Raw genomic sequence first — 115,343 nt, forward strand, 5'->3', positions numbered from 1 at the left:
TTATTTCTGTAGTACAACCACAAACGCCAGCCCATTATTTATGGACTGGCGTTCTGAAATCAAGAGCTTAACTTGAGTAGTCGCTATGTTGACACGTCTCGAAATCGCTGTTGTTTGATTACACATCAAGAACAAGCAAGTTAGACTTTAGTAGGTGTACCGCTAAGTGTATCGATATCTGTAGAACCAAAGGCTAGTAAAACAACAAGAATAAGTACAATTAGCATTTCGGCAAAACCGACTCCATCAAACTCAGACATCACAGCCACCTCTTTTCATGCTTGCATTTAGGAATTTATACGCTGCTGAAAAGCCTGAATGACATCGTTCAGGGTCATATCTCGGCCCGTTTCATCCAAAAATTGTACTAGTTTATCTGAATTAGAGGGTTCAATCTTTTGGAGTGTTTTATACTGGCCCACTAATTCTACAACTAATGTGGCTTCTCTAAACAGCGTGACCGCATCCACTCTTAATTTCCCGCTAACCAATAACGCGGCAACAATCAATTCAAGTTTTTTACCTTTTAAATTGCCACTCAGAAGGGTATTTGCGGCATTAGTTTTTCTGGAACCTTTATTTGATTTTCCGTTCCTTCCCATTGCCATACAAAGTTCCCCCGCTGTTTGATGTGTTGGTTCTTCATCTTTAGTTAACTAACCTTCCATTATCATATCTTATGTATCTCGTGCTCAACATGTTCAAACGATCCATATATTTATGTGACCATTAAAAAAAGAGATACCCCAAAAAAGATTCAATGAGGTATCCCTATAGTTTAAAGCTTTAAATCGATGAATTATGCCTATATCAAGCGTTATTAATAATGGTTTCCATCGTTGTACGATCGAGACCTTTCACGAGCTTCACAATTAATTCTTTAGCCGCATCGTAATCATCGGTATGAATAATGGAAGAAGAGGTGTGAATATATCGGCCGCAGATGCCAATTACGGTGGAAGGTACACCAATACCGCTCAAGTGAACCTGACCTGCGTCCGTACCGCCCGGCGAGATGAAGTATTGCGTCTTGATCTTATTGGAAGCGGCAGTGTCCTTAACATACTCAACCATTCCACGATGCGTTAACATTCCTGGGTCGAAGATACGGAGCAATGCGCCCTGACCGATATGACCAAAGGACTGTTTGTCACCCGTCATGTCGTTCGCCGCACTACAGTCCAGAGCAAAGAAAATGTCCGGCTGAATGAGATTGGCAGCTGTACGTGCTCCGCGAAGTCCCAATTCTTCCTGAACCGTTGCACCGGAATAGAGGATATTCGGTAGTTTCTCTTTATGCAGTTCTTCCATCAGTTCAAGCGCTAGACCAACACCATAACGGTTATCCCAAGCTTTGGCCATAATTTTCTTAGGGTTTGCCATCGGTGTGAATTCACAGATCGGTACGATCTGCATTCCCGGATGAATCCCCCACGATTCTGCCTCCGCACGATCATCTGCGCCAATATCCAGATACATTGAATTCAAGTCTACCGGCTTGCTGCGCTGGGATTCATCCAGCAAGTGGGTAGGTGTAGAGCCGACAACGCCTGTAATCCTGCGCTCAGGAGTAATAATCTGAAGACGCTGTGAAAGCACAGCTTGACTCCACCATCCACCGAGCGGACGGAATTTGATCATACCTGTTTCCGTTATGCCTGTTGTCATAAAGCCGACTTCATCAAAATGTCCAGCCACCATGACTTTAGGGCCAGATTCATCTCCGCGTAGAACACCAAAGAGACTTCCCAGGCGATCTTGTACAAATTCATCGGTATATGCGGACAATTGCTCTTTCATCCAGCCGCGCAGTTCACGTTCGAAGCCGGAGGCGGAAGGGAACTCCGTTAATGTGCGAAACATGTCCAACGTTTTTTCATTCATGTGTTAACAACTCCTCTGTTGATATGTATATCAGGTCACAGTAAAACGGTTGCTGGCCTGGTGTCCTTTTTTTCGTACAAAGGACTCGTTATTAACCACTGGTCACATTATAGTATGAACCTTGCACAAGTGAATGTCCATGTTTATGTTACGTTTTTAAGGCATGATTTTGCGTGTTTAGTCTGGATTTTCCGTTTTTCTGTCCGCTGTTGTCTCAATCTTAGAGTTGCCTTCATGCATATGATTATAAAAGGGAGCCATATTCTTTGTAATCAGGCTGTCCTGTTAAACGACGTTTTAAGCGTAGGAAGGAGCCGGGATACAAGATGAAGCCTCCTGAAGAAGGAAATGAGAAGGTGCTGTTCATTGTACTCTTTATTTTACTCGTCATCATTCTTCTTTATTTATAGACCAAACAGGTTGTGAACTACAACTAAGCGGCGTGATTTATATAACTTCCCCATCTCTTTCATTTTGGAAACATCTGCTGTTTCTCGCCGGATACATAACCTTCCCGATAATAACAAACAATGTATAGAAGTGCTCCACAATCGCCATTCAGCTATAACTGCAAACCATTCACATAAAGGAGGTCCTGTGCTTGCCAGAACAATCTGCAACTGGAAAGAAGAAAACTTCATCGCTGTCGATGGATGAGAAGGAATATAAAAAAGTCGCCAAAAAACATGAACCTTCACGCCCAATTTTCAAAAATTGTATCAAAGCTTTTCTGGTGGGGGGAACCGTCTGTTTGATTGGACAAGCGATCCAGGAAGCGTTTATGGCTGGGTTGGACATGACATCTAAGGAGGCTTCCAGTCCTACTGTCGCGGTCATGATCCTGATCTCCGTGATTCTGACCTGTCTTGGTGTGTACGACAAAATTGCGCAGTGGGCGGGAGCGGGTACGGGTGTACCGGTGACGGGATTCGCGAATTCCATGTGTTCTGCTGCCTTGGAGCATCGTGCGGAGGGTCTGGTGCTCGGTGTTGGAGCAAATATGTTCAAGCTTGCCGGTTCCGTCATTGTTTTTGGGGTCGTTGCAGCTTTCATCATTGGAATTGTATATGCCTTTTTGGGCTTCGGAGGTGGACATCTATGAAAAGGCTGGGCCGCCAGACCTGGGAGTATGAACATCAGCCGCGAATTATAGGCAGAGCTACCGTTGTAGGCCCAGATGAAGGTAAGGGGCCGTTATCTTCTGATTTTGATTACATTTATGATAACCTTGAGATCGGTGAGAAAACGTGGGAAAAAGCAGAGCGTAAATTGCTGGAAAAAGCCTCTCAGCTCGCATTGGTGAACGCCAATATTACGAAGGAAGAACTGCATTATTTTGTCGGCGGGGATCTGATGAACCAGATTATCAGTAGTTCATTTTCGGCAAGGCAATTGGGTGCACCCTATCTTGGTGTATTTGGAGCCTGCTCAACCTCAATGGAGACGTTAGCCCTTGCGTCCATGATTGTCGATTCCGGTGCCGGCGATTACGTACTCGCTGGAACGGTGAGTCATAACTGTACGGTGGAAAAACAGTTTCGATATCCGACGGAGTATGGTTCCCAGAAACCGCCGTATGCACAGTACACCGTCACGGGTTCTGGCTGTGGTGTTGTTTCCCGCACAGGACAAGGCCCATATGTAGCAAAAGCCACGATTGGCCGGATTATGGATCTTGGTATCAAAGATCCTTTTAATATGGGTGCAGCGATGGCACCGGCAGCCGCCGATACGATTATTTCTCATTTTAGAGATACCGGGCTGGAGCCAGGATACTATGATCTCATCGTTACAGGTGATCTGGCTTCCGTCGGTTTGCCTATAACGAAGGAACTTTTGCATAAAGAAGGGATTCCGATGGAGCAGACCGTTTTTAACGATTGCGGACTCATGATCTATGATCGGGAGAATCAGCCTCAAGTCGTTGCCGGAGGAAGCGGCTGCGGGTGTTCTGCTACAGTTACTTATGGTCACATCCTGAACCGGATGCAAAAAGGGGATTTGAAGCGTGTGCTTGTGGTTGCAACAGGAGCACTCCTGTCTCCACTCTCATACCAGCAGGGTGAAAGTATTCCTTGTATAGCACATGCTGTCGCAATTGAACAGGAGGGGTAAGAGATATGCAATTTCTATGGGCTTTTATCGTAGGTGGTCTGATCTGTGTAATTGGACAGCTGTTGATGGATGGTGCGAAGCTGACACCCGCGCATACGATGAGTACGCTAGTGGTGGCTGGAGCGGTAGCTGATGCCTTTGGTTTATATGACCCTCTGGTGAAATTTGCTGGTGCAGGGGCATCGGTTCCCATTACAAGCTTTGGAAATTCTTTGGTACACGGAGCTTTAACTGAACTGGAAAAAGAGGGATGGATTGGCGTGATTACCGGTATTTTTGACCTCACCGCGGCAGGGATATCGTCGGCGATTATCTTTTCTTTTCTCGCGGCACTGGTTGTTCGTCCAAAAGGTTAAATTTAAAATATATACTGTGATAAGCAAAGGCTTCGGATCTATATGATCCGTGGCTTTTTTTTGTCGTACCGATGCGGTAAATGCGGTGAAGCTGACGACTGGAAACAAATTGTGAGTTCCTTCGAGTGTACTCGTGACGTTGGATCATGTACAATAAAAGGAAATCTGTATGCTTTTTTAGGAGGTTAGACCACATGCCTGTGCGCAAAGAGTCGATCCAAATCATCTCTGCAGTTCGTTCAAATCTGGAGTCCTGCATTATGGGGAAATCCTTTGAAATTCAACTTTTACTTACAGCTTTGCTAGCAGGTGGACACGTTCTGATTGAAGACGTACCGGGAACGGGCAAAACACAGCTGATCAAAGCACTATCGAAATCCATGCGCGGGGAATACCGGCGTATTCAATGTAATCCTGATATCCTGCCAAGTGATATTACAGGAGTTTCTGTTTTCCATCCGAAGGATGAGCGTTTTTATTTCCGACCGGGTCCGGTTATGACCAATATTTTGCTCGCAGACGAGATTAACCGTGCAACGACGAAAACGCAATCTGCATTGCTGGAGGTCATGGAAGAGCGCAGTGTGACCGTAGACGGTGACACGTACGATCTCCCGCATCCTTTTATGCTCTGTGCTACACAGAATCCGATTGACTTTGAGGGGACGTATACGTTACCCGAAGCACAACTCGACCGCTTTATGTTAAAAATCAGTCTAGGTTATCCCGACAAGGATATTGAAAAGACGTTGCTGAAGCAACATCAGTCGGGCCAACCGGTAGATCGGCTTGAATCCGTGACTCACATGGATCAGATCTCGGCTATCCAGCAAGAGATTAAAGAAGTGTTCATCGGAGATCCTGTGATGGACTATCTGCTGGATGTTGTTCGCCACACGCGCACACACCCTTCTGTTTTATTAGGAGCTAGCCCAAGGGCTGCGATTTCCTTCATGATGGCCGTAAAAGCTTTTGCCTTCTTGCAAGAAAGAGACTACGTGCTACCGGATGATGTGAAAACGATGGCTCCGTATGTCATCTCTCATCGTATTGTACTTCGTCCCGAATCCAGATTGGACAGCATGAGCTCAGAGGCCGTTCTGAACGCTGTATTACAGCAGGTTCGTGTGCCTGTATCGATGGGGCAATAGTTGATGAGACCGCTTTTGACTACAGTCAATCGAGGCTTACGCCACCCTCGCGTATGGGGCATCGCCGTGGTGTGGATGTGCTGCGTTGCGTACGTTTTATTTCAAGGAGGAAAGACCTCACTTATGCTTTTGTCCATGGTGACGCTACTTTGCCTGTATCTTGCGATTGCTGGATTCAGCGGTGTGAAACGGGCTCAGGGCGTACGGAGGCTCTCTTCCGGACAGGATCATGAAGAACTGCTTCATGCCGGTGATCAGGTCCGCGTGAAGCTGAACTTGACCATTCCGGGATTTCTTCCGCTTCCTTATGTGGTCGTGCGTGAGATGTTACATCGACATAATGGGGAATCATGGTCATTTAAGGAAAGTCTGATCCCGAGTATGCGGGGAACGGGTGAACTTTCCTTTCAAACTCCGCCGCTTGAGCGGGGGAAATATGTTTTCTCGGAAACGGAATGTGCTAGCGAGGATATTTTTGGATTGATCGAACATCGTGGAACATTCAAGGCCAGCGGTGAATTTCGTGTTTTACCTCGTACGGTATTTATTCCTTATTGGCAGCTTTATGATCGCAAGTCACGCTTGTCTGGACCACAAACAGCCTTGACACGTTCACGCAGGGAAACAACCCAGATCAACGGTGTGCGTGACTACGTTTACGGGGACCGTCTTTCTCGCATTCACTGGAATGCCACAGCCAAAACAGGCAACTGGAAATCTAAAGAATTTGAACATGAGTCTGTGCCTAAAACCATCCTGGTACTCGATGCGCTCGCCGGAAGTTATCCGCACGGTGAAGCATTCGAACTGGCCGTTTCTACTACAGCTTCTCTGCTAGACTATGGCAGTAGGGAGCGCATGGGCATGGGGTTGTTAACCTTGGCTGATAAGTCATCCTTCATGCCTCCAAGTGAAAGTCTGATTGAACGGCAGAAGATGATGCATCATCTCGTGGATATCCAGGATAACGGAAAAGATGCTACCTTGTTGCCTGGAGTTGAGAAAATAGCGCGTCAGTTCCCACAGGGAGCTTATTTTGTTGTCGTTTCTCCACAAAAAGATGAAAAGATAATTGAGCTACTTCGTTGGGCAGATACACGTGGCATGACTCCATGTCACATTTTGATTGATTCCAATGAATCCCGCCAAAGTAAGGAATGGAATGCCATGTTGCGTGGCAGGGGCACGAGATCATTCACCGTTGCTCATCTGCAGGAGCTTCCAACGGTTATGGGGGGAGGTTCGGTATGAATGCCATAAGAAATGAAAGTTTGGGATTAAAAAGATCCTGGTATCATGCGGCATCTTTGCTATGGATATTTCTCATTGCGCTGCAATGGATATCGTTCACCCAGGAGTCATGGTATACCGAGACAACTTCGCTGGTGCTGTGGACTCTGGCGGCTGTAAGTATTCTGGAGGTCATTCTTCCCTTTAGAATGCTGTATCGAACGATAATCAAGGCGGTTGTTCTCTTATATATTTTGCATAAAACGTTGATTGATTACATGGTTTACATCCCTTATGGAACGCTGACAGAGCGTGTGGAGCAATTTATCTTGCACATGCCTCCGTATGTCTGGTTTTCCTTGTGTGCATGGGTGATGTTGGAGGCTGCACTTCGCCTTGTAAACTCAACCCGCCGTATCCTGGTGTTTCTGGGAGTTAATATCATATCTCTAGGCATATTGGATTCATTTACTCAAATTCCGCTCTGGGTTGAGATCGCTTGGGTAATGTTTGCAGGTATGGGGTGGCTCGTATGTCAGCACTTCCGTAATTATCAGCTGCAGTACCCTCAGGGCTGGAAACGAATGATTCGGTATCCTTATAAAATACTGGCGAATATTGCTATCATATTCTCATTAATTATTGTTGCCAGTGTGAACATGCCGGAAATTCCGCCAACCTTGACCGATCCGTACACCGCTTGGCGGAATTACACGGGAACATCCGCAAATCAATCCGGGAATGGAGTACTGGATATTCCTACAGCGACGGAGTCAGGATACAGCCGCGAGGACAGTCAGCTTGGCGGAGGATTTAACTTTGATTACACCCCAGTCATGTCAATCACGACCAGTGACCGAAGCTACTGGCGAGGGGAAACGCGTTCTGAATATACGGGTACGGGCTGGGATGAGCCTGGACGTGCTTCTATGGAGAATGTGTCAGCCAGTCAAACGCTGGAAAATGAAGAGGCTGGTAAAGTAAAAACGAAAAAAGTCACGCAGAAAGTAACGATGTTGAATGACACGGTATATCCCATTTTGTTTGGTGCGTATTCCATATCACAAGTGAGCTTGGTGAATGGTGAAGAAAGAGCGGATCGTATGCTTTGGAATACAGAGCGGGCGGAGTTGCACGTGGTCACATCGCGTCAGCAACCGCAATATCCCAAAAACTATACGGTTGTATCCGAAGTGCCGATTATCGTGGAAGACGAGCTTCGTACCAAATCAGCAGATGCTCTGTATACCAGCAATCCGGCAGAGGACAAGTATTTACAATTACCTTCCCGATTCCCCGAAAGGGTAAAGGATCTCGCAGCCGAGGTTACTGCGTCTGCAAAAACACCGTATGAAAAAGTAGCATTACTGCAAGACTATTTACAACAAAACTTCAACTACACCAACAATCCGGATCTGTCCCGGAAAGTGAGCAATGATTTTGTTGAAGGTTTCTTGTTTGATATTCGTGAAGGGTATTGTGATTACTTTTCCACCGCGCTTGTGATGATGGCAAGGGCCGAAGGCATCCCAGCCAGATGGGTAAAAGGTTATGCACCTGGACAGATGTCCCTGAACTCGGACATGCAGGCTCCACGTCAGCCGGGTGCGCCCATTGAAACGACCTACACGGTTACGAATGCGGATGCTCATTCGTGGGCAGAGGTATATTTTGGCGAATACGGATGGATTCCGGTTGAAGCAACCCCGGGATTTGATATGCCATTGCTGACCGAATCACCTGAAGTCCAGCCGGCTGATCAGCCAGAAGATCAACCAGAGGAAGAACCGGTTCAAGAAGAAAAACAAGCACCAACGCCTGAGCAGACTACAAACATGATTCCAACCTTTGTGATCTGGATTGCCGCTGCTGTTATCGTACTGTGGGTAGCCTATATGTTCTGGCGCAACCGCCTTTCGTTGCGATTCTTGTTACTTCGCCTGCGGACCGGCAGACCGCTGACACCTGAACAGAAGGTGCTGGCTGAAACAGAACGCTGGATTCGTTATGCGAGAAGACGAGGTCTAACGCGCAGTGGTGACGAAACGCTTCGTGAGTCAGTAACTCGCTGGAGTCAGCTTAGACCATCTGCCCAAACGACTTTTGAAGAGTTATTAATGAAGTTTGAACAGACCCGCTACAGTCCGGCAACGGTAACCGCCGATGATTGGAAGGTTGTCTATCAGGCAGCTCTGAAGCTGCGGAAGGAACTGAAAGCGGAACGGGCATAGAACATGCCCGTCCCGTTTTTCCTTTTTTTAACGTGATAAAGGGTGTTTTCATTTTCAGGAAAGACAGATTTGTGATATAGTGTGTCGTATGAAACTGAGGTGACTTCTTTGTTTAAAATGTTAATGCCCAAGCTGCGTGTAGACACAGTTTTTGATATTGATTTGGATGAACTGTACGCTCAAGGGTATCGTGGAATCATAACTGACCTGGATAATACGCTTGTTGGAGCCAAAGCACCTGATGCTACACCAGAATTGATCGAATGGTTCGCGCGTGTAAAAGAGGTGGGATTCAAGCTGATGATTGTGTCCAATAACAATCTGAATCGGGTGTCCCTGTTTGCGACTCCGCTGGATATCCAGTTTGTGCATAGTGCACGCAAACCATCGAATGTACCGTTTCGTAAAGCAATGAAGATGATGGAGCTTGCTCCCGAAAAAACGATTGTTGTAGGAGATCAGATGCTTACCGACGTTTATGGAGGGAACAGACTTGGACTCTATACGGTTCTGGTGCTGCCCATTTCCATCGGAGATGAGGGCTTTATGACTCGCTTTAATCGGAGAGTAGAACGGATTGCCCTGTCGAATTTGCGTAAGAAAGGCTTATGGCTTGAGGAGGAAAAGAAGAAATGACAGAACCGCATAACGGCAATATTGCCGTAAGATGCAGTGGATGCGGCGTGAATTTGCAAACGGAAAATCCGGATTTGCCCGGATATCTTCCAGAAAAAGCACTTGACCGTGAACCGGTCATCTGCCAGCGCTGTTTCCGTATCAAAAATTATAATGAGTCATCATCTGTAACGGTGGATCAGGACGAGTTCCTGGCTCTGCTCAGCAAAATCGGGGATAAGGATGCACTCGTCATTCATATCGTTGATTTGTTTGATTTTGACGGCAGTATTATCTCTGGCTTGCAACGCTTTGTTGGAAACAATCCGGTACTGCTTGCCGTAAACAAAACGGACTTGTTGCCTAAAGTTACCAACTGGAACAAAGTTCTGAACTGGGTGCAAAAGCAAGCCAAAGAACAAGGCCTGCGGACAGTAGATGTTGTGCTCTGCAGTGCGAAGCAAAACCAAGGCTTTGACCGTCTGCTTGAGCTTGTTGGCACGTACCGTGGAGATCGGGATGTGTACGTTGTCGGTGGAACCAATGTCGGTAAATCGACACTGATTAACCGTTTGATCCGAGACTACAGCGATCTGGAACAGGAACTGACGACCTCGCGTTATCCGGGAACGACACTGGATATGGTGAACATTCCGCTAGACGATGGAAAATATATTATTGATACGCCGGGAATTGTGTATCCTTGGCGCTTCAGTGAAATTGTATCCCGTAAGGATCTGGCTGCAATTATGCCTGAGAAACCGCTTAAACCTGCGGTATATCAATTGAATTCCGGTCAGACACTGTTCTTCGGTGGGATGGCCAGGTTTGATTTTATTGAAGGGGATCGCCAATCGTTCACTTGTTTTATCAGCACTGCGCTGGATATTCATCGGACAAAATTGGAACGGGCAGATGATCTGTACCGTGATCACCTCGGAGAATTGCTTTCTCCGCCAACCCGTGAGAATGCCGCTGAGATGCCGGAATGGACGAGACATGAATTCCGGATTAAACGTGGCAGTCAGTCGGACATATTCATCTCTGGTCTGGGCTGGATCAAGGTTAACGGAGATAAGGGTGCTTTAATGGCTGTCCATGTTCCAAAAGGCATTCGGGTGCAGATTCGTCCTTCCCTGATCTAGTTTGGATGGCGGGACCTAATTCCAACAACGGATCAGATCGGAGGCGTATCGATGTCAGCAGAAAATAAGTTCAATTCTTCACTTCCCGTACTGCTGGGTGTAATGGGTGACCCGATTGCTCATTCCAAATCTCCGGCCATGCATAATGCTGCTTTGCAAGCAGCAGGTGTGCACGGAATGTACATGCCGCTGCATGTGCAGCCTGATCAGCTCGAAGCTGCTATTCGTGGCATTGTTGCCTTGGGTTATCGGGGTGTTAATGTCACGATTCCGCATAAGGAGCAGGTGATGCAATACCTCGATGTGATCGATGACAGTGCTCGCTTAATTGGAGCAGTCAATACGATCGTGAACGAAAATGGCAAGCTGACAGGGTACAATACCGACGGAATCGGATATGTGCGCTCGTTGAAAGAAGAGGCTGTTCCTCAGCTTGAAGGGAAAAGGATCGCTGTTCTTGGCGCAGGCGGCGCGGCAAGAGGTGTTATCTATGCGCTTGCTCTGGAAAAGCCCGAACAGATCAGCATCCTGAACCGCACAGCTGACAGAGCACTTACTCTTGCTACGGATCTGCGAAGCCATGGTCTGGGAAACATCTCTGGCAACGGGATGCAGGATGCTCGAGCTGTACTTGCCACGGCAGATATCGTTATTAATACGACAGCAGCGGGCATGCATCCACATGTGGATGATGTTCCAGTTGATCCTGCATGGATTCGCGAAGGGGCAGCTGTTAGCGATCTGATATACAACCCGCTCGAAACCCGTCTGCTCCGTGAGTCCCGTTTGCGCGGATGCACCGTGCATGGCGGACTCGGAATGTTTGTTTATCAAGGGGCCGTTGCATTTGAACACTGGCTTGGCATTCCCGCCCCTGTTGACACGATGAGACGAGCAGTACTGGATAGTTTTGAAAAATAATAATTGAACGGCCAGGCTCTGAATCAGCCTAGGGCTACATGCAGGGCCTGCTCAACATAAGGAGTATGAAGTATTCATGTTAACTGGTAAACAAAAGCGCTTTTTGCGGTCACAAGCACATCATCTGACCCCTGTGTTTCAGATTGGTAAAGGGGGCACGAATGAGCATTTGTTCCGTCACATCGAAGAGGCCATTGAGAAGCGCGAACTGATGAAAGTTCAAGTGCTCAACAATAACCTTGACGATAAAAATGAAATTGCTGCAGAGGTAGCTCGTGAAACAGGCAGTGAGCTCGTACAAGTGATTGGGAGCACCATTATCCTCTACAAAGAATCACGTGACAATAAACAAATCGAACTTCCAAGATAAGGAGCGTGGCGCGGGTGAAGATCGGCATCATGGGCGGTACGTTTGATCCGATCCACATGGGGCATCTGCTGGCAGCAGAAGCGGCAAGGGATTCGCATGCTCTGGATGAAATCTGGTTTATGCCGTCTCATGTCCCGCCTCACAAACCCAGTGCAGGTGCGACGGGGCAACAGCGCCTGGAAATGACTGAGTTGGCTGTGAAGCAAGCTACTCAGTATGAGGTACTAGGTATCGAAATGGAGCTTGGCGGCGTATCTTATACGATTGACACCATGCGTGAATTGTGGCGCCGTTTCCCTGAGCATGAGTTTTATTTTATCATTGGGGCGGATATGGTGAATTACCTTCCCAAATGGGAAGAGATTGAAGAACTGGCGTCCAAAATGACCTTCATCGGTGTTGGACGTCCGGGCTTCCAGCTACATCTGGACGATTTACCGGATGCATTGCAGGGACGGGTTCTGCTGGCCGAGATGCCTCTTGTTGATATTTCATCTACGGCGATACGCAGACGACTGGCGAAGGGGCATTCGGTGCGGTTTATGATCCCCGATGCAGTTCATCAATACATTGTAAGGAGCGGTTTATATGGCACTAAGCCGTGAGGGGTTAATCGAGGCTGTCTCTGCACAGATGCCGGCCAAGCGCTGGAAACATACGCAGGGTGTCATGGAATCAGCCGTTGTCTTGGCTGAAAAGTATGGTGCTGATCCGGTAAAAGCGGATATAGCAGCGATTTTACATGACGTGGCCAAATATTGGCCAGTAGCCGAGATGGAAGCCGTTATTCGTGATAACGGATTAAATATTGAACTTTTACATCATGATAAGCAGCTTTGGCATTCGGAAGTGGGTGCCTTTGTAGCTGAACGGGATTATGGTGTGTCCGATTCAGAGATTATTAACGCCATTCGGTGGCATACTTCTGGTAGGGTAGGGATGAGCCTGCTGGACAAAGTGGTATGCCTTGCCGATTATATTGAGCCGGGACGTGATTTCCCGGGTGTAGAGTACATTCGTGAGCAGGCTCAGCGCAGTCTGGAGGAAGGTTTGATTGCCGGTTTTGATTCGACGATCAGCCTATTGCTCTCCCAGCGCCGTGTTATCTACCCGCTTACGGTGCTCTCACGTAATGACTTGATTGCACAATTATAGATTATGGAGGTTGGTTCATGACAGTATCATCGAAAGAACTTATGAACATGGTGGTTACCGCCGCTGACGATAAAAAGGCATCAAACATTGTAGCACTTGACCTGAACAATATTTCACTGGTTGCCGATTATTTTGTGATCTGCCACGGTAACTCCGATACACAGGTACAGGCGATTGCTACAGAGATTCGTAAACAGGCTCATGCAGCTGGTGCGACAATTAAAGGCATTGAAGGCATGGACTCTGCACGCTGGGTGCTGATGGATCTTGGCGATGTCGTGGTTCACGTATTCCACCGCGATGAGCGTGAATATTACAATATCGAGCGTCTCTGGTCTGATGCCAAAGTGGTGGAAACGGTATGAGTTTGATTGCAGGAACAGTCGTCTCGCTACCGGTTTCACGTGAAGTGTCTCCATTTGGCTATTTTTTGACGACAGGATCGGAAGATGTATTGCTTCACTACACCGAGCTGACTCGGGATATCAAGATTGGTGAAACGCTGGAGGTTTTTGTATTCTTTGATACAGAAGACCGCCTTGCTGTTACGATGAAAAAACCGTACCTCACGCTGGGTGAGATGGCTAAACTGGTCGTAGCTGATGTGCATCCGCGCCTTGGCTGCTTCCTGGAAATGGGTCTTGGTCGCCAGTTGTTGCTTCCAATCCGTGAGTTGCCTGAACTTGAAGAACTGCGTCCCCAAGTTGGGGATGAGGTGTTCGTGATCATGGAGCATGACAAGCAAGGACGTCTGCGTGCCAAATTGGCCGGAGAACGTGAACTTGCTCCGCTTGCCTTCCACGCGCCAACCACATGGTTGAATGAGTGGGTGGAAGCGCTGGTGTACAAGCCGCTTCAGATGGGTACATTTGTACTTGTTGATGGTGGTGTGCTTGGTTTTGGAGCGATTGGCATGATCCATTCTTCGGAGCGCAGTCATATGCTTCGTTTGGGTGAAAAGGTGAAATGTCGGGTTACGCTGGTGCGTGAAGACGGTCGTGTAAATTTGGCGATGACACAACGCAAAGAAGTTGGGCGTAACGAAGACGCAGACAAGCTGCTTGCTTTTATGAAAGAGCGCCCTATGGGCGGCATGCCGTATTCCGATGCGACACCGCCAGATATTATCAAGCAACGTTTTGGCATTAGTAAATCCGCGTTCAAACGTGCTCTCGGTAAGCTGATGAAAGATGGATTGGTGGTACAAAAGGAAAACTGGACGTACTTGTCTGATTCTGCGCCAAAATCACAGCAGGAAGAGAAGTAGACACAGGCGAGGCATAGCCGAATACAGCATGGATGTTTCGAGTTAGAGCATTCATTTTGGTTGAAATATTGCATGTATCATGGAGCCGATGCTTTATGCATCGGTTTAAGTAAAGCAGGGCCAGACTGGGTAAACACCGGAAGCCCTGCTTTTTAGTTTGAATTTTTGATCCAATCCGATGAGGAAAATGAAATTGAAAGTGCGGTGCCGACATGTCTTACCGGAAATTTGCCTACGTTTACGATGAATTAATGGAAGATATGCCTTATCCGGACTGGATAAGGTTTGCAAGAACAGCTTGGGAACAACATGGCATGCCCAAAAGTGTGGCTGAGCTTGGCTGCGGAACGGGATCCATTACGATTCCACTGGTGAACTCTGGCTTTGAAGTGACGGGGATTGATCTCTCCGCAGATATGTTATCTGTTGCGCGTAGCAAAATGGAAGCGACACCTCAGGGACACCGTCTGTACAGGGAAGGCAGTGTACGCTGGGTACAGCAGGATATGCGGGAGTGGAGAGTGCCTGAACCTGTAGACTCGGTCATTTCGTTCTGCGATTGCGTGAATTATCTGCTGGAATCCGAAGATGTCATTCGAACATTCGAGCGTACGTATGAAATGCTGAAGCCGGGAGGTACATTTCTGTTTGATGTACACCATCCAAATACATTGATTCGGTATGATGAGGAACAGCCTTTTGTGTTAGACGAACGCTCGGTCTCATATATCTGGACGTGCGATTTTGATCAGGAGCGGTGTGAGATAGAGCATCATCTGAGCATTTTTTCTAGATTGGATGAGGGCAACAGAGATACCTATCAGCGATTCGAAGAAGTTCATACGCAACGCGCTTATGATCCGGACTGGATGAAGCTTGAATTAAGCAAAGCGGGTTTCCGGGATGTGAAGGTGTATGCAGACTTTGAGTGGAAAGAAGCTGGAGATCACGCACAGCGTCTGTTCTACGTGGCTGTAAAATGATTGTTTAAAGAGAAAATTATAATGAGCGACGCTAAACTAATTTATATGAATATGAATATGAATAAGAAACTGTCCTTGTGCAGCGTGTAAGTATGTTGCTCGAGGCAGTTTTTTTGAACATATATGATAAAAAGTATTGCCGCTTGAAGCAAAGAGAGACATAATGAATGAAAAAAGGAAAGCGTTTTCTTAACATGCAAACTATATTTCAATCACAGGGAGAGTTGTAGAGATGGAAAGTACATATAAAACGAGATTGTCCAAAGAACAGCTGGATCAGATCATTAAGCATCACCTTGCTGTAACGATTCAAGATTACGAGGAAATGATCGATGGCTGGGCAAACCATGCTTATAAAATTTTTCTTGACGATGGACGAAAAGTTGTCCTAAAAATCGCACCTGCGGCTACGACCAATCTAATGCGCTGTGAACAGGATTTAATGACGGCTGAAGTGGAAGCACTCCAGCTTGTTGCTGAGCTTAAGGATGTTCCTGTGCCTCTGGTACTCGCATATGATGCTTCACTACTCATGGCTCCCGCGCAGTATTTCATTATGGAGTTTATGCCCGGGGTTCCATACAACCAGGTGAAAGAAGATTTTACTGCCGAAGATCAGGAAGTGGTTGAACAGCAGTTAGGCTGGTACAACCAGCGAATTAACGAGATTAAGGGAGAGCGGTTTGGTTATTTTTCCGGAAAGGACAGACAACGTGCGACGTGGAGAGAAGCTTTCTTGATGCTCATGCATGATATGCTTGCAGATGGTGAAGAGGCAGGGGTTGATATCGGCATCGATTACAATGAGCTGAGACGGTTGATTGATGAGAAATCAGATGCACTGGATGAAGTGACAGAACCTTCCCTGATTAGCTGGGATCTGTGGGATGGCAATGTGCTGGTCCAGGATAAGCAAATTACGGCCATTATTGATTTTGAACGCTCATTATGGGGCGATCCGCTAATGGAGCATTATTTCAGTCATTTTAACTATACTCCGGGTTTTCTCAAAGGATATGGACGTGAGGTTGAGACAGAGAACGAGCGGAAGCGCAGAAGTTTATATGATTTGTATTTTGATCTTGCGCTCCGAATTGAATGTGATTACCGTAAGTATGATAACAAGGAGCATATCGAATCTACGATCCGTAATTTGCAGGAAGGCATTGAACGGTTTAGAAAAATGTGAGAATGCCAGTTGACATGTGAAGGGCAATAAAGTCTGACTTGAGAGAAAGAGATTGTGACATGTCATATTGACTTTGAGCTTGCATTTTTATATAATGCTTCCTATATTGTATACATATTTCGATGATAAGGATCAGTAGTGGGTGCTGTACATGACAGAGAGTCGGCGGTTGGTGCAAGCCGATTGACAGTATTTTGCGAACTCGCCTTGGAGAAATGCGGTGATTACAAAGTTCTATGCCTTGGGTGCAGGACTGGAAATCCGCATCGGTTAACCGCCGTTACAGGTCTAAAGGGAGTGGATGACGAAGCACGTTCGTCCGCTAACTAGGGTGGTACCACGGGAATTCAACCTCTCGTCCCTAGCGCTGCAAACGCTACGGGATGCTGAGGTTTTTTTTGTTGTTATAAAGCGCGTATAACCTGAAGGAGGAATTATAGATGAGTGAGAATCATCAGCCGAAGCACGGCTATCAGCCGCAAGTGATGGAGAAAAGTTGGCAGCAATATTGGGATGACAACAAAACGTTTAAAACAGGTGAGGACCCGTCCAAACCGAAGTTTTATGCACTGGATATGTTCCCATATCCGTCCGGTTCAGGACTGCACGTAGGTCACCCGGAAGGATATACTGCAACTGATATCGTATCCCGTTACAAACGGATGCGTGGATACAATGTGCTGCACCCAATGGGCTGGGACGCTTTTGGTCTGCCAGCAGAGCAGCACGCACTGGATACGGGGGAGCACCCGCGTCATATCACATTCCGCAACATTGACAATTTCCGTCGTCAGATCAAATCTCTCGGATTCTCATATGACTGGGATCGTGAGATCAGTACAACAGACCCTGAGTATTACAAATGGACACAGTGGATCTTTATTCAGCTGTACAATAAAGGGTTGGCCTATGTCGATGAAGTGCCGGTGAACTGGTGTGAAGCATTGGGCACGGTTCTGGCGAACGAAGAGGTTATTGACGGTAAGAGTGAACGTGGCGGACACCCGGTTGTACGTAAACCGATGCGTCAATGGGTACTGAAAATTACGGAATACGCAGAGCGTTTGCTGGAAGATCTGGAAGAGCTGGACTGGTCGGAAAGCATCAAGGATATGCAGCGTAACTGGATCGGCAAATCGACCGGGGCTGAAGTGGTTTTTGCCATCGAAGGCCGTGAAGAAGTAATCAAAGTATTCACAACCCGTGCAGATACATTGTTCGGTGCAAGTTTTGCCGTTCTGGCTCCAGAGCACGACTTGGTTGACGCGATTACATCCGAAGAACAGCGTGAGGCAGTAAAAGCTTATCAGGAGCAGGCTGCGCGTAAGAGTGATCTGGAACGTACGGACTTGGCAAAAGACAAAACAGGTGTGTTCACTGGTGCATACGCGATTAATCCGGTTAACGGAGCGAAGCTGCCGATCTGGATTGCTGACTATGTACTTGCTGGCTATGGTACAGGAGCTGTTATGGCTGTTCCAGGCCACGATGCACGTGACTGGGAATTCGCGAAGCAGTTTGACCTGAATATCATTGAAGTCATTGCCGGCGGAGATGTTACAAAAGAGGCGTATACAGGTGACGGCGCACATGTGAACTCCGATTTCCTGAACGGTTTGAACAATGAAGAAGCTGCGGCGAAAATGATCGCTTGGCTCGAAGAGAACGGCAAAGGACAAGGAAAAACAACGTACCGTCTGCGCGACTGGCTGTTCAGCCGTCAACGTTATTGGGGAGAGCCGATTCCGATTCTGCATCTGGAGGACGGGACGATGAAGACTGTGCCAGAAGATCAATTGCCACTGTTGCTGCCTGACATTGACCAGATTAAACCTTCAGGTACAGGTGAATCCCCACTGGCAAACGTGACCGATTGGGTAAATACGGTTGATCCGGAAACGGGTATGAAAGCTCGCCGTGAAACTAACACGATGCCACAATGGGCGGGAAGCTGCTGGTATTACCTGCGGTTTATCGATCCGCACAATGACAAGGAACTGATCTCACAAGAGAAACAACAGCAATGGTTGCCAGTTGACCTGTACATCGGTGGGGCAGAACATGCTGTACTACACTTGTTGTATGCTCGTTTCTGGCACAAAGTGCTGTATGATCTGGGTGTCGTACACACGAAAGAGCCGTTCCATAAGCTGGTTAACCAAGGTATGATTCTGGGAACCAACAATGAGAAAATGAGTAAATCTCGCGGTAATGTCATCAACCCGGATGAGATTGTTAACGAATTCGGTGCAGATACACTGCGTCTCTATGAGATGTTTATGGGTCCTCTGGAAGCGACTAAACCTTGGAACGCAAACGGGGTAGAGGGAATGTATCGTTTCCTGTCACGCGTATGGCGTCTGTTCATAAACGAAGATACTGGTGCGATTAATGAGAAAATTACAGCTGACGGTGGAACCGACGAGTTCAAACGCACAGCACACAAAACGATTAAAAAAGTGACGGAAGATCTGGAACATCTGCGCTTCAACACGGCGATCAGCCAATTGATGATCTTCATCAACGACGCGTACAAAGCAGAGACGCTGCCTCGCGAAGCGATGGAGAACTTCGTTCAATTGCTGTCACCTCTGGCGCCGCATATGGCAGAGGAACTGTGGAATCGTCTTGGACACGAGGGTGGAATCTCTTACGTGGCTTGGCCTGCATACGATGAGTCCATGACTGTGGATGCAGAAGTGGAAATCGTAGTTCAAGTGAACGGCAAAATTGTAACTCGTGCGACGATCGCGAAGGATCTGGATGCACAGGGAATGCAGGACTACACGATGGAACTTGCACCTGTGAAACAGGCGCTGGAAGGCAAGACTATTCGCAAAGTCATTGCCGTTCCAGGCAAACTGGTTAATATTGTTGCCGGTTAATCTCGCTGGCACGGAATACCTCATCCAGTTTGACTAAATCTTCATCGTATTTTTCATGTGTTGTATGGATCAGACTATCAAAAACACCATCGAGGTTGTTTCTCAGCAGCGCAAGTGCCTGAGCGGTTATTCCGCCAGGTACAGCGACACGGGCCTGAAGTTCTTGTGGGGTATAACCTCCCTCGGTGAGCAGTTTGCCTGTACCTAGAAGCATCTCACCGGCAAGGGCGCAGGCGTCGGCACGTTTGATACCTGTCAAGCGCACAGCACTTTCAATCCATTGCTCCAAAAAGAAGGATATGAATGCAGGGCCACAGCTGGAGAAGTCAGATGTGATTCGAGTGCAGGCTTCATCCACTTGATAAGGTTTGCCGATATGACTCATTAGGCCTTCGAGCAGTGAGCGATCTTCTGCCGTCATACGTTCACCATGGATGAATAGGCTTGCTCCGCTGCCGACCTGATGTGTAACACTGGGGATAACCTTGGAGACTTTGCAAGGAAGCGAAGATTCCAGATGGCGCAGCTGCACGGGGCTGGTGATCGAGACAATTATGTGATTGGAATTCACAACAGGCAGGATATCATCAATGACATGTCTGAATTCCAGCGGTTTCACGCACAGGAAGATGATGTTGCTGCGAATGACTGTTTCCCGATTGCTCTGTGATTCATGCAGCCCTGGATAACGGAGGGAAAGCTGACGTACTTTGGATGGAGTTCGATTGCTTGCTGCAATCTGACGGGGTTCGAGTGCACCGGATTGGATCAGGGCATAGATCAACAGACTGCCCATGCTGCCGGTTCCGATAAATCCAACCTTCATTGGTTTAGGCCTCCTTTCATGCTTTACGGTAATGGCGCAGTTTCTTCCCTCTATTGTATGCATCAGGGTCTGGTTCACATGACATGAAATTATGTAACTTAGATAAGCGAAATCATGAAACGGTTCGGAAGCACCGCCCGTGTTCGAAATGATCTCTATTTTGAATATGAGGGAGTGTGCGGAAGATGAGACGGAACAAAGCGTTGTCCATTGCTGCAGCAGTGGTTGGATGTGTACTAATATTATGGTCGGGCAAAAGTGAACAGCCACCTAGCGGCTGGGAACCGATGCAGCTCGGCTCCAATCAGCCGACAAGTGAGCAGAATTCTTCTGCGATACAGTCGGCTGCTTTGGTTCCCGAGAATGTAGCTGATGCTGCGCCTAAAGATGGGGTGAGCGGTAGACAATTGGACGACGCAGCTCCAGCACAGGAGTCGAAGGTTCGGGAGCCTAATGTTGCTCCTGCTGTGTCAGGCAATGCACCAGCTCAACCACAGGCCCAGGTGAATGAAAGCCGTTCATCTGTATCTGAAGCAGAAGCAACATCTAAACCAGCTGACGAAACAACCAGTGAGACGGCAGATCACGGTAAGATCGATGTGAATACTGCACCTGTCAACAAACTCACGGAGCTTCCGGGGATTGGACAGAAGAAAGCTCAGGCCATTGTGGATTATCGCAATGCGCATGGTCCTTTTGCCAAAGTTAGCGATCTTACCAAGGTGAAGGGCATAGGCATGAAGATGCTGGAGAAGATGGCTCCCTATGTACAGATTCGTTAAAAGTTCAGCATAATAGTAATAGGTTCAAGGCGAGAGGAGAAAACGGCATGAGTGCAACAGAGCTTCGCAAGGACTGGGATACGTATTTTATGGACATTGCTTATATGGTATCGACACGTTCCCGTTGTCCGCGCCGGCACGTAGGAGCTGTGCTGGTTCAAGGGAAAAAGTTGCTGGGTACTGCCTATAACGGAGCACCGATGGGAGTGGCGGATTGCTCTGAGGCAGGCTGCATGATATCGGAAGAATATGAACTTGTAGTCACGGACGGACAGGAAGAAATGGTTAAAAAGCAACGCTGTATTCGTACCATCCATGCGGAGCAGAATTTGCTTTTATTCACGGATCGGATTGACCGCGAAGGTTCCTCTGTATATGTAACCGATGAGCCTTGCTGGACATGTGCCAACATGCTGGCGAACAGTGGTGTTACGGAGATTGTATTTCATCGCTCATATCCCAAAGATACGAGTAAAGTAAAAAATATGATGCATCAGAAAGGCATTTCGTTCCGTAGACTGGAGAATTACCAGCCTCCACGGGAGACTATGATGACCGTAAGCAATTAGCAAGAACTTATATAGAACAGGTTAAATGATTCAGATCATGTCAGAACAGATGACACCTGGGATATCTTTTATTTTCAATATTAATTAGTTTCATACGTATGGGGAAGAACCTCCGGCTAGCCTGAATGGGCTTCGGGGGTTTTTTGTGTATTTATTGCCTTGGAGATGAGCAGAAGGGAGAGGGACAGAATGAAAGGAAGACCATTGCTTCGCTTTACAATCTTTTGGTTGTGCGGTAGTGGCATGGCGTGTTTATTGACGGGATGGACTTTATTTTGGGGAGTAGTCGGGGCGATGGCATGTCTTCCACTCTTACTTCGTTTCATGAATATTCGTGGGTGGTCGATTCTTCTTTTAGTTATTGCTTTTGCAGGTGGTTTAATACAGTGGGAGTGGAATGATTTTCGTAATTATAGTACATTGCCAGCATATTTACATCGATCTACTGACGTAATTGATGGGTTAGATGTTCAAGTTGAAGGGGAACTTGTATCGGATGTGCAGGTTGATGGGGATCGGGCAGGTTTTGAGATGCAGGTTTCTTCTCTTAGGCTGTATGAAGAGACAGATAAGGAAGTCAAGAATCAAGATTCTTCGCCAGATCCTTCCTTGCAATCACTAAAGTCACAAGCGACTTCGGACAAAATGAATGAAAGAGTCATTGTACAAGTCCGATTAATGGAAGAGCAGGAACAGCATACAGCAGCATCTTGGAAGCGAGGGGATAAGCTGAAACTGTCAGGCTCGATAGTTCTTCCTGGTGAAGCCAGGAATTTTGGGGGATTTGACTATCGTAGCTATCTAAGGACGCAGTATATCCATTGGATGGTCAAAGTGAAGGGGGCCAGTTCGGTTCATGCTTCGTCTCCTGAAGGGCTGGGGAAAATAAACATTCTACGGTGGACAGATTCGGCAAGACTACTGCTCGGTTCGGCGGTAGATCGGTTGTTTCCTGAACCGCATGCCGGTTACATGAAAGGTCTGATCATCGGAATGGCGAAGGATATTGATCCAGGTACGTACGGTCAATTCTCACAGCTCGGATTAACTCATATCCTCGCCATCTCGGGTACACATGTTGCAGTGTATGTGGCTTCATTGCTCATGCTTTTATCATGGCTGAGATTAACAAGAGAGACAGCTCTAACGATTGTGCTGGTTCTCGTGCCAGCATATGTACTGCTCTCGGGCGGTTCTCCATCGGTCATTCGGGCAGGTATGATGTCGATGATCGGTCTGTATATGGCGAAACGCGGATTGGCCAGAGATGGTATTCAGATCATCAGTGCAGCGGCTTTGCTCATGCTCTGGTGGAATCCTTATTTTTTATTAAATGTGAGTTTTCAACTCTCTTTTCTGGTGACGGCGGGACTGATGATTTATATGCCGCTTATTAACAGGTTGTTCAGCAAATGGCCCAAATCGCTGGCAGCGACAGCTTCGGTTACGGTAACAGCGCAACTGATTTCTTTTCCAGTGACGATTCTGTACTTCAATCAGTTCTCGTTGCTGTCTTTTGCAGCCAACTTTTTGCTGGTATCTTTGATTAGTGCTGTAGTGCTTCCCTTAGGTACGGTTGCGATGATTCTATCATTTGTGTGGCTTCCGCTTGCGAAACTTCTGGCATGGATTGCGATTCAGTTGAATCAACTTACCTTTCTCAGTGTGGAATGGATGAACAGTTTGCCAGGTTTTGTGATGATCTGGCCTACACCTTCCTTATTATGGATTGCAACCTATTATGTGATTTTATATGTGTTGCTTTATTTGCTCTATCAGCGGAGCGGCGGTGAGATACCCCAAAATATTCATGTTGCAGAAGAGGATACAGCGCCACTTGATATGTCTTCACGAGGTGCTACACAAAGGGGCTCTACACTAGCATTAGGCTTCAATTCTTCACGGTCTGTTGACACTCAATCACTTTACACAGCGAAAGCGAACAATCGCTTGCAACTTTCAGCGCGCGATCCCTTGCCTACTCGAAGAGCAACATCAGATCATGGTTCACTCTCTACTCTTGGCGCAAGTATCGCCTGGCCTGAGTATGCAAGTGCATTTACATCTAGAGGTGCAGCCTTCTATAGCGAAGTACGCATGAGCCAAGCGAAGCGATGGTTATGTGGTGTGCTTGCCGTCAGTTTTGTAGCAGGATTATGGTGGGCATATCAGACGCCACGTCCTGCGGGAACAGGTGTAGTTCAATTTCTGGACATTGGTCAGGGAGACAGTACATTGATAACAACACCAGAAGGCAAACATATCCTTGTAGATGGCGGAGGCACGGTTAATTTTGGGGGGAGCGAACACTCGTGGAAAACAAGGCGTGATCCGTATGAGGTGGGAGCTAAAGTTGTTGTTCCTTTATTAAAAAAGAGAGGCATTCACCAGCTTGATGCTGTCATTGTGACTCATGCGGATCAGGATCATGCCGGTGGCCTTCAGTCCGTACTGGAGCAAATTCCAGTGAAACGCTTCATCTTTAACGGAACGACGAGTGGAAAGGAGAAATTCGATCAGTTGCTGGACACAGCGGTGCAACGCCAAATCCCACTATTCGCTACACATCAGGGCATGATCTATAAGCCCGATTCAGAAACGGCTTTATATTTTATCTCACCAGAGCGGAGTGGACCTAATCCAACAGGAGATCTGCCTGTTCTTGAGAATCAGAACGGTGGGTCGGTTGTTTTTTTGCTGGAGATGGCGGGTACGTCTATGCTATTCACCGGAGATATGGAAGCGGCAACGGAACAGGATGTGCTGTATGACATTCAGGATGGTTCGCTGGCGACCGTACCGCGACTAAAATCACATCTATCTATAGATGTACTCAAGGTCGCCCACCATGGTAGCAAGACATCATCCTCAGAAGCATGGCTTCAGTATTGGAATGCCAAATCTGCACTGATCTCTGCAGGGGTTAACAATACCTATGGTCATCCCAACCCAGACGTAATGAAACGTTTGGAAGCAGTAGGTTCCCGGATTTATCGGACGGACCGGATGGGTGAGGTGCAGATGAGCGTGAAAGATGGGGAGATAAGTGTGCGGTGTAAGCTGGCTCCGAGATAAGAGTGGAATCATAAAGTCTGAAGGATACTTGAAGGATATTTGGTTATTTTTGCCGAATAGTATTAGGCTTGGCTTAGGAGGGGTCAAATGAAAAATTTAGTTTACTAGATACATAGAGAGAAGGGAACGTATAGGAATGCTACTATTCAAAAAAGCACGAGTTAGAACGTTTACATTGTGGATCGGGATTCTGGTTCTTAGTGTTCTGATGGGGATACCTGGAGCATTTGCTTCGTCTGAGTCGAATCGTTCTATTCATTCTGTTCTTGACCGTAATAACTATCTGCTAAATGATGGAACCTTGTGGTCAAAAGGAAGTATTGCTGGAGTGTGGACACAAAATCATAATTTAATCGGAATCTCAGGATCATATAATGGAGTTGTTTTTGGTTGGACTGCGGATGATCAAGTTATTATGTGGGATATGAATAATCCTCATCTGCCAACAACCAAACAATTCAAAGGAGTTAATAAGGTATATGGTAATGGATGGGTTCAGCTTCAGGATGGGAGCCTGTATAAGTTTAGAGATCAGGAGAAAGTTCTGGATTCTGCTCTAGATGTAAGTTCCTATTCGTATGGAAGTGACATCACCGACACCATTTTGTCTTCATCAGGTGATATATATTATTCAAAATATAGTAAAATTCGAAAAGCTGGAAATGTAGCTAACGCTACCGCAATTGCAGCAAATAATGTTTTTGCAGCAGTATTAAAAGATGACAACTCGGTAGTTATTGTCAATATGTTGTATCAGGAAGAGCAAATTACGATTGCTAATGATGTCCAATCTTTGATCTGGTGGGGAAACGAGTATAAACTACTTGCGGTGAAAAAGGATGGAACAGTCTGGAATTATGACAGAAATGACAATTACAAGGGTGAGCAGTTACCGGGACTAAACAATGTATCCAGAATGGTGTATTCACTTGATCTGGACGAATTATATGCACAGTTACAGGATGGCTCGTGGGCTGTATATCATAGTGGGAAGTTAACTTCTCTATCGGCACCGACTCTGAATCAAGTAACGCTTACGGCATCAACCAAGGAAGCTAATATCGGAGACACAGTCACACTTACTGTTCAGGAGAATTATAGTAACGGGTTCAAAACAAAACGTGCGCCTCTGCCTGGTGAAATTACGTTGGAACAGTCGCAAGTAGCTCTGATTCTGCCAGAAGGCAAGCTGAAAGCAACAGGCATGGGAACTACAAAAGTGATGCTGAAAATAGGGGATAAGTCTTCCGATACACAACTGACCGTTAACTCTCAACAGAAATTGACAGGAGCTGAATTATTAAACGGAAATGTGTATTTACCTGTACAATCTGTCTTCAAAATGCTAGGAGCCAAAATCGATGTTCAGGGAGTTCGTTTCAAGATACAGATGGGAAATGACCTTATCACACTGACAAAGGGAAGTGCAGTAGCAGATTTCAACGATAAAGCGATCACAATGAAAGGTAAGGTGCAGACCATTAACGGGCAAACCGTATTTCCTGCGGAACTTTTAAAACAAGTGGCACGTATACAGGTAAATTGGGATACTGAGTTGAAACAAGCCAAAGTGTTCGTTGGAAATGCTGCTTTTGTGGTGGAGTCGAAGGATACGCTTGCTTTGATTAAGAAAAAAGAGTTGGGAAATCTGAGCCGGTTCATTGGCAAGTCCTATTGGATTAATAGTGATACAAGCCTAGGGCAACGCTTTAGTAAATTGACTATCACCGATATTAAAATTGAAAAAGGGAAGTATGATGAACGAAGCTACTCCATTGTTTTCCGTAATACCAAGGGTAAAAGCGTTATTGCTTATGCAGGCGGGTTTCCATCGAGTGTAACGGAGATGTTGGCAGATTCAGATCAATTCTTTTCTTACGATCCCTATAAAAAATACAACTGGTCTTCATCTACATGGAAGAAAATCATTGCGGGTGAAGTAGCTCTAGGGATGAATACTACACAAGCGCGTCTGGCATGGGGAGATCCAAACAGTATTACGCAAGAAGCAAGCTCAAAAGGAAAAATTGAAGTTTGGGTTTATGCAAGTTCTGCAGGAGTCAGAGCTTTAGGATTCCTCAGTGGAAAGTTGATAGCCATTTATTAATTTTTTTAAAGTCTAGTTCTTTTTGTATAACTACTTACAATATAACACAAGAAAAAGCCCTGTTATCCATAACTCTCTTCAAAAGAGAATTAAGAGAAAGGGCTTTTTTCATATTCGTTCTGATTACTGAATATAAATGGGAATAGTGAATTATTCCACAATGGGAATAGTGAATTATTCCACGCCGTCCTTGAAATGTTTATCCCAATGTTTATCACCTTTGTGCAAAATGTCTTCAACGGTTTTTTCGAGTGTCGCCAGTAGTTGTGCTCTGACATCCAGTACCGTTTCTCTGTACAAGCGTTCTTCCGATCCGACGATTTTATCGCCGTATAACGCCTGCGCAGCTACATATTTCCGATGTTCCTCAACCAGGGTGTCGATTGATTCCAAAGCGTGCTCCACAAAGTGGGAAATGCTTTGATATTCCTTTGGCATTTGTTCTTTTAATTGTTGAATTTTCGCTAGAGCTGGCATGCTCATCACCTCGTCTTATGAATGTAAATTTACAATACACCATTTTCATGAAAAATGCATTAAAAAAAGCTTAAATTTGGACAAATTTCGACTTTTTTTATTTTTAGGCCTTTAAAAGTACTTAACCATAATGTATGCCGTTGCATTTATTTTGAGTCGTGTAAGTACTGGAATTCGTGATGTCAGACGTTTGATGACTACGTTTGCATTTTCTGTTATTCTAAGATAAGATTCGGCGGCCCTTATACATATGCCGTTATTTTGTGATGGAAAATTAAAATATACTTAACTTTGCAACAATTTTATCGATGATTACGTCAGTAAGGTTGCAGGGAGAGGGGGATCCTTTGTGGTAGAGCCGGAACTCATCAGAGCCGCTCAATCGGGCGATCGCGACGCTCTAATTACCCTATTGCGGGAGATTGAACAGCACGTCTATCGGACCGCATATTACATTCTAAATAATGAACAGGACGCCTTGGATGCTGCGCAGGAAGCGTTGATCCGCATTTACACCAAGATTAATTCTTATGAAGAAAAAGCCCAGTTCAAAACCTGGGTGCAACGCATCGTAACGAATATCTGCATTGACAAGTTCAGAAGAACCAAGCCATCGGTGTCCATAGATGAGCATGAAATGGTTTTTCAGGATAAGCAGGATGTAGAATTTGAAGTGATGTCTACTTATGTAGCCAAGGACATTCAAGATGCGATCAACAAGTTGCCAGAGCATCATCGGACCGTCATTGTTCTAAGATATTTGCAAGATTTATCCTATAACGAAATTGCGGATTGTCTCGATCTTCCGCTAAATACGGTAAAGTCTTACTTATTTAGAGCCAGACAACAGTTACAAAATCTACTACAGGAGTATCAGAAAGGTGGTGTGACAGGATGAAATGCGAAGAGATGGTGGAATGGATGCACCGGTATCTGGATCATGATCTGGGCGAGGCGGAAACGACGCAGATGCTACAGCATGTGGCCAAGTGTCCGGAGTGCGCCGAAAATTTTAGTATGCTCAGAGCTCTATCCAGGGAACTGGAAGATTTGCCGCAAGTAAGCCCGAAGTTCAGTCTGGTTGATGCGATTATGCCTCAATTGGATGCGATTGACGAAGCGCGAAAAGAACAAAGCAGTACCGTGCAAGAAATGAGTCCTGTCCCTGCGGCATTTGAGAGTCTAAAGCGCTCAAGTTCTAGTGAGCAGAAAGCGAAAACCAAATGGCTTAATTCGATGGTGGGACGGATGTCTGTGGGTGCAGCGGCCGCGGTTGTTGTATTGGGATTTGCCATCTGGGGATATCAGCCAGAGCAGATTGAGAATGCAGATTCGATGCTTATGAGCTCGGGGGCACCGCAAGATAGCTACAGTGAAGAGCAGTCTGCACAGAGGATGTATCTGAAAAGCGATCAAGGAGACATAAGGAACCAAGCAGAAGGCAGTGCGATTGTGCCTGACTCGTCAAATGATCCGGTGACGGAAGGTTCAATGCAACCGAATGCGGATCAACCTGACGAGAGCAACGGAACAGAACTGAAAACTCCAGAAGCTCCAGGTGATCAAGAGTCAGCAAAACCTTCCACAGAAGGGCCGTCATCTCAAGACAAAGGCAAGCAAGAGGTAAATTCAAGTCCTTCTTCTGACTCTGGTAATACTCAGAAGAGCATGGATTCAGGTCAGGGAACGGAGCAGAAAAAGCCGGATACAAGTGAAGGTAGTGCCTCCACTCCTAATGACAAGGATGGAAGAAGTGCGTCCGAATCAAACGATGAGCTCGACGAGACATTTTCGGCTCAAACGATCATTCCAAACCAGGATACCCCGGCTCAAGGCAGTGAAACTGACAATGCAGGAACTGGAACGGAATCGGGTGCCACTGGAGGTCAGCAGGGACTAATGGCTCCTGAACAGGGAATCGCTGCACCGACAGGGACAAAAGAATGGAAATCACCGGATGGTTCTTATGTTGTTATGCTACTCGGTGACCAGTTAAGTATTTATGCGAAATCTGCGAATGATCCGGATGTTCTGAATCTGATTGAGCAACGGAGTGTAGAAGGTACGTTAAAGTCGGGAAGTTGGTCCAAAGACAGCCAGCAGTTCAATTATGAAATGGACAAAGACGGAGCGACTACAAAGGATACCTTCAAAGTCAGTACCTCATCTAATGTATCACCTGCGAAATAGCTCCATTATAAGGTTTCTGCAGGGCAATTAGAGAGAACCTTTTCTAATGAACAAGCATATACTGGATCTAACTAAAGAACGTCCTATCTCTGATCTAACAACTGACGTCGTATGACCGCACGCCAGCTATTTCTAGAATGGCTGTGCCTGCGTTTATATAGATGCAGAACAGTGGGCCTTTATCCATACATGGATGAAGGTCCCTTTGTTGTCTTGTGTATTTTCTGGTAGGATAAAAGGGATAAGGAGGCACGGTGGATGGATGTAAAAAGCGCAACAAAGGCAATACGCAGCGGAGAAACTGCGCCAATCTATGTGCTGTATGGAACGGAGAAGTACCAGATACAGCAGTTCACAGAGATGTTAAAAACGCATGTTATTGAAGAGGAGCATCAGGATTTTGCGGTTATTCCCTATGATCTCTCCGAAACACCGATCGAGGTTGTTGTGGAAGAAGCAGAGACGGTTCCCTTTCTCGTTCCGCGCAAATTGATTATTGTAAGGGACACCAGTTTGTTTACCGCGGGAAAGGAATCCAAAATAGAGCATCAGGTGGATCGCTTGATTACATATATGGATAATCCCGCTGATTACAGCACGATCGTTTTTTTGGCGCAAGGAGATAAGTTGGATGAGCGGAAGAAACTAGTAAAAGCAGCCAAGAAACAAGCGGTTGTGTTGGCCTTTGCCCCGCTAAGTGGAGAAGAATTGATCCAATGGATTGTGAAACTCGCGAAACAGAGAGAGGTAACCTTTGAAGCTGGGGCAGCAGATACGCTAATCAGTTATGCTGGAACGGGACTGCAAGGGTTATCTGCCGAAGTGGATAAGCTTTGTTTGTTTGCAGGAAACGGAGGAACGATTCGCCGCGCAGATATCGAGTCACTGGTGGCTCGTAGCACGGAGCAGAACGTATTTGCACTTGTGGAGGAACTGGCTAATCTGAGGTTAGAAAAAGCACTTGCACTCTTTTATGAACTTTTGAAGCAACGTGAAGAACCGATCAAGATTGCAGCGCTGATTGCGCGGCAGTTCCGTATTATGATTCAGGTCAAGGAACTTGGGCAACAAAGTTACTCACAGCAGCAGATCGCCAGTCAACTTGGCTTGCATCCGTACGCTATCAAAATTGCCGGGGAACAGGCTCGGAAATTCGATGCTGACCGGTTGCGAAAGATTTTGAGTCACTTGAGTGAGCTGGATTATCAGATGAAAACAGGAGCCGTGGATAAGGTTCTTGGCCTGGAGTTATTTTTGTTAAGACTTGGAGCATAGCCGTAGGCAAAAACAAAAAAAACAACCTGAGAGTTCTCCATCTGTTGATATTTCAACATATGATCAGAGATGTTCAGGTTGTTTTTTTATGGTATGTTCTTTTACTTGGCGGAACAGATGCTAAAAAATCCTGAAAGCCCATGCTGTTCAGGATTTTTCCATTGGTTCGTATAAGTAACGCTTCTTACGCTTGTGCGGAAAGAGCGTTCAGTTTTTTCGCCAAGCGAGACTTTTTGCGTGCAGCTGCATTTTTGTGAACCAGACCTTTAGTTACAGCCTTGTCCAGCTTTTTGGAAGCAGCTTGAATCGCAGCTTTAGCAGTGTCAACTTCGTTGCTTACCAGAGCAGCATCAGCAGCTTTAACAGCTGTGCGGAGTGCAGACTTCTGAGAAGCGTTGAGTGCGCGGCGCTTGTCGCTCGTTTTTACGCGTTTAACAGCGGATTTGATGTTTGGCATTACATTCACCTCCTGTAAGGCATTCGCATGAATACAAACGTTTCACAACTTAAAATATTCTATCACGCTAGCATGTAAATTGCAACAGATTTTGCATCGTTGTTTGGTATGTTGCATAAAGCCCGCCTTTTTCCCACACAATATGCTCAAATGGAATAAGGGAGGCAGGGACACAGATGACACTGGATTTACAAAATTATACCGTACGTACCGATTTGGCCATTGACTCCAAAGAAATGGCACAAGGCAGTCAGAAACAGACGATCCCCGGATTACGTGAGGATGTAGATAAGAAAGAGGGCATTACGATTACACGGATTGATGTGTTGAATGATGAAGCAGCGAAAGCCATAGGGCGTGTAAAAGGCCATTATGTCACACTTGAGGTGCCCTCCCTTCGCAACGGAGATACTGAACTGCAGGAACGGGTAGCCGCCGAATTCACACGAGAAATGGAAGCGTTTATGACCAAGGCGGGCATCGGCAAGGATTCCAAGGTACTGATCGTAGGTCTCGGCAACCTGAATGTAACTCCAGATTCTCTTGGTCCGTTGGTTGTAGAGAATTTGATGGTTACCCGGCAGTATTTTGAATTGGTACCGGATCAGGTGGCGCCTGGATATCGTGAGGTCAGTGCTATTGCTCCGGGTGTGCTTGGTACAACGGGAATCGAGTCAAGTGACATTGTGCAGGGCATTGTTGAGCGTACCCGTCCTGATGCCATTATCGCCATTGATGCGCTCGCTTCCCGCTCACTTGAACGAGTGAATACAACGATTCAGGTGGCTGATATCGGGATTCATCCTGGTTCTGGTATTGGTAACAAACGTCGTGGATTAACGAAGGAAATTCTGGGTGTTCCCTGCATTGCCATCGGTGTGCCAACGGTATGTTATGCTTCGACCATCGTGAACAACGTCATCGAAATGATGCGTTCTCACTTTCGTCAGGAAACCGATCAGACAAAACAAATCATGGGTATGCTCGATGACATCGGTGAAGAGGATCGTTTGAGTCTGGTAAAAGAAGTGCTTGAACCGCTCGGACATGACCTGATCGTAACTCCGAAAGAAATTGATGAGTTCATTGAAGGCATAGCGAATGTCATTGCAACCGGACTTAATGCGGCTCTTCACGAAGCAGTAAACCCTGATAACGTTGCGGCTTACACACACTAGAGCGAATCCCCTAATATGGAACGGAGAAGAAGGTCCGAATCTATCGGACTTTCTTTTTTTGTTCACTTTATCTTTCTACTTCCTGTTCTATCAAATTGAATACTCTCATAGAGTTGAAGTATAAGAGTTGTTCTGCAAGGGAAGGAGACATAAGAATGAACAAGATATTGGCATGGAACATTGGTAAGTGGAAAAAAAGATGTCTGCATGTGCTGGCCATGGGCCGTACACTGTTGCTGCTTATGATCATATCTGCCCTCTTTTTTGTTGCACTCGGGCTCGGAGGCATGGCGGAGAAAAGGTTGAATAGTTCCCCGGTTTCTTCCATGAAAGGATTTGCAGGTTCAGTCTCAAGCCGCTTTTTTGTGGACATGTTGGGTATGGAAGTGCCTCATCTCACTCAAAAGGAACAGAACACTGCAATTTCCGGTGAAAATCTAACTTCTTTTGTGTTTCAATTACTCACCAATGTGAATCCTCAAGATCCCAAAAGTTTAATCGCACGTGAAATGCCAGGCATGGGTGCAAATCAGCCCGTTCTGCTTAGACCAGGCTCTGGCAATACCAAGGCAGAAGCACCTGAAGATTATCAGCCAGGTCCAGGCCTGACAGAAACAGCCTCATCAGGTGAAGGTAAGCCAGGAAGTGAACTGCATGTTCCTCCGGGTAAGGATGATCCAGACGTTTCCAGTGAGGATGATCCGGGAAAGGGTACAGTCGATGAAGATCCACCAGCAAAAGGGAATGGGCAAGACAAGGGGAATCCGGCCATTACGAGAAAATCCGTCCTTATCTATCACTCGCATCCGCGTGAAGGATATAATCCACTGCTAGGCACGGATAGCGACAATCCATCTTCCGGTAAAGCGACAGGTAATGTTTTTCAAGTGGGAACCTATCTATCGGATAGCTTGGAGAAGCTGGGCGTCGGAGTAGAGCATGCGAAGGAAGATTATCAAACGAAAATCAAAGATTACAATTGGAACTTTTCCTATAAATATTCCAGACAGACTGTCAAAGCGGCGCTTGCTCAGAATGACGATCTGACCTATCTAATTGATATTCACCGCGATTCCCAGCGGCATAAAAAAACGACAACCACCATCGGTGATCAGAGTTACGCCAAGGTATATTTTATTATCGGGCATGAGAATCCGAATTGGCGTAAAAATGAAGCCTTTGCTGCAAAAATTCACAAAAAGCTGGAAGCGAAGTATCCGGGAGTGTCCCGCGGGGTGTGGGGGAAGAATGGCGGAGGAGGCAACAATGGAGAATATAACCAAACGCTTTCCCCGAACAGCATTCTCATTGAAATCGGTGGCATTGACAATACGGCAGCTGAGCTGAAACGAACGTCCAAAATTCTGGCAGATATGATCGCGCAAGTATATTGGGACGAGCAGAACGTAGATAAAGCAAGCGCAAAACCGGTATCCAAGGGCGGATAAATTATAGAAGAAGGGAGATCTGCGAGATGTCCAGATTTGGCAAAAAAATGCTGTCTGTCAGTGTGCTTATGTTGCTTGGTGTATTGCTTGGCATGCAGCTGGCAGGCAGTGGTTTTCAGCATAACAACCCTGTGGAAAGTGTCCCCGTAGTGGCGACCACAGAAACCGCACCTGAGAAAAATACAACTGTATCCACTGAGCCTGTGCAGACCGAGGTTAAAAAGCCGTTTGTTCCTGTCCAGACCCCGAGCCAGGTGCTTGGGGCAGACCAGCACAAGGCCCCGGTGGATGTGCTGGCGGAAAAAACGGCTGGATTGCTGCAAAACTTGTCAAACAGCGGCATCAAGTGGGTGGTCTCTCTTTTTGGCGGAGTAGATGAATAGAAGCGGACGGATTAAAGGAAAACTAAACCTCCGGGGCACTCTTCAAGTAACTTTATTATAAAAGTTAAATCATCATGGGATTGATGCACCTTGAAGCAACTGTTATAATGAAGTGATTGACACTAGGCTGTTTCTGGGGGTAAGGAATGACTGACATTCGGGAAAGACAACGTAAAATTCGTAACTTTTCAATTATTGCACATATAGATCACGGTAAATCAACACTTGCGGACCGGATCTTGGAGTACACAGGTGCGCTGACATCACGTGAAATGCAGGAGCAAGTACTGGATCAGATGGATCTGGAACGCGAACGCGGAATCACCATTAAACTGCAAGCAGTTGCCCTGAATTACAAAGCGGACGACGGTGAAGAGTATCTACTGAATCTCATTGATACGCCTGGACACGTAGACTTTACGTACGAGGTATCACGTAGTCTTGCTGCATGCGAAGGGGCGTTGCTTGTCGTTGACGCGGCTCAAGGGATCGAAGCGCAGACGCTGGCTAACGTATATCTTGCGCTGGATAACAATCTGGAGATTTTGCCGGTTATCAACAAAATTGACTTGCCAAGTGCTGACCCTGAACGGGTGAAGCAGGAAGTTGAAGATGTTATCGGACTGGATACCAGCAATGCTGTATTGGCTTCGGCCAAAGCCGGCATCGGGATCAAAGAGATTTTGGAGCAAGTGGTACAGAGTGTGCCTGCACCTGTAGGTGATCCGGATCAACCGCTTAAAGCGCTGATTTTTGACTCGCACTATGACCCTTACAAAGGGGTTATCGTGTATGTGCGTGTTATTGACGGTAAAATCAAGGCGGGTTCCAAAATCAAAATGATGGCAACAAACAAATCGTTTGAAGTCATCGAAGTAGGAGCGTTCAAGCCACGCATGACCATTGTGGACGAGCTGAACGTCGGGGATGTAGGATTTATCGTTGCGGGTATCCGTCACGTCGGCGATACTCAAGTCGGGGACACGGTTACTGACGCGAAAAATCCGACACTTGAACCACTGCCCGGTTATCGTAAAATCAATCCAATGGTATATTGCGGTCTGTATCCGATTGAGACATCGGACTATGTGGATCTGCGTGAGGCATTGGAGAAGCTGCAGTTGAACGACGCATCGCTCAGCTTTGAGCCTGAGACTTCCAGCGCGCTCGGCTTTGGATTCCGTTGCGGATTCCTGGGATTGTTGCACATGGACGTTATTCAGGAACGGATTGAGCGCGAGTTCAACATTCCGTTGATCACGACAGCACCAAGCGTAATTTACCACGTAACGCTGACTAACGGCGAGCAGATTCAAATTGATAATCCATCCAACTACCCTGAGGTAGGACGGATTGATTACGTTGAAGAGCCTTATGTGAAGGCTTCAATCATTGTACCGAATGATTACGTGGGAACCATTATGGAATTGTGCCAAAATAAACGTGGCGAATTTATCAATATGGAATATATGGACACAACACGGGTTACGATTACCTATGAGATCCCGTTGTCCGAGATTGTATATGACTTCTTCGACCAGTTGAAATCAAGCACCAAAGGTTATGCTTCGTTTGACTATGAGCTGTCCGGTTACCGCCAGTCGAATCTGGTGAAAATGGACATCCTGCTTAACGGCGAACAAGTCGATGCCTTGTCCTTTATCGTTCACCGAGATCGTGCATACAATCGGGGCCGTATCATCTGTGAGAAACTGCGCGAACTGATTCCGCGGCAAATGTTTGAAGTACCGATTCAGGCGTCTGTGGGCACCAAGGTTGTGGCTCGTGAAACAGTTAAAGCGATGCGTAAAAACGTACTTGCCAAGTGTTACGGCGGTGACATCTCGCGGAAACGGAAACTGCTGGAGAAGCAGAAGGAAGGTAAGAAGCGGATGAAGCAGGTTGGTAACGTTGAGGTGCCACAAGAGGCATTTATGGCGGTACTGAAAATTGATGATTAAAATGCAATCTCTGGGTACATCAAGATCTTGCGTATCAGAGAATGCATTAATAATGCATTTTAGGTACATCACAGATTGTGTGTATTAAAAATGCATTCTAATAATTTAATTTTAGGTACATCACAGATTGTGCGTATCGAATTACTGGTAATCAAACTATATAAAGTGAACTATTTTTACACATTAACGGAGAGGACAGAAAAAACCTGAAAAAGCGGAGCGTTCGCCTTTATCACCGGATTTTTCCCTTTTGGGAAAGGGAATCAAAAAAATCTGGGGATAACAGCGATTGGAAGGTTATTCTGTCATTGGAGTGGAATGTGTAAATTGTTAGATCACTTTATATAAATCAACATTTTAGCTGAAAGGGAAGCCAACTGGCTTTCCTTTTTTCAAATCAAGGGGGACTTACCGTGACACTTGCAGCACACAACCAGAAAACAGGTGCGCCCCAAGCGGTGTACCTTCACATTCCATTTTGTACAAATAAATGTTTTTACTGTGACTTTAATTCTTATGTTCTGAAAGATCAGCCCGTGATGCAATACTTGGAGGCGCTGGAACGGGAGATGGAGCATACCGTCAAGGCGAATCCGCCAGGCGAAATTAAAACGATCTTTGTCGGCGGCGGAACGCCAACCGCGTTGAAACCGGACGAGATGGCTTATTTCCTGCGTTCGGTCAAAACCTATTTCCCGAATTGGGCAGACGATATTGAATTTTCGATGGAAGCCAACCCGGGAACGACGGATGCCGAAAAGCTGGCCGCGATGAAAGAAGGCGGCGTGAACCGTGTCAGCTTTGGCGTACAGGCTTTTCAAAATGATCTGCTGACGGGCATTGGCCGGATTCATAATACAGATGATGTATATCGCAGTTTAGAGAACGCACGTAAGGCGGGACTGGATAACCTGTCGATTGACCTGATGTTTGGATTGCCAAACCAGACGGTGGAGATGTTGAATGAAAGTATCGATAAAGCGCTGGAACTGGATCTGAAACACTATTCAATCTATAGCCTGAAGGTAGAAGAAAATACACTTTTCCATACCCTGTACCAAAAAAATCAATTACCTCTTCCGCATGAAGATGATGAGTTGCAGATGTATCTTCTATTAATGAAGCGCATGAAAGAAGCAGGTTATGAACAGTATGAGATCAGTAACTTTGCCAAACCTGGCTTCGAGAGCCGTCATAATATCACCTATTGGCGTAATGAGGATTATTACGGACTTGGTGCAGGTGCACATGGTTATGTGGGCCGTGAACGCCATATGAACATTAAAGGGATTAATCCTTATGTGGAAGCATCACGTGCGGGACTGCCTCGTTTGGATCATTTCGAGATTGGCCGTGCGGAAGCGATGGAGGATTACTTAATGGTAGGACTCCGTATGTTGGAGGGCGCTTCATCTTCAAGATTCCATAATCAGTTCGGGGAATCCATGGAGGATGTATTTGCGAAACCGCTGGGCAAAATGTTGCATGCAGGATTGCTTGAGCGGACAGCAGACGGCTTTAAACTGAGTGAACAAGGTATTCTGTTCGGCAATGACGTTTTTGCGGAGTTTATCGGCTCTATATCGCTAAATTCGTAGCTTGAAATTCTATACGCTCTGTTGTATATTTATTCATATTGTTTTACAGGGCGTGTTAATTTAAACAACTACGAAGCTAGCTTTCCTCGGAAAGCGTCGTTATAGGAGGAGAGCTGGATGTCGGTTATATGCAGGAAAGCTGTACCGGAAGATGTTGAACCACTGTTTGAAATGATTAAGGGATATGCAGAGCGTGGGATCATGCTTCCGCGTTCACGGGAAGTACTGCATCGACAGCTGGAGCATTTTATTGTGGCTGAGGTGGATGGAGTTGTCGTAGGCTGCGGCTCATTATGTCGTCTGGGCAATGACCTGGTGGAAGTAAGATCACTGGGCATTTCAGAGGGGTATAAAGGGCTTGGCATCGGGTCCCGTCTACTTGACCGGCTTGTAGAAGAGGCGGAGAGACAACAGATTCCAAAGGTGATGGCTCTCACGTATGAAGTTTCCTTTTTTCTGAAAAATGGTTTTGCTGTTGTGGAAAAAGAAATCTTCCCTGAGAAAGTATGGACGGACTGCGTTCATTGCAGCAAGCAGGATTGCTGTGACGAGATTGCGGTTCTAAAAGAACTGAATGTGTCAGCGTAGTTATACGTTTATATGAATAAAAAGATAAAGATCACAACCCAAGAAACCTAAGGTTTCAAAGGGCTTGTGGTCTTTTTTTGGTGCTCGTTTTTTTCATATACTTTTCACACACTTATTCCATTATTCTCACACATCCTCTTGTTAAGATGAACTTACATAAGCGATCTGCAAAAAACTTCACAGTGGAACAGTTGAAGAACACGGATAAAAACAAGGTTTTCAACGTACGAAGCAGGGAGTATTGCAGATAGCTCAATCTTAAGAATGAGGTGACCGATCATGAAAAAATGGACAAAACATGTAGCAGCTTTGGTAACAGCGATGAGTGTAATTGGTGGAGCAGGTAGTGCTTTTGCCGCAACGCCTGTTGTGAATTCCGTAAAACCGTCTGAAACACAAAAAGCTGGAGCATCGGCTAGCTCAACGAGCAAATCTACAACAACAAAATCAACAACCACTCCAGCAGCTAAATCCACTGTAGCGCCGACAAAAACGACAGGAGCTAAAGCGGACCCTTCCAAAACAACAGCTACAACCAAGAAGGAAACAACAACTCACAAAGCGAGCGAAGTAACGCATAAAGCCAAAAAGACTGCTCATAAAGCAAAAGTGGCGAAGCATAAAGCGAAAAAAGTTGTGCACAAATCAAAAGTGACTCACAAAGCAAAAAGGGCTTCTCATAAAACAACAGCAATGCATCACAAGGGCAGAAAAACTGCTCATAAAGCAAAAACAGTAACACACAAAGCAAAAACAACGACACATAAAGCCAAAGCTGCGGCTCATAACGCCAAACAGGCTTCACACAAAGCTTCAGCAACAGCAAAGGCTACTGCGCATCAAGCAAAACAAACGGCACACAAAGCGAAAAAAGCCGCTCACAAAATCGCAGCGCACAAAGCAACTTCGCCAAAAACTGGAGTGAAAACAACAACTCCAAAAACAGCAACACATAAAACAGCTACCGTGACAACTCATAAAGCTGCAACATCTGCTACGAAAGCACCAGCCAAAACAAATGTTACAAACAAAAACGAGGCAGCAAAATCAAGCTCATCCCATAAATAAGAAGTTGTGCTCTGATGACCTCACTGTACCAGATCCAGTCCATAATTTAACGCATCAGTGACATTATGATATACGGCGTACACAGGCGGAGCTCTCTTAGGGGGAACTCCGTCTTTTTCATGTTGAATCGGGTGTTTGTAACGTTATATTTAGGCCATTCATGGAAGTTTGGAATCTGAGTACAGACTCTGTTACATTAGTAGTAATATATTTAATAAAAAACATATCAGAAGTGTTATATTCATGCCGAGGTGAACGCCGATGCCGCATATTTTTGTAGTGGATGATGATCCGTATATTTTGCAACTTATTGCAGGTTATTTGAAGAAGGAACAATATGAAGTGACCTCCTATGCACACGGCAGAGAGCTGGTCGGGGAAGTGCGCTTGAGAAAGCCAGACTGTTTGATTCTCGACATTATGATGCCAGGGGTTGATGGGCTCACACTGTTGACGGAACTGAGAACCTTCACTGAAATTCCCATTATTATGGTCTCGGCTCGAGGAGAGGAAATTGATCGTTTAAATGGGCTTGAACTGGGATGTAACGATTTTCTGAGCAAACCTTTCAATCCTCGTGAGCTGGTTGCGAGGGTAAAAGGTATGCTTCGTTTGATACACAGCAGTCGTTTATCACAAGGGATTGAACTAAAAGAAGCGGAGCGGCATCAGCCTAAGGAAGGGTCGTATTTTAGTATAGGCAACGTGCAGATTTCAGAAGAATTCCGACGTGTCAATGTTAGTGGAGAAGAATTGGGGCTAACCGGAAGGGAATACGAGCTTTTGTTATTTCTATCCCAACACCTGGATCGTCCATTCAGCCGCGAACAGTTGATCCAGCAGGTCTGGAATTATGATTTTTACGGTGAAGTGCGTGTAGTGGATGATCTCGTGAAACGGATTCGTAAAAAGCTTGCACAGGTTCAAGCTACACTGACCATTGATACCGTGTGGGGGTTCGGCTATAAAGCAGCTGTACATACACGATGAAGACAATACGCAGCAAAATGCTGCTCGCCTTGTTTGCAAGTATGCTGGTTACTGTGGCGTTTACGGTACTGTTTTTTATACACCTCTTTGATGATATTTTGCTCAATCAGGTCAAAGAGCAATTAAATGGACAAACGAAGAAGGCTGTCAAGATCATTCGTGTAGATGATCTGGAGGATCTGGACAATGACAGTTTTCGTTTTTTTATTAAAGATATTCTCTTTTATGCGGACTATTTTGTAATTGATGGGCAGGATAAAATTGTTGCCTCAAGCAGTGCGGGACGTGTGGGGATGAAATTGGAAGGATTCCCAGGTACACATGAAGGGTATATGATTTTAAATGGAAAAAAGGTCCTATACAGTGAGGCTGAGTTGTCACATAAACAGTTTCGAGTGATCTTGTATTCTCCGCTATCGTCACTCAGGGCAATGTACATTCCGTTGTTTCGAACAACCCTTCTGTCGATTGCCGCAAGTTTTGTTGTCATTCTGTTGATAGGATTATTCGCCGTGTGGCGAACGGTACAGCCGCTCAATCGGTTGAAAGAGGCTGTTAACAAGTATGAGCCAAACATGCCTGACAGAGATCAATTCCTACAGGCTGACCATACAGAAATCGGCGAATTGATCCAGACCTTTCAATTAATGAGTAACAGAATTGATGACCATCACCGGCATCAGCTGGAGTTTTTGCAAAATGTATCCCATGAACTTAAGACACCATTGATGTCCATTCAAGGTTACGTGTATGCCATTCAGGATCAGGTCGTATCCACGGATCAGGGACTTGATATTATTGCTACCCAGTCGCAACGCCTCATTGACATGGTTGGAAAACTGATTCAGCTCTCCAGACTGGAAACTGTGGATGAGGAATGGCCTGTGGCAGTCATTGACCTGAAAAACATGGCCGAAGAAGCAGTGTATCTGCTTATGCCAACTGCGCTTCAGCGAGGAATACATTTGACAGCGAAAGCCAATTCGTTCATCGTGGAAACAGCAGGTGAGCAATTGTTTCAGATTCTGCTAAACTTGTTGCAAAATGCTGTGCGCCATACCGAAACGCAAGTGAAATTAACATTGGAACTCTCTGGCGATGATCACGCGGACTGGATTTTTCATGTCGATGATGATGGGCCAGGCTTGAATGAGCATGATGGACAGCATATTTTCCGTCGTTTTTACACAGGAAATAATGGTGTGACAGGATTGGGGCTAACCATTAGCAAGCAACTGGCAACGCGTCTCCATGCAGATTTGGTGTATAGTGACTCACCGCTAGGTGGGGCACGTTTCAGTCTGAGACATTATCCTGCGGAGCGAGAAATCCAGCATCAAGGTGCATAATATACGTTATAAGTGAAGGTTATTGGCCTATACTATAAATAGATGATCCCATTCCGCAAACTGACTTGACAATGATCATGTCAGTTTGGTATTTTTGTATTACCGATTAGCACTCATCTAACTGGAGTGCTAACGACATGGGACAGTACAGTCAGAAGGAGGGAATACTCACCATGTTAACAGAGCGTCAACGAATGATTCTGAACGCTATAGTGGATGACTATATCCGTTCAGCTGAGCCCGTAGGGTCCCGAAGTATCTCCAAAAGAGGAGATGTTGGATACAGTCCGGCAACGATTCGTAATGAAATGGCCGACCTTGAAGAAATGGGCTTTCTCGAACAGCCGCATACTTCGGCTGGACGTATACCTTCTCATAAGGGTTATCGATATTATGTCGACCATTTGGTTCCCTGGAATCAGGTGGAGCCACAGGAACTGGATGATCTAAAGTCATTTTTTGCAGAGAAGCTGAATGTTATGGAACAGGTTATTCAGCATGCTTCCAACATTTTGTCTCATATGACCAATTATACTTCGATTCTGCTTGGACCTGAGGTGTTCCACACCTCACTGCGTCACTTCCAGTTGCTCCCGCTGAATGAAAATGAAGCTGTAGCGATTATTGTGACGAACACCGGTCAGGTGGAAAACAAGACAGTTCAGATCCCACCCGAGATTTCGGTTGCTGAGATGGAGAATGTGGTTCGTCTGTTAAACAGCAAATTGGTAGGCGTACCAATCTACAAGCTGAAGTCACGTCTTTATACCGAGCTGGGCCAAGAGATGGAGCGTCACATTACACGTTATGAGGAAGTTATGCAGGTACTTAATAGCGCGTTTGACAATGAGCATGACAATCGTCTATTCCTCAGCGGCGCTACCAATATGTTGACACAACCTGAGTTCAGAGATGTAGAAAAGGTTAAGGACATTCTAGACTTGTTAGATGAGACACCAACATTAATGAAATTGATGATGCCAGTGCCCGGCGGGTCTGGGATTCAGGTGCGAATTGGTACAGAGAATGATCATGAGGCCTTTGCGAACTGTAGCTTGATTACAGCGTCATATTCGTTGGACGGCGAAGCACTTGGCTCCATTGGAATTCTGGGACCAACCCGCATGGATTATGCACGTGTCATCCATATTCTAAATACATTATCCCGTGATCTTACAACGATGCTGACGACTCGCTTCAAATAAGCAACGGGAATTTACGATTCATCGATTCATTCTTATAAGGAGGTGAACATCTTGAAAGAGGAGCAATCATTCACAGAAGAGCAAGAAGTAACAGCCGCTGAGCAGGAACCGGTCAATGAGGCTGCAGCTGCAGAAGCACAGGCTGAGGAGATAACGGATCAGGAGCAAAATGAGTTGTCACGTTTGAAAGCAGAGGCTGAGGAAACGCAGCAACGTTTTGTACGTGCGCAAGCTGATTTTGATAACTTCCGTCGTCGCACCCAGAAGGAAAAAGAAGAGCTTGCCAAATACGCTTCGATGAAGCTGGTCACCGAACTGGTTCCAGTTATGGATAATTTCGAGCGCGCTATGGCTACTGTACCGGAAGGTACGGAGACTGAATCTTTTGCCAAAGGATTTCAAATGATCTTGCGTCAATTGGAAACCGTGCTGACGAACGAAGGACTGACTCCAATGGAAACCGTTGGACAACCGTTTAATCCTGAATTCCACCAAGCGATTATGCAAGTGGAGAGCGATGAGCATGAAGAAGGCATCGTTGTGGAAGAAGTTCAAAAAGGCTACATGCTGAAAGATAAAGTGCTTCGTCCGGCTATGGTTAAGGTTAGTTCTTAATCTAAGTGTACTAAATGGCGAAGTTTAATATACAGGTTTTATACACATAGAGTAGTTAACTGACTAACACAATAAGGCTGACAAGTGCCTATTCATTTTAAATTGTCGAGGAGGAAATTTTCGGATGAGCAAAGTAATTGGTATTGACTTAGGAACAACCAACTCATGCGTAGCCGTTATGGAAGGCGGCGAGGCTGTAGTTATTCCAAACCCGGAGGGTGCGCGTACTACTCCTTCCGTTGTAGGTTTCAAAAAAGATGGAGAGCGTGTCGTTGGTGAAACAGCGAAACGTCAAGCGATCACGAACCCGGATCGTACGATCATTTCCATTAAGCGTCACATGGGTACATCCCACAAAGAAACGATCGATAGCAAAGATTATTCTCCACAAGAGATCTCTGCAATCATCCTGCAAAAATTGAAAGCTGATGCAGAAGCATACTTAGGCCAAACGGTAACTCAAGCGGTTATTACCGTTCCAGCTTATTTCAATGACAGTCAGCGTCAAGCGACGAAAGATGCAGGTAAAATCGCAGGTCTGGAAGTACTTCGTATCGTCAATGAGCCAACAGCAGCAGCTTTGGCTTACGGTATGGAAAAATCCGAAGATCAAACGATTCTCGTGTATGACTTGGGTGGCGGTACGTTCGACGTATCCATCTTGGAACTGGGCGATGGTTTCTTCGAAGTTAAAGCGACTAGTGGCGACAACCAACTTGGCGGTGACGACTTCGACCAAGTAATTATCGACTATCTCGTAAATGAATTCAAAAAAGATCAAGGTATTGATCTGAGCAAAGATAAAGCAGCGGTACAACGTTTGAAAGATGCAGCGGAAAAAGCGAAAAAAGAGCTTTCCGGCGTATTGACTACAACGATTTCCCTGCCTTTCATCACGGTTGCTGATGGCGTTCCTCAGCACTTGGAATTAAACCTGAGCCGTGCGAAATTCGAAGAGCTTTCTGCTGGTCTGGTTGAACGTACGCTTGAACCAACTCGCCGTGCATTGAGCGATGCGGGCATGACACCTAACGATATTGATAAAATCGTATTGGTTGGTGGTTCCACTCGTATTCCTGCTGTACAGGAAGCGATCAAAAAACTGACAGGTAAAGAGCCGCACAAAGGTGTTAACCCGGACGAAGTTGTTGCCTTGGGTGCAGCTGTACAAGCGGGCGTACTGACAGGTGACGTGAAAGACGTAGTATTGCTGGACGTAACTCCGCTGTCCCTGGGTATTGAAACTGCAGGTGGCGTATTTACGAAAATGATCGAGCGTAACACGACGATCCCTACAAGCAAATCTCAAGTGTTCTCCACTTATGCAGATAATCAACCTAGCGTTGAGATTCACGTCCTGCAAGGTGAGCGAGAGATGGCAGCTGGCAACAAAACGCTTGGTCGCTTCATGTTGGGAGATATCCCTCCAGCACCACGCGGTGTACCGCAAATCGAAGTTAGCTTCGATATCGATGCTAACGGTATCGTTAACGTGTCTGCAACAGACAAAGGTACAAACAAAACACAAAAAATTACAATCACTTCTTCCAGCGGTCTGAGCGATGCTGAAGTTGAGCAAATGATGAAAGATGCTGAACTTCATGCTGAGGAAGACAGAAAACGTAAAGAGCTTGTAGAAGCGAAAAACAGTGCAGACCAGTTGATCTACTCTGTAGACAAAACAATTAAAGATCTTGGTGAAAAGGCAGATGCAGGCGAAGTAGAAAAAGCAAATGCTGCCAAAGAAAAATTGCAAGGCGTACTGGCTTCCGACAATCTGGAAGACATCAAAGCCGCTACAGAAGAACTGATTGAGATTGTTCAACAGTTGTCTGTTAAATTGTATGAGCAAGCTCAAGCTGATGCACAAGCGACTCAAGGTGCTGAAGAGCAACAAGGTTCTGCTAAACGTGACAACGTCGTAGACGCTGATTACGAAGTTGTAGACGAAGATAAAAAATAATTAATTCGCGATAGCCTGCGAGTTAAAACATCGGTGACGTTCGGATTAAAGGGAAAGTCATAGCCGGGGCTCCCGTGCTTTGACTTTCCTTTTGTCACGATGTGCGATAAGGTGAATGTTATGGGGGTGGAAGAGTGGCTGAAAAACGTGATTATTATGAGGTACTCGGGCTAAGCAAAAATGCAAGCGACGAGGAAATCAAAAAGGCTTACCGCAAGCTCGCCCGTCAGTATCACCCTGACGTAAACAAGGCAGCAGATGCAGAGGCCAAATTTAAAGAAGTAAAAGAAGCTTATGATGTCGTAAGTGACAGCCAGAAGCGTGCTCAGTACGACCAGTATGGTCACATCGATCCGAACCAAGGTGGTTTTGGCGGTGGAGACTTTGGTGGCGGCGGATTTGGCGACATCTTTGATATGTTCTTTGGCGGTGGTGGCGGGCGCCGTGACCCGAATGCTCCGCAACGGGGGAACGATCTGCAATACACCATGACCATTGAGTTCAAGGAAGCTGTATTTGGCAAGGAAACGGATATTACTATTCCGCGTACAGAAGGCTGTGACACTTGTCACGGTTCAGGTGCCAAACCAGGAACGAAGCCGGAAACATGTACGGTCTGCAAGGGTAGTGGACAACAGGAAGTCGTTCAGAATACACCATTTGGTCGTATGGTCAATCGCCGCGCTTGTTCGAACTGTAGCGGTACTGGACAGATTATCAAAGAAAAATGTACAACGTGTAGCGGTAGCGGCAAAGTTCGCAAACAGCGCAAAATCAATGTTCGCATTCCAGCTGGTGTGGATGACGGTGCACAGTTACGTATGACAGGTGAGGGTGAAGGCGGTCTGCGCGGTGGTCCTGCAGGCGACCTGTACATTGTTATTCGTGTGAAGTCTCATGACTTCTTTGAGCGCGAAGGCGATGACATCTACTGTGAAATTCCGTTGACGTTTGCTCAAGCCGCGCTCGGAGACGAGATTGAAATCCCGACACTGACCGAAAAAGTGAAGCTGAAAATTCCGGCGGGTACACAAACCGGAACGTATTTCCGTCTCAAAGGTAAAGGCGTGCCACGCCTGCGCGGTATGGGACAAGGAGATCAGCATGTGAAGGTTGTTGTGGTTACACCAAGTAAGCTGAATGACGAACAGAAAGATCTGCTTCGTCAAATTGCTGCACTGGATGGAGAACAAACTCATGAGCATGAGCAATCGTTCTTTGATCGAGTAAAACGCGCCTTTCGCGGCGACTGATTCATATATGAAGTAGTTATGAGGACACCATCGATGATCTTTGATGATCGATGGTGTCTTTTTGTATGTAAATTAGTTTGCTTCGAAGTGTTCCCAAGTGTTCCCACATGTCAGAAATTCGGTATATTCTGGACTCGGTTGCGGAAAGATAGCATGGCGGGATACAGATTGACAGAATTACAGGAAGCAGGTGAAGCGAATGACGGAGAAAAATATTTTGGCCTATTTTCATAGCCCTGAGCAGGCACAGGGAGCGGTCAAAAAATTGGAGGCGCTGCGAGTGGAAGACTTGTCTATTAATCGTTTTAGCCGTTATGCGGGTATTGGGCCAAGCGGAGCCTCCTATAAACCAGGTATCTCCGGCAGTTACTCATCATGGATACCTGATGCGATGCAAATGAGTGGCAGCTCAGGCATTATGGCTGCGGCAGACCCTGCTGCAAGCGGAATGAGTGATGGCGGACAAGGCGGCCCTACAGGCAGGGACATCCTATTAACTGTCGTTGTAGATGAAGAGGTGCATCACCGAGCAATGTCGATTATCGAACAAGCCGGTGGAATGATCTGATTATTAACAGTAAAATTATTTACACAGTAACGGAGAGGACGGAAAAAACCTGAAAAAGCGGAGCGTTCGCCTTTATCACCGGATTTTTTCCTTGAAAAAATGAATCAAAAAAATCTGGAGATAACAGCGATTGGAAGGTTATTCTGTCATCGGAGTGTAAGTGTAAATACTAAAGGAGGAAGAACAAGATGGCTAATCGACAACGACCAGGTGAAATTTTAACAAAAACGGAAAAGTTGAAGCGTCTGCAGTCTGCGAAAAATGAGGATGTGGAGTTCAGCGCAGAATTGGCCGACCACGAGGATATCGAAGCTTTGCGCCGCAGTGAGGCAGCGGATCGTCGTCAAGGAAGGGAAATCAATGACTGAAGATCGCTCTGCGGTCACACTAGAGGCTGTATTCACGAGTTGGTCTGAAGCTGAATCTGCTCGCAGAGCTCTGGAGTTGCTGCATCCGAACCAGTTACGTATCGAGAGTCTGCGTGAGCATGAAGGAACAGGTGGCTCAACTGATATTAAGGAAGAAGAGCATTCACCAACAGCGGTTGTTGGCGGCTTCAGCGGCGAGCTAAATGTACTCGCTCTAATCAGTGATGAGACCGAGATGTTATCGGGAGGACAGGTGTATGAACATACACCAGAAGATGCAACGCGAAGTGTGAAGCAGGGCATTTTGCTGACGGTATCCGTTTCTCACGATTCTTTACCGCAAGCTGCAGAGATGATCACACAGAACGGCGGACGTTTTTATTAGTTGTGTTCAAGAGAAAGATCGACAGCACCGAAAAATGGGACAGGATATTCGAGCGGTTTCACTGCGGATATCCTGTTTTGTTTTCTTTTACGAGTATGCTTTGTGCTTCGGCTCGCAAGTGTAGTACAATAGTTGGGATGTTTGAATAATGAGGAGGCAAAACCACGTATGTTATGGCATGAACTAACAATACATACCACAGAAGAAGCTGTGGAGATGATTTCGAATTTTTTGCATGAAGCGGGTGCTGGAGGGGTGTCGATTGAAGAGTCCGGTACTTTAAATAAAAAACGGGATACGACGTATGGCGAGTTATATGACGTTCCTTTGAATGATATTCCCGAAGGTTTTGCGGTCATCAAAGGTTATTTCTCCGAAGGTACAGACATGACTGCCTTGCAGGCAGAAGTCAATCCGAGAATTGAAGAATTGCCCGACTTTGGAATTAATGTCGGAGAGATTCGTTACGAAACACGTACGGTGGATGAAAATGACTGGGCAACGGCTTGGAAACAATACTTCAAACCGGTGCGCATATCCGAGCGTCTGACGATCAAGCCAACGTGGGAGGAATATACACCGGAGAGCCCAGATGAAAAAATTATTGAACTTGATCCAGGAATGGCTTTTGGTACCGGGACGCATCCAACGACAACGCTCTGTTTACGTACACTGGAAAAGGTCATTCAGGGTGGCGAGGAAATGATTGATGTGGGTACAGGTTCCGGTATCTTGGCCATCGGCGCGATACATCTAGGTGCTAAGCATGTGCTGGCACTTGATCTTGATCCGGTTGCGGTAACAAGTGCGATGGAAAACGTGGAGCTGAACAAGATGCAGCAGCAGATCACGGTCAAAGAAAGTGATCTATTGTCTGTGCTTGGAAGTCAAGACCCCGCTCTAGGTGTCAAGCTGCCAGTCAAAATTATTGTAGCCAACATCTTGGCTGAAATTATTTTGCTATTCGTTGATGATGTGTATAATGCACTGGAGTCTGGTGGGATCTATATCGTTTCGGGCATTTGGAAGAACAAGGAGCAGGTTGTACATGATGCACTGGTGGCATCAGGATTTGAAGTTCGTGCGATCGAGCGTGAAGAGGACTGGCTAGCCTTTGAAGCCAGAAAGAGGTAGTCTATGGACTTCTTAGATCGGATTTTCCGCCTTCCGCTGGATCAATTGCCGTTTTTCCTGGTGACCATTTTGATTGCATTTACGATTCATGAATTTTCGCATGCGTATTTTGCTAATAAATTCGGTGATCCAACAGCCAAATTGCTTGGAAGGGTCACCTTGAATCCGGTGGCGCACTTTGACCTGCTTGGGGTGCTTTTGCTTGTGATTGCAGGTTTTGGATGGGCACGTCCTGTACCTGTAAACCGTGCGAACTTTGACAAACCGAGACTCATGGGAACGATTGTTTCTGTAGTAGGTCCACTCAGCAATCTGCTACTGGCTATTATTGGGGCAGTAATCTATGGAATATTGTTTGGATCAGGCATGCTGGGGAACATTGAAAATGAGCGGGTAGTCACAGCTGTGATGACATTTTTGCCTATGTTCAGTGTTACGAACTTTTTCCTGTTTATGTTTAATCTCATCCCGTTACCACCACTGGACGGTTATCGTATTCTTGAAGATGTGTTGCCGCCTTCAATCAGTCGCAAGCTGCAAGGTGTGGAACAATGGTCCATCATTGTCTTTCTATTGATCTTAATTATTCCGCCATTACAGGCAGTCACAATTCAACCCCTATATTTGTTTGCTAATGACATGTACCGGGATTTAGTTGGTCTCGTTATTGAATTATATCTTTAATATAAGCTCATAAATGGTCAGTAATCGAATCGTAGTGCTGGTCATAAGCACATAAAAGTTGTATGATCATCTGTGGCGATTGGATTCTTGCCTGCTTCCAGCAGGAAGAATTCCAGTCATAACAGGAAAGAATGGGTGGACAACATATGCAGCGATATTTTGTATCTGCAGAGCAGTTCAGTGAACAGGCAGTGGTGATAACAGGCGATGATGCCCGTCATATCGGCAAGGTCATGCGTGGCAAACCCGGAGACAAGCTGATTGTCAGCGACGGAAGCTCCAGAGAAGCATTGGTCGCCATCGATAGTATTGAAGCAGGGGAAGTAAAAGCGACTATCCTGGAACCACTGGTTATGGATCGCGAAGCAAGGTTGAATGTAACGGTAGCACAAAGCTTGCCCAAAGGGGACAAGATGGAGACGGTCATTCAGAGATGTACGGAGATCGGCGCCGTATCCTTTGTGCCTTTTCTATCCGAACGTACGATTGTGCAATACGACGCTAAGAAAGAAGGCAAACGTCTGGAGCGTTGGCGGAAAATCGCCAAGGAAGCTGCTGAACAGAGCCATCGTAACCGCATTCCAACCGTTGAGCAGCCGCTTTCCTGGAAAGGGCTGTTATCTTCTTTTGGGGACTACGATCTTGTATGTTATTGTTATGAAAAAGAGGACGGCAAACATCTTAGAGATGTTCTGAAGCCGTTTGTGGGAGAGCTTGCTCCTGATGCAGGGGCAAATGTGTTGATTGTTGTTGGACCTGAGGGTGGATTTTCCGAGAAGGAAACGGCTCAGGCCGATGAGGCAGGTGCGATATCTGTTGGACTGGGCAAGCGCATTTTGCGAGCCGAGACGGCTGGTATGGCTGCACTAACTTGTGTTTTATATGAATCTGGAGAAATGGGGGGAATGTAATTATGCCATCCGTGGCGTTTTACACCTTGGGCTGCAAAGTTAACTTTTATGATACAGAGGCGATTTGGCAATTGTTCAAAAACGAGGGCTACGAACAGGTAGACTTCGACGAACAGACAGCCGATGTCTATTTGATTAATACGTGTACCGTAACGAATACAGGTGATAAAAAGAGTCGTCAAATTATCCGCCGTGCCATCCGTCGCAATCCGGATGCGATTGTAGCGGTAACCGGATGTTATGCACAGACATCTCCTGCCGAGATTCTGGATATCCCTGGCGTGGACCTGGTCATCGGAACCCAGGATCGGGATAAAATTTTGCCATATGTAAATGAAATTCAGGAATCCCGTCAGCCCGTCAATGCGGTCCGTAACATTATGAAAACACGTGTATTTGAAGAAATGGATGTACCGGATTTCGCGGACCGTACGCGTGCGTTCCTCAAAATTCAGGATGGTTGCAACAACTTCTGTACCTTCTGCATCATTCCGTGGTCCCGTGGTCTTTCGCGTAGCCGTGAGGCAAACAGCATTGTTCAGCAGGCACATCAGCTCGTACAAGCGGGTTATAAAGAGATTGTCCTGACAGGTATTCATACAGGCGGGTACGGAGATGACATGGATAACTATGATCTGACCGACCTGCTGTGGGATTTGGACAAAGTGGAAGGTCTGGAGCGTATCCGGATCAGCTCGATTGAAGCTAGTCAGATTGATGACCGGATGCTGGATGTAATCAAACGTTCGGATAAACTGGTTCGTCATTTCCATATTCCGTTGCAAGCAGGAGATGACACTGTTCTGAAACGCATGCGCCGCAAATATACAACCGAAGAATTCTATAACAAAATGTTGCGTATACGTGAGGCCATGCCGGATGTTGCGATCACGACCGATGTTATCGTTGGTTTCCCAGGCGAAACAGATGAGATGTATCGTAACGGTTACGAGTTGATGCGTAAAATCGGTTTCTCGGAAATGCACGTATTCCCATACTCTAAACGTACAGGTACTCCGGCAGCACGCATGGAGGACCAAGTGGATGACGAAATCAAAAATGCACGTGTGCATGAGCTGATTGAACTGTCAGAGCAGATGCAACTGGAGTATGCTGAGAAATTCGTTGGGCAAGTGCTCGAGGTTATTCCTGAAGGTGAAGCAAAAGGCCGCGAAGGCAGTGGCAAGTTGCACGGATACAGTGACAACTACATTCAACTGGTGTTTGATGGAACGCCGGATATGGTAGGTAAAGTGTGCCGCGTGAAGTTGACTGAAGCCGGTGCCAATGAAAGCCAAGGCACGCTGGTTCGTGTACTGGAAGAGAATGTGAAACCCGCCGCGATGTAATTCAGGCGCTATGTACAAGGATTTCATTTCCTTGGGGAAAATACCCGAGGAGATGAGGTCCTTCTTTGCCAAGAAAAGAAATTGAAGTCAGATGGGGGAAAACATGATGAACAAAAAAGAAATTTCAGCAGGCGGCGTTGTATACAGAACAGCTGAGGATGGCCAGATTCAAATCCAGCTCATCGTAGACCGTTATGGTAAAACGACACTTGCCAAGGGCAAAATGGAAGATGGAGAAACGATCGAACAGACGGCGCTCCGAGAAATTTTGGAAGAAACGGGTATGGTGGGCCGCATTGTGGAGCCTATTAATATCATTGCCTATACGTACCAGCATGCCGAGTTTGGTCCAGTGGACAAAGAAGTGCACTATTACCTCGTGGCAGCAGAAAGTGGTGACTTGCAGCCCCAGATCGAAGAGATTAAAGGTGTGGATTGGTATGCTCCGGAAGAGGCATGGTCCAAACAGTTGCAGAATGGATACGATAATAACGATGACATTTTGCGCATTGGCCTGAACAAACTGGGCATTAACGTATAAAACAGCATGACATTACGTTTGAATGATGGTCTACTGACCTACACGTTCTGTCGCCAATAATGCGGATATCGTGAGGACTTATTAAGCGACAGGTTTCTTTGCCGACGGGGCAAGCACAGGTGTTTTTTTGTGCCAGATGGGCAAGTAACAGAACGGTAAAGCCAGCAATGAACTGATGATGTTAAAAAGGGTCTGGGCATGCGCAATCTGTGCCCCATGGTCCGCTGACAGCCAGGCTGACGCTGCATGCAGCTGGCTGATCAGCGGCATAAACAGCAGTGCTCCCGCAATGTTGAGTACAACATGGGAGGCTGCTACAAATTTGCCTGCGGAAGCTCCGCCCGCGGCTGCAATAACAGCGGTGATACAGGTCCCGACGTTAGACCCGATCACAATGGCGATGCCGATCTCTACAGGTAGCACGCCTGTCGCTGCTAGTGTAATCGCCATGCTGATAACTGCGGCACTGCTGTGAATCAGCGCAGTCAAGCACGCACCGGCAAGAAAACCCCACCATAGGCTATCGGTCGAACGCTCCAGAAACCATTGGAATACACCCATGCTCCGAAGTGGAACGGCGATGGATTGCATGACTTGAATGCCCGTCATGACGAGAGCAAAACCTGCTGCTGCAAGAAAGTTGAATTGGATCGTCGCTAAAGTACGGCGAGTACGTTCAGGAGCAATCTGGTTGCGTTCACCTAGGACAACAAAAATAGCCCAGCCTGTTAGAGATATAAGCAACAACGGCAGTGAGGCACGTCCGATCTGCAGACCGACAAGCTCTGTCGTTAAGCAAGTTCCAATATTGGTTCCCAAGATAATGCCGAGTGTGCGTCCGTAGGTAATTAAGCGCGTATTAGCTAGTCCTATGGTGAGTACCGTTACGGCAGTGCTGCTCTGTAGTAGAGCGGTCGCGCCTGCACTGAATGCCATGCCCTTCCATGGGGCAGAAGTGGCTCGGTTTAACCAGCCTGCCAGCATCGGTCCCGCCATGCGCTGTAGCGCTGTCTCCATCAGCTTCATACCGCCAAAAAAGATTATAAGCCCATATAACAGAGGCAGAATTACTTCTCTGAACATTCCGAATCATTCCTCCCGTCCCATTCCTTATCACTTATCCTATGAGGAAGCAGAGACAAGCATGACAAGCACAAGAGGAATTGAAACTGCCATCCCCCATACAAAAGGTACGGTGATTCGGCAAACGTAGCGGAGGGGACGAAATTGAATTCGAAGAAGCGAAGCGCTCGCCTGAAAGCTTTCTGAAAGAAAGCTACATCGGAAGCATAGGCTTGTCCTCGGATTTTCCCTTTGGAGAAGGGAATCAGAAAAATCCGAGGACAACAGCGATCGTAGAATCAATTCGTTCCTGGAGCGTCTCGTTGCCGCCCAAACCTATCTTTTCAACTAACTTACGAAAGAAGTGGATCAATCTTGCCATCCGTAACACTGGAACGAAGCCGCAAAAAGCGGCTGGAACATGCGCATCCCTGGATTTTTAATAATGAAATTGCATCCGTAGACGGCAACCCGGAACCGGGTGATATCGTCAATGTACTGAATCATCAAGGTCGCTACTTGGCGACAGGGTATTACAATCCGGCTTCCCAGATTACCGTTCGTGTAGTCTCGTACCAGCCTTTGGAGTTTGAACAGATGGATACCGCCTTTTTTGCGGCTCGTTTCCATGACTGTCTGCGTCACCGGGAACGCTTCATTCAGGATGGCGAAGCCTACCGTCTTGTTTATGGTGAAGCTGATTTCCTACCTGGATTGATCGTTGACCGGTTTGGTAGCATTTTAGTTGTGCAGATCCTTACACTAGGTATGGACCGTTGCCGTGAAGCGATTGTCCAGGCTCTCATTGAAGTGATGCAGCCGGAAGGTATCTTTGAGCGCAGTGATGTATCGATCCGTGAACTCGAAGGCCTGGAGCAGATCAAAGGACCACTCTATGGGGAATGCCCGCGTCATGTGACTGTGACTGAAAATGGGCTACTTATCAAGGTGGATATCGTGGAAGGACAGAAAACAGGTTACTTCTTCGACCAGCGTGAAAACCGGGCTGCCATTGAACCATTGATGAAAGGCTGGGGGTACAAAAGCGGCATCACAGTGCAACAGGTCGAGCATGAAGGAACAGAACAGCTGTTGCCTGTGAACAAGGGTGGCAAAGTGGTTACTTTCCCGTATTGGGACGGTGCCACCGTGCTTGAATGTTTCTCTCATACCGGCAGCTTTACGCTGAATGCGTGCAAATATGGAGCGAAAAAAGTAACCTGCCTCGATATTTCCGAGCATGCGATCGAGAGTGCGCGAACGAATGTGGAGCTAAATGGATTCACGGATCGGGTCGAATTCGTGGTAGCCGACGCTTTTCAATATCTGCGTGAGCAAGTCAAAGGACTTGATGAGCGCAATGCGCGAGCACGAGCATCTGAGCAAAAGGTAGATACTTCCAAAGCGTTGTCCAGTGCTGGAAAAACGTTTGATGTCGTTATCCTTGATCCACCTGCCTTTGCCAAAACAAAATCAGCTGTCAAAGGGGCATGCCGCGGCTACAAGGATATCAACTTGCAGGGCATGAAATTGGTCAACGAGGGAGGATATTTGGTAACCGCAAGCTGTTCCTACCACATGCGTCCTGACCTCTTCCTGGAAACGATTGCGGATGCAGCTGAAGATGCAGGTAAGGTATTACGTTTAATCGACTGGAAAGCAGCCGGTAAGGATCACCCGCAAATTTTGGGCGTAGATGAAGGGCATTACCTGAAATTCGCTATTTTTGAAGTGAGAAGCAAAAAAAATTAAGAATACTCTATTTATAGAATGACACATGTACCCTGTGAGATAGACACTTTAAAAAGTCCATCTTATAGGGTATTTTATTATGAGAAAAAGCTTGGTCTTGGCGAGTAGCTTATATTATTGGTCGAAAAGGAACAGCGTTCACTCTTCGTCCTGACTCGTTTATATCTAGGTTAACAACCGAAGGATTTAATTTCGAAAAAGGAGGAGGTCTGCTCGCTATGGTTACGGGTATGTTATTTGAAACGCGTAATTATAGACGTAGCAGGCGTATATTGACATGCGAAATCTAAAAGAAGGTATTCGAAAACAATTTTATACTGAATTGGGGAAATTCATTGCACCGGAAGGGTATGTAGAACATAGAGAGGCTGATTCCAGCCCGACGGACTATACGTTCAAAAAAAATGTTAAGCCGGGTGTAGTTTGGAGCTTACATAGCCATCTTGGTCATTCAAAACCGCCGTATGCTGTATATACAATCATGGCCTGCCGTTATGAAGCTGCCACTGAACGTTTACGTACTTTTCTTGAAAAGCATCAAATAACGTTGATCTCAAATGCTCCGGTCGGCTTCGGCAATAGTGTTGAAAGGTATACACAGCAAAAACATTCTGTTCTTGTTTCCTCTGAAAATATACAAGAAGCGGCCCAGCAAACAGCAGACAGATTCAAAGAAGCTGAAAGCAAGTATTTGCTGCCGCGCATAGATCAAGCTGTTGCTGTTGATGAATATTTGACCAAACGACCGCATCACTGGCCTACGGGTGATCTTTTTAACTGTTGCGTAACGATTTTAAGCTACGGATTGCTAACCAATGATCAGGCATTAGTGCAAAAGGGGATCGAACGTACATTTGAGATTTTGAATAAGCCTGGATATAGCCAGAGAAACCGGGATTTTTTCGAGGCCTTACAGAAGGCTGTAGAGCATGAATTCATTTAACGAAATTGTAAACTTGAAAACAAATACTAGGCGTATCTGTCACCGAGTTTGGTAATAAACGTCAATCCATAGGGAGCTGCTGGCTGTATTGAACAGGCGGCGGCTCTTTTTAATAGCCATATTGTGTTCTTATTAGGTGGATCATGGCAAACGTATGTTCCGAAGCGGAGAAGGTATGGTATACTGGAAATTAAAATCTTGTACGTGCAGTTTGGAGGATGACACATGTCCGTACGCTTTGTTATTGGCCGGGCAGGCAGTGGTAAGAGCACACTGATTACCCGAGAAATCACATCTCTGCTTAGACAGGAGCCCCAAGGAAAACCGTTGATTTTACTCGTTCCCGAACAAAGCTCGTTCCGGACAGAGCAGGCGTTGGTATCTTCGGGAGATATCAAAGGTACGATGCGTGCCGAAGTTCTTGGATTTCGTCGTCTGGCTTATCGCGTCATGCAGGAGGCTGGCGGTTCTGCTCGCGTTCCGATCGGAGCCGAGGGCAAAAAGATGCTTTTATATAAAGTCATTCAGCGTAGGAAAGAAGAACTGAGACTGTTTGCTGCTTCAGGAAGCCAGCTTGGCTTTATCGGGGAATTGACTAATTTATATAGTGAGTTTAAACGTTATGAAGTTCATGCTTCGGCACTCGAAGAAGGGCTTGCAACATGGAGCATCGCATCGGCCTCACCTATTTTGGAGGATAAGCTCCATGATTTGAATCTGATCTACCATGATTATGAGAAGGAATTGGCGGATTTATATATAGATGATGAAGATACACTGAATGAACTGACAGGTCGTTTGCCAGAAAGTACATGGTTGCAGGGGGCCGAGGTCTGGATTGACGGATTCCATGGATTCACTCCGCAGGAGATGAGTGTAATAGGACAGCTCATGTTACAAGCTTCGTCAGTAACGATTTCCCTGACGCTTGATCGCACGTACGAACAAGGTGTGCTCCCTGGGGAACTTGAATTATTTTATCCAACGGCAAGTGCATATGGGCGTCTCAAAGGAATGGCTGAACATTTGGGTGTGTCTGCCGATACAACTGTTCTCCATGATGAAGTCTTGCCGAGATTCAAGGAGCGGCCGGGGCTTGCCCATCTGGAGGCCGGTTTTGATCGGCGTATTCGCTGGAGAAGTCAGGGTGAGGATTCAGGTATACGCTTGATGGCTGCGGAGAATCGCCGGGCAGAGCTGGAGGGTGCACTACGTGAGATGCGTCGCCTAACCCAAGAAGAAGGAGCAAGATATCGGGATATGGCGGTATTGGTTCGCGGATTGGAGACCTATGCTGATATTGCGGAACCGTTATTCAGGGATTATGATGTTCCGGTCTTTCTGGACCGAAGACGAAGTGAGTTACATCATCCATTATCCGAATTTATTCGTGCTGCATTAGATATCGTCCGCCGTAACTGGCGTTATGAGGATGTTTTTCGCTGTGTCAAGACAGATCTGCTGCTTCCGCTCGATGGCTCCATCACGCGTGAGGATATGGATCAGCTGGAGAACTACGTGCTTGCTTGCGGTATTCATGGATATCGGTGGAACGATGGAAAGCCGTGGAAATATGTGCCGAGTCTCTCACTGGAGGATAATGCACAGGAAGAACGAAGCCGAGGACGAGATGCGGTGTTATCGCTGATGGAAAGCTGCAGAACCTTGATTACGTCGGCACTCGGCACGTTTGAGAAACGAATGAAAAAAGCAAAAACGGCTACTGCTCAGTGTGAGGCATTATTCAGACTGTTAGAGGATGCAGATATTGCGCATAAGCTGGATCAGATGTCTGCTGAAGCCAAGGCGCAGGGAGACCCGGAGCGTTCTAGAGAGCATCGTCAAATGTGGGGGGCCGTGTTGGATCTTCTTGACCAGATGGTCGATATGATGGGCAATGAACGCCTGGACATCACTTTGTTTGCGGGCATGATGGAGACGGGACTGACTGAGCTCAAGCTGGGGCTTGTTCCCCCGGCCCTTGACCAGGTGCTGTTTGGTTCGATGGATCGTACTCGTCTGCGTGATATGAAATATGTATTTATTCTTGGGGCGGTTGATGGGGAATTGCCAGCGATCCCTCAGGACAACGGAGTACTAACGGAGCAGGAAAGATTGTTGCTGACAGAGAGAGGTATGGGTCTGGGACCTGGTGCAACGAGACTGATGCTGGATGAACGTTTTCTCATCTATACCGCTCTGACCGCTGCCAGCAAGCAGTTATGGCTGAGCTATCCTGTCGCAGATGATGAGGGTAAGTCGTTACTCCCTTCCGAGATTGTGCGCCATGTACGCAAAATGTTTGGATTGCAAGAGCAGCCTTTGCTTGCTCAGCCGCCCGTCTCGGATCTGGAATCCGTGCACCTCTCTTACGCGATTCATCCAGAACAAAGCCTCTCCATGCTGATTGGACAATTGCGCAGATGGCGTAGAGGAGAAGACATTCCTGAAATATGGTGGGCCGTCTACAATTGGCATGTGAACCGGGAAGCGAGTCGTCCTCAGCTGGAGCGGTTGCTGGGTTCTGTCTTTTATCGTAACCGTGCGCGGCGACTGGATACTTCGACCAGCCGCAGGCTGTACGGTACGGAGGTGAGAACGAGTGTTTCACGGATGGAGCGGTTTGTAGCCTGTCCATTCTCTCATTTTGCATCACATGGACTGAAGCTGAAGGATCGGCAATTATATCGCCTCCAAGCTCCGGATATCGGGCAACTATTCCATGCTGCACTGAGTCAACTGGCGATGCGCCTGCGTGAGGAAAATCGGAGCTGGGGCAGTCTGACACCCGAACAATGTCGCCAGGAAGCCGAGCAGACGGTGGAGCAGATCGCTCCGCAACTCCAAGGAGAAATTTTGCTTAGCACAAAGCGTTATGGGTATATCTTCCGCAAATTAAAAGATATCGTCAGCCGGGCATCCGTTATTTTGGGCGAACAGTCCAGACGCGGTAGTTTTGAACCGATTGGATTGGAGCTGGATTTTGGTCCAGGGAAACCTTTGCCGCCGTTGCGTTTTGAACTGGAGAATGGGTGTGTACTGGAGATTGTCGGCCGGATCGACCGCGTGGATGTCGCTGAAGGAGAGAACGGTCTGTTGTTAAGAGTAATTGACTACAAATCAAGTCAGACCGATCTCAAGCTTCATGAAGTCTATTACGGGCTATCATTGCAAATGCTCACCTATCTGGAGGTGTTGCTTAGCGCTGCTGAAGAGTGGTTAGGGGAAACGGCGATGCCAGGAGGCACCCTCTATTTCCATGTGCATAATCCACTATTGCAATCCGCAAACGGCATGACATCGGAACAGGCAGAACAAGAACTTCTGAAACGTTTTAAAATGAAGGGTTTGCTGCTCGCTGACCGTGATGCTGTTGCTCAAATGGATAATACCCTTGATAAAGGACATTCCGCCATTATTCCGGTGGCATTAAAAGCAGATGGCAGCTTTTATAGCAGTGCTGCTGTCGCGACGCCAGAACAATGGGATACGCTGCTTGCTGCTGTTCGCGGCAATATTCGTGAGATTGGAACTCGTATTACAGATGGAGATACAGCCATTGAACCGTATCGGATACAGCAGGAGATCGCCTGTACGTTCTGTTCATACAAATCACTCTGTCAGTTTGATGAAAATATTGAGGGGAACGACTATAAACTGCTGTCCAAACCGGGCAAACAGCAAGTTTGGGATATGTTGTCTCACAGCAAGGAAGGGGAAACGTTATGATGCATATGCCTAAACCGGAAGGCAGCTTCTGGAGTGATGATCAGTGGAGCGCCATTGCTGAACATGGAGAAGATATTCTGGTCGCCGCGGCTGCAGGATCGGGAAAAACGGCTGTTCTGGTGGAGCGGATTATTCGCAAAATCGCAGACCCTTCCCAAGGATTCAGCGTGAACCGCTTGCTGGTAGCCACATTCACGAAGGCGGCGGCGGCCGAGATGAAACAGCGTATTCGCGAAGCGCTGGAGCGTGCGCTTGAGGAGCAACCGGAGGAGGAGCATTTGCGCAGGCAGTTGTCGTTGCTTGGACGAGCATCCATTACAACGCTGCACTCCTTCTGTATGGAAGTCATTCGCAGGTATTATCAGCAGATTCCGCTAAATCCGGCTTTTCGAATTCTGAATGAAAATGAGGCTGAGATGCTTCGTCAGGAATTGTTGGAGGAGTTGTTCGAGGAGAAGTATAGCGAAGAAGACGAGGGCAGTACATTCCGCGAACTGGTGGACTGGTTCAGTGGAGAGCGAAATGATGATGCAATGCACCGGCTAGTGCAGCGTTTATACGATTTCTCGCGAAGCCATTCCTGGCCAGATCACTGGCTGATGGAGACGGCTGAAGCTTTTCAGGTGGAAAGTGTAGAGGCACTGGGGCAATCTGCATGGGTACAGAGCATTTTACGGGATGCGACTCTCGCTTTGAGCGGGGCGGCGGGTTTGTTGCGGCAAGGGGTTCAGATTTCGTTGCAACCGGAGGGTCCTGCACCTTATGCGGAGACACTCAAAGAGGATTTGGCGATGGTTGAAGAGCTTTTATCCGCTGTTGAGGTCATGCCTTGGGATAGGTTGCCTGAGGTGTTCCAGCCAGCTGCATTTGGCAAATTGAAGCCTTGTAAAAAAGATCAGACCGACCCTGGGCTACAGGAACAGGTGAAGGAGTTGCGGGAAACGGCCAAAAAGGCTGTTGCCGATCTGAAAGGTTCACTTTTTGGCAGGAGTGCATTCTCCTTTTGGCAGGAGTTGGAACAAGCTGCGCCGCTGATGCAGGAGCTTTCCCGTCTAGTTAGCACCTTTGGCGAACGGTATCTTCAGGCGAAGCAGGAACGCGGACAAGTGGATTTTAACGATCTGGAGCACTATTGTCTGCACATTTTGCGCCATGAGGATTCGACCCCTGAACATTCAATGCCGTCAGATGCGGCGATGGAATATCGTGCATGTTTTGATGAAGTGTTGCTCGACGAATACCAGGATACCAACACGGTTCAGGAGGATATCGTTAGGCTAATCTCCAGAGAAAATCCAGGTAATCGATTTATGGTTGGTGATGTTAAACAGAGCATATACCGTTTCCGCTTGGCTGAACCGGGTCTGTTCATGAACAAATATCGTAACTATACTCCGAGTGTTCATGTGGATACAGGTGATAACGAAGAGAGTGGTACAAGAACGGGTATAGCAACGGGAACAGGGAAACGAATCGACCTTGCCCGCAATTTCCGTAGTCGTGCCGAAGTGGTGCATTCCGTCAACGTCATATTCAGACAGTTGATGAATGAAGGGGTCGCTGAGATCGCTTATGATGAACGAGCTCAGCTGGCTTACGGGGCTTCCTTTCCAACAGATACACTTGGAAGTGAGGCCTACACACCTGAGCTTGTGTTAATTGATCGCCAAGGCAGCGGAATCGATGTATCGGAAGGTACGGAAGACGGTGTGGATGCAACCGCAGTTGCAGAACTGGAGAGTGCCGAACTCGAAACGGCTCAATTGGAAGCGCGCGCCATCGCAGGGCGTATCCGAGAGATGGTCGGAGAGACAGACAAGCCTGCGCTGAGTGTGTATGACAAGGCTTTGCAAACGATGCGTCCGGCACGTTATGGAGACATTGTTATTTTGTTGCGTTCCACGCTGATGTGGGCACCGCTGATGATTGAGGAATTCAGACAGCAGGGTATCCCTGCAGGTGGAGAGCAGAGCAAGGGATATTTTCAAGCTACGGAAGTGGAAGTGATGTTATCTCTGTTGCAGCTTGTGGACAATCCAAGACAGGATATTCCTCTGGCCTCCGTACTTCGTTCTCCCATGGTTGGGTTAGATGAAGAAGAGCTTGCTCAGATTCGTCTGGGGGATAAAAGACAGTCCTTCTATGATGCCGTTATCTCTGCTACAGGAGAGTGGAGAAGTGCCTCCGATATGACTGGTCAACGTTCTCAGCCTGGACAGGGTTCGAATGTGGACGATTTGGTTCAGATGCAGTGGCCAGAAGGCTGGTCAGAAATCGAACAGGCTCAGCGCCAATCAGCCGTTACTGCGGAGATGAATGTTGATTCGGGAGTTGATCTGCACACGGAAGCGAGTGAACAAGAGGCAGGCTTTACGGGTGGAAAAGAAGGAAAAGAACTCGCGCACTCGCAGTTGCAACAGAAACTCATTCATTTCATGCGTCAGTTGGAACAGTGGAGACTCGAGGCAAGACAAGGCAGTTTAAGTGAGCTGATCTGGCGCATTTATAGGGAAACCGGATATTTGGATTGGGTTGGCGGGCTTCCTGGTGGGCAGCAGCGTCAAAGTAATCTGAAGGCTCTGTATGATCGGGCGCGTCAGTATGAGGAAGCAACTGCAAACCGCGGGCTGTTCCGGTTCCTGACATATGTCTCACGACTACGGGAAAATGGCGGGGACTTAGGCACCGTAGCCAGCGGTTCAGGGGAACAGGATAATGCGGTCCGAATTATGACAATCCATCGAAGCAAAGGGTTGGAGTTCCCGATTGTGTTTGTTGGCGGTATCTCCAAAATGTTTAATCAACAAGATCTGCATGCACCGTTTCTGATGCACAAGGAACTTGGCTTTGGCCCGAGGTTTGTGGATCGTGACAACAGGGTGGCCTATCCTACATTAGCCAATCTGGCTATTCGTCGCCGTGCTCAGTTTGAACTGCTGGCTGAAGAAATGCGAGTGCTGTATGTGGCTTTAACCCGTCCAAAAGAAAAGATGGTGCTGGTAGGCACCGTGAAGGACGCTGCCAAAAAGGCACAAACCTGGTCACAGGTTAAAGACAGTCCAGAGCTTGCGCTACCCGATTATCTGCTTGCTGCGGGACGAAATTATCTGGATTGGATCGGGCCAGCTCTGATCAGACACCGGGACGCCGCGGTGTTGCGTGAGCTTGCAGGTGATCGTGATTCTTATGCGGCTTGCCTTGCGAGTGATGAATCATGCTGGAGCATATCCGTGGTTGCTGCGGATCGGGTATCTCTCCAGCAACACGCCGACCTTGTGGAGCGTGAAGAAGATGAATTAACTGGATTGCGGAGAGAACGATTGGCTGCTCTGCATGCGGCGAAACCCGTCAGATTAAACCCATCGACAGAAGTGATCGATCATACCGAGGGCGTACAAGCCAATCCGGTTTCAGAGATTGAATCGGTAACGGCAGATCAGAAGACGGATGAACTAGTGGATCTAAAAGCGAACAGTGAAGGGGTTCTGGATGTTAATGCTCAAAATGCGCTTGTACGGGAGATAGATAAGCGGCTTTCCTGGACATATCCGTATGAATCAGCTTCACAAGTGGCGGCGAGCACCTCGGTAACCGAAATCAAGAGTCTGTTATCGACGCAGGAGGATACTTCATACCCCGTTATAGAAGAGCTGCAGGAGCAAGCTTGGACTGGAGGCAGTGATAGTAAGTGGAATGGAAGCAATGATAGTAAGACGAGTCCAGCGACACAAGCTTCGTTCAAACTACACTTGCGTCGTCCCAAATTCATGGGAGAGCGGCAACTGACAGGAACAGAACGGGGAACGGTGTACCACACGCTCATGCAGCATCTCCCTGTAGACGGATCTGTTGTGGATGAAGCGATTGTTGATGAGACGATTTCGCGCCTGCTGGCGATTCAAATATTGCTTCCTTATCAAGCAGAGGCGATTGAACGAAGTGAACTGATTGCTTTTTTTGATACACAACCAGGAATGGAAATGTTGCGTGCGGCGTGGATTCGAAGGGAAATCCCGTTCACGTATGGTCTCCCGGCAGATCAATCTCCTGAGGAATGGATTCGTGGGTTACGGCCAAACGAGGAGCAGGAGATACACAGTGAAAACGATAGAGTACAGGCTGTGCTGCAGGATGAAACGGTGCTCGTCAGGGGGATTATTGACTGTCTCTATGAGGTTGATGGTGAACTTGTTCTGCTAGATTACAAGACGGATCGAGTGCTTGAACATCGCGGAGGAGTGGAACCTCTGGTTGAAAACTATCGTTTCCAGCTACGGCTGTATAAACGGGCAATTGAAGATATATTGGGTCGCCAAGTCGACCACATGTGGCTTTATTTTTTCGATGGCGGTCATGCGGTTAAATTATAAAAGGTTTAGAGAGTTTTTGTGTTTTGAATACCTCTTGTTCAATGAGCGACGGGCGAGAGATGTAATGATAGAAGATGTAGTGGAAAGAGGTGGAGCGGACGATGCGTATCTTGCATACGGGAGACTGGCATCTGGGGAAAACACTGGAGGGACGAAGCCGGCTTCGTGAACAGGAGGATTTCGTCGATGAACTCGTCAAACTAGCCGACGATCAGCAGGCTGATGCCATTTTGATGGCTGGAGATGTGTACGATTCGGTAAATCCGCCTGCGTCGGCGGAACAGCTGTTTTATGAGGCGGCAGCACGTTTGACTGAAAACGGCAGGCCACTTGTTGTCATTGCAGGCAACCACGATCAACCCGAACGTGTAGCCTCGGTAACTCCGCTTGTGAACAGACAAGGAATTACGTTAGTAGGCACACCGGTGTCAGAGGCTGTGACTGTTCATACTCGTCGAACCGGGGAGACAGCACATATTGCGGCTTTGCCCTATCCATCAGAAGCGAGATTAAATGAGCTGTTAACTACAGATGGTGACGAAAATGTACTACGTCAAGCATACAGCCGCAGAGTAGGGATGTTAATGCAACGATTGGCTTCTTCCTTTCGTCCGGATACAGTGAATCTCGCTATGAGTCATATATATGTACTAGGCGGAGTAGAGAGCGACTCTGAACGGCCTATCCAGGTGGGGGGAGCGTACACTGTAGATCCTTCTTCCCTGTCTATAGGGGCTCAATACACGGCTCTGGGACATCTCCATCGTGCGCAAGCCGTCAAAGGGGACGGTGTGATTCGGTATAGTGGTTCTCCCCTGGCGTACAGCTTCTCGGAAGCAGGGCAGAGCAAATCCGTTACAATGGTTGATCTTACGCCAGGCGGAGTTGCACAAGTAGAAGAAGTATTGCTTACCTCAGGTAAGCAACTTGCGACTTGGAAGGCGAGAGGCGGTCTGGCTGAAGTGTACCGTTGGCTGGACGAGGGGCGTGACTCACAGGCATACATTGATATGCAGGTCTGGTTGGAGGATGCAATGTCTCTAAAAGAGATTCAGCAGTTGCGTAAAGCTCATGAGGGCATTATCCATATTCGTCCAGTATATCCGGAGATGGAGGCCGCAGGGTTCATAGAACAGCGTTCAGAACTGCCTGTGCATGAACTTTTTCGCAAGTTTTACCAGCGCCAAACGGGTGGAGCCCTACCAGAAGATAGTCTGGTACAGCTTTTCCTGGAGCTGGTCGATGAAGATGAGCCAGGCGTGCGTGAGGAGGTCGAAGGCCGATGAGACCGATTTTATTGAAAGTCGCCGGGCTACAAAGTTATCGTGAGATGCAGGAGATTGATTTTACGGTACTGACCGAAACAGGTTTGTTTGGTATTTTCGGCCCTACCGGTAGCGGAAAATCTTCTTTGCTTGATGCGATCACCCTTGCCATGTATGGCAAGGTGGAACGGGCAGTCAATGGTACACAAGGCATTATGAATCATGCTGAAGATTCGCTATCGGTTGCTTTTACATTTGAGCTTGCTTCGGCAGCGGGAACTCGTAGATTTCGGGTCGAACGGCGTTTTAAGCGTAACAATGAAGTGTCCGTTAGTAATACGGTCAGCAAGTTTATTGAAACGATTGATGGGGAAGATCAAGTGCTTGCTGATAAGCTGGCAGAAGTCAATCGGTGCGTTGAAGACGTCATTGGTCTGAAAATGGATGATTTTACGAGAGCCGTAGTATTACCGCAAGGGAAATTTGCCGAGTTCCTTTCCCTGAAAGGCAGTGAGCGGAGGCAGATGCTGCAACGTCTCTTTCATCTGGAGAAGTATGGGGATCAACTCGCCATTAAATTAAGTCGGCGGGTCAAAGATAATGATATGGCTCATCAATCCCTTGCTGCGGAGCAGCAGGGACTTGGCAATGCCAGTAAAGAAATGCTTGAAGAAACAAAACATTTGCTTAAGGCAGCGGTTCAGCACGCCGAATCCTCACGGAAAGAGCTGGATTCGGCGGTGAAGGAAGCAGAACAATTCGGCCGGATTCGTGAGCTGAGTAAGGAACAACAAGTGCGATTGCAAGAACAGCAACAACTCCATGCCAAGGCGGAACAGATTGAAGCCGATGAGGAGCGTTTGAAACGGTCGGGAGCAGCCGAGAAGATGCTACCTGCGCTTCAGTCAGCTCGGGACGCGTCAGAAGCCCACCAGCAGCGACAGTTGGAGGCAGAAACTGCTGGAAAACAGGCAGCGGAGCATGAACGTTTGGCTGTGCAGGAAGCTGAAAAGGCAGAAGAGGCAAGGCAACAGCTTGGAGCAGAAGAGCCCAAACTGCTCCTGCGTCTGGATCAATTGGAACAGGCCAAAGAGCTGCAACGGGAACGTGATGTTTTGCAGGCGGATTGTTCACGGCTTGCGCAGTTGATGGAGAAAGGGCAGGCCGAACAGGCAACGCTGAGACAACAGCTGGATAAAGAGCAGGAACTGCAAATGCGTGGACGCAAACGGCGTGAGGAATTGCAGGAGAGTCTCAAACCGAATGAAGTGAAGTCTGATGAGCGCAGACGGCTACAAACATCACTTGAGCTGAAACATCGGATCGATACAGCATTCGAGCAGGTGAAACAGCATAAAGCGGACATGCAGACCTATCAACAGTCTGCAGAACAAGGGGCTGCCAAACTGGAGGCGGCGGCTGCGGAAGAGGGACGCTTGACCGAACAGCGCCAGCAATTGGTGGAACAGGCGTCAGCAGGTCTTGAGGCCTTGCTTGCCTGTGAGCAGGATATTAACAGCGAACAGCGCTTGCTGGCCCGTGCGGAGGAGCAACTACGCCGTTCGATGCGTGAGCAGGAGATGCACCGGCTGTCCGCTGCCTTGCGTGCCGAACTGCGGGACGGCGAGCCATGCCCGGTGTGCGGATCCGCACACCACCCGCTCCCGGCTACGCCGCCGGGAGATGGTCCGCACGCAGACGATGCGGACCTGGAACTGCTGCGCAGCCTGCACGCGGAGCTGCAGGAGCTGCGCTTTGGGCTGCGCCAGCAGCTGCACGAACGTCGCAGCCTGCTGACGCAGCTTGGCGCCGCGGCCGGCGATGCCACGGCCGCAGCCGAGGCCGCGCCTGCGGCAGCGGAGCCCGAGCCTGCCGGATCGCCCGAGGATGGGCGATCTCCGGCGGGCTGGGCAGCGCGTGCCGCTGCGCTGCGCGAGGCCGCGCAGGCGCTGGCTGCCGCAGCAGCGCCGCTGCAGAGCGAAGCCGCAGCGTTGCAGCAGGCGGCTTCAGGCGCGCAGCAGCGCCGCATGGAAGCGGCAGCTGCGCAAGAGGCCGGCCGTGCCGGGCTCGCCCAGGCGGAGCGCAAGCTGGCCGAGAGCGAAGCCGCGGCGGCTGCATTGCAGGGCCGCTGGGCCGCGGAACTGCCTGACATCGCACAGGAGGAGGCCGCAGGCCTCTATCAAGCGATGCAGGAGCGCGATGCACGCGCCGAAGACATCAAGGAACGTCTGGCCAAAAGCGTGACGTTCCTTGAGGAGAAAGAGCAGCTTGTCCAGTCATTGCAGCAGAAGCTGGTGGAACTCGACAAGCAGCTGATCCAGTGGCAGACCGAATGGCAAGGCGGCAGCAAACAACTGGCAGAGAAAGAAGAGCGTTTGCGCCAGTGGGTAGGAGAGCAACGGGTAGAAGATCTGATCCGCGAGACACAGGCTCGCCTGGATGGACTGCGCAAGACTGCTGAGCTAGCTGCACAGCGATTCAAACAAGCGGATGCACAGAAGCAGGAATCGGTGAAACGTGACGTAATGGCTGGGCAGGCCGCCGCATCAGCTGCAGAACATCTGGAGCTGGCACAGGAGCGCTGGCGGCTGCTCTTGGAGCAATCCGCGTTCGAGACAGATATCGCTGTCACTCAGGCGGCGCTGGCTGCCGAGGAAGCAGAACGGCTACAGAAAGAAATTCAGCATCATCGTGAACGAGAACGTGAACTTGCTTCTCAGTTACGTGAACTGGAGCGGAAACTGGATGGTGCGGTTGTGACCGAGGAACAGTGGATCGCTTGCACAGAACGTTTGAAACAGGCCAGATATGAGGATGAAACTGCCTTGCAAGTGAAAGCACGTGCCGAAAGGGATCTGGAGGATGTACAGCAACGTCATGTTCGCTGGACGGAGCTGGAGACGAAACGGCTGGAGATCAGTCACCAGGGCGAGTTGCTTAGCAAGTTGCAGACCGCGTTCCGGGGGAATACATTTGTGGAGTACATTGCCGAAGAGCAGTTGATGCAGGTAAGTCACGCGGCTTCACAGCGTCTGCGCTTCCTTACCAAGCAGAGGTATTCCCTTGAAGTGGATTCGGGCGGCGGCTTTGTGATCTGTGACGATGCCAACGGTGGTGTGAAACGTCCGGTATCAACCTTGTCTGGTGGAGAAACGTTCCTGACCTCGTTGTCGCTGGCGCTGGCACTATCCGCCCAGATTCAGTTGCGTGGGCAGTATCCGCTACAATTTTTCTTCCTGGATGAAGGGTTCGGCACATTGGACCCGGAACTGCTGGATACGGTCATTACTTCACTGGAAAAATTGCATGACGATCGATTGGCTGTGGGCATCATCAGTCACGTTCCTGAACTGCGTGCGCGTTTGCAACGCAAACTGGTCGTGATTCCGGCTGGTGATGCGGGGACAGGCTCCAGGGTTGTAATGGAAAACTTATGAGTCCAGGAAGTTAATAAATAATTCATTTGTAAAAATATTTCTTTTTTTGATATCTCACGATAACAAGTGAGTTTCATCACAGATACAGGTTCAACCTGCTGTTATACTACAGCTAAGCCGACAAACTTGTTTTAAGCCCCCCGACGGACATCTGTTCAGGAAGCTTCCTGTATAGATGTCCGCGTAGCCGGACTTCTTCGGAAGGCCGCTCACGAGGGGCTTCTTTTTTCATTCTTTTTCAAATCGTCTTTAACACAGTGTCAATCCGCCCAGAGTTGAATAGGATGAAGGGTGAAGAAGAACTGAACTGGGAGGCGATTAGGCATGGATAAAAGTACGGCAAAGAAACTGTGTAAGGATCATATCCATCGTTATGTATGTATTCAGATGAATGATGGTTCACATTATGATGGCATTGTAGAGAACGTGGATGATGAGATGATTTATTTGGCTGTTCCGGTTGGCAATGAAGTCATGGCAGGCCATGCAAATGGAGCTCCAAATATGATGCCGATGGTTCAGTATCCGGCGACAACTGCTCGTGGATTTTATCCTGGATACGGGTACCCTGCTCCTTACCCTTATTATGGATATGGCCGCAGACGCTTCAACAGGCTGGTTCTGCCTTTATTTGCCCTGACGGCGTTAACCTTACTGCCGTACTATTAAAATGGTTTAAATTCCTTTTTAATCCGTATCAAAGAAATCATAATACAATCACGGTCATACCTCGGCAATGGGATACCCCTGCCTTCAGGTGTGGCTTTTTCTTTTACAGATGATTACAGAGAGGAAAGAAGTTATCTACCAGGCATTGGACGTACGATTTTACTTTTAGTATGATATAGGAGTATACATAATTTGAACTCATAGGAAGGAGGGATTGTACGATGGATTGCTTATTTTGCAAAATTGTAGAGGGCACCATTCCCTCCAACAAAGTACTGGAAAACGATCATGTAGTCGTATTTCACGATATTCATCCTGCGGCACCGACCCATGTGTTGATTGTTCCGAAGAAACATATCGCTTCCATGAATGATGTAACCGCAGAGGATATGCTCTTGATCGGAGAAATCCATATGGCTGCACAGGAGGCTGCCAATCGGCTCGGCGTGCAACAATCTGGATACCGCCTGATTAACAATTGCGGCCAAGATGGCGAGCAGACGGTGCACCATTTGCACTACCATTTGCTGGGCGGAACCAGACTTGGGGCGCTCACAAGTTTGTCTGATTCACACCAATAAGATCACGATATGATGCACTCAGGTTGCAATATTGTTTTTGCACTTGATAAATTGCTGTAGCTCAGCTAATATTAAGGGATCACGTTAAGGTTGACACTTTTATTGCCTTTCGCCTATAATGAAAGATGATGAACCGTGTTATTGCTCTTGGACGGTCTGGTCGGAGGGAGGGAAAACTGGTGTCTGAAACTAAAGTTCGCAAAAACGAGACTATTGATGCTGCACTTCGCCGTTTTAAACGTTCCATCGCTAAAGATGGCGTCTTGGCTGAGGTGAAGAAACGTAAGCATTATGAGAAGCCAAGCGTAAAGCGCAAGAAAAAGTCCGAGGCTGCTCGTAAGAGAAAGTTTTAGGAGGATTTTAACTACATGAATCTTAGCGAACGATTGAACGAAGATATGAAGCAAGCGATGAAGAGTAAGGACAAGTTCAGACTCTCCACCATTCGGTTGATTCGTTCGACGATCAAGAATCTTGAAATAGATTTGAAAAGAGATTTGGATGACAACGAAGTGCTTGATATCCTGAGTCGTGAAATCAAACAGCGCAAAGATGCCCTCCAAGAATTTGGCAAAGCAGGTCGCGAAGAACTCGCGGCAAATGCCGAAGCGGAAATTGAAATACTTATCCAGTATCTTCCTGCACAGCTTACCGAAGAAGAAATTAAAGTTATTGTACAGCAGACCATCCAGGAAACCGGTGCTTCTTCGAAAGCCGAGATGGGGAAAGTGATGGCGGCCCTTATGCCGAAAGTTAAAGGCAAAGCGGACGGCAAACTGGTTAATCAAGCAGTTCAACAATTTCTGCAATAAAGCAAATTCAATAAACACCTCCTGACTTGTCAGGGGGTGTTTTTTCATGCTCCATTCTATCTCTTCCTATCCCATCTCAGTTCATTACCTGTTCATCGACACGTGAGACTGCGGAATAGCTCTTTTGAGAGCGAGGTTTTAAAAAGATGGCAGATAAATAGTCATATAAAATTCTAAATAGGAGGCACTTTTATTTAGATTGCTCTTATCCACTTCTCATCGAATGTACATAAAGATTATAAATATTGGTTATAAAACATGATTTTGGATATATATTTCTTGCATTTGCTGGAGTATTCAAATATAATTTTAAGTTTTTGAAACGTAATGTTGCATTGTACGTAATAAATACCATAAGCTGGACAGTATAACATTATTGGAAAAGGGGGGACTAATGTGAGGGGAAAGCGCCGGAAGAAGCTTACGGGGTCAATGATGCTCTTGATGCTGCTGACGCTTTTACTTCCTGTCTGGATTGGAATACCGTCAGCACATGCAGCTGAGAAAAACGGCGCCGTATACGTAATTCCGGTGGATAAACCAATCGAGCAGGGATTAGGCAAATTCATGGAGCGTGGGTTCAAGGAAGCAGAGGAAATGAATGCTGGTTTGATCATTCTTGATATCAATACGCCTGGAGGCCGTGTGGATACTGCAGATGCGCTAGGCACGATGATTAAAGACAGCCCTATCGAAACGTTGGCATTTGTTCGGGGCGATGCTGCATCGGCAGGGAGTTTTCTTGCGCTAAATGCAGATAAGATCGTAATGTCACCAGGCAGCATGATTGGTGCTGCCGCCATGGTAGACAGCACAGGCAAACATGTTGACGATCCCAAGCTGGTTGCATTCTGGAAGAGCAAAATGCAAGGAGCGGCAGAGAAGAGCGGCCGTGATGGCGAGATCGCAGCTGGCATGACTGACGTCAATATGGTTGTAGAGATGCCGGAGATCAATAAAACCAAACAAAAAGGTGAAATTATTGCTCTCTCTGCTGAGGAAGCGCTGAAAGTGGGTTATGCAGACCATATCAGCAATACACCTGAAGAAGCAGCAACATGGCTTGGGTATAGTCAAGGAGATGTGTTCAAATTGGAACGCACTGCTGCAGAGAATATTTCTACCTTTTTGACCAATCCAATTGTGATGACCATACTGCTGTTCCTTGGTATTGCCGGTGTCATTATTGAACTGATTGTGCCTGGGTTTGGCGTTCCGGGAATCGTTGGGATTGTATGTTTTGTGCTTTATTTCTCTGGAAACTACATTGCGGGGTTTGCAGGGGCTGAGACATGGGTATTATTTACGGTCGGACTTGTCATGATGATTCTGGAGATGTTTATCCCGAGTTTTGGTATCCTGGGCATTTTGGGTTCCATTGCGCTGGTGGCCGGGGTTGTCAGGGCGGCTTACGACACAAGTGATGCATTCGTGTCCTTGGGAATTGCTTTTGGAGCTGCACTGGTCGTAATCGCAATTATCGCTGTAGTCTTTAAGGATCGAGGAATATGGAATCGATTCATATTAAGCGATAAGTTATCAGCTGATCGAGGATACTCCTCGGCGGCAGAGCGTAAAGAGCTGATCGGCTTGCAAGGCATCAGTCTGACACCTCTTCGTCCAGCAGGAACGGCGATGTTTGATGGTGAACGTGTCGATGTGGTCACAGATGGTGCATTTATTCCTGTGGATACACCCGTAATTGTCATCAAAGCGGAAGGTTCCCGGATTGTCGTACAACAGGCTTTGCCGGTGTAATTCTGCGTTTGCCGGAGTGATGATATCGCTTCGGCAAAGTACATAACCTTTTGCCAAGCTGCGGGCAATGTGGTGGAGTAATGTTTCAGCAGCGGATTAATCAGCGTCATTTCTGATGCTCTCTTTTACAAAAAACATATTGCAAACGGAGGAATTAAATCTATGGATCCAATGATCACGATTTTGCTCATCGCGGTGCTGGCTATTATCGTACTGAGCGTCTTTTTCAGCTTTTTCCCGGTTATGCTCTGGATTTCGGCCATTGCATCCGGCGTACGTGTAGGTATCATTACGCTGGTGGCGATGAGATTGAGACGTGTAACACCAAGTCGAATTGTTAACCCGTTGATCAAAGCAACAAAAGCAGGTCTTGGTTTAAATATTAACCAACTGGAAAGTCACTTCCTAGCTGGTGGTAACGTTGACCGCGTTGTTAATGCTTTGATTGCTGCGCAACGTGCAAACATTCCACTCGAATTCGAACGTGCTGCTGCGATTGACCTGGCAGGCCGTGACGTATTGCAAGCCGTGCAAATGAGTGTTAACCCACGTGTTATCGAAACACCAATCGTATCTGCCGTTGCCAAAGACGGTATCGAAGTTAAAGTTAGAGCACGAGTTACGGTTCGTGCCAACATTGATCGCCTCGTCGGTGGTGCTGGTGAAGAAACGATTATTGCTCGTGTCGGCGAAGGTATTGTAAGTACGAACGGTTCTTCGAACTCTCACAAAGATGTCTTGGAAAATCCGGATTTGATCTCTCGTACTGTATTGTCCAAAGGATTGGATGCAGGTACTGCATTTGAAATCCTGTCTATTGATATTGCGGACGTAGACGTAGGTAAAAACATTGGTGCCTTCTTGCAAACCGAGCAGGCGGAAGCAGATAAACGTATTGCGCAAGCAAAAGCGGAAGAGCGTCGTGCGATGGCCGTAGCACAAGAACAAGAGATGAAAGCGCGCGTTGTTGAGATGAGAGCGCGTGTCGTTGAGTCCGAGTCCCAAGTACCACTCGCCATGTCCGAAGCGCTTCGTAGTGGCAAAATTGGCGTAATGGACTATATGAACCTGAAAAACATTGAAGCGGATACTCAGATGCGTAACACTTTGGGGAAACCTGCTGAAAGTTCGAATTCCAATGATCAGGGTGATTCCAAAAACGGAAGATAGGCGGTGAATGTAAATGAGCCTATTTGAATGGATATTTAACAATCTCTATGTTGTAGCAGTTATTGCTTTTGCCCTCTTTTCATTCCTCGGAAAGCTTGGGAAGTCTGCAAAACCGAATCAGAAGCGTCCTGGTAACGGGATGCCCACATTTGGCGGTGGCGAAGATGCGAATCGTCGCTCAGAAAATGACTCTCAGCAACAGTCATCCAGACCGGATGAACGCCGTTATGAGGAGCAATATGATGAGCGTTACGACGAACGGTATGACCAGCCGTACTCTGAACCAGCAACATCCTCTAGTCCAGGAGATGAGTTTAGAGGTGACCAATCACTGGATAGCATGCGGAGTTCGGTAGATGAGCAGATGAGATTGATGGAAGAGCAGCAACGTATGATACAGGACAGACTGAATCGTATTTCTTCAGCGACTTCTCCATCTGTATCGAATTCAAGTATAGAAGAGGCAGATACAACGGATTCAGTGCCCTCTCTTCTTCGTCAAGAGGAGATTCGTACGGGAGTGCTTTGGGCGGAGGTACTGGGTTCTCCTCGTTCGAAGCAACCTTTTGGAACGAGAGGGAAGTTGTAAAAGTAAGTGAGAATAAAGACGATAAGCGATTCGCCCGTTTTAAAATAGAACGAAGCCTTTTCTGGGAGCATAAAGCCTCCAGAAAAGGCTTTTTTCGTATGCCTTTATTTTCAGCAAAATATGTACGTAACCTCTCACCAATTCTTCATAATTTCCTGAATTTGCGCATAAGTTGAACTGTAGAGGAAGGGGGAAGACCTTCGAATGACCCGGATCAGCCGCAAGCTGCGCAGATGGACCAGTGAGGTGCTGGATCTGCCGCAGGATGTGCTTTATGATATGCCACGGTTAACCCTGATCGGCAGTAAGCAACTGTATATAGAGAATCATCGCGGTGTCATCCATTTCACGCCGGATCGCATCGTACTGGCTCTTTCACAAGGTCAATTGGAGATTAGAGGTAACGCTTTGGTCATACGTAACATTTTGCCAGATGAAGTAGCTATAGAAGGTACGATTCTGGATATTCATATGAATGGAGTGGAGGGGAACGGATGAAGCAGCCTAGTCTGTATAAATTGCGTGGAGCTGTGCGAATCAAAGTTACAGGCGGAGATATCGAGACATTAATTAATACGATAACAGAGCAGAGACTGAGTGTATGGGATCTACGTGCACAGGATGGACGCCAGGCGGAGATGAGCATTTTGCTTCCGCACTTTTTCAGACTGCGTCCTATTGTAAAAGGGACAGGCTGCAGAGTGAAAATTGTGCACCGTAGCGGTTTTCCTTTTTTTCTGGCTCGTCTGTTTCGCAGAAAGTTTTTTGTAGGGGGCATGCTGTTCTTTGTAGCGGCATTATTTGCGCTATCGTCTATGATCTGGAATGTAGAAGTGAAAGGGAATGTAACGATTCCGACAGACGAAGTGCTGGCCGCGGCTAAAAAAGAAGGCATCTACCCCTTTCAATGGGGGTTTCGAATGAAAAGTCAGGACAAGCTCTCCAGACAGCTGGCGCTGGCATTGCCCGATGTGACCTGGATTGGCGTAACGAAAGAGGGGACAAGGGTTACGATTCAAGTCGTTGAGTCAGCACAGCCTAAGCGCGAGCCTCTACTGAATCCAAGACATCTCATCAGTAAATCAGATGCGGTGGTCACTCAGATCTATGCTGAAGAGGGTCGCCCCGTAGTACAGAAGAACGCGCGTGTAAAGAAAGGACAAGTGCTGATCTCAGGCATTCTGGGTGATGAGGAAAATACAAAAACGATTGTTGCCAAAGGCGAAGTCCGGGGCATGGTCTGGCGGGAATATGATATACAGGTTCCCTTGATTCAGAAACATCAGACGATGACTGGAGAAAGCAAAGAGCGGTTTTACGTGGTGCTGGGAGATTGGGCAATTCAATTATGGGGGTACGGAAAAACTCCTTTTAGTTCATATGACACGGATACGTATCACAAACCTCTGACCTGGCGTTCATTTACCTTGCCGATGGGATGGATGACGGAAAAGGATATGGAAACGAATTTCCATCAGGAAGAGCAAGGTGTGGATTGGGCTAAAACGAAGGGATTGGAAGGGGCAAGAAATGATATTTTAGCCAAAAACGGTAAAGGCACAAAAATTTTAAGTGAAAAAATTTTGCATGAGAAGAAAGAGAATGGTAAAGTTTATATGAAAGTATTATTTGAAGTGGAAGAAAGCATCGCGGAAGAACTTCCGTTAGTCCATAGTCAAGGAGAATGAGGATATTTGTCAGAGCAAACACGCAGTATACAAATCTCGCTCCAAAGTGCGGGAGAGGGGCAATCTCTGTTTGGACCCCAAGATATTTTTCTGAAACTGATTGAATCCGAGATTCCAGCCCAGATCGCTTCACGCGAAGCAGAGATTAATATCTTTGGTACTGTGCAACAGGTGGAATCACTTGAACAACTATTTGATGTATTACTGCAATTGATTCGCAATGGGTATGTGTTGACTGAAAGAGATGTCCAATATGCGATAGAGCTTGCTAAAGATTTGCGTGCGGATCAGCTGCTGGATCTGTTTAAAGGTGAAATTACGACGACATACCGTGGTAAACCGATTCGTGTAAAAACGATTGGACAGAAACATTACGTAACCACGATTAAAAAACGGGATATTGTATTCGGGATTGGTCCTGCCGGAACCGGTAAAACGTATCTGGCTGTTGTGCTGGCTGTAGCCGCTCTTAAAGAGGGGAGTGCCAAACGCATTGTGCTTACACGGCCTGCGGTTGAAGCGGGCGAAAGTCTGGGTTTCCTGCCAGGTGATCTGCAGGAGAAAGTAGATCCGTACCTAAGACCTCTGTATGACGCTCTATACGACGTTATGGGACAAGAACAGACGGCTAAGGCTCTAGAACGCGGATTAATTGAAATCGCTCCCTTGGCCTATATGCGTGGGCGTACGCTCGATGATTCCTTTATCATTCTGGATGAGGCCCAGAACACAACGCCTGAACAGATGAAAATGTTTTTAACCCGTCTTGGGTTTGGTTCCAAGATGGTCATCACCGGAGATGTGACACAGATTGATTTACCGCGTGGCAAAAAATCAGGACTTGTGGAAGCGAGTACGATCCTGGGTGAAGTTCAGGAAATTGGATTCGTGCATTTCGCCGAACAGGATGTCGTGCGTCACTCCCTCGTTCAGAAAATCATTGTGGCTTACAACCACGCCGCAGAAAATCAAGCATAGAAAGGGATTGTCTAAAGTGACCTCGAAAGAAATGTCAAAAGGCAAATCTTTTCAAAATAGAGCGACAGGATGGAAGTATAGCGTGTGGGCGCGCTATCTTCTCTTTTTGTTTTTAGTGATCCTCTTTTACGTGAGTCTTTCTTCCAAACTGTTGCCTGAGCGCTACGACATTCAGGAAGGTACTCGCAGTGAGGTAGACATTGTTGCGCCAATGCAGATTCCGAATAACAAGGCTACACTGAAAGCACAGGAAGAAGCGGCCGAACGTGTGCAGCCGATATATCAGATCGTGCAGATGCGTAACGAAAACCTGATGACAACGCTACTGGATCGCATTGACCGTTTGAATCAGGACGACCAGATCTCAAGCCAGGATAAGATTGATATCTATCGGGATGAGATCCCGCAACGTCAGAAAGATTTTGTGTCTAACTATATTAATAACAATCGGAAAACAGGTACATACTCCGACACTTTACTGGAAGAGATCCGAAACGTCGTACAGGAACAAAGTTACCGTATTCCTGAAGAAACGTATATCAAAATCTCACGTCTGACTTCAGATGATATTCAGGAAATGAAACCTGTTGCACGAGACATTGTGGCGAGATTGATGACAGACCAGGTTAGCGAGGCTACAACTGCTCGAGCGAAAGTGGCGGAGATGGTCAGCGCAAGCTCGCTTAGCAAACGTACGCAGCGTGAAGTGGTACAGGAACTTACGCGGCTGGTGGTAACGGCTAACCGTTTTTATGATGAAGAGGGTACCAAGGAAGCGAAGGTCCAAGCTCGTGAGAATACACCGACGGTGTTTATCAAGCAAGGGGACGCGCTTGTATCTAAAGGGGAGATGATTACCCCGGAAATGTATGCGCTGCTTAATGAAAATGATTTGCTGAAAAACGAAGTCAACTACTGGCCACAGCTGGGATTGCTTTTGTTCTCCTGTATGCTGTCGGCAGCGATTTTAATGTTTATTCAGCAAGGCAGTGGAACACATTTCAAATATAATAATGCCCAACTGCTTATGCTTGTTCTCATCTTTATTATTTCGATTGTTGTCATGCATGTGACAGCCTTAATTCAGACCAATGAACGTCCATTTATCGGGTTTCTAGCACCGGTGGCTGTTGGAGCGATGCTGATCGCGCTATTACTGGATACATCCCTTGCATTTGTGTGCTCGATTCTTATCGGTATGCTGTCCAGCATTATTTTGAATACACACCAGGGTCAGCTTTTTGACTTTGAACTTGGCTTCTTTGCAGTTGTCGTTTCGTTTGTGGCAATTTTTGCAACGCACCGAGCGAGCCAGCGGTCAACCATCTTAAAAGGAGCTATCATGGTCTGTCTGTTCGGATCTTTGGCTGTCTTTACACTGGCTTTAATTGATACAGGGGACTGGAACAGAACAACAACGCTGTACGGCATTGGATACGCATTTGCAGGCGGGGTACTGACAGCTATTCTGGTTATCGGGCTGATGCCGTTTTTTGAAACGTCGTTTGGCATTCTATCCGCACTTAAACTGGTTGAGCTTTCGAATCCGAATCATCCATTACTTCGCAAGCTGCTTACAGAGACACCGGGTACGTATCACCATAGCGTTATGGTTGGCAATCTATCCGAAGCGGCTGCCGAGGCTATAGGTGCCAATGGATTGCTCTGTCGCGTAGGGTCGTATTATCATGATATCGGGAAGACCAAGCGGCCTATCTATTTTATTGAGAACCAAAACAATATGGAGAATCCGCATGATTCGATTGATCCCAAGCTCAGTAAGTCCATTATCGTTGCGCATGCGCGGGATGGCGTTGAGATGCAGAAGGACTATAAGCTACCGAAGCCGATACGGGATATTGCCGAACAACATCATGGTACTACATTCCTCCATTACTTCTACCACAAGGCGCTGCGTCAGGCGGAAGAAGCGGGGATTGAACCGGATTTCACGGAAGAAGATTTTCGTTATCCGGGACCGAAAGCACAATCGAAGGAGTCTGCTATTGTAGGGATTGCCGACAGTGTTGAAGCGGCCGTTCGTTCGTTACGCAAGCCTACGGTGGAGCAGGTAGAGTCTATGATTGAAAAAATTATCAAAGGTCGCCTGGATGATCATCAGTTTAACGATTGTGACCTTACGATGCGTGAGCTGGATATCGTGGCCAAAACATTAAAGGAAACGGTTATGGGCATTTTCCACTCCAGAATCGAGTATCCGGAAGAGATCAAGAAACCTAAACCGACGGCACCTGAAGCCGGTTAATCAATATTACGAGCAGACAGGAGTTATGAAAGAATGAGTCTTAACCTCGCATGGAATAATGAACAACAGGATAAAGAAATTACAGAACCGATGATCGCGATGCTGGAGCAATTGTTGACTCTCGCAGGTGGAGCTGAAGGAATCACGGAAGGAGAAGTTGCGCTCACGTTTGTTGATGATGAGCAGATTCACGAACTGAACCGTGATTATCGTGGTATCGACCGTCCTACAGACGTATTGTCTTTTGCGATGAACGAATCAGTGGATGAAGAGCTCGACATTATTTACGAGCTTGATGAGGACGAGGAAATGGAAGAAATGCCAGATGTCCTTGGAGACATCATCATTTCTGTTCCACGGACGATATTGCAGAGTGAAGAATATGGACACTCATTTGAGCGTGAGCTTGGTTTCCTGTTTGTTCATGGTTTCTTGCATCTCCTTGGTTATGACCATCAGGATGAAGCAAGTGAGGCAGAGATGATGGGGAAACAGGAAGCTGTTCTTGCTCAAGCCGGGTTGACACGATAATGAAGAGGCGCTCCTGGGGTCTTGTATTTCTCAACGCTCTGGAAGGAATTGCTTACGGCTTGCGTACGCAGCGGAATGTTAGAGTTCACACAGGAGTAGCTATTTTGATGTGCGCAGCCGGATTTTTTTTCCACATCTCCAGAACGGACTGGATGTTTGTGTTGACAGCTGTATTTATGGTGCTGGTCACTGAATTGATGAATACAGCCGTAGAAGCCGCGGTTGATTTGGCCCAGCCTGATATTCATCCGCTCGCAAAAGCGGCAAAAGACACCGCGGCTGGAGCAGTTTTACTGGCTGCGGTGTTCGCTGTGATCATAGGATGTATTGTTTTTCTCAAACCAGTGCTTGCTTGGTTGAGAGTTTTGTTGGGATAACAACCATCAAAAGGTTATTCTGTCATCGGAGTGCCCCAGTGTAATCTTAAGGTTTGAATGTTTTAATTGCACACCACCAATAAAAGTGTGCTTCTGCTTTTAAGTTGGTTTCCTAGAGATTACACGATAACGGAGAGGACAGAAAAAACCAGGAGAAGCGAAGTGCTCGCCTTTATCCACGGATTTTCACTTTGGAAAAAGTGATTGAAGAAATCCGAGGATAACAGCGATCGGAAGGTTATTCTGTCATCGGAGTGCCCCAGTGTAATCCCCAAAGGTTCGAATCAACTTAACTCAAAGAGCACGCCTTTATACACACCCTAAGGGAGAGAAAAATAAATGGACAATGGCTTGTTAATGCAGGAAGCAATAAAGGCACGCACAAAGGCGTACACGCCATATTCCCATTTTGGGGTAGGCGCAGCTTTGCTGGATAGCGAAGGACATGTGCATCATGGTTGCAACATTGAAAATGCGGCATATACACCGGGTAATTGTGCTGAGCGTACCGCTATGTTCAGTGCTATTGCCGGAGGGCATAAGCCGCGCAGTTTCAAAGCGATGGCTATCGTGGGAGATACCGAAGGGCCGATTGCCCCTTGTGGTGTATGTCGTCAAGTGATGTATGAATTGTGTGAACCAGACATGAAAGTCATTTTGGGTAATTTAAAAGGTGACTTGTTAGAAACAACAGTTGCTGAATTGCTACCATGGGCGTTTGGTCCCTCAGACCTGAACTCTGCCAAAAAATAAAATTCCAGGCCTAGGCGCCTGAGGAGGAACATATGAAAAAACAAGCATTTAAATCCGGATTCGTTGCAATTATTGGACGTCCTAACGTGGGTAAGTCTACTTTGATGAATCAGGTGATTGGCCAGAAAATTGCAATTATGTCTGACAAGCCGCAAACCACGCGTAACAAAATTCATGGGGTTTACACATCCGAAGAACAACAAATCGTATTCCTGGACACGCCGGGTATTCACAAACGTCAATCCAAGCTCGGGGATTACATGAATGAAACAGCATTGAACACACTTGGTGAGGTTGAAGCTGCCTTATTCCTGATCGATGCATCTGAAGGTATGGGGGGCGGAGATCGATACATTGCGGAACAACTGAAAAGTGTACGGACACCTGTCATTTTGGTCATGAATAAAATCGACAAAATTGCACCGGAGGCGTTGCTGCCACTGATTGAGGAATATCGCAAACTGCATGATTTTGCAGAAATTGTGCCTGTCTCAGCTATGCTTGGTAGCAATGTGAGCACGCTACTGGAGCAAATCGGTAAGTACTTGCCGGAAGGGCCTCAGTACTACCCTGAAGACCAAGTGACGGATCACCCTGAGCAGTTTGTCTGCGCAGAGCTTATTCGTGAGAAAATTTTGCAAATGACACGTGAAGAAGTGCCTCACTCCATTGCCGTGACGATAGAAGATATGAAAGTTCAGGATAATGGTGTCGTTTATATATCCGCAGTCATCTTTGTAGAACGTGATTCACAAAAAGGGATCATTATCGGCAAGCAAGGGGCGTTGCTCAAAGAAGTAGGTAAGCGTGCTCGTCAAGATATCCAAAATCTGCTTGGCTCCAGAATTTTCATGGATCTGTGGGTTAAAGTGAAAAAAGACTGGAGAAATCAGGATCGCGTTTTGCGTGACCTTGGTTTCGGACGAGAGTAGTCGTTACTACGTAATGTAATATCAGCTTAATGTTTATCCATTAATTGCAACACATAGTTTTCCTTGCAGGACTCCATCCTATCGGGTATAACCAGTCGTCATTTCCGAAGAGAGGATGAATTTCCGATGCGGGATTTTTCATGGAAGGTATTTTCAATGACAGGGGATGTAGAATCCTATTTGTTATATACCGAGACGTGTAACTCGTCAGGACAGGAGTCAGACACTGCAAGGGAAGTGAGTGAAGATGAAGAAGCGAAAGAATAAAGAGCTGATTCAGGAATGGTTAGGTGACGAGGCATGTTATATAGGGTGGAAGGCATTGTCATCCGCAGCATGGACTACGGTGAGGGAAATAAAATTGTAACGCTTTGCACTGAAAGTGGTGGAAAAGCGGGTGTACTCGTTCGGGGTGCCAAAAAGCCCAAAAGTCGGCATGCTGCACTGGTGCAGCCCTTTACTTATGGTCAATATGTTTATTTTCGCAACACAGGTCTCGGTACACTGAATGCTGGAGAAATTATCGAATCCAATCATGAGCTCAGGGAAGATTTGGTGAAGGCGGCTTATGCTTCCTATGCATGTGAACTGCTCGATCGAGTGCTTCAGGATGAAGAGACGGGAGCGTTTTGGTTCAAGCAACTAAAAGCCTGTTTGCAGGCTTTGAAAGAAGATAAAGATCCGTTAGTCATTATAAGTCTGTATGAGATGAAAATATTACAGGCAGCTGGTTACGGACCACAGCTGGATGAGTGTATCTCGTGCAACCAAGAGCGGCCGGATGAGCAGTTATTTATCAGCCCCAGACTTGGTGGTGTCTTATGCAGGGCATGTAAACATTTTGATCCGCCAGCGATGTCCGTTAGTCCAAAGACTTTAAAGTTGCTTCGGTTGTTTGTACAGCTGGATCTACAGCGGTTGGGAAATATATCGGTAAGTGACTCTACCCGTAATGAAATTAAAAAAATAATGCGTGCCTTCATGGATCACCAGTTAGGTTTGCATCTCAAGTCCCGTTCTTTCCTGGATCAAATGGAAAAGTACGGGATTTGAACTGTGGTCACACTTGAAAATAGTTATTGACTTCATCTTTAAATTTATATATTATGAAATATAAATTCTCTTTTTGGAGACATGCATTGAACGAGAAAGTAGGAAACTCGATTTAAAATATGATTGATACACGTATGAGCTGATAATTTGCTTGTGCATCAATGATAAGCGAGTCAGGGACGGTGAGAGCCTGATTGAATCGGTTTGTGAACAGGGCACTCGGGAGCATGAATGGACACGGAAAAGTGGGCCGGGATCAGACAAGGATTTGTTTGACTCAGGCCAAGTAGGGTGGAACCGCGGGAATAGCTCTCGTCCCTACGTCTGTACATCAGGCGTAGTGGGGCGAGGGCTATTTATTATTGCCTGCACACCTCCTATGCTTGCTAACAAACTACCCGAAAAGGAGCATGATTATGAATTTTCAGCAGATGATCTTGACGCTGCAACAATTCTGGGCCGAGCATAACTGTATTATCGTTCAGCCATATGATACGGAAAAAGGGGCAGGCACGATGAACCCGATGACCTTTTTACGTTCACTTGGACCAGAGCCTTGGAAAGTGGCTTATGTTGAGCCTTCCCGCCGTCCATCCGATGGACGTTATGGCGAGAACCCTAACCGGTTGTATCAGCATCACCAATTCCAGGTCATTATCAAGCCTTCTCCGGATAATATCCAGGAAATCTACTTGGAAAGTTTGAATCGTTTGGGAATTGATCCGCTCAAGCATGATATCCGGTTTGTTGAAGACAACTGGGAGAACCCTTCGCTTGGTTGTGCAGGTCTTGGTTGGGAAGTGTGGCTTGACGGGATGGAGATTACGCAATTTACGTATTTCCAGCAGGTCGGTGGAATCGAAACGAATCCAGTAGCAGTGGAGATCACGTATGGTATGGAGCGTCTTGCTTCTTACATACAGGAAAAAGAAAATGTATTTGATCTTGAATGGGTCGAAGGTATTGCCTATGGCGACGTATTCCGTCAACCTGAATATGAGCATTCCAAGTATACATTTGAAATCTCTGACGTAAAGATGCTATTTACCCTTTTTAATATGTATGAAGAAGAAGCGAACAAAGCGATGGCACAGCACTTGGTATTCCCGGCATATGACTATGTGTTGAAGTGTTCCCATACGTTCAACTTGCTCGATGCGCGCGGGGCGATCAGTGTTACAGAACGCACAGGGTACATTACCCGTGTCCGCAACCTTGCTCGTCAAGTGGCAGCAACATATGTGGAAGAGCGTGAGAAGCTGGGCTTCCCGCTGATCAAGAAAGGGGGAGCCGAGAATGTCTAAGGATCTGTTGTTTGAGATTGGTCTGGAAGAAGTGCCTGCTCGTTTTATGCGCGCAGCTATCGCACAACTTCAGGAACGCATTGTGAAATGGCTTGATTCATCCCGTATTGCCTATGGTGAAGTGCAGGCTTACGCGACACCACGCCGTCTAGCCGTTCTGATTCAGAACGTAGCCGACAAACAGGAAGATGTGGAAGAAGAGGTAAAGGGGCCTTCCCGCAAAATAGCGCTGGATGACAGCGGTAACTGGAGCAAAGCAGCACTCGGATTTGCACGCAGTCAAGGTGTTGAGCCTGATCAATTTACCTTCAAAGAACTGAACGGTGTTGAATACATTTATGCAACGAAAAGTAGCAAAGGTGTAGAGACAGCATCCGTTATTGGCGAAGGTTTGTTATCCGTATTACACGCAATGACATTCCCGAAATTTATGCGCTGGGCGTCCTACGATTTCAAATTTGTTCGTCCTATTCGCTGGATTGTTGCATTGTTTGGCACGGAAGTGATTGATCTTGAAGTAACGGGTGTAAAAGCGGGTAACGTAACTCGTGGGCATCGTTTCCTGGGCAATGAAGCTGTGGTATCTGAGCCTTCGGTGTACGTAGATGTGCTTCGTGCTCAGCATGTCATTGCAGATATTTCTGAACGTGAGCAGATGATTGTATCCCAGATTGAGGCGCTGGCTGCCGAGAAAAACTGGAATATTGCAATCAAAGAAGATTTGCTTGAAGAGGTACTATTCCTTGTCGAAACACCAACCGTACTGTTTGGTACATTTGATTCCTCGTTCTTGAACATTCCGCAGGAAGTTTTGATTACTTCAATGCGTGAGCATCAACGTTACTTCCCTGTGTTGAATCAGGAAGGTCAGCTGTTGCCTTACTTTGTTACGGTTCGTAACGGGGGCGCTGATTCCCTTGATGTTATCGCCAAAGGAAACGAGAAGGTGCTGCGTGCCCGTCTGTCAGATGCAAAATTCTTTTATGAGGAAGACCAGAAGCTGGAGATTAAGGACGCATTGTCCAAACTTGAAAGCATCGTATTCCAAGAAGAACTTGGCACAGTGGGAGATAAGGTTCGCCGCATTCGCAAAATTGCTGACAGCCTGGCTACGAAATTGCAAGTATCTGGTGATGTGGCTGAATCGGTTAGCCGGTCCGCAGATATCTGCAAGTTCGATCTGGTTACGCTGATGGTTGGCGAATTCCCTGAGTTGCAAGGTGTGATGGGTGAGGATTACGCTCATAAAGCTGGTGAAAAAGAAGAAGTTGCTAAGGCTGTATTCGAGCATTATCAACCTCGTTTTGCTGGTGATCAATCTCCTGCATCTCTTGTGGGTGCGATTGTTAGTGCGGCAGATAAAATGGATACAATTGTAGGATGTTTCTCTATTAATATTATTCCTACAGGTTCTCAGGATCCGTACGCACTTCGACGCCAGGCAGCAGGTATTGTACAAATTTTGCTGGATCATCAACTTCCGCTGACCTTGTCTGATGTCTTCGGCGCAGCACTTGAAGTTCACGCTCAGATGAATCTGTTGAAACGTGCAGATGCAGAGGTGCGTAAAGATTTACAGGACTTCTTCGCATTGCGTGTGAAAAAATTGCTGTCGGAAACGGTTCGTTATGACGTTGTTGATGCAGTGATTGCTTCCGGATTCGATGATATTAGTGCAATCGTTCCAAAAGGTGAAGCGTTGATGAAAGCTGTGCTGGCAGCGGAAGAATTCAAAACAACACTGGAATCGTTCAACCGTGTAGGAAACTTGGCTAGCAAAGCATCGAACGCTTCGGTACATCCTGAACTGTTTGTAGAAGATGGAGAGCGTCAGCTATTTGATGCCTGGAATCAAACAAACGAAGCCTATCGCGATGCATTGTCCAAACATAACGCTTCAGAAGCTTTGGCTATCGCTTCAGCATGGAAGAAAGCCATCACGGTGTTCTTTGATTCTGTTATGGTCATGGCCGAAGATGAAGCGGTACGTGCGAATCGACTGGCTCTTCTTGCTGCCATAGATCAAGATTTGAAAGGGTTTGCTGATTTCTCCAAACTGGTTGGATAAGTACTGCAGTTCAATGATTATCTTTGTACAATTCAGCAAAACATAAATACAGTATTAAAGAACGAAATATGAGGGTATAAATATACGGAACGGGTTGCTCAATGATTTGGACAACCGCTCCGTATTTTTAGCCTCTGTTTTTTCTCCATTAGACTCAGAAGGATTTTCAATGACTGAGGTCGTATATTACAATATGCAGATATTTTATGAAACCGGGTGGTATAGGTTTGAGTGAATTGAATATACGTCACATCGTAGTTGATGGAGATGCTTGCCCGGTCAAGACGGAGATCGCTAACACTGCACGTCTCTTTCAGGTTCCTGTATTACTTGTTTCTTCCTTTGATCATTTGTTGCAAGGGGGGGAAGGTGTACGAACCGTGCAAGTGGATCGTAGTGATCAGAGCGCAGATCTGTACATCGCGAATCATATTAAGCCATATGATGTGGTTATTACGCAGGATTATGGACTCGCGGCGCTGGCTCTTGGCAAACGTTGTTATGTTTTATCTTTTAGAGGCCGAGAATTTAACGATCGAGATATTGATTTTATGCTCGATTCCCGCCATACTGCGGCCAAAGCTAGGCGCAGAGGGCATTATGGGAAAGGCCCAAAACCCTTTACAGAGCAGGATCGAGAAATTTTTCAACATAAACTGACAAAACTTTTGAAAGATTTGCAGGAGAATGTGTAAGTTTATCGAATTATATTTACGTGTTAGAAGAGATGAAGGTGGCCGAGATGAGTACCGGACAAGGCGGAATACCCGAAAGTATTATTGAATCGGTATTGCAACAGCATGATATCGTCGATACGGTAAGCCGATTTGTGCATCTGACCAAGCAGGGGAAATATATGAAAGGCCTCTGCCCTTTTCATTCCGAGAAGACGCCTTCGTTCACCGTTACACCTGAGAAACAGATTTTCTATTGCTACGGTTGCGGCACGGGCGGAAATGCCATCAAATTTAGGATGGAAATCGAAGGGTTATCCTTTCCCGAGGCTGTCAAAACGATGGCAGAAGAAAGTCATATCTCCATGGGTGACTGGCAGGGTCGTGAATCTGCTCATGTAAATCCGGAGACAGCACGTCTGCTGGAAGCTTATGAGCTTACCTCGAAGCTGTATCATTTTCTGTTGAAAAATACAGAGCATGGCAAAGTGGCCATGGAATATTTACGCTCGCGAGGTATTGGTGACAAATTGATTGATCAGTTCCAGATTGGTTATGCGCCAAATCGTTGGGACACGCTCGTACAATTTCTGGAGAAGCGCACTTATCCACTCGATGAGATGGAACGAGGCGGACTTCTGTCAGAACGAAGTGAAGGTCACGGATATGTGGACAAGTTCAGAGATCGAATCATGTTTCCGATCCATGGTAGAAGTGGCAAACCGATTGCATTTGCAGGGCGGATCTTGGGGGATGGACAGCCGAAATATTTGAACTCGCCAGAAACAAGGTTGTTCAACAAAGGCCGTGTTCTCTACAATCTGCACCAAGCTAAAAATGCAATACGGAAACAGAGACAGGTCATTTTGTTTGAAGGCTACGGTGATGTGATCTCCGCGTGGGATCAGGACGTTCAGAATGGTGTCGCAGCCATGGGAACGGCGCTTACGGAGAATCAGGCTTTAATGATCAAGGGCATGTGTGATGAGGTTATCCTCTGTTATGACGGCGACCGAGCCGGACAGGCTGCCGCAATGAAAAACTTCCCCATTTTGGAGGAGGCTGGATTGCAGGTTAAGGTGGCACTCATTCCTGAGGGACTTGATCCAGATGATTTTATTCGCAAGCACGGCGGTGAACGATTCCGTAACCAGATTGTTGATGGCGCCGTAACAACAACAAAATTTAAGCTTATAAACCTCAAGAAAAACCATATACTGCTAGAAGGCGGTGGACAAATCGCTTATTCCAAAGAAGCAGTGAAATTGATTGCTCCCTTGTCCTCACCAACAGAGCGTGAAGTGTATCTTCGTGAACTTGCTGCTGAAGTCGATGTTTCTTTCGAAACATTGAAGCAAGAATGTAACGAGGAACGGGAAGCGATGAAAAATAACGAGGATTATGGGGATAATAACCCGAAAAGGTGGAATAATGGTAGGCAACAAAATAGGCAGGTGCCTACACCCAATCTGTTGCCGGCATACCATGCTGCTGAGCGCAAACTGATTGCCTGGATGTTACAGGATGATGAAGCGGCTCAGTATGTAAATGAACATCTTGGCGAAGCTTTTAACTTGGATGATCATGCAGCAATTGCTGCTTATCTATATGCCTATTATGCACAGGGCAAACCGCCGGATACAAGTCGTTTTATGTCTTCGTTGCATGATGATCGTCTGGAAAAGACGGTCAGCTCAATCTCGATGATGGATGGCCCGGGTGAATGGAGCGTCCAAGTGCTCGATGATTGCATCAGGGAAGTGTTGAAGTATCCGCGCAAAAAACAGTACGATTTAAAAAAGGAAGAAATGATTGCTGCAGAGCGGGCAGGTGATTCTGTACGCGCGGCACAAATTGCACTTGAGATGATTGCCCTAGAGAGACAGTGAACGTCTGGATGACTTGGATGTTTCTAGGGAGGAGGGAGTCGAGTTATGGCGAATGATCAGCATACTGAACTAGAAACAGAATTGACACTGGATCAGGTTAAAGATCAATTGATTGAATCAGGTAAGAAAAGAGCTTCACTCAACTATAAGGAAATTATTGAGAAACTTTCTCCGTTTGAGCAGGATGCAGAACAAATGGATGAGTTTTACGAACAACTCAGTGATCTCGGTATTGATGTTGTTAACGAAAATGATGAAGAGGTAACCCTTCGTCCTAGCGAGGATTCCGAAAACAATGGTCGAGAGGGAGACGATGAGTTCCACTTTGATGATGATCTAAGCTTGCCTCCTGGTATCAAAATTAATGACCCTGTGCGGATGTACCTCAAGGAGATTGGACGTGTACCGTTGTTGTCAGCTGATGACGAGGTGCAACTCGCAAAACGGATCGAAAACGGGGATGAAGAAGCGAAGCGCCGTCTGGCTGAAGCGAACCTTCGTCTCGTTGTAAGTATTGCGAAACGTTATGTAGGACGCGGAATGCTGTTCCTGGATCTGATTCAGGAAGGTAACATGGGTCTGATTAAAGCGGTAGAGAAGTTTGACCATAAAAAGGGTTACAAGTTCAGTACGTATGCGACATGGTGGATTCGTCAGGCGATTACACGTGCAATTGCTGACCAAGCACGTACGATCCGTATCCCTGTGCACATGGTAGAAACCATTAATAAGCTGATTCGGGTATCCCGTCAACTATTGCAGGAACTTGGACGCGAACCGACTCCTGAAGAAATCGCTGCGGAGATGGATCTAAGCGTAGAAAAAGTGCGTGAGATTACAAAAATTGCTCAAGAACCGGTTTCCTTGGAAACACCAATTGGTGAAGAAGACGATTCCCATCTGGGTGATTTCATCGAGGACCAGGAAGCATTGGCTCCAGCAGATGCTGCTGCCTATGAGCTTTTGAAAGAGCAGCTTGAAGATGTTCTGGACACATTGACGGAGCGTGAAGAAAATGTTCTTCGTCTGCGTTTTGGTCTGGACGATGGACGTACGAGAACACTTGAAGAAGTTGGTAAAGTTTTTGGTGTTACTCGTGAGCGTATTCGTCAGATTGAAGCCAAGGCTCTTCGTAAATTGCGTCACCCAAGTCGAAGCAAACGACTTAAGGATTTCCTCGAATAATTAAACTGTGGGAGACTTTCTGCGAGACGCTTTGGCGGCGGCGGGGTCTCCTTTCGTTTTAATTTGAACGGTTAGATTTCTTTCTTTTGGAAATTCATCCTTGAAATGTTTGATTGGATTTTATTTTATCGCTTTTCTTTACGCAATGCAAATCAATAAATTAAATGAATGGTGTAGGTGCCCCATGAAACTTTCGAATCGATTACAACAAATACATGACCAAATTCCTGAAGGTAGTCGGCTGGCGGATATTGGATCAGACCATGCTTTACTACCCGTCGCTGCAATCCGTAGTGGAAAAGCGGTGAGTGCAATAGCTGGGGAAGTCAATCCGGGTCCTTATGATGCGGCTTCTAAACAGGTCAGTGATGCCGGACTTCAATCGCAAATCACGGTACGTCGTGGAGATGGTCTCGATGTCATTACTGCTGGAGAGGTTGATGTAATTACCATTGCTGGCATGGGCGGCGCACTGATCGCCTCCATTTTAGACCGGGGAATCTCCAAACTGGAAGGTGTACAGCTTCTGATTCTGCAACCCAATGTAGGCGAGGATATTTTGCGACGCTGGCTACTTCAGCATCATTGGGTTGTCGTGGCTGAGCAACTTCTTGAAGAGGATGGCAAGATTTATGAAATTATTACCGCAATGCCGCAAGCAAGCAGCCCAATCACGAATGAAGAGGTATATCGTGCTCGCCCGTTACAGGGTGACGTGGAGTTAACTGAAGATTTGCTACTGCGTATGGGGCCGTACTTGGTGGACCGTGCAACAGACGTATTTTTTGCCAAATGGGAAAGTGAGATACTTAAATTACAGAGTGTGGTACAGTCCATCTCCAAGTCCGATCAGGATTCTTCCAGGGACAAAGCAGCAGAGGTGGAACAGCTTATCATGAGTTTGAAGGAGGTATTGGCATGTTTGCCAAAGGTCAAACCGTAATTCAATGGATGGAGCAACTTGCTCCTAAACATCTGGCAGTACCCGACGACCGTATTGGCTTGCAGCTGGGAAGTCTGCAAAAGGACATTACCCATGTGCTTGTAGCGTTGGATGTCACGAATGAGGTTGTGGATGAAGCAATTCGGATCGGAGCCAATCTGATTATTGCCCATCATGCTATTATTTTCCGTCCCGTAAAATCACTCAGCACCGATACGCCTATGGGCAAATTGTATGAAAAGCTGATCAAGCATGACATCGCGGTTTACATCAGTCATACGAATCTCGACGTGGCTGAAGGTGGTATCAATGACTGGATGGCTGAGGCGCTTGGCATTGAGAGCAAGGAAGCGCTCGAGGATGTGCACACAGATCAGTTGTACAAGCTGGCGGTATTTGTGCCTAGGACGCATCATGAGCAGGTACTGCAGGCGATTTTGGAAGCTGGAGCAGGTAGTATCGGTCAATATAATAAATGCAGTTTTAGCACCGAAGGAACAGGCACATTTGTACCTGGTGAAGGGACTCAGCCTTTTATCGGATCACAGGGACAGTTGGAACGTGTGGAAGAAATGCGGATTGAAACGGTTGTACCTCAAAGTTTGCGGGGCAAGGTCATTCAGGCGATGTTAAAGGCGCATCCCTATGAAGAAGTGGCATATGACCTTTATGCAATGGATTTAAAAGGGCGTACACTTGGCCTAGGACGTCTTGGTCCTCTTCGGGAATCTAAAACACTTGGCGAGCTGGTAGAGGTCGTGAAAGCCCAATTAAATGTGCCTCATGTGCGCGTTGTCGGTGATTTGAACAAAAGAATCAAGAAAGCGGCTGTGCTAGGCGGCTCGGGTAGTCGTTATGTGCTCACTGCACGTTTCAAGGGTGCGGATGTCATTGTAACCGGAGATATTGATTACCACACGGCACATGACGCGTTGATGGCAGGGATGTGCATTATTGATCCGGGTCATAACACGGAGAAGATCATGAAACCTAAAACAGCAGATTGGCTTCGTGGCCGACTAGCCGATCAGCGATACGAGACACAGGTCACTGCATCCGAGGTGGATACTGAAGTATTTCGTTTCTTGTAAAAGAGAGAGCATGTAGCCTGATTTCCATTAATATTTAGCTTGTGTGGGACAGCAAATGCCTGTATACTATGTAATGTTGTTCGGAAAGCTTGACAGACAATCGCTGGTGGCCTTTGTTGCCACGAGAGGAAAGTCCGGGCTCCACAGGGCAGGATGCTGGATAACGTCCAGTCAGCGCGAGTTGAAGGATAGTGCCACAGAAATGGACCGCCGATGGCCGGGTTTCCCGGCACAGGCAAGGATGGAACCGAGGTGTAAGAGACCCCGAGGAACGCTGGTGACTTCGTTCCTGGTAAACCCCATCTGGAGCAAGACCTAATGGGACACGGTCGCCTCTTTGGAGGAGACAGCCTTAGCCCGAGGTGTGTCTAGGTTGGTCGCTTGAGCTGTGTAGCAATGCATGGCCTAGATAGATGATTGTCGCTTCTGGTGGGAGGGTAGTTCCCGTTTGAACCACGAAGAGCACAGAACCCGGCTTACGGTAAGCTTTCCTAACTGCAACAACAACTTTTAAAATGAAATGTTCCTGTTCACGACGGGACAGGTTATATAAAATAAGGCAGCAGATTCGGATTAACGAATTTGCCGCCTTATTTTTTTGTCTTTAAGGAAAACCGCCTATCCCATATATGGAATAAGCGGTCAACTGTTATGGTGATCAATTACAGATGATTACAGTTTTCATGCTTTACCGATCAGTTACATGGTAACGACATGGTCTGATTGATTGGAAGCATGCCAGCGCTGAATCGCGCGATCCATTCGCTCCACGGCCTCAGGAAGAAGTTCAGGGTCAGTATGAGTAAAGTTGATACGCATCCGGTTAAGCTCTGGCGTGCCGGCATAGAAGGAATCTCCAGGCACGATGCACACTTTTTCCTGAATGCCATAAGTAAATAGATTGCTGGCGAGCATACCTTCAGGTAATTGTAGCCATAGGAACATTCCGCCTTGTGGGGAGTTCCATGTAATGCCATCCCAGGATTTAGAAGCCATGAGTGTGGTTAGTTTTTTCATGCGCTCTTCATAGTCCTGAGAGATGTGGCGAATGTGGCCATCCAAATCAAAGGTCTCAAGCAAGGCATGGAGTGCCCGCTGATCAATGCTACTCGAATGCAAATCTGCGCCTTGTTTGGCCCGAGCAGCGATTTTGACAATGTCGGGAGCAGCCAGAATCCAGCCTGTACGAAGACCTGGGGCTACTGTTTTGGAAAAGGTGCTGGTGTAAATCACGTTAGATGGTCCTTCATAGGAAGCGGCATCGAGTGCAGCGAGAGCGGGTACGTCCAGCTGTTCCGGGTTAAAGCGGATTTCGCCGTAAGGGTCATCTTCCAGAATAAGTACACCATATTTACGGCACAAATCTACGGCTTGTTGTCTTCTTTCCCGTGACCAGACTTTTCCTGTCGGATTGGAGAACGTTGGGTTAATGTAGACGAGTTTAGGACGATGCAACTGAAGCTGTTCCTCGAGTGATTCAGGCAACATGCCGTGATCATCACAAGCGACTCCATAAGATACTCCTTGATAGGATTGAATGACTTGCAAGGCAGCTAGATAAGTGGGTGATTCCACGAGCACGCGATCACCGGGATCTAAAAGAATTCGGCAGATGAGATCAATTGATTGCTGTGATCCAGTAGTCAAAAGCATATGATCAGGTGAGGCCGGAAGACCTTTCGATTCCAGACGCTCGGCGATTTTGACACGAAGAGGACGGTAACCTTCCGTTTCAGCATATTGAAGAGCGGCTGATCCGCTCATAAATACTTTTTCATACGCCAGGCGTATAGCTTCCAGTGGAAATGAAGTCTGTGCTGGCAATCCACCAGCAAGTGATATCATTCCAGGTGCCTGAGCGGCCTGCAACATGTCGCGAACGACAGAGGACGGGGTGTTTTGTGCCATTTTAGACCAAGGTGTACTCATATTATTCTCATCTCCTGTTATTCACTGTTATACTGATATTATAAACTATATTAGACGTAGCGCACTATAACAGTAAAACAACGATCATAACAGTTAGGGGGATGAGTAGACATGCATATTGAGCTTAAAAGGGGAAGCAGTACCAAATTATATATGCAGATTGCTCTGACCATTGCAGATCGTATCCGCTCAGGTTTGATTGAACCGGGAACGAGGTTGCCATCTGTTCGTAAGATGACCGCTGATTTAGGCGTTAGTTTGGTAACTGTAACTAAAGCATATGCGGAACTGGAGGCTATACAACTCGTTCGTTGCTCTCAGGGAAAAGGCTGTTATGTAAGGGGAACAGAGCCTTCGGATCAAATGTCCAGAGAAGCAGTTGCCCATAGCAAAATGAGCACCAGCGACTCCGGTGTTTCGTTGAACTGGCAGATGACACTGGTAGATTATTTACCCAGAGCACAACTGTGGAGACATTTTGACGCATCCCCTCAAGTCCGATATGAACTGCATATGTCAGCGATTCAGCCTGAGTTATTACCTACGCGTGATATTATCAATAGCGCCTATCACTTGTCCTCAGATCATGCAGAGCGCATGGCGGCCTATGGATCATTTCAGGGGGATTGGGAACTAAGACAGACTTTTGCAACACATTTTGCTTCTCGCGGACTGCAAGTTACGCCCGAAAGAATGTTAATTACAAGCGGAGCACAGCAGGGGATTGATCTGGTAGCTCGTACATTTATCGGTCCTGGAGATGTCGTATATATGGAGGCACCAACGTATACAGGGGCTATAGATGTGTTCACGAGTCGAGGAGCCAAAATCATTACCGTTCCTATGGACAATGAAGGTATGCGTATCGATCTGCTTACCCGCTTGTGTGATACATACCCGCCCAAGTTAATCTATACGATCCCTACATATCACAATCCGACAGGTGTGACGATGAGTACTCAAAGACGGGCCCAATTGCTAAATATCGCACAAAGTTATCACTGCCTCATTCTGGAAGATGATCCGTTTGCAGATTTATACTTTCGTGAGCCTCCACCGGCTTCGATTAAGTCCATGGATAGAGCGGGGCATGTGGTTTACATTAAAAGTTTCAGCAAAGTACTCTCCCCCGGTTGCCGTATAGCTTGTGCTATAGCCGATGGAAGTGTGCTTACCCGGCTAGTGGCCGCGAAGTCTACGGCCGATCTGGGGAGTCCATTATTAACACAGAAAGCACTTCAGGCTTATATTCAGGAACAGTATGACACTTACGTTTATCAGCTCCGAGAAGAACTCTACTCGCGCTTGTGTGTTGCCTCAGAGGTGCTCGAGCAGTATGCAACGAACGAGATGCAGTGGCGTCTTCCTGAGGGGGGGCTTAATTTATGGCTCGAATTGCAGGGGAATATGGATATGCATGAACTGCATCGGCAGTCCCTCGCTGCTGGCGTGTCTTTTTTGCCTGGTTCAGCCTGTTATGTTGCGGAAAGTGACACAACGAGTTTACGAATATGTTTCACTGTGACGAGTAGTGAAGCGCTGAAGCAAGGGCTTCGAATTCTGTGTACTGTCATTGAGAGGTTCTCATCACAACAAGCTGGGGCAACGGCGGACAGGCTACCGCTCATTTAATTTTTAAGAATATGGACATCCATCCATACCACATCGGGTTCACTGCAATAGGTTATAGTATCACTTGAAAGGGAGTTGGTTTGAAATGATGAACCATTGTTGTCCAGAGGTTTCACCGATTGTATGTGACCCGATTCAGGTTGTTCAGGATTATTACATTCCACAGATCGTACCTGTAATCCACCCGATTGAAGTTGTGAAGCAACATCACTGTGTTCCAATACCTCATCATATGTACCCCGTTGTTATCAGAGAAGAAGGTCCAATGTATGTATCCAGCCATAAGAAAAAATCCGTGAAAAAATCTAGCAAAGCCCGCTCGACTTCTCGCAAGCGCTAATCGCAGTTAACGCCCCGGGAAAAAGAATCAAACCAAAGAGCAGCATACGCCCCGGGGCGCAGCTGCTTTTGTTTTTGGTATAATTCGACCAGAAAAACGTACACAGTCCACTCTGATGTCCGAATAACCTGGAGATTAACGCTTATCCCCTAAGTTAAGGTTATTCAATAAGATATTATTGGATATATTTTTTCATCGTGTTATCCATCTGCTGTCTGACATGCTGAGGCCAGAACTGTAACGGAGCACTGCTTCCCGATGCGGCTTGCAACGCTTTGTATACATCGATCTGACCATAACCGTAGTACTTATCATGGCCGGGTTCCCCTAGATCAATTACACTTTGCCGCATCAGATCCATAACCTCCGTATTGGTCAGATCCGGGTTCAACGAGCGAATTAATCCTGCAAGTGCTGCGACGTGCGGACTAGCCATGGATGTGCCCGACAGAGCGGCATACTGATTGTCCGGGTACGTACTGGCAATACTTGATCCGGGAGCCATGACATCCACATAGTCTCCATAGTTGGAGTAAGAGGCTTTATTCATATCCGGGTCTGTAGCAGAGACTGCAAAAACTTCGGGATAAGCAGCAGGATATCCCGGACGCTCGGTATTATCGTTGCCGGTTGCAGCGATAAGTACGATATCCCGGTCAAAAGCGTATTTAATAGCATCATGGAGAAATTGAGCGTCCGCATAGTTACCAAGACTCATATTAATGACTTTGGCGCCATGATCGGCTGCCCAAATGATGCCCTCAGCAACCGCATACGTTGTACCTGATCCCGAGTTGTCCAGTACTTTGACAGGAAGCACCTTATTGTACCAGCTCATGCCAGCTACACCTTCGTTATTGTTTACAATCGCTCCGATGATACCGGCAACATGGGTACCATGACCGACATCATCGAGCGGTTTGTTGCCCGGATTCACGACATTGTATCCCTCGAGCAATTTTCCTTTGAGATCCGGGTGATTCACATCAACACCTGTATCTACCACGGCTACGATAACATCTTTGTTGCCCTTCGTAATATTCCACCCGCGATTTGTCTCAATGGCAGGCAGATTCCACTGATAATCCGAGAACAGTACATCGTTAGGGATGGGTACATCCGGTTGTTCAGCGGCCGTTTCATTGGTTAAGTACATATAGTGGGGTTCCATATACAGCGGATTCCATTTACTTCCGAAATAATCTCGCAATTGTTTATAATTCATCGTTTCAGACCGAAAAACATACGTATAACCGAGCTTGCGGGCAGACTGCGTCTTCACGTCAGAACGAATGATGCGCATATCTCGTTCACCCGGATCTTGCCGGAAACGAATGACGATTTCATTTTCGTAAAAATGGCTTGCATTGGCGTTGTCATGCCCGGTTTTTACCGTGATTTCGTTTAATGTGTCGGGATGAACCGATTCGATTTTGAATTTCCCTTCACGTGGATAAGGAATCATCCGCAAATTTTTACGCTGATGCTCTTCCACGGCATTTAATACACTTTGACTAAACAGAGCGATGATGGCTCGTTTGCCATCCTTGGAGGGTTGTCCCATGACAAAGTATTTTTCTTTTCCAAGTGGAAACGAAGAGGACTCGAAGCTTTGACGCTTGTGTACCGCTTTTTTTGCCAAATTCATTGCATGAGATAATTTTTGTTGCTCCAGTTTACTGCCTTCTTTGAACGCACGATCAAATCGTTTACTCGATGAGTCATCCATATTCATTAATTGAATAGACCGCATGTGCCCGTGTGAATCTTGAAGATCTTTCATATAACGGGTCACCTGTGCATCTGTCATCGTGTTCGTTTTATCCAGTATGATCCCGAGGTGCTGTTTGGCATCTACACGGGTCAGCAGATCGGTGGCTTTGATATCCTGAACTTTCAGACGCTGCTTGCTTGCATGTTCCTTCTGAGGATTCTCCTGCATAGCGCTTGGCTTGGGTACGGTACGGTTGGATGTTGGAAGCAGTAAGGTCAGCGCTAAGGCGCCCGCACCTGCTGCGAGAGCCCAGTTGATCCACCTTGGTCTGGACATAAGACAGAACCTCCTCGTTCATTTTGGACAATGGCTTATACGGCGTGCTTGAACGCATCGTCGTTGTCACGGATGTAGTTATCGTTAGGAGAAGCACATATTTTTATACAAAAGAGTTTCGAGTCATTGCATGTTCCGAAGCATATATCATGACAGGAATGGAAAGCACGATTAAGGGATACCGCTCGTCAACTTTTTATGGTAGGATTATATCTGAGTATTCAAAAGGTCAGGAAACAAACATGGTTTGGCCTACCTAGATGTAAAAATGTAAGGACTTATTTAAGGGGGAGCTACCTTTATGTCAGCAGCCAATGTACAAAAAACATGTGAGTCAACCAGAGAAAAGTTAAAACCGGCGATCGATCGGATCGAAAAGTTTTTGAATGAAAATGCTTTGCCTGAACTGGATCAGAACCAGACGGAGGAGTCAACCGCCTTCTACAAAGGTTTCCTTTCAGATCTCCGTCATTTGCTCGTTTTTTCTGAAGTTTCTTACGAAAAACTTGGCGTTGTGCTGCGTCGTGCCAACTTTGATGTCGAATTTGCCGAAAAGGCTCTTTATAATACGTATCACCAAAGTGTAAACAGCTTTTTCTATCCGAAAAATGAGTGCTACTCTGAGGACGGAAGATATGCTTACACAGGTCAGGATGCCATCCGTTTCCGTGATAAGCCGATTCGGGCTGTACGCGACGTCATTTTGGAAATTTCCAAGACTTATGAAGAACTTCGTGACGACTTGGCCTATTACGAGAGTGATTATCTGACCCAGCGTCGTATGCAAAGCCAACGTAACCACGCCTAATATTTCGTAACAGACAGACCGCCCTCGTGGCGGTTTTTTTTGTTTGGATGTAAGGATGGAACGTTCGTTTCGAACTGAATGGCTTTAGATAAATACGTATCCTGATACATGTTATCATCTGGCATTTCGGCGAAGAATATCGGATTTGGCGCGTGGGAACATTAGATGTCGAGGTGATAAAAAATGAGCCATGACAAACCAATTGTCAAATGCAGCGTTTCCAACTGTCATTTCTGGGGAGAAAACAACTTTTGCCAGGCCGATGCCATCATGATTGACATTGACCAGCACGCTACCCGTCGTCTGCATGAGGAATTTGCCGGAGAGACTTTTGACTCCGATCATCATGATCATGCGCGTACCTCTTCAGCAACATGCTGTCACACATTCAGACCCAAGTAAGCAGTCATCCAATCCATTAACGGAGGTGCTTTCACGTGAAGAATGATGATTTCAATGACGAACATTTGGATCGTTACAACACAGAATCGCAGAGCCAACAACAGCGCCAGCGTGTGGATTATCCAAGAAAAGCATATCGTGAGGAATACGGTGCGGAGATTACGCCGAGAGCAACCGTGCGAACCAGGGAGAGCGACCGTGTCGATTCAGATGCAGTACCGCAGAAACATGAGGCTGATCGTGTAATGGAATCCACAGGCCGTGTTGCAGGGTATATGGGTCTTGCTTTTGGTATCGCGTCGTTGTTCATGTGGTCCATTGTATTGGGTCCCGCTGCGGCTGTACTTGGTTATTATGCTTATGTGAATGGACGCAAGACAGCAGGAGCCTGGTCCATCGGACTAGGTATCGTCGCTACACTGAGTTACTTTTTTATGATTCCTTTTGCACGATAAAAAAAGCGACATTCGTTCATGGGATGGGAGAGGTATCCTCGGATCTCAGGACAATAGAAAAGCCTTCTGTATTCACTTCCTTATGGTGAATCAGAAGGTTTTTTTCACATTTGCGCATATTTTTAACGTCTAATCAGCTATTTTTTATGAAAATGATGGAACCTGTCTGTAAAACCATGTAGAATAAAGTCATCTAGCTTGAATGAAACGGGAGTGGAGTTAACTCATGCAAATTGATCCACGCAATTCGCGGCAATTATTGGAGTTGCAATTGTCCAATATCAATAATCAAACAAACGGATCAGCTGTGCCAACTGGTTCGACGACTGACTTTTCAAATATGATGGATGGATTGTTAAATGCGGATAATCGTAGTCTGAGCGATGCGGAAAATCAAACTTCGACCTCTAAGCGATCCAATGACGGTTTGTTGTGGCTGCAGCTTGGCAGTACCTATAGTCCGGATACGAATATTACGGGTTCCTCCCAAGCAGGTAATCTGGATTCACTGTTTGCTTTGAGTAATACAGGACAAGCTGATTCCGGCAAATCCGTGCCTACGGATTTCGAATCACTGATCTCACAGGCCAGTGCGAAGTACGGGGTCCCTGAATCTTTAATCAAAGCGGTCATCGATACAGAATCGGGTTTTAATCCGAATGTTGTCTCTTCGGCAGGTGCGAAGGGGCTGATGCAATTAATGGATGGTACGGCAGCCGGACTTGGTGTGAGTGACTCCTTCGACCCGGGTCAAAATATCGATGCAGGCACCAAATATTTATCCCTTCAGCTTCAGCGTTTTGGCGGGCAGGAGAAAATGGCTTTGGCAGCCTATAATGCTGGCCCAGGTCGGTTGTCCAGACTGGGCGTTACCAATGATAATGAACTGATGAGCATGCTCCATTTGTTGCCTGTGGAGACGCAAAATTATATTACCAAAGTTGAACGGGCTCGTTCCAAATATTCGATCTAAAATGGACATCTTCTGAGCATGTCCCAAACAAAGAGATCCAGCTTAAAAGGCAGGCCTTCATTGCCTACTTTCAGTTGGTCTTTTTTTTGTGTTGTACGGAGATCGTGGTACAATGCTCAATATAGGTTAATGAACGAACGAATAAGGAAGGTGCACCTTGTTTTGAAATATTTTGATTATGCTGCAACGACTCCTCCATATCCCGATGTGGTTCGCACGATGGCGGAAATTATGGAAACACAGTTCGGAAATGCGTCGTCGATTCATGGATACGGTGAACGTGCAGATCAATTACTACGCCGAGCGCGGATAGGCTGTGCAGCCACAATCGGTGTAAAAGCAGATGAAATCGTATTTACATCCGGAGCAACGGAGAGTAATAACCTCGCGATTAAGGGGGCTGCACTTCGGTATCGTTCACGGGGAAAACATATTATAACTACGGCAACGGAGCATGCGTCTGTGTATGAGAGTGTGTTGCAGTTACAGCAATGGGGATGGGATGTAACCTTTATCCCTGTAGATTCAAGAGGTGTCGTTACTGCTGAGCAGGTACTAAAAGCTGTTCGTTCGGACACCGTGCTTGTTAGTCTGATGCATGTGAACAATGAGACGGGTGCGATTCATCCGGTAGAAGAGACTGGTAATCTGCTCAAAAAAAACGCGCCACGGGTCCTTTTTCATGTAGATGGCGTACAAGGTTTCGGAAAAGTGCACGTTGCACCAGCCAAATGGAAAGCGGATCTGTACAGTTTGTCCGCTCATAAAATCCGTGGGCCGAAAGGTGCCGGGCTCCTCTATGTGAGAAGTGGCGTAGAGCTTATACCACTGCTATCCGGTGGCTCACAGGAGCATGGGCTAAGAGCAGGCACAGAGAATACGGCTCTGATTGTGGGTATGGCCAAGGCAATGCGAATCGCAACAGAAAGGCAGATTGATTTTTCGAGTCAAATTCGCATACTTCGAGACCGGGTGATGAAGACGATTGCTGCTATCCCGGAGCTCGAGCTCAACAGTACACATGACGGAGCGCCACATATTGTACATTTTTCCTATCCTGCTATGAAAGCAGAAGTAGCCTTGCATACCCTGGAGCAACTTGGCTGTACGGTGTCTACCCAGTCGGCATGCTCCTCGCGTTCGGCTGAGCCAAGCCGGGTGCTGCTTGCCATGGGAAGAGATGTTGCCTGTGCCGCTGGGGGATTGCGAATTAGTTTCGGTGACGAACATACAGAAGAGGATGCAGCCATGCTGGAAAAGGCACTGCATCAGATGGTGGCACAATTACGGCCACTCGAAAGGCGGATGTAAATTAAATGTTGAATTATGATATGCTACTTCTCCGTTTTGGAGAGTTTATGTTAAAAGGAAAAAATCGTGCGCGATTTGAGAAAACGATCATCACTCAAGTCAAAGCACTGCTTAAGCCTTATCCAGGGGCAAGTCTGCGTAAAGAATACGGCCGAGTCTACGTGGATCTTGGTGGTGAATCCCACACACAGCTTATTCCCGTGCTCAAACGTGTATTTGGTGTAGCGTCCATCAGTCCTGTGAAAGTAACCCCTTCCGAGATTGACGAAATTGTTCAAACTGCGGTTGCGTTTATGGATGAACGAGCTGAAGAATTCGGTGAAGTCACGACCTTCAAGGTAAATGCGCGCCGAGTGTGGAAGGCCTTCCCGCATTCTTCTCATGAAACAAATCATTTGGTCGGTTCACCGATTCTGCGCAAATTTCAGCAGTTGAAGGTCGATGTGCGTGACCCTGATATCGAGTTGCGTGTAGAAATCCGCGAACAAGGCACGTATATTTTCAGTGAAGTCATTCCTGCCGCAGGCGGATTCCCGCTTGGAACAAATGGCAAGGCAATGGTTCTTTTATCCGGGGGGATAGATAGTCCCGTAGCTGCATGGTCATCTATGCGCCGGGGACTCGAAGTCGAGTGTGTGCATTTTTATAGTTATCCTTTTACCAGTCAGCGGGCCAAAGAAAAAGTGATTGATCTTGCCCGTGCGCTTGCAGATCACGCGGGTTCGATCAAATTACACCTGGTTCCATTTACAGAGATTCAGACCGCATTCACTCAGTTGGGTCAAGATAATCTGATTATTACCTTAATGCGGCGTTCCATGCTACGAATTGCCACCAAGCTGGCAGAACGCGAACGTGCATTGGCGCTGATTACTGGTGATAGTCTGGGTCAGGTAGCAAGCCAAACCCTTCCGAGCATGAATGTCATCGGCCGCGCTACGGACCTGCCTCTGCTGAGACCGCTGGTCATGATGGACAAGCAGGAGATTATTTCACTTTCCAAACAGATTGGAACGTATGATATCTCGATTCTGCCTTATGAAGATTGCTGTACATTGTTTGTTCCAAAATCACCATCCACCAACCCGAATCTGCGGATTGTGGATAAAATCGAAGCAACGATGAGCCATCTTCCGGAATGGCTGGATCAAGCGGTAGAACAGACAGAAACGATAACTTTGTATGCCGGGGAAGCTTCAGTATTGACGGGGCAGTCAGAGAACAGTGAAATGAAGGATGACTGGTTTTAAATGTGGCGGTTATTTGGGGCATGCCAAATTAGAGGTAGACATAACAAATGAAATGTAAATAGAACACAAAAAGAACAGGACTAACCAAGGTGAGAAGGGGGTAGTCCTGTTCTTTTTGTGAGACGTTATTTCTTAAATGTATTGCCTCTATTTCCTTGGCCCGTCTATGAATAAGAACGTTGCCGTTCAGCTCGAGCTTTCTTACTTGTGCTTCGTTTACGGTAACCCGCAAAAACAACGCCTCCTATCACTGCAACGATAAACAAGACGCGGAGTGCCGGATGCTCCGTGAAAAAAGGCATAATCCGTTTTTCTTCAGTAATCATATTGGCAGCAGTATAACCTAGTACCATAGCGCCAACATAGATAATCCATGGAAAGTGGTTAATCAGTTTGATAAATAAGGTGCTACCCCAAACGATAATCGGCACACTAATCAGCAATCCGAGGATAACAAGTACTAGATGTTGTTGTGCAGCCCCCGCGACGGCAATCACGTTGTCTAGTCCCATGGCTGCATCAGCAATGATGATTGTACGAACAGCGGGCCATAGGGAAGTATCGGCTTGAATGTCATTGTGTTCCTCTCCCTGATCAGCCAGCAGTTTATAGGCAATCCAGACCAGAAGCAAACCTCCTACAAGTAAGAGCCAAGGCACTTTGAGCAACCATAATACAACGACTGTAGCTGCAATTCGGATGAGAAGTGCACCGCCTGTGCCGAACAGGATGGCCTTTTTTTGCACGGAAGGATGGAGATTTCTGGCTGCAAGACCAATGACGATGGCATTATCGCCAGCCAGGATCAGATCAATAAAGACAACATTCAGCAGGGACAGCCAGAATGTTGGACTAAACAGCTCCATGTGATATGTCACTCCTTATATATTCTTCAAACACTAAGAATAGCATGTACATCTTTCACATACAAGTTAGAGTGGGGGGATGAGGAGATGGATACGCTATGGCTGTTAACACAAATTTTAATGATTAATCTGGTATTGAGTGGAGATAACGCAGTTGTCATTGCAATGGCGAGCAAAGATTTACCTCCAGCTCAACGTAAAAAAGCAGTATGGTGGGGAGCACTTGGTGCAGTACTTCTACGTTGCATACTTACTTTCGCAGCTGTACTGTTGCTGGGGATTCCTTTTATTCAGGCGGCAGGCGGGTTGTTATTGTTCTGGATTGCGCTGAAGCTGCTGCTTCAAAATGATGATGAGGTACATATCCGTAACGCATCCACAACCTGGAAAGCGATTCAGACAATATTGGTAGCTGATTTCGTGATGAGTCTGGATAATGTATTAGCGATAGCTGCATTGGCGGATGGAGACCTGGCTCTAATTGTTATCGGGATTGCTATTAGTATTCCTATTGTAGTATGGGGTAGTGGTGTCATTGTGGGACTGCTCAAACGCTTTCCGATTCTGGTGTATGCGGGATCAGGAATACTTGCGTTTACCGCAGGAGAAATGTTGATGAGAGACCCGAAGCTAGGGGAGTGGCTGGGCGGAATGGCAGCACAGGCTCATGCAATGTTACCAGCAGCGTTAGCTTGTCTGGTTATAGCGGCGGGAGGGGCACATAGATTCGTTCGCCGAAATGCTTAGATGTCAACATGAGTTGAAATTTGCTTTTTGTTTGAGAGGTATCCCATAAGGGATACCTTTTCTGTTTTTAAATATGCCTGAGGGGTTCCGCCAAGAAAAATCTATGTTTTTTCGCATGGGGAAGATACTTCGTATCGTAAGTTTATCTGATATTATATATGGTGTCTCTAAAGGGAATACAGATTAAGGTTGGAGGCATAATGTTTATTTCGCTTGAGTTAGGACGACTCATTTTCGACATCAGTATAGTTTTTTGTGGAAACATCAGATACACTGTTAACATCAGGTTATAGCTTGTTTTTACAATTCAAAATGTGTTTAGTACTGGGAGAGTCAGCATAGTTCGGAATTACATAATTAACGAAAACAAGAGGTGATTATAATGAAGAATGAAAGAGCGATCGGATTATTTATTGTAGTTGCTGGTCTTGTCATTTTGCTCGGTAAATTAGGAGTTTTTGGGTTTATTGGTCGAAATTTCTGGCCTCTGTTGCTATTGCTGCCAGGTATTGCTCTTTATGCATTGTTTTATGCCCGAATTGCGCCGTCCTGGTCGTTAATGCCTGCGGGAGTTCTCACGGTGTATGGTGTACTGTTCAGCATAACGAACATATGGGGAGCCGGGCTAATGAGAAATTTGTGGCCAATCCTATTGCTTGGAATAGCTGTCGGCTTGCTTGGATATGGTGCAGTTGAGCGGCGAAGACCCGAATTTGTCTATCCTGCTGCCCTAATTATCGGAGCGGTATCCATCGTATTGTTGGCGTTTACGCTGTTACAGACAGGGATCATTTATGTACTTGCTGTTCTGCTTATTTTGGGTGGAGTCTGGTTGCTTGCTGGGCGAGGGCGTATAGGCCGAGGCAGGGGATGGTAAACATCTCCGGTCTTAACCAATGGAGTTTCGAGCGAAATATCTTGATTTTTACCTATGATAAACTATAATATAAGGGATATAGACATGCGTCGGGTTATCACCGACGCTTATTTTGTGAGTAACCTGCGATTTTGCGGGAAGTTTAGTAGATAAGAATTGAAATTGGAAAGGATATGGATACAAACCATGCATTCAAGAGAACACATTCGCAATATTGCGATTATTGCCCACGTCGACCACGGGAAAACAACACTCGTCGACAAGTTGCTCCAGCAATCCGGTACATTCCGTGACCACGAGACTGTACAGGAGCGCGCAATGGACTCCAACGATTTGGAGCGTGAACGCGGTATTACGATTTTGGCCAAAAACACGGCTATAACGTATAAAGATTACCTGATTAACATTGTAGATACACCTGGACACGCCGACTTCGGTGGTGAAGTAGAACGTATCATGAAAATGGTTGACGGCGTATTGCTCGTTGTTGACGCTTATGAGGGCTGCATGCCACAAACGAAGTTCGTACTTCGTAAAGCACTGGAGCACAACTTGACTCCAATCGTAATTGTAAACAAAATTGACCGTCCAGCGGCTCGTCCGGCTGAGGTTATTGATGAAGTACTTGACCTGTTCATCGAACTGGGTGCCAACGATCAACAACTTGAATTCCCTGTTGTATATGCTTCCGCATTGAACGGAACATCCAGCATGGAAGACGATCCTGCCAAACAAGATGACAACATGATGGCGATCTACGATACCATCGTAAGTCATATCCCTCATCCAACAGAGAACGTTGAAGAGCCACTGCAATTCCTCGTTACGCTGATGGACTACAATGAATACCTTGGACGTATCGCTATCGGTCGTGTAAACCGCGGTGTGATCCGTCAAGGCCAATCCGTTACTGTTATTATGCGTGATGGCAAAAGCAAAACAGCTCGTATCGAGAAACTGTTCGGTTTCCAAGGTCTGAAACGTGTTGAGACAGAGGAAGCTGGCGCAGGTGACATCGTGGCGATCGCAGGTATTAAGGATATCAACATCGGTGAAACGATTGCTGATCCGAACAACCCTGAAGCTTTGCCGGTTCTGAAAATTGATGAGCCAACACTGCAAATGACATTCCTCGTAAACAACAGTCCATTCGCAGGCCGCGAAGGTAAATGGGTTACTTCCCGTAAACTGCGCGAGCGTTTGTTAAAAGAATTGGAAACTGACGTATCTCTTCGTGTTGAAGAAACAGAGAGCCCGGATGCATTTATCGTTTCCGGACGTGGTGAACTTCACCTCGGTATCCTGATTGAAAATATGCGTCGTGAAGGGTATGAGCTTCAAGTATCCAAACCAGAAGTTATCATCAAAGAAGTTGACGGTAAGAAAATGGAGCCTGTTGAGCGCTTGTTGATTGACATCCCTGAAGAAAGCATGGGTTCCGTCATGGAGAGCCTGGGCGCACGTAAAGCAGAGATGGTTAACATGATCAACAATGGTAGCGGTCAAGTCCGTCTGGAGTTCCTGATTCCTGCACGTGGTCTGATTGGTTATAGCACGAACTTCCTCACATTGACTCGTGGTTATGGCGTAATGAACCATGCATTTGACAGCTACGCTCCAGTCGTATCCGGTCAAGTGGGTGGACGTCACCAAGGTGTACTGATCTCAACAGAAACGGGTACATCTACGTTCTACGGAATGATGGGTGTTGAGGATCGTGGTACGCTCTTCCTTGAGCCTGGAACAGAAATTTACGAAGGTATGATTGTTGGTGAGCATACACGTGACAATGATATCGTTGTTAACATCTGTAAAGAAAAACAACTGACTAACGTTCGTTCTTCCGGTAAAGATGATACGGTTAAAATTAAAACGCCAATTATCTTCTCGTTGGAACAAGCGCTTGAATATTTGAACGATGATGAGTACTGTGAAATCACGCCGAAATCCATTCGTCTTCGTAAGAAGCTTTTGAACAAATCCGAGCGTGAGCGTTCAGAAAAACAACGCAAAATGGCTCAAAATAACGCGTAATACCCACTACTCTAAGAGATACAAAAGTCAATGTTTGAAGGGACATTATTGCACGATGGAACGATTCGTGTCTCTCGCCACGGTAGTGGAGGGAGAGGAATCGATTCTGCAGAAGCGAAGCGTTCGCCTTTGTCCCCGAATTTCAACACTTGATAGAGTGTTCACAGAAATTCGGGGACAACAGCGATCAAAAGAACGATCCGATCTCGGAACGGTCGAACGAGCGCCTAAGAATCTCATTGTGCAGCAGTAAAGTCCATCCAATGATTGAATTTTGTATAGCATGATCATGAAAGGAGATGCCTTAACATGCAAGCATGGTTTGCATCACACCCGATCATCGCCTATATCGTCATCTTTGTACTGATTACTTACGTGTATAACAAGGTCTTTCGGGTACGTCAGAAATTGCCAATCGGTAAGGAAATTGTGTTGTATATCTTGATGGCGATGGGTACGTTCATGCTTCTTATTTTTCAGATCGATAAGTTGCCCATCATTCAATGTTTGTTGGTAGCTGTAGGTCTGATGCTGTTAGTGCGCGTGCGTTATTTCGTTGAAGGTCGTCAAAAGAAAAAAGCGGAAGCTTCCGCTCGAAACTCATAATGCTGTCTATGCATAAAACACATCCGTTTTCCCTTGGGAAAGCGGTTGTGTTTTATGTAGACCAAACAGATGTGATAAAGGTGTTGAGAACATGACTTCAAATTCAAACGGACTGCCTCCACGAAGACAACCTTCGAATGCATCCGGTAATTCAGGCAACAAGAGCGGTAAGGGTAAGGCGCCGAAGAAGAAGCGTATGCGCGCATTCTTCAAGGTGTTCCTCAGCCTGCTTGTGATCGGTATTCTGGTCGGTGGGGGATATATGTACTGGCTATACAACCAAGTTGCGAATACGGGAATAGATAAACCCGTTCCTCCAGGCATGTCGGCTACAACCAAACCGCTTACGATGTTGCTGCTTGGTACAGATAATCGTCCCGAAACAGGTACGTTTTTATCGGATGTTGTGATGGTTGCTGCACTTAATCCGAATACAAAGACTGCCACCGTGGTATCTTTACCGCGTGACACGCGTATTCAGCTGGACGGATATAAGTCGAACAAACTGAACGCCTATTATCCGCGATTTAAAACACAAGAAAAAACATCTGGCAAGAAGGCAGAAGACCAGATGAAGGATATGATGGGTAAGTACCTCGGTGTGGATATTAACTATACAACTGTTCTTAATTTTCAGGCTTTTCGTGATGCGATAAACGCTGTCGGTGGAGTAGATGTTACGGTGGATAAAAACATGTGTTACCGAGATACGGCTGACAATACAGATATTAATCTGAAGGCAGGAGCTCAGCACTTGGACGGAAAAGAAGCACTTGATTTTGTTCGCTATCGTAAGTCCAACTGTAAGCCAAAGACGGCGGAGTCCAATGATTTTGATCGGAATAAACGTCAGAGCCAGGTAATGAATGCCATGCTGGATCAGATGAAGTCGCTTGGCGGAATCACCAAGATTGGCAAAGTGATCAGTGCGGTAGATAAAAACATGACCACGGATGTGGAATCCGAACAAATGAAAAACTTTATAGCAACCTATTGGAACATTTCCACCGCAGATGTACACTTTACTCCGGTTACGGGGGAGTGGAGAAGTCCTTATGTATATATCAATGAGACAGAATTGGCCAATGCCAAACAGGCACTGCAAGATACACTTTCAGGTAAAGTCACAGCGTCATCTCCAAAAGAATAGCAATCGTTTTGGGGATTGGAAGCTCGGTTCGCGGTGTGATATAATAACATCAACCAAGATGAGAATTGCATAAAGAAGGTTAGGGGGCTGGTTGAATGTCCGAAGCCGTCACACAGTTAACAGAATCGCTTTTACAGCAATTTAAAGACGAGACCTTTGTGCTTCTTAACACCGTAGATGTGGAATCTGGAGGTCCGACTTCTACAGCAATCTCCTGGATTTATGCTGAAAATGCATCAACTTTTCGTTTGGCAATTGATCATCGTTCCCGTCTGGTAAATAACATGAAACACAATCCGCTGGTTACAATTACTGTTTTTGGCGAAGAAATGGTGTATGCAGTCAATGGACGTGCTTCCGTGCAACAAGATCCATTGCAAGACGTACCCTTTAATATGTGCTGTTTCGACATTCGAATTGAAGCGGTGAGGAATGCGTTGTTTTATGGCGCTCAACTGTCCTCTGTGCCTCAATTTGTCAAAATATACGACCAACGTGCTGCAGAGAAGCTTGATGAGCAAGTTTTTGCGGCCATGAAAAAAGCCTAGTGAGAGATCACTGGGCTTTTTGTTGTCTTTTTTCCGATGTGTGTTGTTGCATGTACTGATCCTGGGCAGGTTCATCCGGGTTTTGACGAACTTTGACGTCTTTCGGAAGCTGTGGAATGATACGGCCCACCATATCGGCAAGTTCTGAAGCAAAGCCGGAAATTGGGTGGCCTTTACGAATATGCTCACCAATTTCTTTGATACGCTCCGTGACATCAGCATCGGCGGTTACGATGGAATCCACACCTTCTGGATCTTTGCGCAAAGCTTCTGCAACGGCATACTTAATGGTGCCAACGCGTGCCCGTTCGAGATCACCATCAACATCAATGCCGACAACCGCTGTGTTGCCGAGTATAACGCAGTTAGCATCCTGTACACCCTCAACTTGCTTGGCGAGTGCTTTGAGGTGACTCACTCGTTTTTTATTTGTCATTCGGCCCATTTCTGTATCATCCGCGACATTGAGATCATGTACCTCGCCCGTATTTTCGTTGAAGTGATCTAAGCGTGAAGGATTCATTCGATCTTCTTGCTGTGTTGTTATGTTTCCTCCGTAACTTCTAGGATGCATCTCATGCGGTTCCTGTGAAGCGTTACGTGTAGAAGTATTACAGCCGGTAAGAACAAAGATTAGAAGCAGCGTGCATATCCCCATTTTCATAAATGTTCATCCTTTCTTGGAGTTTTTCAGAATGGTTGACAATTATTTTGCCCTAGTCGAATACATTTATGTATGGGAGTATGATTGTCCATGCCGCTGCTGAAGATCACACGATCAAGATGAACTCGGGAATGAGGGGAAACGGAAGGCTCGTAAGAGCAACTTCGTCATTCCCGAGAACACGTTCCAGCCCATGCCTTTAACGACGCCGCTTTGGAGGGGATTGAATGAAAAAGATTTTTGTATTGGATACCAACGTGCTTCTGCATGACCCCAATGCCATATTTGCCTTTGAAGAACATGAGGTAATCATTCCCGCGGTTGTACTGGAGGAGATTGACTCCAAAAAAAGAAATGCCGATGAGATCGGCCGTAATGCACGCAACGTGTCCAGACTGCTGGATGGACTCAGGGAACTGGGTCACTTGCACAGTGGCGTACCTCTTGCGAATGGAGGCAATCTAAAAGTTGAGCTTAATCACCGCAGTTTTGTGAGAGTTCAGGAAATGTTCGGGGAAGTGTCCAATGACAATCGAATCTTGGCCGTCGCGCTGAATTATCAGATTGAAGAGAATGAAAAAGAAGTGGTGGAGCGACAAGTTGTTCTTGTCAGTAAAGACGTTCTGGTACGGATCAAGGCGGACGTACTTGGACTGAACACACAGGATTACTTATCGGATCGGACTGCTGGGCTTAGCGAGTTGTACCCTGGATATACAGCGCTGAAAGTTCACCCGTCTGTCATTGATGAGTTTTACACATATCGTTTCTTGCCGATCAAACCGTTGCAATTGTCCTATTCTCTCTACCCGAATGAATTTGTCATTCTGAAAGATGAGATGGGTACGAACAAATCCGCTTTGCTTAAAGTGAATACTGAAGGTACAAAACTGGAGCCATTGTTCCTCAGTAATGATAATGTCTGGGGGATCAGCGCCCGAAATGCACAACAACGGATGGCGCTGGAGCTTCTGCTGAACGACGATATTCCGCTTGTGACGATAACGGGTAAAGCTGGCACGGGTAAAACACTGCTCGCCTTGGCAGCAGGATTGCTGAAAGTAGAGGATGATCACAAATACAAAAAGCTGCTGATCGCGCGTCCTGTAGTACCTATGGGCAAGGACATCGGGTATTTGCCAGGGGAGAAGGAAGAGAAGCTTCGTCCGTGGATGCAGCCGATCTATGATAATCTTGAATTTTTATTTGATACGAAAAAGGCCGGAGATATAGATAAAATACTGATGGGTCTCGGCAGTATCCAAGTTGAAGCACTGACGTATATCCGCGGAAGATCGATTCCCGGCCAATTCATCATTATTGATGAAGCTCAGAACTTGTCTCGTCATGAAGTAAAAACAATCGTATCTCGGGTGGGGGAAGGGAGTAAAATTATATTGATGGGTGACCCTGAGCAGATTGACCATCCTTACCTGGATTCCGCAAGCAACGGATTGACCTACATTGTCGAACGTTTCAAACAAGAGGGAATCAGTGGGCATATTATGCTTGAAAAAGGAGAACGTTCCAAGCTGGCACAGCTTGCGGCAGACTTGTTATAACAAGAATTTGATTGTTGATAGCTGGATTTATTTCCCGGAAAATGTTTTAAAGCAAGCCGACTTTTAAAGTCGGCTTTTTTTGCTGAAAAAATTAAAATCAAATGTTATACAGAACTGGATATGCTCTTAATATGCAAAATACAAGAAAAGTGTTTTTTGGCAGGGTAGGACAAGAGCACTACATATTTGTTACAATAATGGTTGCGAGAAAATATAAAACAAGTTATTTCAAGGGGGAGAGTGAATGAAGCGTAGACATCAGGTTGTTTTATTTGCAGTTTTACTGCTTTCGCTAACAATCCTTTCACCTAGCTTTGATTTTAGAGGTTCGCAGCATAATCAGGGACGAAATCAAGAGAAAGATACATACACGGGTGTTTCATCCCGTAATGAGGATACAAGTGCCCCTCTCGATGTATTGGTATCTATGTCAGAAGAGGAGTTTGCGTCTTTTCAAAAAGTGGCTAAAGAAGTAGCGGCTTCTATTTATGTTGAGGTTAATCTCCGCAATGTGGAACCGAAGGAGTATAAAGAGGTGCTAGATCGGGAGTTTTCTTTGGGAGAGAACGGAGATATTATTTTATTGGATAGTGACCAAGTACAACATTATGCCAGAAAAGGATATTTGCTTCCTTTGAATGCGACAACGCTTTCCAAAGCTCTTGGTGATTCAGCTGCTGAGTTGCGAGGAATGACAGAGTGGAATGGATATCAATGGGCAATGCCCTTTGATGTAGATCCTTATGTGATGGGAATAATACCCTCATACTTGAATGAGGCTGGATTGCAGGGCTTTCCACAGAATAGGGAGCAATGGTCCAAATTGATCAAGGAATCTCAAACAAAGAGCGCACCTTTGATTTCGTTGAATATAGATGATATTTACGAAGCAAGTGCGTGGTTGAGTTATTTGCCGCCAGGAATGAGTCCCGACCAGATACTAACCATGCAACTTACCTCTATGACAAATGAATTTCAACAGGGGGTAAGCTTACTCGGCGAGCTTCAACCCCATATTGTGACTATGTCAGTAGATCCAGTATTATCTGCTTCGGATTATAAGGTTCAAACTCCGATGTTTGTATCTACACTATCTCGTATTTTACATGCAGATGAGGTTGCCAAAGGTCGGGGAACGTTTAGTTCACCTGTCTCTTTGCAGGCTTTGCGGGCGGTAGAATCCAGAAGTCTGGTCATTACAGCAGGAACTACGGAAGCCGATGCAGCAAGTCGGTGGATTGAAGGCATGGCTTCGGCAGTAACGCAGAAAAAGTGGTATAAACAAACCAAACGTTTGCCTGCAAGACAACAAGAGAGTGAGAAGGAAGTTGGTGAGGTTAGGAGTCGGTACAGTATGGTTCTAAATCAACCCTGGTTTGGCAAAGAGTCTCCGGTACAATGGATTGAAAACAAAACGAAGATCGAACGTTTTCAAAAACGGGTTCAACAGGTTCTCGAAGGGGAGATCAGTGCTGCCCAGTATGTGAGCAGCATCAGAAAAACGGTTAACCCCTAGAATGAAATTGCTAATTTCACTTCCAAAACCCCTTCATCTGTAGAAACATCCGTAGCTTTGACAAAGGACAGAATTTTTTGCGGATAAAAACCGAGATCAAACTCTTTCTCCAACATGTTGCGTGTTGTGTCAGGCAGTTCAAGCTGATTGAACACCAGCTTATCCACATGAAAACGAATTGAATTTTGCGGTTCGTTCTCGACCGTATAGTGACCTTCAATGCTTAATTGCAACTGATCACGCTTACCCGAAGCTGTAATTTTATTCGAATCAAATGTGAACGCAAAATCGTTAAAAATTTCATTTTGTGAACGCAGAAACATATTTAGTTCGTCCTGAGCAATACGAATGGTATAGGTTGTTCCTGTGGTGGATATCGCTCCGTTTTGTTTTTGTACAAAATCAGGCAAGTTTTGCATGGCTGACGCCAATGCCTTGAAATAACGTTTTACCTCGTAAATGCCCACGTTCTCCCAATACAGCGTTAATTCATTCATTAATTTTTGAATAGCTGCCGCGTCACCGCTGGCGGTTATTTGCTTATCCACTTCTTTTTGCAGCAGGGCCACCCTTGTTCGCTGGTTTTCCAGATTGGTTTTCATCTGGGTAAGCTCCATAGAGGTTTGGCGGATTCGATCAGACGTATGTTGCAATTCATTATAGCGAGTCTGATACTTGTCCAAAACAGCTTGATCTTTACCAATGATGATTTGATAGTAGTCATATAGAACAAACAAATCCTTAAATGATCTTGCTCCAAGCACTGTCATGAGCAGGCTATCGCGCTCTCCTGTGTAATAGGATCTTACAACAGCTCCGGCCCGTTCTTGCTGGATATGTATTTCCTTTTCCTGTTGTAGCAGTTGGGCAGATAATGTCTCATGTTGCTTGGCTAATTGCGTCTGCTGTTCACTAATACGTTTAATTTCATGATCAATCTCTACAATAGATAATGTTTTT

104 protein-coding genes, 1 other RNA gene and 1 other annotated feature (2 of these 106 cut by a window edge) are annotated in these 115,343 nt (G+C 46.6%); of the genes, 94 read left to right on the plus strand and 11 right to left on the minus strand.

All coding sequences use genetic code 11. From position 1 onward, the window contains the following. Positions 1-12, plus strand: the 3' end of a protein-coding gene (locus tag H7T88_RS13545; RefSeq protein ID WP_221788897.1) for a metal-dependent hydrolase. The gene continues 696 nt to the left of window position 1, outside the view; 12 of the gene's 708 nt are visible here — the last part of the coding sequence; its start codon lies beyond the left edge, outside the window; the stop codon is at positions 10-12. Positions 13-287: 275 nt separating this feature from the next. On the opposite strand, the gene H7T88_RS13550 is transcribed toward H7T88_RS13545, so the two are convergent. Together H7T88_RS13550 and H7T88_RS13555 are read right to left on the minus strand one after the other, a co-directional pair. Continuing rightward, positions 288-608 carry a hypothetical protein gene (locus H7T88_RS13550; RefSeq protein ID WP_154887971.1) on the minus strand — a complete coding sequence of 107 codons (321 nt, stop codon included), beginning with the start codon at positions 606-608 and terminating at the stop codon, positions 288-290. A gap of 202 nt (positions 609-810) precedes the next feature. Further along, positions 811-1,884, minus strand: a complete 1,074-nt coding sequence (locus H7T88_RS13555; RefSeq protein ID WP_221788898.1) for a M42 family metallopeptidase — start codon at positions 1,882-1,884, stop codon at positions 811-813. Between the two features lie 649 nt (positions 1,885-2,533). Between H7T88_RS13555 and spoVAC the strand changes: the two genes are divergently transcribed. The 17 genes from spoVAC to leuS all read left to right on the plus strand — a co-directional run bounded on the left by spoVAC (position 2,534) and on the right by leuS (position 19,497). Next, on the plus strand, positions 2,534-2,986 hold the full coding sequence (gene spoVAC / locus H7T88_RS13560; RefSeq protein ID WP_090915634.1) for a stage V sporulation protein AC: 453 nt from the start codon (positions 2,534-2,536) through the stop codon (positions 2,984-2,986). Then, positions 2,983-3,999 (plus strand): stage V sporulation protein AD, encoded by a 1,017-nt coding sequence (gene spoVAD / locus H7T88_RS13565; RefSeq protein WP_221788899.1) that lies wholly within the window; start codon positions 2,983-2,985, stop codon positions 3,997-3,999. The genes spoVAC and spoVAD overlap by 4 nt, the downstream gene beginning before the upstream one ends. Before the next feature lie 5 nt (positions 4,000-4,004). Next, a complete protein-coding gene (spoVAE, locus tag H7T88_RS13570; protein ID WP_090914950.1) occupies positions 4,005-4,355 on the plus strand; it encodes a stage V sporulation protein AE in 351 nt (116 codons plus the stop codon). A gap of 194 nt (positions 4,356-4,549) precedes the next feature. Then, positions 4,550-5,506, plus strand: a complete 957-nt coding sequence (locus H7T88_RS13575; protein ID WP_090914948.1) for an AAA family ATPase — start codon at positions 4,550-4,552, stop codon at positions 5,504-5,506. A 3-nt stretch (positions 5,507-5,509) separates the two neighbouring features. Continuing rightward, on the plus strand, positions 5,510-6,757 hold the full coding sequence (locus H7T88_RS13580; RefSeq protein WP_154888615.1) for a DUF58 domain-containing protein: 1,248 nt from the start codon (positions 5,510-5,512) through the stop codon (positions 6,755-6,757). Further along, positions 6,754-8,967 (plus strand): DUF4129 domain-containing transglutaminase family protein, encoded by a 2,214-nt coding sequence (locus tag H7T88_RS13585; protein WP_221788900.1) that lies wholly within the window; start codon positions 6,754-6,756, stop codon positions 8,965-8,967. The genes H7T88_RS13580 and H7T88_RS13585 overlap by 4 nt, the downstream gene beginning before the upstream one ends. A gap of 108 nt (positions 8,968-9,075) precedes the next feature. Beyond that, a complete protein-coding gene (locus tag H7T88_RS13590; RefSeq protein WP_090914942.1) occupies positions 9,076-9,603 on the plus strand; it encodes a YqeG family HAD IIIA-type phosphatase in 528 nt (175 codons plus the stop codon). Then, a complete protein-coding gene (yqeH, locus tag H7T88_RS13595; protein WP_221788901.1) occupies positions 9,600-10,727 on the plus strand; it encodes a ribosome biogenesis GTPase YqeH in 1,128 nt (375 codons plus the stop codon). The genes H7T88_RS13590 and yqeH overlap by 4 nt, the downstream gene beginning before the upstream one ends. A gap of 51 nt (positions 10,728-10,778) precedes the next feature. Continuing rightward, positions 10,779-11,648, plus strand: a complete 870-nt coding sequence (aroE, locus tag H7T88_RS13600) for a shikimate dehydrogenase (RefSeq protein ID WP_221788902.1) — start codon at positions 10,779-10,781, stop codon at positions 11,646-11,648. A 76-nt stretch (positions 11,649-11,724) separates the two neighbouring features. Beyond that, positions 11,725-12,018, plus strand: a complete 294-nt coding sequence (yhbY, locus tag H7T88_RS13605) for a ribosome assembly RNA-binding protein YhbY (protein WP_090914936.1) — start codon at positions 11,725-11,727, stop codon at positions 12,016-12,018. A gap of 14 nt (positions 12,019-12,032) precedes the next feature. Further along, the gene (locus H7T88_RS13610) at positions 12,033-12,623 is read left to right on the plus strand and encodes a nicotinate-nucleotide adenylyltransferase (RefSeq protein WP_090914933.1); all 591 of its coding nucleotides are present in this window, start codon (positions 12,033-12,035) and stop codon (positions 12,621-12,623) included. Next, positions 12,607-13,173, plus strand: a complete 567-nt coding sequence (gene yqeK / locus H7T88_RS13615) for a bis(5'-nucleosyl)-tetraphosphatase (symmetrical) YqeK (protein WP_154887983.1) — start codon at positions 12,607-12,609, stop codon at positions 13,171-13,173. Before H7T88_RS13610 ends, yqeK begins: the two co-directional genes overlap by 17 nt. Positions 13,174-13,190: 17 nt before the next feature. Beyond that, entirely contained in the window at positions 13,191-13,538 is a 348-nt protein-coding gene (rsfS, locus tag H7T88_RS13620) for a ribosome silencing factor (protein WP_090914928.1), read from the plus strand. Continuing rightward, positions 13,535-14,440 (plus strand): CvfB family protein, encoded by a 906-nt coding sequence (locus H7T88_RS13625; RefSeq protein ID WP_090914926.1) that lies wholly within the window; start codon positions 13,535-13,537, stop codon positions 14,438-14,440. The genes rsfS and H7T88_RS13625 overlap by 4 nt, the downstream gene beginning before the upstream one ends. A 212-nt stretch (positions 14,441-14,652) precedes the next feature. After that, positions 14,653-15,423, plus strand: a complete 771-nt coding sequence (locus tag H7T88_RS13630) for a class I SAM-dependent DNA methyltransferase (RefSeq protein WP_221788904.1) — start codon at positions 14,653-14,655, stop codon at positions 15,421-15,423. Between the two features lie 232 nt (positions 15,424-15,655). Then, entirely contained in the window at positions 15,656-16,612 is a 957-nt protein-coding gene (locus H7T88_RS13635; protein ID WP_221788906.1) for a phosphotransferase family protein, read from the plus strand. Positions 16,613-16,725: 113 nt separating this feature from the next. Continuing rightward, positions 16,726-16,978, plus strand: a binding site (T-box leader). Between the two features lie 74 nt (positions 16,979-17,052). Further along, entirely contained in the window at positions 17,053-19,497 is a 2,445-nt protein-coding gene (gene leuS / locus H7T88_RS13640; protein ID WP_221788907.1) for a leucine--tRNA ligase, read from the plus strand. On the opposite strand, the gene comER is transcribed toward leuS, so the two are convergent. Then, entirely contained in the window at positions 19,478-20,323 is an 846-nt protein-coding gene (gene comER, locus H7T88_RS13645) for a late competence protein ComER (protein ID WP_123062606.1), read from the minus strand. The two genes, leuS and comER, sit on opposite strands and share 20 nt — an antisense overlap. A gap of 185 nt (positions 20,324-20,508) precedes the next feature. Here comER and H7T88_RS13650 point away from each other — a divergent pair, with 185 nt between their 5' ends. The 4 genes from H7T88_RS13650 (at position 20,509) to H7T88_RS13665 (ending at position 26,856) form a co-directional block, all read left to right on the plus strand. Beyond that, entirely contained in the window at positions 20,509-21,105 is a 597-nt protein-coding gene (locus H7T88_RS13650) for a ComEA family DNA-binding protein (protein WP_260510904.1), read from the plus strand. A 47-nt stretch (positions 21,106-21,152) separates the two neighbouring features. After that, positions 21,153-21,674: a deoxycytidylate deaminase gene (locus tag H7T88_RS13655; protein WP_090914912.1), complete on the plus strand. Its 522-nt coding sequence runs from the start codon at positions 21,153-21,155 to the stop codon at positions 21,672-21,674. A gap of 189 nt (positions 21,675-21,863) precedes the next feature. Then, complete coding sequence (locus H7T88_RS13660; RefSeq protein ID WP_221788909.1) at positions 21,864-24,749, plus strand: ComEC/Rec2 family competence protein; 2,886 nt, start codon at positions 21,864-21,866, stop codon at positions 24,747-24,749. Between the two features lie 136 nt (positions 24,750-24,885). Then, a complete protein-coding gene (locus H7T88_RS13665) occupies positions 24,886-26,856 on the plus strand; it encodes a copper amine oxidase N-terminal domain-containing protein (protein WP_221788910.1) in 1,971 nt (656 codons plus the stop codon). Between the two features lie 174 nt (positions 26,857-27,030). On the opposite strand, the gene H7T88_RS13670 is transcribed toward H7T88_RS13665, so the two are convergent. Continuing rightward, a complete protein-coding gene (locus tag H7T88_RS13670; RefSeq protein WP_090914824.1) occupies positions 27,031-27,333 on the minus strand; it encodes a hypothetical protein in 303 nt (100 codons plus the stop codon). A 349-nt stretch (positions 27,334-27,682) separates the two neighbouring features. Between H7T88_RS13670 and H7T88_RS13675 the strand changes: the two genes are divergently transcribed. From H7T88_RS13675 to holA, 3 genes are all read left to right on the plus strand, one after another. Then, positions 27,683-28,231: an RNA polymerase sigma factor gene (locus H7T88_RS13675; RefSeq protein WP_090914823.1), complete on the plus strand. Its 549-nt coding sequence runs from the start codon at positions 27,683-27,685 to the stop codon at positions 28,229-28,231. Then, positions 28,228-29,523 (plus strand): zf-HC2 domain-containing protein, encoded by a 1,296-nt coding sequence (locus H7T88_RS13680; RefSeq protein ID WP_221788911.1) that lies wholly within the window; start codon positions 28,228-28,230, stop codon positions 29,521-29,523. Before H7T88_RS13675 ends, H7T88_RS13680 begins: the two co-directional genes overlap by 4 nt. 258 nt (positions 29,524-29,781) lie before the next feature. Next, positions 29,782-30,798, plus strand: a complete 1,017-nt coding sequence (holA, locus tag H7T88_RS13685) for a DNA polymerase III subunit delta (protein WP_090914819.1) — start codon at positions 29,782-29,784, stop codon at positions 30,796-30,798. A gap of 184 nt (positions 30,799-30,982) precedes the next feature. Here the strand turns inward: holA and rpsT are convergent, their stop codons facing one another. Beyond that, the gene (gene rpsT / locus H7T88_RS13690; RefSeq protein WP_024628504.1) at positions 30,983-31,255 is read right to left on the minus strand and encodes a 30S ribosomal protein S20; all 273 of its coding nucleotides are present in this window, start codon (positions 31,253-31,255) and stop codon (positions 30,983-30,985) included. Between the two features lie 176 nt (positions 31,256-31,431). Here rpsT and gpr point away from each other — a divergent pair, with 176 nt between their 5' ends. The 21 genes from gpr (at position 31,432) to H7T88_RS13795 (ending at position 52,794) form a co-directional block, all read left to right on the plus strand. Then, entirely contained in the window at positions 31,432-32,433 is a 1,002-nt protein-coding gene (gene gpr / locus H7T88_RS13695) for a GPR endopeptidase (protein WP_154887994.1), read from the plus strand. Positions 32,434-32,588: 155 nt separating this feature from the next. Further along, positions 32,589-33,881, plus strand: coding sequence for a stage II sporulation protein P (locus H7T88_RS13700; RefSeq protein ID WP_221788912.1), 1,293 nt, complete (start codon positions 32,589-32,591; stop codon positions 33,879-33,881). 26 nt (positions 33,882-33,907) lie between these two features. Beyond that, complete coding sequence (locus H7T88_RS13705) at positions 33,908-34,264, plus strand: DUF3679 domain-containing protein (RefSeq protein WP_090914809.1); 357 nt, start codon at positions 33,908-33,910, stop codon at positions 34,262-34,264. A gap of 146 nt (positions 34,265-34,410) precedes the next feature. Continuing rightward, positions 34,411-36,225, plus strand: coding sequence for a translation elongation factor 4 (gene lepA, locus H7T88_RS13710; RefSeq protein WP_090914807.1), 1,815 nt, complete (start codon positions 34,411-34,413; stop codon positions 36,223-36,225). Between the two features lie 413 nt (positions 36,226-36,638). Beyond that, positions 36,639-37,823: a radical SAM family heme chaperone HemW gene (gene hemW, locus H7T88_RS13715; RefSeq protein ID WP_145332173.1), complete on the plus strand. Its 1,185-nt coding sequence runs from the start codon at positions 36,639-36,641 to the stop codon at positions 37,821-37,823. 117 nt (positions 37,824-37,940) lie between these two features. Further along, positions 37,941-38,411, plus strand: a complete 471-nt coding sequence (locus tag H7T88_RS13720; RefSeq protein ID WP_090914803.1) for an N-acetyltransferase — start codon at positions 37,941-37,943, stop codon at positions 38,409-38,411. A 279-nt stretch (positions 38,412-38,690) separates the two neighbouring features. Then, a complete protein-coding gene (locus H7T88_RS13725) occupies positions 38,691-39,479 on the plus strand; it encodes a hypothetical protein (RefSeq protein ID WP_221788913.1) in 789 nt (262 codons plus the stop codon). A 261-nt stretch (positions 39,480-39,740) separates the two neighbouring features. After that, positions 39,741-40,469, plus strand: coding sequence for a response regulator transcription factor (locus H7T88_RS13730; protein ID WP_221788914.1), 729 nt, complete (start codon positions 39,741-39,743; stop codon positions 40,467-40,469). Beyond that, entirely contained in the window at positions 40,466-41,818 is a 1,353-nt protein-coding gene (locus H7T88_RS13735) for a sensor histidine kinase (RefSeq protein ID WP_221788915.1), read from the plus strand. Before H7T88_RS13730 ends, H7T88_RS13735 begins: the two co-directional genes overlap by 4 nt. A 173-nt stretch (positions 41,819-41,991) precedes the next feature. After that, positions 41,992-43,023, plus strand: a complete 1,032-nt coding sequence (gene hrcA / locus H7T88_RS13740) for a heat-inducible transcriptional repressor HrcA (RefSeq protein ID WP_090914795.1) — start codon at positions 41,992-41,994, stop codon at positions 43,021-43,023. A gap of 42 nt (positions 43,024-43,065) precedes the next feature. Continuing rightward, positions 43,066-43,638: a nucleotide exchange factor GrpE gene (gene grpE / locus H7T88_RS13745; RefSeq protein WP_312027621.1), complete on the plus strand. Its 573-nt coding sequence runs from the start codon at positions 43,066-43,068 to the stop codon at positions 43,636-43,638. Positions 43,639-43,762: 124 nt separating this feature from the next. After that, positions 43,763-45,601 (plus strand): molecular chaperone DnaK, encoded by a 1,839-nt coding sequence (gene dnaK, locus H7T88_RS13750; RefSeq protein WP_221788916.1) that lies wholly within the window; start codon positions 43,763-43,765, stop codon positions 45,599-45,601. A gap of 134 nt (positions 45,602-45,735) precedes the next feature. After that, on the plus strand, positions 45,736-46,854 hold the full coding sequence (gene dnaJ, locus H7T88_RS13755) for a molecular chaperone DnaJ (protein ID WP_090914789.1): 1,119 nt from the start codon (positions 45,736-45,738) through the stop codon (positions 46,852-46,854). A 199-nt stretch (positions 46,855-47,053) separates the two neighbouring features. Beyond that, positions 47,054-47,422: a hypothetical protein gene (locus H7T88_RS13760; RefSeq protein ID WP_090914787.1), complete on the plus strand. Its 369-nt coding sequence runs from the start codon at positions 47,054-47,056 to the stop codon at positions 47,420-47,422. A gap of 188 nt (positions 47,423-47,610) precedes the next feature. Continuing rightward, positions 47,611-47,790, plus strand: a complete 180-nt coding sequence (locus H7T88_RS13765) for a YfhD family protein (RefSeq protein WP_154888005.1) — start codon at positions 47,611-47,613, stop codon at positions 47,788-47,790. Continuing rightward, positions 47,783-48,175 (plus strand): hypothetical protein, encoded by a 393-nt coding sequence (locus tag H7T88_RS13770; RefSeq protein ID WP_090914783.1) that lies wholly within the window; start codon positions 47,783-47,785, stop codon positions 48,173-48,175. Before H7T88_RS13765 ends, H7T88_RS13770 begins: the two co-directional genes overlap by 8 nt. A gap of 168 nt (positions 48,176-48,343) precedes the next feature. Next, entirely contained in the window at positions 48,344-49,309 is a 966-nt protein-coding gene (prmA, locus tag H7T88_RS13775; RefSeq protein WP_221788917.1) for a 50S ribosomal protein L11 methyltransferase, read from the plus strand. Positions 49,310-49,312: 3 nt separating this feature from the next. Next, on the plus strand, positions 49,313-49,993 hold the full coding sequence (locus H7T88_RS13780; protein ID WP_221788918.1) for a site-2 protease family protein: 681 nt from the start codon (positions 49,313-49,315) through the stop codon (positions 49,991-49,993). A 146-nt stretch (positions 49,994-50,139) separates the two neighbouring features. Beyond that, positions 50,140-50,904, plus strand: coding sequence for an RsmE family RNA methyltransferase (locus H7T88_RS13785; protein WP_221788919.1), 765 nt, complete (start codon positions 50,140-50,142; stop codon positions 50,902-50,904). Positions 50,905-50,906: 2 nt separating this feature from the next. Beyond that, positions 50,907-52,253, plus strand: coding sequence for a tRNA (N(6)-L-threonylcarbamoyladenosine(37)-C(2))-methylthiotransferase MtaB (gene mtaB / locus H7T88_RS13790; protein WP_090914775.1), 1,347 nt, complete (start codon positions 50,907-50,909; stop codon positions 52,251-52,253). Between the two features lie 103 nt (positions 52,254-52,356). Then, positions 52,357-52,794, plus strand: coding sequence for an NUDIX hydrolase (locus H7T88_RS13795; protein WP_221788921.1), 438 nt, complete (start codon positions 52,357-52,359; stop codon positions 52,792-52,794). 81 nt (positions 52,795-52,875) lie between these two features. Here the strand turns inward: H7T88_RS13795 and H7T88_RS13800 are convergent, their stop codons facing one another. Beyond that, the gene (locus H7T88_RS13800) at positions 52,876-53,877 is read right to left on the minus strand and encodes a Na/Pi cotransporter family protein (protein WP_221788923.1); all 1,002 of its coding nucleotides are present in this window, start codon (positions 53,875-53,877) and stop codon (positions 52,876-52,878) included. 354 nt (positions 53,878-54,231) lie between these two features. Here H7T88_RS13800 and H7T88_RS13805 point away from each other — a divergent pair, with 354 nt between their 5' ends. The 31 genes from H7T88_RS13805 (at position 54,232) to rnpB (ending at position 93,157) form a co-directional block, all read left to right on the plus strand. Next, positions 54,232-55,608 carry a class I SAM-dependent rRNA methyltransferase gene (locus H7T88_RS13805; protein WP_090914767.1) on the plus strand — a complete coding sequence of 459 codons (1,377 nt, stop codon included), beginning with the start codon at positions 54,232-54,234 and terminating at the stop codon, positions 55,606-55,608. A 277-nt stretch (positions 55,609-55,885) separates the two neighbouring features. After that, positions 55,886-56,551 carry a hypothetical protein gene (locus H7T88_RS13810; protein ID WP_221788924.1) on the plus strand — a complete coding sequence of 222 codons (666 nt, stop codon included), beginning with the start codon at positions 55,886-55,888 and terminating at the stop codon, positions 56,549-56,551. A 225-nt stretch (positions 56,552-56,776) separates the two neighbouring features. Next, positions 56,777-60,280, plus strand: a complete 3,504-nt coding sequence (gene addB / locus H7T88_RS13815; protein WP_221788925.1) for a helicase-exonuclease AddAB subunit AddB — start codon at positions 56,777-56,779, stop codon at positions 60,278-60,280. Then, positions 60,277-64,650, plus strand: a complete 4,374-nt coding sequence (addA, locus tag H7T88_RS13820; RefSeq protein ID WP_221788926.1) for a helicase-exonuclease AddAB subunit AddA — start codon at positions 60,277-60,279, stop codon at positions 64,648-64,650. Before addB ends, addA begins: the two co-directional genes overlap by 4 nt. Before the next feature lie 101 nt (positions 64,651-64,751). Further along, positions 64,752-65,936, plus strand: a complete 1,185-nt coding sequence (locus H7T88_RS13825; protein WP_221788927.1) for an exonuclease SbcCD subunit D — start codon at positions 64,752-64,754, stop codon at positions 65,934-65,936. After that, positions 65,933-69,352, plus strand: coding sequence for an SbcC/MukB-like Walker B domain-containing protein (locus H7T88_RS13830; RefSeq protein WP_221788928.1), 3,420 nt, complete (start codon positions 65,933-65,935; stop codon positions 69,350-69,352). Before H7T88_RS13825 ends, H7T88_RS13830 begins: the two co-directional genes overlap by 4 nt. Before the next feature lie 324 nt (positions 69,353-69,676). After that, positions 69,677-70,021, plus strand: coding sequence for a hypothetical protein (locus H7T88_RS13835; protein ID WP_221788929.1), 345 nt, complete (start codon positions 69,677-69,679; stop codon positions 70,019-70,021). Between the two features lie 221 nt (positions 70,022-70,242). Beyond that, positions 70,243-70,602, plus strand: a complete 360-nt coding sequence (locus H7T88_RS13840) for a histidine triad nucleotide-binding protein (RefSeq protein ID WP_154983206.1) — start codon at positions 70,243-70,245, stop codon at positions 70,600-70,602. A gap of 179 nt (positions 70,603-70,781) precedes the next feature. Continuing rightward, positions 70,782-70,955 (plus strand): 30S ribosomal protein S21, encoded by a 174-nt coding sequence (gene rpsU, locus H7T88_RS13845; protein ID WP_005547957.1) that lies wholly within the window; start codon positions 70,782-70,784, stop codon positions 70,953-70,955. 15 nt (positions 70,956-70,970) lie between these two features. Continuing rightward, positions 70,971-71,414: a GatB/YqeY domain-containing protein gene (locus H7T88_RS13850; protein ID WP_090914751.1), complete on the plus strand. Its 444-nt coding sequence runs from the start codon at positions 70,971-70,973 to the stop codon at positions 71,412-71,414. A 432-nt stretch (positions 71,415-71,846) separates the two neighbouring features. Further along, the gene (locus tag H7T88_RS13855) at positions 71,847-73,172 is read left to right on the plus strand and encodes an NfeD family protein (protein ID WP_221789132.1); all 1,326 of its coding nucleotides are present in this window, start codon (positions 71,847-71,849) and stop codon (positions 73,170-73,172) included. A 162-nt stretch (positions 73,173-73,334) separates the two neighbouring features. After that, positions 73,335-74,342: a flotillin-like protein FloA gene (gene floA, locus H7T88_RS13860; protein ID WP_154888033.1), complete on the plus strand. Its 1,008-nt coding sequence runs from the start codon at positions 73,335-73,337 to the stop codon at positions 74,340-74,342. Between the two features lie 13 nt (positions 74,343-74,355). Further along, positions 74,356-74,931, plus strand: coding sequence for a YqfB family membrane protein (locus tag H7T88_RS13865; RefSeq protein WP_221788930.1), 576 nt, complete (start codon positions 74,356-74,358; stop codon positions 74,929-74,931). A gap of 204 nt (positions 74,932-75,135) precedes the next feature. Beyond that, a complete protein-coding gene (gene yqfC / locus H7T88_RS13870; RefSeq protein WP_154888036.1) occupies positions 75,136-75,429 on the plus strand; it encodes a sporulation protein YqfC in 294 nt (97 codons plus the stop codon). Continuing rightward, positions 75,426-76,619, plus strand: coding sequence for a sporulation protein YqfD (gene yqfD / locus H7T88_RS13875; protein ID WP_221788931.1), 1,194 nt, complete (start codon positions 75,426-75,428; stop codon positions 76,617-76,619). The genes yqfC and yqfD overlap by 4 nt, the downstream gene beginning before the upstream one ends. Positions 76,620-76,625: 6 nt before the next feature. Continuing rightward, a complete protein-coding gene (locus H7T88_RS13880) occupies positions 76,626-77,597 on the plus strand; it encodes a PhoH family protein (RefSeq protein ID WP_090914740.1) in 972 nt (323 codons plus the stop codon). 16 nt (positions 77,598-77,613) lie between these two features. Beyond that, complete coding sequence (locus tag H7T88_RS13885; protein WP_090914738.1) at positions 77,614-79,863, plus strand: HD family phosphohydrolase; 2,250 nt, start codon at positions 77,614-77,616, stop codon at positions 79,861-79,863. Positions 79,864-79,896: 33 nt separating this feature from the next. Beyond that, positions 79,897-80,394, plus strand: coding sequence for an rRNA maturation RNase YbeY (ybeY, locus tag H7T88_RS13890; protein WP_090914736.1), 498 nt, complete (start codon positions 79,897-79,899; stop codon positions 80,392-80,394). Further along, on the plus strand, positions 80,394-80,771 hold the full coding sequence (locus H7T88_RS13895) for a diacylglycerol kinase family protein (RefSeq protein WP_090914734.1): 378 nt from the start codon (positions 80,394-80,396) through the stop codon (positions 80,769-80,771). Before ybeY ends, H7T88_RS13895 begins: the two co-directional genes overlap by 1 nt. Positions 80,772-81,110: 339 nt before the next feature. Next, positions 81,111-81,524: a cytidine deaminase gene (locus H7T88_RS13900; protein ID WP_090914732.1), complete on the plus strand. Its 414-nt coding sequence runs from the start codon at positions 81,111-81,113 to the stop codon at positions 81,522-81,524. 32 nt (positions 81,525-81,556) lie between these two features. After that, on the plus strand, positions 81,557-82,456 hold the full coding sequence (era, locus tag H7T88_RS13905; protein ID WP_090914730.1) for a GTPase Era: 900 nt from the start codon (positions 81,557-81,559) through the stop codon (positions 82,454-82,456). Positions 82,457-82,582: 126 nt separating this feature from the next. After that, on the plus strand, positions 82,583-82,723 hold the full coding sequence (locus H7T88_RS13910; protein WP_090914728.1) for a YqzL family protein: 141 nt from the start codon (positions 82,583-82,585) through the stop codon (positions 82,721-82,723). A 33-nt stretch (positions 82,724-82,756) separates the two neighbouring features. Further along, positions 82,757-83,509 (plus strand): DNA repair protein RecO, encoded by a 753-nt coding sequence (gene recO, locus H7T88_RS13915; protein WP_090914726.1) that lies wholly within the window; start codon positions 82,757-82,759, stop codon positions 83,507-83,509. Positions 83,510-83,925: 416 nt separating this feature from the next. Further along, the gene (glyQ, locus tag H7T88_RS13920) at positions 83,926-84,813 is read left to right on the plus strand and encodes a glycine--tRNA ligase subunit alpha (RefSeq protein WP_090914724.1); all 888 of its coding nucleotides are present in this window, start codon (positions 83,926-83,928) and stop codon (positions 84,811-84,813) included. After that, a complete protein-coding gene (gene glyS / locus H7T88_RS13925; RefSeq protein ID WP_154888044.1) occupies positions 84,806-86,881 on the plus strand; it encodes a glycine--tRNA ligase subunit beta in 2,076 nt (691 codons plus the stop codon). Before glyQ ends, glyS begins: the two co-directional genes overlap by 8 nt. 206 nt (positions 86,882-87,087) lie before the next feature. Beyond that, positions 87,088-87,576 (plus strand): YaiI/YqxD family protein, encoded by a 489-nt coding sequence (locus tag H7T88_RS13930; RefSeq protein WP_186331730.1) that lies wholly within the window; start codon positions 87,088-87,090, stop codon positions 87,574-87,576. Between the two features lie 47 nt (positions 87,577-87,623). Continuing rightward, complete coding sequence (gene dnaG, locus H7T88_RS13935) at positions 87,624-89,444, plus strand: DNA primase (RefSeq protein ID WP_090915624.1); 1,821 nt, start codon at positions 87,624-87,626, stop codon at positions 89,442-89,444. 45 nt (positions 89,445-89,489) lie between these two features. Beyond that, a complete protein-coding gene (rpoD, locus tag H7T88_RS13940; RefSeq protein WP_154888049.1) occupies positions 89,490-90,629 on the plus strand; it encodes an RNA polymerase sigma factor RpoD in 1,140 nt (379 codons plus the stop codon). Positions 90,630-90,813: 184 nt separating this feature from the next. Beyond that, a complete protein-coding gene (locus H7T88_RS13945) occupies positions 90,814-91,572 on the plus strand; it encodes a tRNA (adenine(22)-N(1))-methyltransferase (protein WP_221788932.1) in 759 nt (252 codons plus the stop codon). Further along, a complete protein-coding gene (locus H7T88_RS13950; protein WP_221788933.1) occupies positions 91,548-92,663 on the plus strand; it encodes a Nif3-like dinuclear metal center hexameric protein in 1,116 nt (371 codons plus the stop codon). Before H7T88_RS13945 ends, H7T88_RS13950 begins: the two co-directional genes overlap by 25 nt. An 84-nt stretch (positions 92,664-92,747) precedes the next feature. Continuing rightward, an RNA gene (rnpB, locus tag H7T88_RS13955) (RNase P RNA component class A) lies at positions 92,748-93,157 on the plus strand. 205 nt (positions 93,158-93,362) lie between these two features. Here rnpB and H7T88_RS13960 read toward each other — a convergent pair. Next, positions 93,363-94,592: an aminotransferase-like domain-containing protein gene (locus H7T88_RS13960; RefSeq protein WP_221788935.1), complete on the minus strand. Its 1,230-nt coding sequence runs from the start codon at positions 94,590-94,592 to the stop codon at positions 93,363-93,365. A gap of 111 nt (positions 94,593-94,703) precedes the next feature. Between H7T88_RS13960 and pdxR the strand changes: the two genes are divergently transcribed. Continuing rightward, positions 94,704-96,224, plus strand: coding sequence for a MocR-like pyridoxine biosynthesis transcription factor PdxR (gene pdxR, locus H7T88_RS13965; protein ID WP_221788936.1), 1,521 nt, complete (start codon positions 94,704-94,706; stop codon positions 96,222-96,224). Between the two features lie 85 nt (positions 96,225-96,309). Next, positions 96,310-96,564: a hypothetical protein gene (locus H7T88_RS13970; protein WP_244159157.1), complete on the plus strand. Its 255-nt coding sequence runs from the start codon at positions 96,310-96,312 to the stop codon at positions 96,562-96,564. A gap of 175 nt (positions 96,565-96,739) precedes the next feature. On the opposite strand, the gene H7T88_RS13975 is transcribed toward H7T88_RS13970, so the two are convergent. Further along, complete coding sequence (locus H7T88_RS13975; protein WP_221788937.1) at positions 96,740-98,614, minus strand: S8 family peptidase; 1,875 nt, start codon at positions 98,612-98,614, stop codon at positions 96,740-96,742. A 301-nt stretch (positions 98,615-98,915) separates the two neighbouring features. On the opposite strand from H7T88_RS13975, the gene H7T88_RS13980 reads away from it, so the two are divergent. The 6 genes from H7T88_RS13980 to thiI all read left to right on the plus strand — a co-directional run bounded on the left by H7T88_RS13980 (position 98,916) and on the right by thiI (position 103,813). Next, positions 98,916-99,422 carry a YpuI family protein gene (locus H7T88_RS13980; RefSeq protein WP_090914707.1) on the plus strand — a complete coding sequence of 169 codons (507 nt, stop codon included), beginning with the start codon at positions 98,916-98,918 and terminating at the stop codon, positions 99,420-99,422. A 183-nt stretch (positions 99,423-99,605) separates the two neighbouring features. Continuing rightward, the gene (locus tag H7T88_RS13985; RefSeq protein WP_090914705.1) at positions 99,606-99,824 is read left to right on the plus strand and encodes a DUF1540 domain-containing protein; all 219 of its coding nucleotides are present in this window, start codon (positions 99,606-99,608) and stop codon (positions 99,822-99,824) included. Positions 99,825-99,859: 35 nt separating this feature from the next. Next, positions 99,860-100,279, plus strand: coding sequence for a hypothetical protein (locus H7T88_RS13990; RefSeq protein WP_418792658.1), 420 nt, complete (start codon positions 99,860-99,862; stop codon positions 100,277-100,279). A 226-nt stretch (positions 100,280-100,505) separates the two neighbouring features. After that, positions 100,506-101,252: a lytic transglycosylase domain-containing protein gene (locus H7T88_RS13995; protein ID WP_221788938.1), complete on the plus strand. Its 747-nt coding sequence runs from the start codon at positions 100,506-100,508 to the stop codon at positions 101,250-101,252. 162 nt (positions 101,253-101,414) lie between these two features. Further along, entirely contained in the window at positions 101,415-102,563 is a 1,149-nt protein-coding gene (locus H7T88_RS14000) for a cysteine desulfurase family protein (protein ID WP_221788939.1), read from the plus strand. Between the two features lie 8 nt (positions 102,564-102,571). Beyond that, a complete protein-coding gene (gene thiI / locus H7T88_RS14005) occupies positions 102,572-103,813 on the plus strand; it encodes a tRNA uracil 4-sulfurtransferase ThiI (RefSeq protein ID WP_221789135.1) in 1,242 nt (413 codons plus the stop codon). Between the two features lie 164 nt (positions 103,814-103,977). Here thiI and H7T88_RS14010 read toward each other — a convergent pair whose 3' ends face one another. Continuing rightward, entirely contained in the window at positions 103,978-104,679 is a 702-nt protein-coding gene (locus H7T88_RS14010; protein WP_221788940.1) for a TerC family protein, read from the minus strand. Positions 104,680-104,766: 87 nt separating this feature from the next. Here H7T88_RS14010 and H7T88_RS14015 point away from each other — a divergent pair, with 87 nt between their 5' ends. The 7 genes from H7T88_RS14015 to H7T88_RS14045 all read left to right on the plus strand — a co-directional run bounded on the left by H7T88_RS14015 (position 104,767) and on the right by H7T88_RS14045 (position 110,641). After that, a complete protein-coding gene (locus H7T88_RS14015; RefSeq protein ID WP_154957774.1) occupies positions 104,767-105,426 on the plus strand; it encodes a TerC family protein in 660 nt (219 codons plus the stop codon). 376 nt (positions 105,427-105,802) lie between these two features. Beyond that, complete coding sequence (locus H7T88_RS14020) at positions 105,803-106,303, plus strand: hypothetical protein (RefSeq protein ID WP_154888630.1); 501 nt, start codon at positions 105,803-105,805, stop codon at positions 106,301-106,303. Between the two features lie 186 nt (positions 106,304-106,489). Then, positions 106,490-108,337 carry a translational GTPase TypA gene (typA, locus tag H7T88_RS14025; RefSeq protein WP_221788941.1) on the plus strand — a complete coding sequence of 616 codons (1,848 nt, stop codon included), beginning with the start codon at positions 106,490-106,492 and terminating at the stop codon, positions 108,335-108,337. Between the two features lie 55 nt (positions 108,338-108,392). Beyond that, the gene (locus tag H7T88_RS14030; protein WP_221788942.1) at positions 108,393-108,590 is read left to right on the plus strand and encodes a hypothetical protein; all 198 of its coding nucleotides are present in this window, start codon (positions 108,393-108,395) and stop codon (positions 108,588-108,590) included. A gap of 56 nt (positions 108,591-108,646) precedes the next feature. Beyond that, positions 108,647-108,943: a YlaH-like family protein gene (locus tag H7T88_RS14035; protein ID WP_090923778.1), complete on the plus strand. Its 297-nt coding sequence runs from the start codon at positions 108,647-108,649 to the stop codon at positions 108,941-108,943. A 91-nt stretch (positions 108,944-109,034) separates the two neighbouring features. Further along, complete coding sequence (locus H7T88_RS14040; RefSeq protein ID WP_221788943.1) at positions 109,035-110,093, plus strand: LCP family protein; 1,059 nt, start codon at positions 109,035-109,037, stop codon at positions 110,091-110,093. 95 nt (positions 110,094-110,188) lie between these two features. Continuing rightward, positions 110,189-110,641 carry a pyridoxamine 5'-phosphate oxidase family protein gene (locus tag H7T88_RS14045; protein ID WP_090923776.1) on the plus strand — a complete coding sequence of 151 codons (453 nt, stop codon included), beginning with the start codon at positions 110,189-110,191 and terminating at the stop codon, positions 110,639-110,641. 7 nt (positions 110,642-110,648) lie between these two features. Here H7T88_RS14045 and H7T88_RS14050 read toward each other — a convergent pair whose 3' ends face one another. Further along, entirely contained in the window at positions 110,649-111,305 is a 657-nt protein-coding gene (locus H7T88_RS14050) for a YhcN/YlaJ family sporulation lipoprotein (RefSeq protein ID WP_154957771.1), read from the minus strand. Between the two features lie 227 nt (positions 111,306-111,532). On the opposite strand from H7T88_RS14050, the gene H7T88_RS14055 reads away from it, so the two are divergent. Both H7T88_RS14055 and H7T88_RS14060 read left to right on the plus strand, forming a co-directional pair. Further along, the gene (locus H7T88_RS14055; protein WP_090923774.1) at positions 111,533-112,867 is read left to right on the plus strand and encodes a PhoH family protein; all 1,335 of its coding nucleotides are present in this window, start codon (positions 111,533-111,535) and stop codon (positions 112,865-112,867) included. Positions 112,868-113,111: 244 nt separating this feature from the next. After that, positions 113,112-114,383 (plus strand): ABC transporter substrate-binding protein, encoded by a 1,272-nt coding sequence (locus H7T88_RS14060; RefSeq protein ID WP_221788944.1) that lies wholly within the window; start codon positions 113,112-113,114, stop codon positions 114,381-114,383. Here the strand turns inward: H7T88_RS14060 and H7T88_RS14065 are convergent. Beyond that, positions 114,380-115,343: the 3' portion of a hypothetical protein gene (locus tag H7T88_RS14065; RefSeq protein WP_221788946.1), read on the minus strand. Its footprint extends 116 nt past the window's final position; the window shows 964 of its 1,080 coding nt (coding positions 117-1,080); the start codon falls outside the window, past its right edge; its stop codon occupies positions 114,380-114,382. The genes H7T88_RS14060 and H7T88_RS14065 overlap by 4 nt on opposite strands.

The organism is Paenibacillus cucumis (ex Kampfer et al. 2016) (assembly GCF_019748695.1).
In the GTDB taxonomy this organism is placed as follows: Bacteria; Bacillota; Bacilli; order Paenibacillales; family Paenibacillaceae; genus Paenibacillus; species Paenibacillus polysaccharolyticus.

What these genes read in the sequence shown, in the direction of transcription:
- H7T88_RS13550 (WP_154887971.1), bottom strand. Translation starts at nt 608, where the DNA reads ATGGCAATGGGAAGGAACGGAAAATCAAATAAAGGTTCCAGAAAAACT.
- H7T88_RS13555 (WP_221788898.1), bottom strand. Translation starts at nt 1,884, where the DNA reads ATGAATGAAAAAACGTTGGACATGTTTCGCACATTAACGGAGTTCCCT.
- spoVAC (WP_090915634.1), top strand. Translation starts at nt 2,534, where the DNA reads ATGGATGAGAAGGAATATAAAAAAGTCGCCAAAAAACATGAACCTTCA.
- spoVAD (WP_221788899.1), top strand. Translation starts at nt 2,983, where the DNA reads ATGAAAAGGCTGGGCCGCCAGACCTGGGAGTATGAACATCAGCCGCGA.
- spoVAE (WP_090914950.1), top strand. Translation starts at nt 4,005, where the DNA reads ATGCAATTTCTATGGGCTTTTATCGTAGGTGGTCTGATCTGTGTAATT.
- H7T88_RS13575 (WP_090914948.1), top strand. Translation starts at nt 4,550, where the DNA reads ATGCCTGTGCGCAAAGAGTCGATCCAAATCATCTCTGCAGTTCGTTCA.
- H7T88_RS13580 (WP_154888615.1), top strand. Translation starts at nt 5,510, where the DNA reads ATGAGACCGCTTTTGACTACAGTCAATCGAGGCTTACGCCACCCTCGC.
- H7T88_RS13585 (WP_221788900.1), top strand. Translation starts at nt 6,754, where the DNA reads ATGAATGCCATAAGAAATGAAAGTTTGGGATTAAAAAGATCCTGGTAT.
- yqeH (WP_221788901.1), top strand. Translation starts at nt 9,600, where the DNA reads ATGACAGAACCGCATAACGGCAATATTGCCGTAAGATGCAGTGGATGC.
- aroE (WP_221788902.1), top strand. Translation starts at nt 10,779, where the DNA reads ATGTCAGCAGAAAATAAGTTCAATTCTTCACTTCCCGTACTGCTGGGT.
- yhbY (WP_090914936.1), top strand. Translation starts at nt 11,725, where the DNA reads ATGTTAACTGGTAAACAAAAGCGCTTTTTGCGGTCACAAGCACATCAT.
- yqeK (WP_154887983.1), top strand. Translation starts at nt 12,607, where the DNA reads ATGGCACTAAGCCGTGAGGGGTTAATCGAGGCTGTCTCTGCACAGATG.
- rsfS (WP_090914928.1), top strand. Translation starts at nt 13,191, where the DNA reads ATGACAGTATCATCGAAAGAACTTATGAACATGGTGGTTACCGCCGCT.
- H7T88_RS13625 (WP_090914926.1), top strand. Translation starts at nt 13,535, where the DNA reads ATGAGTTTGATTGCAGGAACAGTCGTCTCGCTACCGGTTTCACGTGAA.
- H7T88_RS13630 (WP_221788904.1), top strand. Translation starts at nt 14,653, where the DNA reads ATGTCTTACCGGAAATTTGCCTACGTTTACGATGAATTAATGGAAGAT.
- H7T88_RS13635 (WP_221788906.1), top strand. Translation starts at nt 15,656, where the DNA reads ATGGAAAGTACATATAAAACGAGATTGTCCAAAGAACAGCTGGATCAG.
- leuS (WP_221788907.1), top strand. Translation starts at nt 17,053, where the DNA reads ATGAGTGAGAATCATCAGCCGAAGCACGGCTATCAGCCGCAAGTGATG.
- comER (WP_123062606.1), bottom strand. Translation starts at nt 20,323, where the DNA reads ATGAAGGTTGGATTTATCGGAACCGGCAGCATGGGCAGTCTGTTGATC.
- H7T88_RS13650 (WP_260510904.1), top strand. Translation starts at nt 20,509, where the DNA reads ATGAGACGGAACAAAGCGTTGTCCATTGCTGCAGCAGTGGTTGGATGT.
- H7T88_RS13655 (WP_090914912.1), top strand. Translation starts at nt 21,153, where the DNA reads ATGAGTGCAACAGAGCTTCGCAAGGACTGGGATACGTATTTTATGGAC.
- H7T88_RS13660 (WP_221788909.1), top strand. Translation starts at nt 21,864, where the DNA reads ATGAAAGGAAGACCATTGCTTCGCTTTACAATCTTTTGGTTGTGCGGT.
- H7T88_RS13665 (WP_221788910.1), top strand. Translation starts at nt 24,886, where the DNA reads ATGCTACTATTCAAAAAAGCACGAGTTAGAACGTTTACATTGTGGATC.
- H7T88_RS13670 (WP_090914824.1), bottom strand. Translation starts at nt 27,333, where the DNA reads ATGCCAGCTCTAGCGAAAATTCAACAATTAAAAGAACAAATGCCAAAG.
- H7T88_RS13680 (WP_221788911.1), top strand. Translation starts at nt 28,228, where the DNA reads ATGAAATGCGAAGAGATGGTGGAATGGATGCACCGGTATCTGGATCAT.
- holA (WP_090914819.1), top strand. Translation starts at nt 29,782, where the DNA reads ATGGATGTAAAAAGCGCAACAAAGGCAATACGCAGCGGAGAAACTGCG.
- rpsT (WP_024628504.1), bottom strand. Translation starts at nt 31,255, where the DNA reads ATGCCAAACATCAAATCCGCTGTTAAACGCGTAAAAACGAGCGACAAG.
- gpr (WP_154887994.1), top strand. Translation starts at nt 31,432, where the DNA reads ATGACACTGGATTTACAAAATTATACCGTACGTACCGATTTGGCCATT.
- H7T88_RS13700 (WP_221788912.1), top strand. Translation starts at nt 32,589, where the DNA reads ATGAACAAGATATTGGCATGGAACATTGGTAAGTGGAAAAAAAGATGT.
- H7T88_RS13705 (WP_090914809.1), top strand. Translation starts at nt 33,908, where the DNA reads ATGTCCAGATTTGGCAAAAAAATGCTGTCTGTCAGTGTGCTTATGTTG.
- lepA (WP_090914807.1), top strand. Translation starts at nt 34,411, where the DNA reads ATGACTGACATTCGGGAAAGACAACGTAAAATTCGTAACTTTTCAATT.
- H7T88_RS13720 (WP_090914803.1), top strand. Translation starts at nt 37,941, where the DNA reads ATGTCGGTTATATGCAGGAAAGCTGTACCGGAAGATGTTGAACCACTG.
- H7T88_RS13725 (WP_221788913.1), top strand. Translation starts at nt 38,691, where the DNA reads ATGAAAAAATGGACAAAACATGTAGCAGCTTTGGTAACAGCGATGAGT.
- H7T88_RS13730 (WP_221788914.1), top strand. Translation starts at nt 39,741, where the DNA reads ATGCCGCATATTTTTGTAGTGGATGATGATCCGTATATTTTGCAACTT.
- H7T88_RS13735 (WP_221788915.1), top strand. Translation starts at nt 40,466, where the DNA reads ATGAAGACAATACGCAGCAAAATGCTGCTCGCCTTGTTTGCAAGTATG.
- hrcA (WP_090914795.1), top strand. Translation starts at nt 41,992, where the DNA reads ATGTTAACAGAGCGTCAACGAATGATTCTGAACGCTATAGTGGATGAC.
- dnaK (WP_221788916.1), top strand. Translation starts at nt 43,763, where the DNA reads ATGAGCAAAGTAATTGGTATTGACTTAGGAACAACCAACTCATGCGTA.
- H7T88_RS13760 (WP_090914787.1), top strand. Translation starts at nt 47,054, where the DNA reads ATGACGGAGAAAAATATTTTGGCCTATTTTCATAGCCCTGAGCAGGCA.
- H7T88_RS13765 (WP_154888005.1), top strand. Translation starts at nt 47,611, where the DNA reads ATGGCTAATCGACAACGACCAGGTGAAATTTTAACAAAAACGGAAAAG.
- H7T88_RS13770 (WP_090914783.1), top strand. Translation starts at nt 47,783, where the DNA reads ATGACTGAAGATCGCTCTGCGGTCACACTAGAGGCTGTATTCACGAGT.
- prmA (WP_221788917.1), top strand. Translation starts at nt 48,344, where the DNA reads ATGTTATGGCATGAACTAACAATACATACCACAGAAGAAGCTGTGGAG.
- H7T88_RS13780 (WP_221788918.1), top strand. Translation starts at nt 49,313, where the DNA reads ATGGACTTCTTAGATCGGATTTTCCGCCTTCCGCTGGATCAATTGCCG.
- H7T88_RS13785 (WP_221788919.1), top strand. Translation starts at nt 50,140, where the DNA reads ATGCAGCGATATTTTGTATCTGCAGAGCAGTTCAGTGAACAGGCAGTG.
- mtaB (WP_090914775.1), top strand. Translation starts at nt 50,907, where the DNA reads ATGCCATCCGTGGCGTTTTACACCTTGGGCTGCAAAGTTAACTTTTAT.
- H7T88_RS13795 (WP_221788921.1), top strand. Translation starts at nt 52,357, where the DNA reads ATGATGAACAAAAAAGAAATTTCAGCAGGCGGCGTTGTATACAGAACA.
- H7T88_RS13800 (WP_221788923.1), bottom strand. Translation starts at nt 53,877, where the DNA reads ATGTTCAGAGAAGTAATTCTGCCTCTGTTATATGGGCTTATAATCTTT.
- H7T88_RS13810 (WP_221788924.1), top strand. Translation starts at nt 55,886, where the DNA reads ATGCGAAATCTAAAAGAAGGTATTCGAAAACAATTTTATACTGAATTG.
- addB (WP_221788925.1), top strand. Translation starts at nt 56,777, where the DNA reads ATGTCCGTACGCTTTGTTATTGGCCGGGCAGGCAGTGGTAAGAGCACA.
- addA (WP_221788926.1), top strand. Translation starts at nt 60,277, where the DNA reads ATGATGCATATGCCTAAACCGGAAGGCAGCTTCTGGAGTGATGATCAG.
- H7T88_RS13825 (WP_221788927.1), top strand. Translation starts at nt 64,752, where the DNA reads ATGCGTATCTTGCATACGGGAGACTGGCATCTGGGGAAAACACTGGAG.
- H7T88_RS13830 (WP_221788928.1), top strand. Translation starts at nt 65,933, where the DNA reads ATGAGACCGATTTTATTGAAAGTCGCCGGGCTACAAAGTTATCGTGAG.
- H7T88_RS13835 (WP_221788929.1), top strand. Translation starts at nt 69,677, where the DNA reads ATGGATAAAAGTACGGCAAAGAAACTGTGTAAGGATCATATCCATCGT.
- H7T88_RS13840 (WP_154983206.1), top strand. Translation starts at nt 70,243, where the DNA reads ATGGATTGCTTATTTTGCAAAATTGTAGAGGGCACCATTCCCTCCAAC.
- H7T88_RS13850 (WP_090914751.1), top strand. Translation starts at nt 70,971, where the DNA reads ATGAATCTTAGCGAACGATTGAACGAAGATATGAAGCAAGCGATGAAG.
- H7T88_RS13855 (WP_221789132.1), top strand. Translation starts at nt 71,847, where the DNA reads ATGATGCTCTTGATGCTGCTGACGCTTTTACTTCCTGTCTGGATTGGA.
- floA (WP_154888033.1), top strand. Translation starts at nt 73,335, where the DNA reads ATGGATCCAATGATCACGATTTTGCTCATCGCGGTGCTGGCTATTATC.
- H7T88_RS13865 (WP_221788930.1), top strand. Translation starts at nt 74,356, where the DNA reads ATGAGCCTATTTGAATGGATATTTAACAATCTCTATGTTGTAGCAGTT.
- yqfC (WP_154888036.1), top strand. Translation starts at nt 75,136, where the DNA reads ATGACCCGGATCAGCCGCAAGCTGCGCAGATGGACCAGTGAGGTGCTG.
- yqfD (WP_221788931.1), top strand. Translation starts at nt 75,426, where the DNA reads ATGAAGCAGCCTAGTCTGTATAAATTGCGTGGAGCTGTGCGAATCAAA.
- ybeY (WP_090914736.1), top strand. Translation starts at nt 79,897, where the DNA reads ATGAGTCTTAACCTCGCATGGAATAATGAACAACAGGATAAAGAAATT.
- H7T88_RS13895 (WP_090914734.1), top strand. Translation starts at nt 80,394, where the DNA reads ATGAAGAGGCGCTCCTGGGGTCTTGTATTTCTCAACGCTCTGGAAGGA.
- H7T88_RS13900 (WP_090914732.1), top strand. Translation starts at nt 81,111, where the DNA reads ATGGACAATGGCTTGTTAATGCAGGAAGCAATAAAGGCACGCACAAAG.
- era (WP_090914730.1), top strand. Translation starts at nt 81,557, where the DNA reads ATGAAAAAACAAGCATTTAAATCCGGATTCGTTGCAATTATTGGACGT.
- H7T88_RS13910 (WP_090914728.1), top strand. Translation starts at nt 82,583, where the DNA reads ATGCGGGATTTTTCATGGAAGGTATTTTCAATGACAGGGGATGTAGAA.
- recO (WP_090914726.1), top strand. Translation starts at nt 82,757, where the DNA reads ATGTTATATAGGGTGGAAGGCATTGTCATCCGCAGCATGGACTACGGT.
- glyQ (WP_090914724.1), top strand. Translation starts at nt 83,926, where the DNA reads ATGAATTTTCAGCAGATGATCTTGACGCTGCAACAATTCTGGGCCGAG.
- glyS (WP_154888044.1), top strand. Translation starts at nt 84,806, where the DNA reads ATGTCTAAGGATCTGTTGTTTGAGATTGGTCTGGAAGAAGTGCCTGCT.
- H7T88_RS13930 (WP_186331730.1), top strand. Translation starts at nt 87,088, where the DNA reads ATGAAACCGGGTGGTATAGGTTTGAGTGAATTGAATATACGTCACATC.
- dnaG (WP_090915624.1), top strand. Translation starts at nt 87,624, where the DNA reads ATGAGTACCGGACAAGGCGGAATACCCGAAAGTATTATTGAATCGGTA.
- rpoD (WP_154888049.1), top strand. Translation starts at nt 89,490, where the DNA reads ATGGCGAATGATCAGCATACTGAACTAGAAACAGAATTGACACTGGAT.
- H7T88_RS13945 (WP_221788932.1), top strand. Translation starts at nt 90,814, where the DNA reads ATGAAACTTTCGAATCGATTACAACAAATACATGACCAAATTCCTGAA.
- H7T88_RS13950 (WP_221788933.1), top strand. Translation starts at nt 91,548, where the DNA reads ATGTTTGCCAAAGGTCAAACCGTAATTCAATGGATGGAGCAACTTGCT.
- H7T88_RS13960 (WP_221788935.1), bottom strand. Translation starts at nt 94,592, where the DNA reads ATGAGTACACCTTGGTCTAAAATGGCACAAAACACCCCGTCCTCTGTC.
- pdxR (WP_221788936.1), top strand. Translation starts at nt 94,704, where the DNA reads ATGCATATTGAGCTTAAAAGGGGAAGCAGTACCAAATTATATATGCAG.
- H7T88_RS13970 (WP_244159157.1), top strand. Translation starts at nt 96,310, where the DNA reads ATGATGAACCATTGTTGTCCAGAGGTTTCACCGATTGTATGTGACCCG.
- H7T88_RS13975 (WP_221788937.1), bottom strand. Translation starts at nt 98,614, where the DNA reads ATGTCCAGACCAAGGTGGATCAACTGGGCTCTCGCAGCAGGTGCGGGC.
- H7T88_RS13980 (WP_090914707.1), top strand. Translation starts at nt 98,916, where the DNA reads ATGTCAGCAGCCAATGTACAAAAAACATGTGAGTCAACCAGAGAAAAG.
- H7T88_RS13985 (WP_090914705.1), top strand. Translation starts at nt 99,606, where the DNA reads ATGAGCCATGACAAACCAATTGTCAAATGCAGCGTTTCCAACTGTCAT.
- H7T88_RS13995 (WP_221788938.1), top strand. Translation starts at nt 100,506, where the DNA reads ATGCAAATTGATCCACGCAATTCGCGGCAATTATTGGAGTTGCAATTG.
- H7T88_RS14010 (WP_221788940.1), bottom strand. Translation starts at nt 104,679, where the DNA reads ATGGAGCTGTTTAGTCCAACATTCTGGCTGTCCCTGCTGAATGTTGTC.
- H7T88_RS14015 (WP_154957774.1), top strand. Translation starts at nt 104,767, where the DNA reads ATGGATACGCTATGGCTGTTAACACAAATTTTAATGATTAATCTGGTA.
- typA (WP_221788941.1), top strand. Translation starts at nt 106,490, where the DNA reads ATGCATTCAAGAGAACACATTCGCAATATTGCGATTATTGCCCACGTC.
- H7T88_RS14030 (WP_221788942.1), top strand. Translation starts at nt 108,393, where the DNA reads ATGGAACGATTCGTGTCTCTCGCCACGGTAGTGGAGGGAGAGGAATCG.
- H7T88_RS14035 (WP_090923778.1), top strand. Translation starts at nt 108,647, where the DNA reads ATGCAAGCATGGTTTGCATCACACCCGATCATCGCCTATATCGTCATC.
- H7T88_RS14040 (WP_221788943.1), top strand. Translation starts at nt 109,035, where the DNA reads ATGACTTCAAATTCAAACGGACTGCCTCCACGAAGACAACCTTCGAAT.
- H7T88_RS14045 (WP_090923776.1), top strand. Translation starts at nt 110,189, where the DNA reads ATGTCCGAAGCCGTCACACAGTTAACAGAATCGCTTTTACAGCAATTT.
- H7T88_RS14050 (WP_154957771.1), bottom strand. Translation starts at nt 111,305, where the DNA reads ATGAAAATGGGGATATGCACGCTGCTTCTAATCTTTGTTCTTACCGGC.
- H7T88_RS14055 (WP_090923774.1), top strand. Translation starts at nt 111,533, where the DNA reads ATGAAAAAGATTTTTGTATTGGATACCAACGTGCTTCTGCATGACCCC.
- H7T88_RS14060 (WP_221788944.1), top strand. Translation starts at nt 113,112, where the DNA reads ATGAAGCGTAGACATCAGGTTGTTTTATTTGCAGTTTTACTGCTTTCG.